Below are 114,984 nucleotides of genomic sequence, written 5' to 3' on the forward strand. Positions count from 1 at the left end.
GTGGTGCACAGCTGGGGCGACGTCCCGCTGGAGATCCCCGACCACCTCGTCGCCACCCGGGTCGCCACCGACCTCGCCGACGTGATCGTGCACCGCGACCACCCGCTCGCCTCCAAGGACCGCGTCACACCGAGGGATCTGGTCGACGAGGGCTGGATCGCCACTCCGGAGGGCAGCATCTGCCGCCAATGGCTCCATCGGATGTACGTCGGCACCGGCCGCGTCCCGCGCATCGCGCACGTCGCGATGGAGTTCGACTCCCACCTCGCCCTCGTGCGCGCCGGACTCGGGATCGCGCTCGTGCCGAGACTGGGTCGAGCATCCCTCACCGCGGACCTGGTCGCCGTACCAGCCACCGACCCGGTGCCGTCCCGCACGGTGCTGGCGCTGCACCGCAGGAGCATGAGCGACTCCCCCGCCGTGCAGGCACTCCTCCAAGCGATCCGCGCCGAGGGGCGACGCTCCGGACCCCACACGTAGACGGCCGTGGCAGACCGGGTTCCGGGACCTCACCGCCGTCTCGCTGCCAGGCATGCGCCCGAGGGGCCGGGGAGGCAGCGCGCCAACGGGCCACCCAGAGGTGACCCGGCCGGGCCGGTGACAACCAGCGACGGGCCCCCTAGCCTCGTGCCGGCCGCGGCGAGTCGCGTCGCGCTCGAAGGGGGAGGTCGAACATGGTCCGTCGCGCAGTCGTGGGGTTGGGGGCGGCGCTCCTGGCGGGGCTCCTGATGGGCGCGGTGGCACGTCTGATGATGCGGCTGGTCTCGCTCGCCAGCGGTCGACCCGCGGAGTTCTCGCTCGGCGGTACGGTCGGCATCCTGCTGGCGTTCGTGGTGCTCATGGTCCCGGGTGCCGTGGTGGCGTCCCTGTGGCATGGCCACGGTCGGTCGTTGCTGCTCGTGGTGGGCACGGGGTTCCTCCTGGTGTCCGGCACCGGCATCGCCGTGGAGGACCTGAGCACCGTGGAGGATCTGTCCGCCGTCCGCTGGCTGGGTGTGGGCGCGGCGGGGCTCGGCGTGTACGCCGCGATCCTTGCCCTGCCCGTGCTGACGTTCCGGATCCTCACCCGCGGTGCGGGCGGCTCTTCCCAGGCCCTGCGCCTCGGGCGCACCAAGCCCGCGGGGTAGGCGTTTCCCGCCGGGCCTGGCCTGGGAGGACGCCTTCGCCCCTTGCCGGCCGTGGACGCCGAGCGTCTACTGGCAGGAACGACGGTCCGCACAGCCGGCGGACCTCCGAGCCAGGGGAGGCGAACATGTCCGACGACGAGTTGAGGACGGCCGTACGCCGATTCTTCGAGGAGGTCTGGAACAAGGGCAACGTCAGCGAGACCGACGCATTCCTCGCCCCGGAGTTCGTCAGCCACAACACCTTCGACGTGCGGATCGTTGGCCCCCGCGAGTACGGCGCGGCGGTCACCGACTACCGGGCGGCCTTCCCGGACCTCCACACCACCCTCGAGGACGTGCTCGTCGACGGCGACCGAGTCGTGGTCCGCGGCACGGACCGAGGAACCCAGCGTGGCGACTTCATGGGGATCCCCGCCTCTGGTCGGGAGGTCACCACCACCTGGATCGAGATCTTCCGCATGGAGAACGGCAAGGCCGCCGAGGGCTGGCTCGAGGCGGACACGGCGACACTCCGCAACCAGCTCGTCGCCGAGCCGAGCTGACCGGCACTCCGGTCTCCTCCCGGTGGTTCACAGACAGTGACCGCCGGAGCCCGCCAGGCAAGCCCGACCCCAGGATCCACGCCAACAGTCGCGTCCAGACGGAACGTACGCAGGCGGGTGGTTTCGCATGGATACGCCGGGTGGGGCGGTCGTCCGATCCGGCCCCCTCACGGCCGGGGCCGGGCTACTGTGGGGCCGATACGGCCGTCGATGCCCAGCCCCCGCACTGACGTTGGCCGTAGCGACGGTGCGTCGAACCCAGGGATGCCCGAGTGCGTAGTCCGTCGCAGAACTCGCCGACCAACCCCGAGCCGACCCAGCGGACCGCCGGGCGGGCCGAGTGCCACCGGGAGCCGCCGCAACCCTGCCCGGAGTATCTCGCCGCGATCCGCGACGCCCGGGCCGCGGTCGCCAGCGCGCGCACCTCAGGTCACTCGAGCTCCCGGACACCGACCGTCGAACAACACAACTTGTTCAGCGCCCTGTCCGCGTACGCACAGTCGATGACGGAACTGGGCCTGCCGGTGCCGCACACCCTTCTCAGGGAACTGCACATGTACCAGGACCTGGTGACGCCGCACGTGGTGTGACCGACGGTGCGCGACCCGGCCACCTTCCTGGTACCGGTGCCCCGTCAAGCCCCGTCGAGCTTCAGCCGACCGGGGACGGCCCGTCGCGATGTTCCGGCCACGCTCGACCAAACGTCGACGTAGAGCCAGACTGATCTCACCAGGAGCAACTACCCCCTCACCAGGAGCGGCGACGATGGCCGACGATCAACCCATCCACCAGCGGATCACTGACCTCGTTGGCCGTGAGCGCGACCTGCGAGCTCGGCTCGCGGCCGGACAGATCTCCGTCGACGAGGAGCGCCACCAGCTCACGAGCATCGAGTCAGAGCTCGACCAGGCCTGGGACCTGCTGCGTCAACGCCAAGCGCACCGCGAGTTCGGCCAGGACCCAGACACCGCGTCGACTCGCGGTGGCCCGACCGTCGAGGGCTACCTCCAGTAGAGGCACCCAGGACCGGTACATCCGCTGCTAGTCCAGCTGCCGGACGACCGAATCTCCGTGATCCAGCCTGGTATGAGGGCACCGTCAGGAATTGGTCCGGAGGGCGTCTCCGGCTCCCTGCCGGTGGACCGGTCTCCAGGGGCGCTGTGCACGGTCGCGGCGACGGGCGCCGCGTCCGCGCGGCGCCCGGGTCACGCCTGCGCGCCCTCCGGGGTGGCGGCCAACGCGTCCCCGCCGGCGTGCTTCGCCCGGTACAAGGCCGCATCTGCGGCTGCATACAGGCTCCGCAGGCTGTCGGCATCGGTGGGGGCATGAGCCCAGCCGACGCTGACCGACACGTCGACGACCTGGCCGTCGCCGACGAGGATCGAGCCGGCTCGAACGTCCTCCATGATCGCTTCACCCCGGCGGCGAGCCGTCGACGCGGAACATCCCGGCAGCAGGACCGCGATCTCGTCGCCGCCCATGCGGCACACCACGTCGCCCTTACGGGACCCTGCTCGCAGCAGCTCGGCCAGTTGCACCAGCACTTGGTCACCAGCTGGGTGGCCGTAGACGTCGTTGACGCGTTTGAACTTGTCGACGTCGAGCAGGACCAGCGCCGTGCCATCGTCGCTTCCCGCCCCCGAAAGGGCGGTCGTCGCGGCCTCGTCGAGAACGCGGCGAGTGAAGAGACCGGTCAGCGGGTCGATCGCGGCCTGCCTCTTGAGCGCCGCTACCAGCGCTGCCTGACGTTCGCCGGCGCGGGTCAAGAAGACCGCCGTCGTCACCAGCACCGCGGTCACGTATCCAAAGTCGATGACTGCCTCGCGCCACGGTAGCTGCACCGCGACCACCACGAGCTCACCGATCAGCGCCGCCACGGTCATCACGGCGGCGCCAGCCCGCCTCAGCAGCGATGCGCCGTAGAGGGTGGGGAACAGGAAGAAGATCTGCGCAGCCACCGAGGCGTCGTAGGTCAATAGGTCGATGGCAACTATCGCGGCGACAGCGAGGAGCGGGCACGCGACCCAGGCGACCTTGTTGGCCTCTTTGACGAAGTACGCCAGGCAGCTCATCACGGCGACCAGGGCGACGGTGGCTCCCGCCATGAGGAGAGGCCAGGCCCCGACGTCGCGCTGCTGGGTGTCGAGGGGCGCAAACAGCACCGTGACCACCACTGCCACGCCACACAGGACCGAGACCGTGCGAGCCGCCGCCCGGTGGTCGGGGGGGGGAGCATGTGTTCCAAGAAGACCATGCTCACCTGACTTCGCGGCACCAGTGACGAGCTGTTCACTCACGGTATCCGAGCCGCAGATCGCATATCGCGGATTGAACACTTCGGGCACAAGGGAAGGGCGCTCGGAGAGTACGCCGCGTCAGCAGCGCCAGCTTCCACTCTGATGCCGATGAGGGAGCGCGATTCGTGATCGGGCCGACAGACGATCCCGACCGAGCAGCGCGCCGGCCGATGCTCACGCGAAGCGCCTGCTGGTGCGGCTCATCCGTCGGGCTCGAGCGCACCGTGCCGCCGGTCTTTGCCGGAGCCGGCTTGGCGGCTGCGTCCTTGCTCCCAGGCGGACGTCAGTGCGCGCAGGCGGCTGGCCAGGCCCTCAATGGCCTCGGGAGGGGCTTCGGCGAGCAGGGCATCTTCGAAGGCGAGCTGGGCGGGAACCACCTCGTCCACGAGCGCGGCCCCCGCATCGGTCAGGACAAGTAGGGACGAGCGGCCGTCGGCCGGGTTCGCCGACCGGTTGAGCAGTCCCCGAGCCTGGAGGGCGTTCAGCCGCATGGTGATCGCGGAGCGTGGTGCCAACAGCGTCTGGGCCAGCGACGTCGGGCTCAGGGGTTCGTCCGAACGGCGCAGCGCCGACAGCACGTCCAACTCCCCGCGGGTGAGCCCGTAGCCGGCGAGGAAGGCGTCGCTGGCTTCAAGGATGAGGCGGGAGGCGCGCAGCACCCGGTGGATCACACCAAGGCTGGTGAAGCTCAGCTCGGGGCGCAGCCGGGCCCACTCGCGCTGCATCCCGTCCACGACGTCGCCGCCAGCGGACATGCCGTCTGCGTCCTGGTCCATCCGAATCCTCCCGGCCCGCGGTCACCGCCTGGTCACCACGATAGTTCAGAACTGTAGTATCCTGGATAGTACTTCACTTCTGTAGCACCTCGGAGCGACACATGACGCAGGCCACCCAGCCGCGGTCCTGGTGGGCGGCGGTCTTCCACCTGGGCCCGCACGCCGGCGCCCACTGGACCGCCCTGCGCGCGAGCCTGGCGATCCTCGTGCCGCTGATGGCTTGTTGGGCGTCGGGTCGCGGCGAGCTGCTGCTGTATGCGGCGATCGGCGCCTTCGCCGCCCTGTACGGCCGACACGAGCCGCCTCGGGCACGTCTCGTCATGCAGGCGCAGGCGAGCGCCGTACTGGTGGTCGGCGTCGCCGTCGGCGCGCTGGTGGCGACCATCCCGTTCCGACTCTGGCTGCTCGTCCCGGTCGGGGCCGCCTGGGCCGGGGTCGCGGTGCTGCTGGCCGAGCGGGGCGGATGGCATCCGGCCGGAGCGCTGAACCCGGTCTTCGCCCTGACTGCCTCGGCGACGGTCCCGATCCCGCTGAGTACGGTGCCCGCAGCCACCCTCGCTGCAGCCGGCGCGGCCATCTTCGCGCTGCTGCTGGCCCTTCCGGGGCGCAGCGCCCGCCACGGCGGCGAACCGGTGCCGCCTCCGCTGGCGTGGCGCGGCCTTCGCCCGCCCGACCCGGTGGGCCGCCACGCCGCCCGCTACGTGCTCGGTATCGGCGCCGCGGGCGTCGCCGTCGCGACCAGCGGCATCGGCCACCCCTACTGGACCTTCGTCACGGCATCCGTGCCCATGTCCGCCCCCGACCTGCGCGCCCGCCTCGCGCGCGCCGCCCAGCGGGTGATCGGCACGGCCACTGGCCTCGGCGTTGCAGCCCTCGTCCTGACCGCACACCCCACCGGCTATACCGCGATCATGGTGATCGCCGTGCTCCAGGCGTGCACCGAACTGACCACCGGGCGCAACTACAGCCTCGGCCTGGTCTTCTTCACCCCGATGGCCCTCGTGCTCGGCGACCTCATGCTGCCCGCCTCGATCGGCACCCTCCTGGCTCAGCGCGCCCTCGAGACCATCATTGGCCTCACCATTGCCCTAGCCGCGACCCTCATCACCCACGAACGGCGCACCCCTACGAGCCATACCCCGCCGCGCGATCATGCCGCCGCCTCTGGGCACCCTCGGCCGGGGCAGCGAAGGCTCCCGCGCAGCGCAGCCCACGATCCCTGCTCAGGGAACAAGGTAGATGGTCCCGGCCCCCAGGCACACCGACCTGCCCCGGCTCGTCCCGCCGGGGCTACGACGCACGGCGGCTCGACTGCTGGGGCCCTTGTCAGGCCACCGGCGGAATCACGCGACGCGAGACCAGCTCGTCGAACAGCTCGCGGAAGCGGTCCTCCGAGTCCAGGCAGTCGTGGAAGCCGGCCTGTCGCGCCTTGACGGTCGAGGTCACGTTGTCGAACTCCGAGCGGAACAGAAAGTCCCCGAACTGCCACGCCACCAGGTCCTCGTACGGCGTGGGGCGCAGGTCGTGCCGTGACACGAGGCGCTCCCAGACGTCACGGTGAGCCGGCATCGCGTCGACCAACGGCACTGGTTGTGGCTCGGCCACCTCCATTCCGAAGTGACATGCGAAGGTCGGCCACAGCTGGCGCCAGCGGAACTGGTCCCCGTTGGTGATGTTGAAGACCTCCCCCGCAGCCCGGGGCTCCGACCCCGACCACACGGTCGCCCGGGCCAGCAGATCGGCGTCGGTCACCTGATACAGCGCGTCGTAGGCCGCCACCGTGCCAGGGAAGCGCAACGGCTGCCCCAGCTCGCGGCAGATGCTGGCGTAGACCGCGATCACCATCAGCAGGTTCATCGGGTTGCCCACCGCGTAGCCGATCACGCCCTCCGGCCGCAGCACGGTCGCGTCGAACCCGCGCTCGGCGGCCCTGGCGCGGAGCACGTCTTCCTGGTCGTAGTAGAAGTTGGGCTGAACCAGCCGTGGGTCGCGTTCTTTGGCCGGGGAGTTGAAGTAGCCGAGGTGCGCCCCGTACGCCTTCCCGCCCTGGTAGAGCGTGACGTGGCGTACCGGCGCTCCGCACGCAACCAAGGCATCGAGGGTGTTCTCCAGCAGCGCGACGTTGACCTGCGACAGCTCTCGAACGGTGGGCCGCTCGATGTAGGCCGCGAACACCAGGTGCGTGGTGTCAGCCGCGCCCGCGAGACCCCTCCTGGCCGACTCCGGGTCCAGCAGGTCGACTGGAAGGTGCTCCCAGGACGAGGCGTCGGTCACCGGCCGCCGGCTCACCCCGCGCACGCGGACGCCACGAGCGGCGTAGGTGTCGGCCACGTGCTTGCCGATGACGCCACCGGCTCCAGCGACCAAGACGGTGTCAGCCATCCGATCATGCTATCCAAGCCTGACGCCTTCATGCTCGACGCGCACCGCTGGCCCCGCTCAGGCACCGATCGGCGTGACCGAGACTGCGTCGTACGCCGCCTTCAGGTCAGGCCGAAGCACCACGACCGGCCGCGAGCCAGGTGCCTGATCTGGAGGTCACGCCTCCCCCCGCGTGTTTGTTGCGTGGAGCTCAGCAGGCACGAGGAAACGAATCGCCGCACGCTCCGTGCGCGCGACGAGATGGACCGGTGCTACGCCGACCCGCTCGACATCCCCAAGCTGGCCTCGACAGTGCACCTGTCACCCTCTCAGTTCGGACGACTGTTCACGCAGGTGTACGGCGAGACTCCGCACCGCTATCTGCAACGCCGCCGGGTCGAACGCGGCATGACACTGCTCCGACGGACCGATCGGCCGGTCACCGACGTCGCCCGGGACGTGGGCTTCGCCAGGATCGTCGGCCACCCACCCTCCGAACACCGAGCACGTCACGGGTCGCTCGCGGTGCCGTCCTGCTTCGTCGCGTCATGGACCCGTCCGCGCCACGCGCACTCGACCAGGACGAGGCGCTGTCCTTCGACACCGCGCACCTCGGTCTCGAGACCCGCGACGACGTCGACCTCGGCTTCATGCGCTGGCTCACCATCGGGGTCCCCGGACAGGACAGCTCCCTGCAGCTCGAGCTGGTCGGTGGCCGGCAGCACGACCCCGCCACCGCCGCCCAGGTCCGCGGCCTCGTCACCAAGGGCGCGCTCGGCGGGCGTCGAGAGCACCCAGGAGCCGGTCCAGCAGCCCTACGGCACCGACGTCGGGATCCCTGACCCGTTCGGCAACCACGTCCGCATCAGCCAGCCCGACGCAGTGACCCCCGATGAGGTCGAGCGCAGCTACCGAGGGGCTGACGCCTGACCCGGCGACGTCCGCGACGCACGTCCGAAGCACCAGCGCCAGGTTCTCTACGGTCTCTGCAACCCGGTGCGGCCGGACCCACCGCCGACACAGGGGCGCTAGAGCCAGGTCACCGGGCGGCTCATCAGCTGCGTCGGACTCGATCTCACCGCCACTCACACCGCGAAACGCCAGCGACAGCACGTCGATCGCACCCGGCACGGAGGTGCGTTCGGCGAAGAGCCGGGATGCCGCGAGCGCCGAGAAGTCGACGTGCTCATCCGTCCCCCGGTCAACTGAACACTCTCGTCCGGAATTGGGGCTGCCCGTCCGTGTCCTCCCACCAGCGGTTCCAACTGTCGCCGCTGGCGTATGCCCTAGTCTGACAATGCGAAGGCTGAAGGAATCAGGGTGGCCATGGCTGGACGCATCGCGCACCGTGGGCTGAGGAACAAGGTCATGTCTGCCTCCGAGGCCGCAGCCCACATCAGGCCTGGCGACAACGTCGGCATGAGCGGCTTCACCGGCGCCGGCTATCCCAAGGTCGTGCCCCAGGCACTGGCGGCCATGATGTCCGAGCACCGCGCCCGGGGCGAGGACTTTCGCATCGGCGTATGGACCGGGGCCTCGACGGCACCGGAGCTCGACGGGGCGCTCGCCGAAGCCGACGGCATCGATCTACGTCTCCCCTACCAGTCCGACCCGATCAGCCGGGCGAAGATCAATGCGGGCACGATGGAGTACATCGACGTCCACCTCTCGCACGTCGCACAGATGGCCTGGGAGGGTTTCCTCGGCAGGCTTGACGTCGCCCTCGTGGAGGTCACGGGGATCACCGAGGACGGCGAGCTGATCCCGTCCTCGTCGGTGGGCAACAACAAGACCTGGATCGACCTGGCCGACAAGGTCATCCTCGAGGTCAACGCCCGGCAGCCGCCGGAGCTCGACGGCATGCACGACATCTACTACGGCACCGCGCTGCCGCCGCACCGACGGCCGGTGCTGATCAACCGTCCCGACGACCGCATCGGCATCCCCTACTTCACCTGCCCCCCCGGAGAAGATCGTCGCCATCGTCGAGACCGATGCTCCGGACCGCAACACCGCCTTCAAGCCGATCGACGACGACTCGCGGGCGATCGCCGATCACCTCATCGACTTCCTCGACCTCGAGGTGCGCGGCGGGCGGATGCCGCCGGAGCTGCTGCCGCTGCAGTCCGGCGTCGGCAACATCGCCAACGCCGTGCTCGCCGGGCTCGGGCAGACACATCACCGAGAGCTCACTGCCTACACCGAGGTGCTCCAGGACGGCATGCTCGACCTGCTCGAATCGGGCACGATCCGGTTCGCCTCCGCGACGGCGTTCTCACTCAGTCCAGCGGGGCTGGATCGGTTCACCGAGAACATCGCCCGGTTCAAGGATCCCATTCTGCTGCGCCCACAGGAGATCTCGAACCACCCGGAAGTGATCCGTCGCCTCGGAGTGATTGCGACCAACGGCATGATCGAGGCCGACATCTACGGGAACGTCAACTCCACGCACGTGATGGGATCGGCCATCCAGAACGGCATCGGAGGCTCGGGCGACTTCGCCCGCAACGCCTATGTCTCGCTCTTCGTCACCCCCTCCACGGCCAAGGGGGGCGCACTGTCGTGCATCGTCCCTATGGTCTCCCACGTCGATCACACCGAGCACGACGTCGATGTCGTCATTACCGAGCGAGGGGTGGCCGACCTACGAGGGCTGGCGCCTCGGAGGAGGGCGCAGCACATCATCGACCGGTGCGCCCACCCCGAGTACCGGCCGATGCTGCAGGACTATTTCGACCGCGCGCTCGCCGGGGCGTGGGGACGCCAGACCCCCCATCTGCTCAGCGAGGCTCTGAGCTGGCACCAGCGGTTCATGGAGACCGGGACGATGCTCGTGTCCTGACGGACCAAACGGTCGCGATCCAGGGTCGATCACGGGGAGCGGTCTGACAGCGCAGCAAGCGCTCTGAGGGCCCAGACATCTCGCCGGGCACACGGAGCCCGGGAGTTATACAACAGTGCTTGTAGATAGACGCTCGCCGGCCGCAGGCTAGAGGTGTGACCCGCAAGACGGCCGAGCACCGGCACCGCATCGACGACGTCAGTACCGAGCTGATCGACGTCCTCGTCGCTCTGCACCACCCGACCCGGCGATGGTTGGTTGAGTTGCTGTACGTCGAGGGGCCGGCCACGGTGGGCGGGCTCGCCGCGCGCACCGGGCTGGCGGTGGGGTCGGTGAGCCACCACCTCAAGCCGCTGCATCGGCAGGGATTCGTCGAGCCGGCGCCCGAGCTGGCCCGCGACACCCGGGAGAGTTGGTGGCGGGTGACCGAGCGCCAACTGACGTGGAGCGCCGAGGACTTCGCGCCCGACAGTCTGGGCCGCAAGGTCGCAGACCACGCGGAGCTCGAGAACTTCCGGTACCAGGCACGCGCCACGCAGCAGTGGCTCCAGGACATGGGCCAGACGACGCCGGAGTGGCGGCGCGCGGCAGGCTCGACCGACAGCCTGGTCCGGGCCACCCCCGAGCAGACCAAGGACCTGCACCAGCGCCTGGGCGCCGTCCTCCAGGCGTGGACCGAGGAGGTCAAGACCGAGAGCCCGGCGGCCGACAGCCGGATGGTCCGGGTCATCCTGCGGATGTTCCCCAGCAGGCCGGTGCGGCCGTGAGCGCCGCCTCTGCGCCGGCCCTGCTGGGGGCCGCACCGCCGCCGGTGCGTCGCGACCCGATGGTGCTGACCTGGCTCGCGGGCACCACGATCTCGGCGTTCGGCGACGCGGTGTGGACCGTCGCGCTCGCGTGGACCGCCGTACAGACGGTGTCGTCGACGCTGGCGGGCGCCGTGCTCGGGGCCGAGATGCTCCCGCAGGCGGTCCTCGTCCTCCTTGGCGGCGTGCTGGCAGACCGCTTCGACCCGCGGCGCATCCTCGTCCTCGGCCAGGTGGCCCGGGCTCTCGTCCTTGCGCTCGGAGCGCTCGCGTGGCACGCCGGGTCCGACGGCGCCGTGACGTTGTTCGCTATCGCCCTGTCCTTCGGGGTCGTCGCGGGACTGACCGTCCCATCGGGTGGACCACTGCTGCGGGAGTTCGTCCACCCCGACGACTTCGGGACGGTGATGGGCTGGCAGCAGGTCCTCGGCCGCACCATGCGCCTCCTGGGCGCGCCGGCGGGCGGCGTCATCATTGCCTTGTACGGCCCGGTGGGCGCGATGGTGATCGACGGCGCGTCGTTCGCATTCATCGCGCTGGTGCTCGCCTTGGTAGTGCGGGCCCGGTACGCGGTGCCGCGCGCCGCGCACACCCGCTGGTGGGAATCCTTCTCCGACGGTGTCGCCTACCTGGGGCGCAGCCCGACGGCGCGCATCTTCATCACGGGGCTGACCGCGCTGAACGTGTTCGTGACCCCGGTCGTCGCACTCGGGCTGGCGATCCGCGTCGAGGGATCCGGCTGGGGTGCGCACTGGCTCGGCTTCGCCGACGGCACCCTGGCCGTCGGCGCGATCGCCGGAAGCCTGCTCGCGATCCGCTGGCCGCGGCTGCACGCCGCGCGGGCCGGGTTCAGGGTCCTGGTGCTGCAAGGCGTAGGGCTGGCGATCGTGGGCATGCCGTCCCTGCCGGCCGTGCTGCTGGGGATGGTCACGGTAGGGGTGACGGCCGGCATGGCGTCGGTCTGGCTGTCGGGCGCGTTCCTGAAGGCGATCGACCCGGAGTACACCGGCCGCGTCTCCTCGGTCACCAGCCTCGGTGACATGACCCTGATGCCGCTCTCGCTGCCGGTGCTCGGCGCGATCGCGGGAACCACCAGCGTGCTGACCTCAACGCTGATCTTCGGGCTCACGATGTCCCTGCTATGCCTGACCTTCGCGACGCGCAAGGCCATCGCGACCCTGACGTGATTCAGGCCGTCCCGTAGACATACCGAGGCACCGACCTCCAGCACGAGCATCCCTTCGAGCCGCAGGTGAACGTCCGGACATGCCGAGATGAGCGCGTTCCGGTGGGGCATGCTGCGAGGCGCATTCGCCATGCGCGTGACGTTCGAGGCGATGGTGCCTACCTGTTCCGGCTACGCCGACTGGCTGCGCGACTACGTCGGAGGACGTGACGGTGAAGCTCGTCAACCAAGGGCGCCGATGACCAAGGCGTGTCTTGTGGCAGCCATGAATCAGCTCGGCGTGAGCCGGGTAGCGGCGTGACGCCACATGGACACGCACACACCCACGACGAAGACCAGTAGCAGCAGCAGCGCAGGGGTCAGCACAGTACCTGCGGTCGCCGAGAAGCCCGTCTGAGCGGTCACCGCTCCCCCGGCCAGGAACCCGAGTCCGGCTACGACCGCGGTCCACCCCAGCCAGCGTGCGTAGCGGTGCCCCAGGGCGATGGACAGCCCGAGCGACACCAGGGTGAGGCCGTTGGTGAGGTGGAAGAACCCGCTGAGTCCCTTCTCAACGCCGCGCACACCCTCGGCTACCTGGAACGCGGAGGTCTTCCCCGCCCCAACGGGTGCGCTGGTCCACGTGTCGATGGCCGAGCGCAGTGCCACGCCGTCGACGGCCATCTGGACCGTGAACACCGCCACGAGCAGCACGCTGGTGACCGCGCCCACGAAGGCGAGGGCGCCGGGAAGCCCGGGCTGCCGGACCAGGCTGAGCGCGAGCATGATCAGGGCGAGCCCGAGGAGCAGCGTGCCAACCCATTGCCCGATGTGCACCAACGTCCAGTGGGCGTAGCTCGCGTACTCGATGAACGCCGCCCGGGAGTCGTTCGGATCTGCGTGCGCGGGGTGCATCTGGCCCATCACCACCTGCACGAGCAGGCCCGCCACACCGGCGGTCGCACCCACGCGCAGCCACGCGGCGTCGACCACGCCGGCCGTGGGCGGCGTGGGTGCCGCCCGATCCTCCCGGCCGGACTGGACGGGCGTGTCAAGCGGTGCGGCTCGCTGCGGTGGCACGGTGTCGCCACGCCCGGTCGAGCTGACATCGGTTCTCATTCGGCTGAACCGCAAAGATCTAGGCATCGCGCGCCTCCAGCGACGAGAGAGCGTCGTGGCCCGGCCAGAAGCACGAACTGGGTTCCTTGCACCGACCGAGTCGTCTTGGTCAAGCGTGGCCACTGTCGACATTCGCTGTCCATGACCCGGTTGTGCAAGCAGGACGCCCCATCAGGGTGCCGCCGCCCGAAGTGCCGATCTGCGTTGCCGAGTGCCGCGCCCCCTCCTGACTACACGGACACCGAGGACGGTTCGTCGAGGTCGAGGTGGGCGAGCTCACCGCGGGAGATGACACCGGTCTCGGTGAACACGTTCCGCAGGTGCCCAGCACTGGGCGGCGACGTTCTTGTTCGACAGACCCTGGCCGACCAGTTCGGCGACCGCAATTCCATCGGGGTGAGGTTGAGGTTGAGCCAGGGTGGCGAGGAGTCCGCCCTGTTCACCATCCGGCTCGACGGTAGCCAGGAACGACAGGTGACCTCGTTCGCGCTCCACGCCGGCGACGCCACGTGGTCGCCGGACGGTCGCACCATGGCGCTCGAGGCGTCCCCGACGCCGACCAGCCGCGGTGACGTCTACACGGTGCGGCCGGACGGCAGCCAGCTGCGGAACCTCACACGCAACGACTCCCAGGTGGCCGGGTCCGCGGACCCCGTGTGGTCACCGGACGGCAAGTTCCTTCTCTTCCTGTCCGAGACCCGGACCACGGATGGTGACGTGACCGGCGGCCTGACCGTGATGAGGGCCAACGGGACGGCACGGAGATTCGTCCCCGCGACTCCGATGTTCGAGCACCAACCGGACTGGCGGGCCATCCGAAGGTGACGCCTGGGGGTTGGCACTGTTGGAGACCCAAGCTCCCGCACGTGGATGAAGAATCCTCTGTTGGCGATCGCAGTCCCGGCCGCCTCGTAGGGCGTTCCCAGGGCAACCCCGCCCGCTATCGACCTTGGTTGCTGCGCCTCGCGGATCTGCCGAGATCCGCTCGGCATGACACCGAGGGCCCAGCGGCGGCGGACACAGGCCGTGCTCAGCCGTCGCGCGCTGCTGCGGGCGAGCGTCCGCCCCGACGCCCGGACGATGCCCGGGGCGCCTGACCGCTCACGCCCAGGAACGCCGCGCCACCTTCACGATCGGCGTGAGGTGGAGCTCCCGGGACCCCGCCCTTCGATGGAGGTCGCCAGCTCGCGGTCGATCCAACGCCCGATCACCTCGACCACGTAGGCCCGCTCGCCGCGGTCGAGCCGATGCCCCTTCGCGATGCCGTGCCACGTCGCCAGGCAGCTGCGGCAGCAGGTCGCGGTGGCGTGCTGGGCCACGAAGACCGGGTGGTTGCGGTAGGGGGTCTGCCGGCCGTCGTTGCGCGGCTCGGCCGGCGCCAGCCGCTCCGCGATGATCTCCGCGGCGTGAGCCCGCATCGTCTGCGGACCGCGCAGCTCAGCCGTAGCCCGCTCGCGCCCGCGCAGGTGGAACCGCCGCCCGAACGGTCGCGCGCTCGCGCGGTCAATCCGGTCATCGATCTCGGCGGGGTCGGGCACGCCCCCAGACTAGGCACGGCACGGTGGCCGACGACGAGGCCAAGACCGGCCGGGTCGCCGTGGGGCTGCGAACCACCAGTGCCCGAAGGCGCGACAAAGAGGAAGTGGAACAGCCACACGTCTTCCTCGGCCAGCTCGACCAGCGGCGGTCGCGGACCCGAAGCGCCAGGGCACCGATCACGGCGAGGTACCGGAACCCCGGACCCGAACCCGAACCCGGACCAATGCCGGGCATCGCACGACCGTGCCGCGCTCTGGCACTTGCGGTCATCCGGATCTGGTTCCCCTCTGTGTCAAGGCCGCGGCTTTGGCCTTCCTGAGTTTGCGACGTCGCTTGTCGCCGTCAAGGTCGTTCGTCCGGTGGGGCGCTCCATCTTGACGGCTCCTGCGCGCCGTTGCCTGGAGCGCGGAGCCGGAGCCTGGTGGGTCTTCGCAGCGGTCTTGGTGACGGGTAGCGTCGGGGTTGCGGGTCCGGGAAGTGGCTGATCCGAAGAGCCGATGACCGGGGTGGACAGATCGGCCGCGCTGGATTGTGAAGACGCCCCCGAGTGCCCTCCCGGGCCCGCCTGTTCTGTCTCAGCTTCCGGCACCTGGCTGCTGTCGGCGTCGGCGACGAGTTGTCGATAGACGGCGTCGGAGAGCCGCCGCTTGAGGCAGCGCAGGGCCTCCATCGGGGTCTTGGCCTCGGCCAGCTTTCGTCGGTAGTAGGCGCGGCCCTCGGTGTCGTGGCGGATCTGCACGATCGCGGCGACGTGCAGCACGTGGTTGAGCCGTCGGTTCCCAGCCCGGGACAGGCGGTGTCGGATCTGGTCACCGCTCGAGGCGTCCAGGGGTGCGGTGCCAGTCCAGGAGGCGAAGTGGTTGCGGTCGGGGAACCGGGCCACGTCGCCGACGTCGGACAGGACCCGGGCTGCGCCGGCCGGGCCGATCCCGAACAGGTCCATCAGGTGCGATCCGCGGTCTTGGACCGCTGTCCGGAGCTCCTTGGTGATCGACGTGAGCTTCGCATCGACCGCGACCAGGTCGGCGATCTCTTCGACAGCCATCCGCCGCATCGTCTTACCTGTCAGCGATCTCGGCCTCACCTTGGCGAGCAGTCGCTTCGCCTGCAACGCGGAAAGGTCCCGCTTGGCGCCACCGGGGATGAGCTCAGTGAGCAGCCGCTGCAACCGGTTGACGGTCTGCACTCGCAGGTGCGCGAGCTCGTCACGGCGATCGGTGAGCAGCCGCAACGCAACCAGCTCCTCGTCGCAGGACAGCTCGTTCAGTCCGGCTGTCCGCAGTGCCACCATCGCGACCGCGTGCGCGTCGGTGGCATCGGTCTTGCGGGCGTTGCCGGTGTCGAAGACCCGCACCCGGGCTGCCAGCTTCGCCGGCACATCGAGAACAGTCTCGCCCTGGGCGAGCAGCCGCGCGGCCAGCGGCCGCCCCATCCCGTTGGCCCCCCTCGACCGCCCACCGACGGCTCCGCCACTGTCCACGCACGAACTTGGTCATCAGCTGGTAGCCGGTGCTAGTGGTGGCAAACCGGCCCGTGGCCAGCACCGTCCCCTGTTCGTCGATCACCTCGATCGTCACCGACTTCTTGTGCGGGTCCACACCCACGATCACTCGACTCATCCGTACTACCTCCTCGCTCGAGCCGGTTATCAGCGAGGCCGGGCAGAGCTACTTTGAGCCGGGCGATCCCCTCTCGAGCCACGCCTCACCACGGCACCCGACGGGACCGCATGCCAGATGTGAGCCACACCAACACGGTGGGCAGCCGCTGCCATGAGAGCGTCCCGCCGAGCACCTTCGACAACAGCCTGGCCCGGCCGCTGCCGTGAGAGAAGTCAACAAGTAGCCGCGATCCGGGCTCCTCAACCCCGAAACCCCGTGGTGGGCCGGACGGCCCCTCTGCGCAGCAGTGAGCCAGCCGACGGAACCTGGCGAACAAGGGACTCAGATGGCCGCGGCTGCATTCAGCGGGTTGTTCGCCGCCATCTCAGCCGCCGTCTCCAGCAGCTGTGCGACGAGCTGGAGGGTGAGCGCGTCCTGCTCGCTCATCCGCTGACCGAACGGCCCCCGCGCCCGCGCCAACCCCGAACCGACGCGGAGCATGCACTCGCGGACGTCCCGGCTGACCTCCGGCGGAACGCGTTCGAGCAGCGACGCAACCTCGTTGAGGCCAGAGACGATGGAACGCGGGTCGAGCTGGAACTCGTCCAACAGCCACTCGCGGTTGAGGGTCATGGCCCGCATCAGCTGCCAACCCAAGGGCGAGTCCCGAGGCGCGTCGTCAACGCTCCGCCAAAAGGCCGCCTCCTCGAGCTCGTCCAGACGGCTACGTCCGACCAGCGCGCTGACCACCCAGACCGGCCCGAGCTGCAGGGTCAGCCACTCGGTATCCGACCATCCGTCCATGAGGCCAAGGTAAGCCCGAAGACCCGGGTGAACCAGGGGTCGAGGACGATCCGCAGGAGTGGCCCGCTTGGCAGCTACGGGTCGTGGCTAGGCCAGCCGCCCACCGGCTGACACCGGCGATGGGCAACACGCACCCCGAGGATTCCCAGTCGGTTCAGAGTTACCGGATCCCGCGATCCGCGCGGACATGCCGAATTGAGTACGTCGGCGGGGGTCGAAGAGCCAGCCTGGGACGGGACCCGCCCGTGTGAGGATGCCTGCATGATGGAAGTCGAGCTGCCCGAGGACGCGACGGTTCCCACACTCACACGCTCGTTCGCCGCATGTGTGGCATCGGTAACCGAGACGCCGATCGCGGAGGTCCCTCAGCCAAGGGCGGACTTGCCGGGAGCGATCAGTCATTGGCGCAGTTGGCTCGCGGGGCGGGGCGCAGGGTTGGTGACGCTCGGGAAGCCGTCCTCGTTCAGCTGGCCCGGGTACTGGCTGGCCATCCTGGGGCGGCCTGGCCTCAGCGCGGACGCTCACGACGCCACGGCGGTGCTGATGTTCGGCACCCCCTCGGGCGTCGTGCTGAGTCCCCAGGATCCGAGCCTGCTCGGTCGTGCTGCCACCGACCTCCCTGTCCGGGAGGGCTACGTCCTCTGCGGCCTTGACCCGGCTCTCATCGCCCCTACCTCCCCGCTGCCGCAACTGAGCGGCACGGTCGCGGCCATCGCGCTGGCAGAGCGGGCCACCGGCGACATGCGCACCGTGGACCACGCCCAGGCCCTCGCCAACCGGGGCCTGGACGGTGACCGCTACGCCGCCAAGGCAGGCACCTTCACCCCGACCGACGACACCACACGCGGTTACGACCTGACCCTGATCGAGGCCGAAGTGCTTGACAGCCTCACCTTGCCCGAGGCCCGCACCCTCGGCTACGCCGAGGCGCGACGCAACGTGGTCACCCACGGGCTCGACCTCAACGCCCTGGTCGGGCGACGCTTCCGGGTGGGCAACGTCGAGTGCCTGGGCCAGCGCCTCTGCGAGCCGTGCTCACACCTGGAACGCCTCACCACCAAGGGCACGCTGCGGGGACTGATCCATCGCGGCGGCCTACGCGCCGATGTTCTCAGCGACGGAGTAATCACCACCGGCGACCTCATCGAGACCATCGACTAGGGCGCAGACACAGCGAACAGACGTCCGGACATGCCGCTGACCGGTCACCACACCTCAGCCCGGGCGCTCGCTTCTTCACACTCACGTCGGCGTCCCGCGGTCGTCAGGATGTCGAGGAGTGGCAATCTCCCCCTCAGCCGTGCCCGAAGCCAACTGTTCGTTCCCGGCGCCAGCCCTTTGGCTTTCGGCAGGTCGCCAACGGGTACGACGGCGAGGGCGACACCGGCGGGAAGTGACCATTTCAACGCGTGGTAGACCGCCGAGAGCGTCTCGTCAGTGTCCACGAAGGCCAGCCCGTCGGCGGCGACCAAGACCTCCCGCCACGGCCCGGCCAAGTCCCTTGACGGATCGACCTCGTGAAGGTCGGCTGAGGTCCAGGCGACGTACACGGTCATGCCGCCAGAGTGCCCGGTGCCCATTCGACCCATGCGCAGCATTGAACACTGCGACATCCGGGTCTCCGAGATCCGCTCGGCGTGACACCGAGGGCCCAGCGGCGGCGGACACAGGCCGTGCTCAGCCGTCGCGCGCTGCCGCGGGCGAGCGCGTCTGCCCCAACGCCCGGACGATGTCCGGGGCGCCTGACCGCTGACACCCAGGAACGCCGCGCCACCTTCACGATCGGCGTGAGGTGGAGCTCCCGGGGTCCCGACCCTCCATGGAGGTCGCCAGCTCGCGGTCGATCCAACGCCCGATCACCTCGACCACGTAGGCCCGCTCGCCGCGGTCGAGCCGATGCCCCTTCGCGATGCCGTGCCACGTCGCCAGGCAGCTGCGGCAGCAGGTCGCGGTGGCGTGCTGGGCCACGAAGACCGGGTGGTTGCGGTAGGGGGTCTGCCGGCCGTCGTTGCGCGGCTCGGCCGGCGCCAGCCGCTCCGCGATGATCTCCGCGGCGTGAGCCCGCATCGTCTGCGGACCGCGCAGCTCAGCCGTAGCCCGCTCGCGCCCGCGCAGGTGGAACCGCCGCCCGAACGGTCGCGCGCTCGCGCGGTCAATCCGGTCATCGATCTCGGCGGGGTCGGGCACGCCCCCAGACTAGGCACGGCACGGTGGCCGACGACGAGGCCAAGACCGGCCGGGTCGCCGTGGGGCTGCGAACCACCAGTGCCCGAAGGCGCGACAAAGAGGAAGTGGAACAGCCACACGTCTTCCTCGGCCAGCTCGACCAGCGGCGGTCGCGGACCCGAAGCGCCAGGGCACCGATCACGGCGAGGTACCGGGCTCCGGACCAATGCCCCGCATGGCACGACCGTGCCGCGCTCTGGCACTTGCGGTCATCCGGATCTGCCGCCGTCCGCGCGTTCGCGAATGAGTCCTTTCGCCGCCATCGTCCATCGACGGTGCCGGAATGCAAGCGCATCTGGTCGCACACGACCCTTCGCGAACCCCGAGGCACTGATTCGAAGCAAGGTGGCGTCCAGCGGCCCTGTCAGCGTCTATCGCGGGACGAAGTCGACTTGGTCAACCTCGCTCATCGCTAGCTCCGCGGCGCCGAGCAGCACGCCGTCCTCCCCCAGCGTCGACGGCACCAGTCCCGGCACCCGCAAGATGCGCCCGGACAGGCGGCCCTGGATCTGAGGGATGATGTCGTCGGCACCCGCGGTGATACCACTTCCCACGACGATGATCTCCGGGTCGAGGATCACCGAAAGGGCCCCCACTGCCATCGACACCATGTCGAGGATCTCATCGGCCATCTCGCGGGCGATCGGGTTGTTGGTCTGCGCGAGCTGGATGATGTCGTGCGCGGTGAGCAACGCGTTGTCGCGGGTGCCCAGGCCGCGTGCGTGGGCGCTGCGCGTGAGCGCGGCGGAACCGACACGGTCCTCGAGGTCTCCGAGCGTGCCGTAGGACCTTCGTAGGGACGACCGCTCCATCAGCAGGTATCCGATCTCGCCGGCCTCGAAGTGCTGTCCGCGGTGAAGTGCGCCCTTGCTGATGATCCCGGCCCCCATGCCGTTGTCGAGCAGGACCGCGACCATGTTGCTGGTGCCGATGCCTGCACCACGGCGGTACTCCCCGTAGGCCAACGCGTTCGCGTCGTTCTCGATGGTGAGCGGGAGATCGGTGTGCGACCGCAGGAATTCGCCCAGCGGCAGCTCCGGCCACCCGAGTTCTGGCAGCGGACCGATCCGCCCGTCCGGCTCAGCGACCACGCCGGGGACCGACACCCCGACGCTCAGACAAGGCGTTCCCAGCCGGTCGGCGAGTGCCAGGAGACCAGACAGAAGGCTGGCGACGATCTCCAGCCGGTGGTCCACGTCTGGTGTCGACGCTCCGCCGGACTCGGCGGAGAACAGTCGCTCCTGGCGTTCGATGAGGTTGCCGTCGAAGTCGACGAGACCACCGATGACTCGGTCTCCGCGCAGGTGGATGCTCGACACGACGCGCGGGCCGCCCGTGTACCGCAGGATGACTGAAGGTCGGCCTCCGGTCGAGGGCTCTTGGCCGTCCTGGACGATGAGCTTCCGTTTGATGAGGGCCGTGGTCAACCGGTTCACCGTGGCCGGGCTCAACCCGGTGAGCTCCCCTATCCGTACGCGCGGCAGAGGTCCGTGGTCTCTCAGAGCCTGGATGATGGCGCCCTGGTTGATCGTCGAGACGGTCCGTGTCGTGGCGGTCATACGGCTGAGATCACTCACGCCCATCCTTCCGAGTCGTTCCGACTGCCACGAACCTACTGGGTAGTGCGTTCGTTCAGCTTGGTGTCCGGCTGCTCGAAGAGGAACTCGTTGATGTCGATCCCGGACCGGGCGGTCATTCGCAGGGTGAGCATCTGCACGAACACGGTCTCGAGCACCGCCCGGGCGATGCCCGCGACGGCATCTGGGACCGGCACCACCAGCAGGTTCTCGTGGTGAGGCCGGGGGATGTCGGCAGCGTCCGCGCGGGTGAGGAGGACGACCTTGGTGCCTCGGTCGAGCACCATGTCGACCATCGGGAGCTCGCGTGCGTCTCCGAAGACGACGAGGCCGGAGTCGGCGGTCAGCGGCTCCATCGGACCGTGGATGTACTGGTACGTGTCGTACGCCGCCGCGTGCAGGCGGGCCCCCTCACGGACGACCAGAGCGCCCTCTGTGGCGGCCGCCAGGGAGACGCCCCGTGCAACGAAGTCGACTGCCTGCACCTTCTCCAGCAGCGTCGCGGCCTGCTCGGCGTAGTCTCCGTAGTCACCGAGCGTCGAGGCGACGAGGTCAGGGATGGTGGCCGGGTCCGTGACCTCGGCCGTCGCGCACTGGCGCCGGATGAGGGCGGCGTACGCCAGGAGCGTGCCGGTGAATCCGCTGGTGTAGACGCGTGAGTCGGGCCATCCGCCGAGCGGCAGGATGACGTCGACCACGGAGGAGAGCGGCGCGCCGGGGTCGTTCGTGATGCCGATGCGCCGCCCCGGGGTGAACCCGGCAGCGGCACGGATCGGTTCGGGGCTCTGCCCGGACTCGGACACGACGAGGTAGTGGTCGCCCGGCTGGAAGCCGTCCGCCGCCAGCTCCAGGTCGGAAGCGGTGATGTTGACCGCCCGCACACCGAGCTGCGCCAACGCGGCGGTGAGCGCCTCGCCGGAGTGGCTCGAGGCACCCATCGCGATCACCGCGACGGTCTCTCCCTCGCGCCAGGGCTGCAGCTCGGCAGAGGCGAGCGCCTTCGCAACCACGTCCGCGGTCACCCGCAGGTTGTCGGCCTGCGCGGCGAGCGCGGAGACGAAATCTGTCTTGTCGACCACGTTGAACTACCCCTTTACTGCGCCGGCGGCCATTCCGCTGACGACATAGCGTTGGAAGAGAATCGCCACGAGCACCGGAGGGAGCGCGGCCAGGATGCCGCCCGCGGCGACGAGGCCAAAGTCGGTGGTGTAACGCCCCGCGAACTCCGAGATCGCGACGGGGATCGTCTTGGACGCGTTGGACGAGGTGAACACGAGTGCGTACATGAACTCGTCCCACGCGAGCAGGAACGCGAACATGATCGCCGCGAAGATCCCAGGCTTGGCACTGGGCAGGATCACGCGGAACAGCGCCCCCACTCGGCTGCACCCGTCGATGCGGGCGGCATCCTCGAGGTCGACCGGGACGGTGAGGAAGTAGTTGCTCAGGATCCAAAGCGTGAACGGGATGATCAGCGAGCTGTCGACCAGGATCAGCCCCAGCCTGGAGTCGAGCAGTCCGAGGCTGTTGAGGATGAGGTACATCGGGATGAGCAGCGCGATCTGCGGGAGCATGTATGTCGCGAGGAACACCATCAGTGTTGGGCGGCGCCCGCGGAAGTCCAGCCGGGCGAAAGCGTAGGCGCCGAAGATGCCGACGGCCATCGAGATCGCCACCGTCGCCACGGCGACGATCGTGGAGTTGACCATGGCCGCACGGAAGGTGGATCCGGCACCACCCTCACCGAACAGGATCTGACGGTACCGCTCCCAGTCGAGATGGGAGGGGATCCATCGAGGGGGCCGGCTGATCAGGTTGGACTGCGGCGAGACGCTGGCCGAGACCATGTAGGCGAACGGCAGCAAGATCAGCACCGCGACCACCAGGGCGGCCAGGTGCACCAGTACGGAGTTGCGTCGACTGCGCCTCACAGCAGGCTCATCTCCGACCGCCGCAGCAGCCTGAGATAGATCGTCGAAAGTGCCAGGATCACCAGGACGATGAGGTAGGAGATGGCTGAGCCGATGCCGTACTCCTGGTCGGAGAAGGCGGTCGTGTAGGCGTAGTACGCGATCGTCTGGGTGCCGTTGGCGGGACCACCGCGGGTCATCCCGTAGATGAGGTCGAAGACCTTGAACGCCTCCACGGTCCGCAAGATGAGCACGATGGCGATCGACGGGACCAGGAGCGGCAGCGTGATGGAGCGGAACGTCCGCCACGTCGAGGCGCGGTCGAGCTTGGCAGCCTCGTACAGGTCCTTGGGGATCGAGGACAGACCGGCGAGCAGGAAGAACGCCACCAGCGGGGTGGTCTTCCAGACATCGGCCACGACGACGGCGTTCAGCGCGAGAATCGGGTCGCCCAACCATGCCTTGTACTCGTCGAGCAGACCCAGCTGGGTGAGCACGCCGTTCAAGGCGCCGTACTGGGCGTTGAAGATGCCCTTCCACATCGCTGCGTTCACGATCGTCGGCACCGCCCAGGGGATGACGACGATGGCTCGGAACAGCCACCGACCACGGAGATCGACGTTGAGCAGCGCTGCCAGTCCGAGGCCCAGGAGCAGCTCGAGCCCGGTCGACACGATCGTGAAGTACAGCGTCCGAGCCACGGTCGCCCAGAACCCCGGATCTGTCAGCACGGCCGTGTAGTTGTGCAGTCCGACGAACGGGGTCTCGGTGGCCAGTGCCGAGTCCACTTGGAAGAAGGAGATGATCAGCGTGCGCAGCACCGGGTAGATGATGATCCCGAAGACTGCGAGTGCCGCCGGCATCAGCATCCAGAACGCCATCCGGTTCTGCTGGGCCGCGAGCTGACTCTTCCGCGATCGCTTCTCGGGAGTACGAACGGGCGTCCGCGGTTGCGCGGTCGTCGTCACCTCGTCACTCCTTGTTTGCGGCTGCGACGGCGTCGTCGAGTGCCTCCTGGGGGGACTTCTTGCCCAGCAGGGCGTTCTGGAGCTCGACCTGCAGCGCCTGCGAGATGTTGTTGTAGCCGGGAACCGGCGGCCGCAGGATGGTCGACTGCAGGGCCGTCTTGTAGGCATCGAAGACCGGCTTGTTGGTCGCCACGATCTCCGGCTTCTCGAAGCTGGCCTTCCAGTTCGGTGCGCCGCTCTTGATGAACTTCTCCTGGTTGGGCTCGCTCGTCAGGTACTCGATGAGCTTCCACGCGGCGTCCTGGTTCTTCGACCTGCTGGCGACGGAAAGGGCCATCGCGCCGTTGACGCCGGGACGCTCACCCGTCGGTCCCTCCGGGGTGGGAAGCACGCCGTTCTCGCCGGCGATCTTGGAGATGCTCGGGTCGTTCAGATCGCGGTACGTCGAGTCCCAGTTCAGCGAGAACGCCGTGTCCCCCCTGCGCCATCGACTTGGAGACGTCATCTTCCAGGAACGTAGTGGAACCGGGGTTCGACAGACCCTCGTCGAGCGTCTTCTTCATCCAGGTCAGGGCTTCGACGCCGGCCGCGTTGTTGACGTCGAGCTTCCCGCCATCGTCGGTGAAGCTCCCTCCGAACGCGCCCAGGACCTGTGCGTAGTCGCAGATCAGGGCCTCAGCCTGAGCCCAGCTCCAGGAGATCGGGTACTTGGAGACGCCCTGCTGCTTCATCTTCCGGGCCACCTCCAGAACACCGGACCAGGTGTTCAGGTCCGCAGGGGTCGCGCCGACCTTCTTCAACATCGCGGAGTTGTAGTAGAACAGCTTGGTCGACGGACCCCACGGCACGCCGTAGTACTTGTTGTCGTACTCCGCGGTGTTCAGGGCGCCCCCCGAGCATCTCGCTCTTCCAGCTGTCCGGGAAGCGCTTGGTCACGTCAGCGATCAGACCCTTCGACGCGAACTCGGCCGGCCAGATCACGTCGATCAGCTCGACGTCGTAGGTGCCGGCCGCAGCCGAGGTGACGATCTTGTCGTGAAGGGCCTCATAGGAGACGAACGTCGGCTTGACCTTGATCTTGGGGTTGTCCTTCTCGAAGGAGCTGATCATCTGACGGACGTCGGACTCGGAGTATCCCGCCTGCTTCATGAACAGGGCGTTGATGGTTCCGGTGCCAGAACCCGCCTCTCCCTTGCCGCCGCCGCCGGCGCCGGTGACGCTGCACGACGAGAGGGTCAAGGCCAAGGCGGCGACACCTGTGGCTACGGCCCGTCGGGCCGTTCGGGTGAGCTTCATCGGGTTCCTCCACGGTTGTCGTTCACTTAGGGCCTCGAGGGCTCGAGCGGGCTGACCAGGTGGTGCGCGATCTGCAAGGCGCCCATGACGGGCGGGACAGTCAAGAGCTCCAGACGGAGCTCAGGGTCGTAGGTGCTGAGGTGGTGAGCCACCGATCTGAACAGCCGTGGTTGGTTCGTCACGACGCCACCTGCCGCCACCGCTGTCGTCCCCAGTGCTCCCCGCGCCCGAGCCAGGGCAAGGTCCCGGGCCAGGCGCTCGGCCGCGTCTTCGATGACACCGAGAGCGATCGCAGACCCGGAATCGGCGCACTCGAAGACCAGCCGGGCCGGCTCGGCCCACACGGCGATATCAGCGGTGGCTGTGATCTTGATGGAGAGGTCGACCTCGTGGTCCACCTTGAAGTGGGCCAGGAGAGCCTCGATCAGTCCGTCGCGAGGCCGCCCCTCGTCGACGGCCCGCAACACTGCGCGGACAGCCTCGCGGGTGATGCCCGGGGCGCTGCCGTAGTCATCGAGCAACCATCCGTGGCCCCCCCACATAAACCGGATTCCCTGCGGCATCACGACCAATGACGATCGAACCGGTGCCGACGATCAGGCAGATCGCCGGCTCCGGACCGTAGGCCGGTGCGAGCAGCTCGGCGTCGTTCACCACCCGCAACGGCCCTTCCCACTGACCCCGGACCAGGGCGTCGAACCTCGCCACCAGCTCCGCCGAATCACAACCGTGGGCACCGATGGCCAGCGGCGTCCTTCCCGGGTCCGGCACGTCGTCGCGGAAGAGGCCGAGCAGCCGAGCCACGTTTCCTGCGCCGAAGAGGCCGGGCTGCTGCTGCCAGGTCGACGTAGCCACGACTCGGTGGTCCAACGATCCGTTGTCCTCGAGCGCGAGGTGGGTCTTGGTTCCCCCCAATGTCGATCCCGACGAACATTCAGACCCTCTCACTACTTCTTTCCACTCACACCAATAACAAGTGCGCAAAACGCTAGGTGGGACTGACAGACGTTGTCAAGGGCTTTCGGGGCGCCCAACAAAGTCGGAGAAGGGGTCTCCGCGGTTGGCTCTCGCGGCTTCGCAAGGGTGTCGACCGGAGAGGCGGTTCAGCACTCGCGTCCGATTGCCGCCAGAGCCCTAGCGAGGTGAGCTGTGATCTCTGGCGGGAGGCGAACGACTATCGCTCTCGTCCGTCCCCGCCTGTTGACACTGTCTGTGGCCCGTCAGAACTGCCAGTCACGGGTGGGTGAGCAGTAATCGGGCTTCCGACCTGGTCGGTGTCCGATTACTGGGCTGGCCGGCGAGCTCCACCTGAGCAGTCATCCTTAAGGTCGCTGACCAAGTCGTGATGATTGGGAACTGGAGCGCACTGGCGACGAAGCCGCACTGCGGCTGCCGGCCGAGGCCGCGTACGCGGGTATTCAATGCTGCGTCCCCCGCAGGACTGCAGAAGCCACTTTCAGCAACGAATGGTCCTCCCCCGGATGACCCACGAACTGCACCCCAATGGGCAGCCCGCTGGGCCCAGCGAGCAGTGGCAAGCTGATGGTCGGGGTGCCCAGCAAAGTCCACGCCCGGCAGAAGATCGGGTCACCGGTGTAGGAAAGCCCACGTGGCGCCTCTCCTGTGACGGCAGGGGTCAGAATCGCGTCCAAGTCGCCGAAGGCACGAGAGAGCAGACTGCGACACTCTGAGGCGGTCGTACGAGCACGGACGTAGGCCTCGCGAGGCTGGGCACTCCCCCGGCGAAGCACTTCCTTGGTCGAGTCGCTCAGCAGGTGTGGGTCTCGGGCCAGCTCGTCGTGAAGAGTCTCCGCGACCTCACGCTCCATGATTGCCGCGTGCGCTGGCACCAAGTCCGCGAAGGATGGAGGAAGCGTCGTCTCGACGACCTCGAACCCGGCAACTGCGAGCTCTTCTGCGAGTGCCTCCAACCCATGCATCACTGTTGGATCGGCCATCTCCCAGTGGGAGGTGCGGACAAAACCGATCCGGACTGGGCCCGCACGTCTTTCCGGTCGATTGCGACGGGGACTCACCACGCGCGCGCACCGGTACACCAGTTCGATGTCCCGGACGGTTCGTGCGAACACCCCCAGCGTGTCCAAGGAGGGGCTCATCACCTTGAGGCCAGCTCTGTCGAGGGCACCGAACGAAGGCTTGAATCCGACGACCCCACAGAAGGCGGCCGGCCGGATGACCGATCCTGCGGTTTGGGTCCCGATCGCCGCAGCGACCATGCCGTCGGCCGTGGCCGCGGCCGAGCCACTCGAGGAACCTCCTGGGGTGTGGGCCGCGTCCCACGGGTTGGTAGTGGGGCCTGGCTCGAAAAGTGCGAACTCGGTGGTCACGGTCTTGCCCATGACCAATGCCCCAGCGGAGTTGAGTCGGGTCACAAGGGCTGCGTCCCGCACGGGCCGGCGCCCGGCATAGATCCGTGAACCGAACTCGGTTGGGTAGTCGGCGGTATCCATCAGATCCTTGATGGCCAAAGTCATGCCCCGCAGCGGGGACGATGTCAGCCCACGATCTAGTTCCTCCGCACGCTGCCGCACGAGCAGGGGGTCGTGATGGGCAAAGGCGTGAACCACCGGCTCGCGAGTTCGGATTCGGTCGAGACAGGCGGTCGCGATCTCGGTCACCGAGGCGTCCTTGTCCCGAACGGCTGCGATCGCCTCTGCTCCGGTGAGGTCGGACAGCTCTGTCATCCTCGTTCGCCGCCGTTCGACGTGGGGTGGAGTCGTGACCTGCCGCTCGGCTCTGTTCGAGTGGTCACTGCGCCTGCGCCTGCGAGGCTGATCGGAGGAGGTCGGTGTAGATCGCCGTCGCTGTGCTGATGTCGTCCACCTCGCACCACTCGTCCACCACGTGCGCCTGGTCCGGCGATCCCGGGCCGCAGATCACGGTCGGCACGTCCCCGAAGGCTTTGGTCAGGACGCTGGCGTCAGTGAAGAACCGGGCAACCGGCGGTGAGTCCGACAGGGCGATGTGGCGAGAAGCGATCGTGCGGACGAGGCGCACCCAAGGGTTGCCCGGTGCGGTGTAGACGGGCGGGAGGCTGAGCATGGGTTCGACGGTCGCCAACTCGTGGAGAAGCTCCTCGAGCTGCGCGGGGATCGCGCCGGCATCCTCCTCGAAGGCTGTGCGGAAGTCCAGCTGGGCGGTGGCGAAGTCGGGAACGATGTTGCGAAGGACGCCGCCGCGGATCCGTCCGGTGTTGAGGGTCCGCCGGCCGAGGACTTCGTGGGTGGTCGCCGTCTTCGCGGCCCAAGCATTGACCCGGCTCAGAGCCTCGACCAGCTTGTCGATGGCGTTCTCGCCCAGCTCGGGCGTGGAGCCGTGGCACGAACGTCCGTGGGACAAGAGGTCCAGCCACAGCGCACCTCGATGACCGAGCATCGGTTGGTTCGACGTCGGCTCAGCGATCAGGAGGAAACAACTGTCGGGCAGCAGCCCACTCTCCCGCGTCAACGCAGCAGCCCCGAGACTGCCGACCTCCTCCTGAGCGGTCAGCACGAGCGCAAGAGGTACCGCGTCGGGCGGGGGCGACGCGGCGTAGTCCTCGGCAGTACGGACCATGGCCGCGACGCCGGTCTTCATGTCTACCGCACCCCGCCCGTACAGACGGGTGCCTACGACATCGGCCGCGTGCGGGTCGGCGGTCCAGTCGTCCTCTACGACGGTCACCGTGTCCAGATGTCCGGAGAGGCACAGGGCGGGTCGCCCCGGGTCTCCCCACCGGGCCACCAGGTTCACGTGCTCGTCGGCGTAAGCGTCCACGGTCACGGTGAATCCGGCTGCCTCCAACCGGTCCGCTAGCAGCTCGGCCACCCGCGGTTCGCCGCCGCTCTCGGGCGTGCTCGGCAACCGGATCAGCTGCTGGGCCAGCTGCAGGCCGGATTCCGACGTCATCGGGCGGGTCCGTCCGCACCTCGGCCCAGGACTGCCACGCCCTCCAAGAACAACTGTCGCGCCGACGTCTGATCGCGGCTCGCGAGGCATGCCAAGAGAAGCAGCCTGGTCTTGGCTGCGCTGAGCGCGCCCGCACCGACGACGCCGAGGTCGGCGAGGTCCGTTCCCCCACCGAGACCTCCGTAGACGGCCCAGGTGCCGCCGTGGGGGACGCGCGTGGAGACCGCCACGACTACATCGGCAGCGACCAGGTCGATGAGAACGGCGCGCACGGCAGTTGGCACGTGTCCGAGTCCGAAGCCGTCGATGACCAGTCCCCGGGGGGGATGTCGCGTCGATGAGGCCCCGCGCCGCGCGGGCGGACATGCCACTGTAGGCCTGGAGGATCGGCACGTCGTCAGGGCGAGACGTCGCGCCGACGGATCCACCCGGCACGGTCCAACGGGGCAGCCCATCGCACGTACGACGAACCTCGCCGTCCGGGTCCAGCGTGGCAACCGGCGCCGCGCCGTTGGAGAAGGCGGCCGTGCTCTGGGTGTGCCACTTGCGCGCCCAGCGAGCCGCCTGCAGCACCCCGTCCAGGCAGACCACGACCCCGAGACCGCGCAGCCCAGGACTGGCGGCTGCTCTCAGGGCCGACCGCAGGTTGTTGGGGCCGTCCGGCGACACGTCATCGGCAGCCCTCATCGCCGCGGTGAAGACGACCGGCTTCTCCGTGTCGACCAAGACGTCGACTAGGAAGGCAGTTTCCTCCAGCGTGTCCGTACCGTGGGTCACCACGACCCCGGATACATCGTCTCGGGCAACGAGCTGCGCGACCGTGGCCGCGACGTCCCACATCAGGGGCGGGTCGACGTTCCAGCTGTTGACTCGCGCAAGGTCGATGATCGATCCGACGAGGGCAGAGCTGTCCTCGCCCGTGCTGCGCACGAGATCCTGCACGGAGAGGACGGCGACCACGCCCGCCAGCTCGCCGTCGTACAGGGAGGCGATGGTCCCGCCGGTGGCGACGACGGCGACGCGAGCAGCGCCGGCCCGGGTGTCAGACGCCAAGATGCTGCTCGACTTCCCCGCTGGCCATGAGCTCCCTGACCGGGCCGTTGGCGACGATACGGCCGCTCTCCAGGATCAGGCAGCGCGTCGACATCCGGGTCACCATCGGGACGTTCTGCTCGACCACCACCGTGGTCAGTCCCTCGTTGCGGTTGATCTCCTTGATGTCGTCGGCAATCTGCTGCACGAGCATGGGCATGATGCCGTCCGAGGGCTCGTCGAGCAGCAGGATCCGAGGTTCCGTCATCATGGCCCGGGCGATGGCGAGCATCTGCTGCTCTCCCCCGCTCATCGTGCCCGCCCGCTGCTTGGGTCGCTCAGCCAGGCGAGGGAAGTATTCGAGCACCTCCTGGAGGCGTCCCGCTCGCACCCGGCCGCCCGCGGCCAGGCGCCCGAGCTTGAGGTTCTCGGTGACGGTGAGGTCCGAGAAGACCCCACGGCCCTGCGGGACCACGGCGATCCCGTGCCGGGTGCGTACATGGGCCGATGCCTTCGTCAGGTCCGTGTCGCCGACTCGTAGATGTCCTGACCGGATCTTGAGAAGACCTGCGAGGACGCGGATCAGGGTGCTCTTGCCCATGCCATTGCGGCCGAGGACCCCGAGGATCTCGCCCTCCTCGACCGACAGCGAGAGGTCGTGGAGAACGACACCTCGGCCGTAGCCTGCAACAACGTTGCTGACCTGCAGCATCAGCCCATCTCCTCACCCAGGTAGACCGCACGCACTTGTTCGTCCCGCTCGACGGTCGCCATGGAGCCCTCGGCGATGACCTCGCCGAGATGGAGAACGGTGACGTCCGAGTTCAGCGAGCGGACGAAGCCCATGTCGTGCTCGATGACGATGGTCGAGACGCCGTTGTCAGCGACGAGGCGAGCGATCAGCTCAGCTGTCTTCGTGGTCTCGTCGGGGCTCATTCCGGCGGTGGGCTCGTCGAGCAGCATGACCGTGGCCTGCCGTGCCACCAGCATCCCGATCTCGAGCCATTGGGTGCGCCCGTGCGGTAGGTGAGCGGCTCGAACCTGAAGCGCGTCGGCAAGGCCCACCTGCTCGGCGACCTCAGCGACCGCCCGCGACACCTTGCCGCGGCGAGCGCCGGTCGCGAGCACGGGGATGGTGAGGTTCTCCGTGACGGTGAGGTCCGGGTAGAACGAGGGTCGCTGGAACTTTCGGACCATGCCCATCTTGGCCACCCGGTGCACCGGCCACCCCGTGACGTCCTTGCCGCGGAAGACGACCTTCCCGGTGTCGGGTCTGGTGTGACCCGACAGCATGCTGAGGAAGGTGGACTTCCCAGCCCCGTTCGGCCCGACCACGCAGCGGATGCTCGACTCAGCGAGGCTGAGCGAGACGTCGTGGTTCGCCCGGACACCACCGAACGTCTTCGAGATACCACTGACCTCAAGCAACTGGTTCACGGCGACGTCCTTGCAGGTATGGGGGAAGCCGCAGGAGGGAACCGATGAGGCCGCGGCGGAAGAAGACGATCACGAGGACGAACAACACACCGAGGATCAGCTGCCAGTACTCCGGGATGAGCGAGTTGAGCGCGTTGCTGAGGATCGAGATGCCGATCGCCCCGATCAGCGCACCGATGAAGTAGCCCCGTCCTCCGACCGCGACCCAGACCACGACACTCGTGGAGAAGAGCACCCCGCCCAGGCTGGGAGAGACGAAGCCGGTGTCGGTTGCGTAGAACCCGCCCGCGAGGGCTGCTGCGGCACCGGAGATCGCGAAGGCAACAGTCTTGTACAGCGCCGTGTTGTATCCGAGAGCCCGGGTGCGCTCCTCGTTCTCGCGGATGCTGACCAAGACCTGGCCGAAAGGCGACCACTGGAGGAAGCGGAACCCGAGGTATGCCAACAGGGTCACCGCGAAGGCGACGTAGTACATCGCGAGGTCGCCCTTCAAGGAGACGCCGAGCCCGAACAACGAGAACGTGACCCGCTCGACGTACATCCCGTTGAATCCGCCGGTCAGGCCGGACTGCGAGTTGGCCACGACATAGACGATCGTGGAGATCGCGAGAGTCACCAGCACGAAGTACGAGTCGCGCACGTTGGCGCTGAACAGGAAGTAGCCGACACCCCCTGCGATCGCCGCGGCGAGCAGGACGCCGAGCAACAGACCCAGCCATGGTCCGGACGGTCCGCTCACTTGCTTGAGCAGGATTCCGAAGGCGTAGGCACCGACTGCGAAGAACGCACCTTGCCCGAAGCTCACCATCCCCCCCGAATCCCCAGAGCAGGCAGAGGGTCATTGCCAGCACCCCGAAGAGCATGTACTGGGGCAGGATGAACACCGGGTACCCAGTCACGACGTAGGGGACGTAGAACAAGCCGATGAACGTCAGGACGGCCAGTACGTTCTCGGGCCCCGCCCAGCGCAAGATCCGTCGTCTCTGATTCGTCGGCTCGACAGAACGGTCGCCGGCCGCTTCTCTGTGTGTCGTCAGCTGCTTCATCGTCGCCCCAGGATTCCGACGGGTCGGAAACGCAGCGCCACCACGGCGAGCGCGAAGACGACCGTCTGGGCAAACACTTGCTGGGTGAAGAGGGCGAAGATGGAAGTTGCACCACCGATGAGAGCGGACCCCACCAAGGTGCCGCCGACGATGGCGCCCAGGCCGCCGACGGTGACCACGAAGAAGGCTCGCACCAACCACAGCGTTCCCATGTCCGGCTCGATGCTGAACATCGGCGCGATCAGCCCTCCGGCCAGGCCGGCCATCGCTGCGCCAGCCACGAACACCCCGCGGTACATTCGCGGCGCGTTGACTCCGAGCATCAAGGCCATCTCCCGGTTCTGGATCATCGCGCGCACGCGGACCCCGACATTGGTGCGGTAGAGCAGCACACCCATGGTCGCGAGCAGCAGCATGGTCACGAGGCAGACCACTGCCTCATACCTGCCGATCCCGACCTGTCCCAGGGAGAAGGTCCCGGGGATGGGGTTGCGGATGTTCTTCAGGGTGGATCCCCAGACGATCTTGATCAGCTCGGTGACGACCAGGTAGAACCCCCAGCTGATCAGCAGCGTCTCGAAGGACTGCTCGTAGAAGTGCCTGATGATCAGGACCTCGAAGACAAGCCCAATGAAAGCCACGCCAGCGGTAGCTGCCAGCACTGATAGGGCAAAGGGCACTCCCGCGCCGGACAGGGACCAGGTGAGGTAGGCGCCGAGGGCCAGCATCGCACCGTGACCCATGTTGATGACGCGGACAAGACCGAACACCACGGCGAGTCCCAGGGACACCAGGGCCAGCACCAGGGTCGAGGACACGATGTCGATCAAGAGGGAGAAGAAGCCAGCCACGGCGGCTAGGCCTTCGACAGCGGCAGGTTGTCGCACTGGGCGACTTGCGGCTCCACCGACTCGACGCTATGGACGACCTTGAACATGTCGTCCGGGCTCGTCCAGTTCGGCTGAGCCTGCACGAGGTACGACGGGAGCACCGCCTGGTGGTCCTCTGCGCGCATCGTCAACGAACCCTGAGGTGCGCCGTCGAACGTCATGCCCTCGAGGGCCGAACGCATGGCGTCAGTGCTGACCTCACCGGCCTTCTCGATCGCCTTGGCGGTCATGTGCGCCGCGTTGTACATCGCGACGCCCACAGTGTTCATGATGACGTTGGGGTACTTCTCAGTGACCTTCTTCCGGAACGCCTCGTTGTTCGGCGTCTTGATGGACCAGAAGTAGTCGAAGCTGACGTAGTCGCCCTCGGTGGCATCGGGTCCGATGCCGGACGTGGCTGCCTCTTCGTCGTCGACAGTCCAGACCACGAGGTCCTTCTTCATCCCCGCTGCGGCGAGCTGACGACGGAAGTTGACGGTGTCCGACCCGGTGAGGGTGAGGAAGATGACGTCGGCACCTGAGCGGCGGATCTGAGCCAGGACCGACCCGTACTGGGGGGTGTTGAACGGGATGTAGACCTCCCCGACGGTGGATCCCCCGAGCTCCTGGAGCTTCTGCTTGGTGAGTCGGTTGGTCTCTCGCGGCCAGACGTAGTCCGAACCGATCATGAAGAACTTGCCGCCGTGCTTCTTGACGATGTAGTCCATGTGGGGCCACACCTGCTCAGAAGGCTCCGGGCCGAACATGAACACGTTCGGGTTGCAGACGCCGGGATAGAACTTCTGGCTCTGACCCTCGTAGAAGGTGGGGTACAGCAGGAGCTTGTCCGCCTGGGTGGCAACCGGAGCCGCGGCGTTGCGCTCGGCGCTGCTGAAAGTGCCGGCCAGGAAGTCGACGTTCTCCTCGCGCACCAGCCGGTTGGCCTGCTCGGTCACCACCTGCGGCTCGGTCTTGGAGTCGGCGATTACCAGCTCCCACTTTCGGCCGAGCGTTCCTCCCGCGGCATTGATCTCGTCCACGGCGAGCTCGAAGCCGGCCGAGTGAGCCTTGCCGTAGACCGTCCAGGCGCCACTCAGCGGCGAGATCACACCGACACGAATCGCCCCGCTGCTCTTCCCGCCGCTGCCCCCCCGACGACTTGGGCGCGCATGCGGACAAGAGCGAGGGGGCGGCGAAGGCGCCCGCACCGAAGAGGCTTGCCTTGAGCAGGGACCGACGATCGATCCCGTTGATGGGTGTGGTCACGCGCTGACTCCTTGGTAGAGCGAAGGTCGATGGATCAGAGATGAGCGGATGGTCAGGCCCCGGAGGTCAGGACGCCGTAGGTCTCGGGCCGTCGGTCACGCAACGGCTGGGTTAAAGTCGTTCCAGTTGCGGGCGACTCGCGCCATACCGAGATCGAGATCGGCGTAGAGGATCTCCTCGTCGTCGGGGGAGGCCGGCCCGGCGAGCGGCCATCCCGTGTAGCTGACGATGACGCTTTGGCCGTTGAACGGTTGGCCGCGCTCCGTCCCGACCCGGTCCGCCGCCGCGATGTACACGGAGTTGCTGTGCGCGTTGGCCTGCGCCAGGACGGTGGCCATCGCGGGCGAGCCCTCGGCCTGACCCGGAATCGGAACCCAGTTCGTGGGAATGCAGATGATGTCGGCCCCCCGCAGCGCGCAGGCCCGATAAGCCTCGGGGAACCAACCGTCGTAGCAGATGAAGGTCGCGATGCGTCCGATAGCGGTGTGAAAGACCGGGAATCCGAGGTCGCCGGGCTCGAAGAAGAGATTCTCGCGGTTCCAGAGATGCACCTTGCGGAACGTCCCGATGTAGCCGTCCGGGCCGATGACGATGCTGGAGTTGAACAGCTGCTCGCCGGCTCGCTCACAGATCCCGGCAACCAGGTAGACACCGCGCTCGCGACAGAACGCGATCCAGGACGACGACGCCGCACCGGTCGGAATCTCCTCGGCCGCTGCCTGGGCCTCGCCCCTGGTCTCGAAGACGTAGCCCGAGTTGCACAGCTCCGGCAGGACGAGCAGCTGAGCCCCGCCTCGCACAGCCTCCTCGCACAGCTCCAGGGATCGCGCGAGGTTCGCGGCGTTCTCACCGACTTTCGGCTCCATCTGGATGCAGGCGACTCGCACCTGTTCGGAAGCCGGACCGTTCTGCGCCATCTGCATCTCCGTCCTCTGGAATCGTTTTCAGGAATATATGGAAACGATTCCGCCAGGTCAATAGACTGTCCGAAGTTCGGTGGTTCCCGTCGTCGAACGCGCAGCGGAAGGGTATGAAGGCGGCATGGCGGCCACACTGAAGGACATCGCTCGTGAAGCAGGCGTGAGCCTGTCCACGGCGTCTCGCGTGCTCTCTCACGCACGCAACGGAGGTGACCCGGAGACGAGCACGGCAAAGCGGGTTCTGGCCGTGGCAGCCCGTCTGCAGTACGTGCCGAACTTGTTCGCGGCCAGCCTCCGGACGAACCGCACCCACATGCTGGGGGTACTGGTCCCGCATCTGACCGACGTGGTGCTGAGCACCATCTATGAAGGCATCGACGAGCAGGCCTCTGCGTCGGGCTACCAGACCGTGGTGGCGAACTCGATGGATGAGCCACACGAGCACCGACTGCGTGCCGAGCGGCTCCTCCAGCGCGGAGTCGACGGCCTGATCTTCGGCGACGCCCAGGTCAGCGACCCCTACCTCGACGAGCTGACCCTGCGGAAGGTGCCCTTCGTCCTCGTGAGCCGCCGGCACCACCCCTACGACTCGGTCACCTGTGACGACACCACAGGTGGCCGCCTGGTCGGGAACCATCTTGCCGACCTCGGCCACCGCGACATCGCGATCGTCGCGGGCCAGCCCTACGCGTCCACGGGTATCGATCGAACACAGGGGTGTCTTGCGGCTCTACGCGAACGGGGCATCGAGGTGTCCCCACAGCGCATCGTGCACTCGGGTTTCGACCCGCGGGCCGGCCACCTGGCTGCCACCCGGCTGATGGCTGGATCGTCCCGGCCCACGGCCATCTTCGCGGTGAACGACATGACCGCGATCGGCGCGATGGGAGCCCTGCGCGATCTCGGCATCAACGTCGGACGCGACGTGGCAGTCGTCGGGTTCAACGACATCAGCATCGCAGCCGACCTGCCCACGCCACTGACCACCGTCCGCAGTCCCCTCAAGGAGATGGGCGCTGCGGCGGCAGATCTACTCGTGGAGAAGCTGAGCGATGCGACGGACACTTCGCACTCGTCACCCACCGAGAAGAGACTCCAACCGCAACTCATCGTGCGGGAGTCGTCCGACGTATCCATCGACTCGCGGTCCCTGCGTGTACAGCGCAGTGCGAAAACCGTCTGACGCACGGCGCCGGCGTCATCTCTTCGCTGGGCCGGGACACGGCGGGCATGGCGCGGCGGGCCTTGCGCTGGCAATCAACATGTCGGTGACTTTCATCGCCCACAACGGAATTCTCGGCCTTCACCCCGACGCGGGGCCCAGGACAAGACCAGCCACCCCGGCGGCCAACGCTGCCGGATACGCGACCACTACGGCGAGTTGAGGAAACAGTGTCTCTGATGCGACCCAGGTCAGCCCGCCGCACAACACCACCGGCGTCACGAGGCCGACCGCGACCCACCATGGCCAGCTCGCCACGAGCACCGCGTATCCCGCTGCAGCAACGAGGACGCAGCAGGAGATACCGACGAACTCCCGGCCCAGTTGTGCGTCGGCGACTGCCTCTGCGGTTGGCTCGAAGTAGATCCCGGCCAGTAGGCCGCGGAAGAGAAGAACAAGCGCGCCGAACACAGCGACTGCCCACGGCACCTTCAGCACTACCGCTTGCATCAGGGCACACCTCCTCAGTTCGCACGCAGAACCAGACCTTCTAGCTCAGGTTGGATGGTGCCTGCGCTGCCGCGGCAGTCGCATCCGTGTTGGTACTCAGTCTGCCCTGAGCCTGCCTCAGCAGGGCCGCAGATACCCGACGACACTTGCCAGCCACGACCCCCGAGACTCCACTCCTCGCCGCCACCGCTGGAGGCACGCACATGCCGGTGTCTGTGCTTAGGCGACGTGAGTCTTCCGCCGCGATCGGGTGTCCGGCCGATCACACGGAACCGAGGCTCACCAGTCAGCCCGATGTGCTTGCATGCGAAGGTCCCGCGAGAATCGTCTAGCGGGAAGTCGAATCCAGAGGTAGGCGTTCGTTGCAGAGGTGAAGGGGTGGACCGCAGGGCTCTTCGAGATAGAGCCCGATGATGACCGTCCGATCGAACACCCCACCAGTCCGCGCTCGAGCAAGGAGCCGTCTTGAAGTTGCTACTCACATCCGGTGGCGTTAGGAACACGAGCATCCGAGGTGCCCTGGTCGACCTGCTAGGCAAGCCGATTTCCGACTCCACCGCCCTCTGCATCCCCACGGCGCAGTGGGGCCATCCGAGCTGCGGGCCGGTTTCGGCGCGGGGTTTCGTCAGCGGTGCGGCCCCGTGGGGCAGCCTGACGTCGATGGAGTGGAAGTCGCTTGGCCTCCTTGAACTGTCAACGCTGCCTACGATCGGCAGGGAGCGATGGATTCCATGGGTGGAGGCTGCCGACGTGCTGCTGGTCGACGGCGGAGACGCGACGTATCTGTGCCACTGGATGCGCGAATCCGGGATGGCCGACCTGCTGCCGTCGCTGAGTGACATGGTCTGGGTGGGCGTGAGCGCTGGCAGCATGGTGATGACGCCTCGGATCGGCGCGGACTTCGTGCAGTGGCCGTCAGCGCCGGACGACCGCACCCTTGGTGTCGTCGACTTCTCGATCTTCCCGCACCTGGACGTCTTTCCGGAGAACACCATCGAGGAGGCTAAGCGCTGGGCCAGGCAGATCGGCGGCCCGGCGTACGCGTTGGACGACGAGACGGCCATCAAAGTGGTCGACGGCGCCGTGGAGGTCATCACCGAGGGACGATGGAAGATGTTTCCCTGACAGCCGCGGAAGGGGGCTCGGCGCTGCTCGCCTGAATCCACGTCAGGATCGAGGGAGGACCGTGAGGACTCGCTCGATGTGGTCGTGGAACTCTCGCATGAAGTCCGCCAGGAACGTCGCGGTCGAGTCGTCGGTCACCTCGCCGTTGTCCGTGAACAGACCGGGCCTGAAGGTGATGTAGGCCTCGGGCGCGGTCATCTGACGGGCGTTGCAGAAGCTCAGCACGGCGCGGAGACTTTGCTGTCCCACTGCGGTGCCGATCTGCCCTGGGGAGGCACCGATCACGGCCGCCGGCATGTGGTCGAAGGAGTTCTGCCCCCACGGTCGTGAAGCCCAGTCGATGGCGTTCTTCAATGCACCCGGGATCGAGCGGTTGTACTCCGGGGTGACGAACAGAACCGCTTGGGAGGCGGCGATCGCGGCCTTCAACGCCTGGGCCTCCGCGGGGTAGTCGCTGTCGAAGTCCGGGCTGTACAACGGAAGGCCTCCGATGGGCAGCTCGGTGAACTCCAAGTCCTGCGGGGCCAGCCGGAGCAGGGCCCGGCTCAGGACCCGGTTGATCGACGTGGACGAGAGGCTACCGACGAAGTAGCCGACCTTGTACGTGCTCATGCCGTCCTCCTGGGATCGCGAGCAGATGCGGCTAGGTAGGACCACAGGGAAGTCCCGCTCCCTTGCAGGGTTCCAGACCTCGTCCGGTTTCGATACCCCTCGAGATGACCGTCGCCGTCGTCATCCGCAGCCGGGGTGTCACCTCCGCGACCCCCGACACGGGCTTCGACCGAAGACCGAATCTGACGGCGAAGGCCTCGGCCAGGCGGTTCGAACGCGGCCGTAGGCTTCGCTCGTCTTCCGCACCTACGAGTCTCGCTCCACCCTGTCCTCAGCGCTACTCTGCCCGGAGCTCGCTTGAGTCAGGGCTGCCGAGGTGGACCGGCAGAACATCGTCCTGATCGTTCATGTCGCCAGTGATGACCCCTGGTTGTCCGATGGCGTGAAGGCGGCGAACGGCATCCACCTCTCGGTTCACCGCCATCGTGCGCCACGCACCCTGGCGGGGGTAGCGACGCGTGTCCGCCGGGTTGTGAAGTTTCGGGATCGTGAGCGTCTCGGCGATGTCGACGGCATGCCTGTCGAGCAGCTCGATGCGTCCGCGGGTCCGTTCGGGGCCGGATGCCATCTCCGGACGTCCGGTTCTCCGTGCCGTCGTAGGAGCTGGCATCTCCACGATGCGAATGCCGGCCGGGAGGTGACGTCTGCGATGGCTGTCCGGATGCGCTCGGCCAGCGTCTGCTGGGCGGACTCCATCGCGGCGGAGCATCGGTGTGGTGGGAGCTGATGCCAGCTCGCATGTCGAAACCGTGCAGTGTGCGATTTTGTCGATCCACTCGACAGTGACGACGCCACGACGGTCGGCGTGTTTGCGGATCCAGCAACGCCAGAACCCTTGCCTCCGGTGTCTTTAAAGGAAACACGCCTGTGTCGTGAGGATGCGGTCCCCAGGGTAGTTCCGCCAGCCTGAGGCGGCCCTAAAGAGGTAGGTGGTCTCTGCGGCGACCTGGCAAGTTTCTCCGTTGTCGCCGCTGTACTGGAAGCCGGCGACTAGGTATCCGGCGCTGCCGGCAAGTCCAGGTATAAGCAAGTTGACGAGCGGCGGAGATGGCGGCAGCTCGTACCAGCCAGGAGCGCCTGCCGAATACGCCTTCCACGTCGAGGTGAACTTGATTGAAGAGGTCCCGTTCTGGATCACGATCAAGAAGACGCTCACGGCTAGTAGGCCGCCGTCACGGGTGTAGGCGGTGGGCATCCGCATGCCCCGCTCGGTGAGGTAGTCGAAGTGTGCTGCGTCGCAGACGGCAACTCCAACGGTGCATGTTCCCGCTGTGCCGCAGTCGGTGAACGCGCGCTGTGCGAAGCTCTCAGCGAGTGGCTTCGTCGGTACTGCGGCTCGTGGAACTGGCGTGGCCTTCTGGATGTTGCGCTGCGGCGATGGGTGCTCCATGAGCCCGGCGTGGACTTCGCACTGGCGGTGGAACATGTGTTCGAGGACTGACCAGGCGACGCACCAGTCTGTTCCGGTGCCTCCGTAGACGGTGTCTCGACCGGAGTTCCCGTCGATCACGTCGTTGCCTGATCCGGCGCAGATCAGGTCATTGCCTCTGTTCCCGAGGACGCGGTCATTGCCGGCACCTGTCCAGATCACGTCATGGTGTCTCGTTCCGACGATGTTGTCGGCTCCTGCAGTTCCTGTGATCGTGGCTCGCTGCCCGTGGCAGCGATGTTTGGTGAGGGCCGTCGCAGTGGGTGTCACCAGCGCGGAGATGAGCAGGGCCAATGCCAAGAACTGAGCGAGTCGCTTCATTTCCTTCTCCTTGCTTGAGTGTTACTCCATCAAGGACGGCCCTCGCCCTAACGGGCCGAGCAGCCGGACCGACCGACGCAGCAGACAGGGCAGCCCGGGCCTTCAACCGGAGCGCGTTCCGTGCGGCCCGGGGTAGCTGCGGGATGGGCGGTCCCCCGCTGGGCATGTGCACCTCGCACTGCCGGTGGTACATGTCAGCAGCTTTGGGGGCGACGCTGAAGTCGCTGCCGGGTCCGCCGTAGACGAGCTGTCGCCTTCCCCGCATCGCGAAGGACATCGTCGTGCTGCCTACCCACAAGGGTGGCGCGGTGCCTGGCACAGCGTGGCACCGACGACGCCGACGCCGACGCAGTCAGCGCAGGAAGTGCGGACACCGCGGCCGCCACACCCACCAGAGCAGCGATCGTGCGGCTGCGTCGAAACCGTTGGAACAAGCGCATGTGCGCGCCCCCTGCGAGATCCGCCCCCCCACGGGGGAGTCTCATCCCCGTGGCAGACCAGGGCCATGCCTGCATCGGGGGGTCGGTGCCGTGCACACGGCACTGTGTGGCCGGTCTCGCTACTCACCGACGCGTTCGCGCATTCAGGGGCGGCTTCCCGTCAAGGATCAGCTCAGCAAGGCACGGCCATGGCGGACCTGGACCAAGACGCCCTGGCCGTCGGCGTGCTTAAGGGCCTCCACGCCACGTCAGTACAACGCCCAGTCCCCCGCCTCGAGACGTCGATGAACGTGTAGAGGGACGCGGCAACCGGGGATAGCGGAACACGTTGCCCGCCCCATCGAAAGTCAGCACGAGCACCTCGCCAACACTCGATCGGCTCGCCTAAGGCGTGGGCCCTTCCGCAGGGTGTCGCGTCCGCGCGGTCGAACGCAGAGCACATCCATTCGCGATCGTGCAGATCGCGTTCCCGCTACACCGTCTTTCCGCTGCCTTCGCCTCGCATCCGGAACGCGACACCACCTTTGGCGGCGGGAAACCTTTCTTGTGGACGCACCGCCGCTTCTCGGCGGCCCGGTCCCGGCTCAACGACATCAACCTGTTCGCCGTGACCCGGACTCCGAGCGGGGAAGCACTCACGGCCTACGCCGCGGAGCTGTGGCATTCGCCATCTTCAGACATATTGCTGGCGCCACGCTCGGCCGCGGACAGCCGCTCAGGCACCGCCCGGGCGAGGTAGCGCCAGGTCACCAGTGCGGCCCCCAGCGAGATCGCCGCGCCGATGCGGATGGCGACCCGGGCCCCGTGGGCCTCCGACATCCACCCGATGAGCGGCCCACTGACCGGCGAGGTGCCGTTGATCGCCATGATCAGCAGCGAGACCATCCGTCCGCGGACCGCGGCGTCCGACTCCAGCTGCACGAGGGAGGTCGCCAGCGCTCGGAAGGTCGTGGCGACGGCGCCGAGGACGAACATCGCCACCAGCGCCAGTCCGGTCGAGGGAGCCAGTGACACGAGCCCCAGCACGACGGCGAACACCGTCCCCGCGGCGAGGAACGTGCGCGGCACCGCCACCAGGATCCCGGCCAGCGACAAGCTGCCGACGACGGCACCGGCACCCATCGCGGCGAAGAAGTACCCGATCATCGCTGCATCCGAGGAGAACTCCCGAGCCAGCAACGGCACGGCGGTGTTCCACTCGTAGGCGACCAGTCCGGTGACGGTCATCAGCAGCAGGGTCGCCGCGATCACGGGGGTACGCCGCGCGTAGGCGACTCCCGAGCGCAGAGCCCCGCGTTCCTTCGGGCGGATGTCTCGCGGCCTGATCTCGTCGGCCCGGATCCGGGTCAAGGCCATGACCATGACGAGGAATGAGAGGACGTTGAAGAGGAATGTGGCCGCGACTCCCACGGAGCTGATTGCGATCCCCGCCGCCGCCGGCCCCAGGATCTTCCCGGCGTTGAACATGGTGGCGTTGAGCGTCACCGCGTTGGTGACGTCCTCGGTCGGCACGACATCGGCGGCAAAGGTGTGGCGCACCGGCTTGTCGAACGCCTCGACGACGCCGATCACTATGGCGAGCAGCATGATCACGGGCACCGTGGCCCGATCGACCAGCACCAGGAGGCCCATCGCCGCTGCCGGGACCGCCGCCGCCCAGTTGGTCCAGAGCAGCATCCGGCGGCGATCGATGCGGTCGGCGATGATCCCGGCCCAGGGCGTCAGCAACAGCGTCGGTGCCTGCTGCAGCCCGACGGTGACGCCCAGCAGCGTCCCGGACCCGGTGAGGTCGAGGATCAGCCACGCCTGGGCGACCTTCTGTGCCCAGGTGCCGACGGTCGAGACGATCTGACCGGTGAAGTAGAGCCGGTAGGCGCGATGGCGCAGGGACCGGAAGGTCGTCGACACGTAGCGGCTCATCGGGGGGCGCCGAGCTTGGCCAGCGCGCTGACGGCGTCGAACAGGCGGTCCTGATCATCGGAGTCGAGCGTCTCCACCCGGTCCCGGAGGTAGTCGTTGGAGCGCTCGGCGAGGTGGGCCAGCAGGGTACGCCCGGCCTCGGTGATGGAGACGATTCCGCTGCGGGCGTCGAGGTCGTCGACGGAGCGCGAGGCCAGCCCCTTGGCTTCCAACGTGGCGACCAGCCGGGTGACGGTCGACTTGCCGATCTGCTCCCGCCGGCCGAGCTCCCCGAGCCGGAAGGGACCGTGACGGTCCAGCGCGAACAGCGCCGAGTACTGCGACGGGGTGATCTCACCCGACCCCGCGCTCTTGCGCAGCTTGCGCTCCAGCCGGATGACCGCCAGGCGCAGCGCGTCGACCTCTTCGGGGCTGTGGGATGCCATGGTCCGATAGTACGCGATGCGTACTATCAACGTCGTTCGTACACTCCTATGGTTCAATGGTATGACCATACTGAGGAGGGTGACATGGCGGATGCGGGATTCCTGATCGTCGGAGCCAGCCAGGCTGGCGCACAGCTGGCTACCTCGCTGCGGGAGTTCGGGGCGACCTGCCCGATCACCCTCGTCGGCGCGGAGGAGCATCTCCCCTACCAGCGGCCGCCGCTGTCGAAGGCCTACCTGTCCGGGAAGGTCGAGGCCGACTCGCTCTTGCTGCGCTCGGCGGCCTACTACGCCGAGCAGGGCATCGACGTGGTGACCGGCGAGTGGATCGAGGACATCGACCTCGCCGCGAACGGTGGCCGTGCGACCAGCGCCAGCGGACGCACCTTCGACTTCGACGGTCTCGCCCTCACGGTCGGCGGCACCCCACGGCGTCTCCCCGTCCCCGGCGCGGACCTGGGCAACGTCTTCTACCTGCGTGACCTCGCAGACGCTGCGGCGCTCCGGACTGCGCTCGGGGCCGCTCAGCGCGTCGTCGTGGTCGGTGGCGGCTTCGTCGGACTCGAAGCCGCCGCGGTCGCCAACGACCTCGGCAAGGACGTCATCGTCGTGGAGGCCCTCGACCGGCTCATGGCACGCGTCGTCGCCCCGGTGGTCTCGCAGTTCTACCTGCAGGCGCACGAAAGCCGCGGCGTTCGTGTCCTGCTCGACACCGGTGTCGTCGGCCTCTCCGGCACCGGCACGGTCTCGTCCGTCGAGCTCTCCGACGGATCCAGCCTGGCCGCCGACATTGTCCTGGTCGGCATCGGCCTGGTCGCGCACACCACCCTGGCCGAGCAGCTCGGCCTCGAAGTCGCTGGCGGCATCGTCATCGACGCACACGCCCGCACCAGCCGGCCTGCCGTTGTCGCCGCTGGCGACTGCACTGCGCTCCGCTCGGAGGACGGCCCGCTGCGCATCGAGTCGGTCGCCAACGCGATCGCCCAGGGGCGCGCCGCCGCAGCCACGCTCGCCGGGGTCCACGACCCCCCTGTCCGCGGTTCCGTGGTTCTGGTCCGACCAAGGCGACATCAAGCTCCAGATCGCCGGTCTCAGCTCCGGATACGACGACGTCGTGCTGCGCGGCGACCCGGAGAGCCAGCAGTTCTCCGCGCTCTACTACCGGGAGGGCCGGCTCATCGCCATCGACGCGATCAACGCGCCCCGCGACTACATGGCCGTCCGGAGGATTCTCGAGGGTGACGGCTCCGTGCCCCGCGAGGTCGCCGCGGACGTCAGCGTCCAGCTCAAGACCCTCGTTCCCGCCCGCGCCTGACCGGGGGCCCGGCGACCTCCCGTGCGTCTTCGCGCTCGACCTGGACACCGCCCGCCCGGACTACACCCTGCTCCGGTCGGTCGCCGAGGAGCCGTGCCCGTCGCCGAGCTCGATGCACCGCGCTGTTCGTGCACTCGACGCCGACGTCGCGGGGGCACTCGACCGGACCACGAGCTCGCGTGGGACCGCCGACTGGTCGTCATCGACGGCATCGCCGTCACGCTCCTCGACCGATGACCCCGATCCTCTGCCCACCGACCAAGGAGGCTGCCGCATGAGTGGCGATCACCCACCCGTCGAACCGCGTGCTCAGTTCGTCTACCACCACTGGATGGAGAGCACCGGCGGCCCGATCCACACCCCGCCCCTCCAGCTCCACGACTACAGCGAGCAGGCCGTCAACGCCAACGACCAAATCGAGTACACCGCCGAGGAGCCCGCGATCCGCGCGATGTTCGAGCGCGAGCTCGCCGCGCGAGGACTGACCTCGCTGATGAGCGACGAGCTGTATGCCGCTGCTCCGACCAAGAAGGAAGTACGAGCATGAGTGTTGGACTGATCGGGCTCGGGGCCATGGGGTTACCGATGTCGAGGAACATGGTGCTCCGCGGGCACACGGTCGTCGGCTACGACGTCGCGGCAGAGCGCCTGGCCGCGGCCGCCGATGTCGGCGTCGAGCCTGCCGGGTCGCTCGCCGAGCTGATGGACGCATGTGACGTCGTGCTGGCCTGCCTGCCGACCGACGAGTCGATGGTCGCGCTGGGGCACGACGCGGTGCCGCACATCCGGGCCGGCCACTTGCTGGTCGTCACCGGCACGCACAGCCTCGCGGTCATGTCGACCCTGGACCGGCTGTTCCGCGCCGCCGGGGCGAGCGTCGTCGACGCCCCCGTCGTCTTCGGTGGCACCAACACCGCCAACGGCACGCTCGTCTCGCTTCTGGGCGGCACCGAGACCGATGTCGAGCGGGCCCGGCCCGTCGTCATGGGCTACAGCAAGGACGCCGAGCACGTCGGTCCCCTGGGCGCCGGGCAGGTCGCCAAGGCCTGCAACAACTACCTGCACTGGGTGCACTCGGTCTCGAACTTCGAGGCTCTCGCGCTGGCCAAGCGCTACGGGGTGGACGCCGAGAAGATGCGCCAGGTCCTGATGAAGTCGCCGGGCGACAACGGCACCCTGCGTAACTTCGACCGATACCGGTTCACCTGGCACGAGAAGGACATGGACCTGGTCCTCGACCTCGCGCAGGACGGCGGGCTGATGCTGCCGATGGCCGCCCAGACCGATCAGCTGGTCAAGTCGATCACCCAGGGCGAGGTCATCAGGTTGCTCGGCGACGAGTCGTGCGTATACCTCGGTCAGACGGTCACCGCGCGCGCGGCCGGTGGCGTCGGAGACCTGGATGCGCTTCCGAGAGCGAGACGATGACGACCCCCACGGACGTAGCCATCACGGAGGCGACGCTGCGCCGCGACGTAGCAGCCTGCAGCCGGCTCCTCGTCGCCGAGGACATCCTCAACTACAGCGGCCACGTCAGCGCCCGCCTTCCGGGCCGCGACGCGTTCCTCATCCAGCGAACCCACGACGTCCGCGCGTTCCTCGACCCCGAGCGCCTGCTCGTCGTCGACTTCGACGGCGTCGTCGAGGAGGGCGACGGGAAGCCGCCGTCGGAGCGGTTCATCCACGCCGAGATCTACAAGGCCCGGCAGGAGGCGCAGTCGGTGGCCCACTTCCACCACGACCCCACGACGATCTTCGCCGCCGTCCCGACCTTCCCGCTGGTGCCGGTGAAGAACCACTTCGCACGCTGGGTCGGCGGGATCCCGGTCCACCGCGACTCCTCCCACATCGACAACCCGGAGAAGGGTCGACAGGTGGTCGAGACGCTGGCCGACCGGGATGCGCTGCTGCTGCGCGGCCATGGCCAGGTGCTGCTCGCCGAGAGCGTGCGCGCGGTCTTCATCGACGCCGTCCATCTCGTCGAGAACGCCGGCGCGCTGACGCTGGCCGCGCAGCTGGCAACCGTCGAGCCTCTCAGCCAGGCCGAGCTGGACCACTTCCTGGAGACCTTCGACCGCCCGAAACACGTCGAGAAGCTGTGGAAGTACTACGCGCAGGTGGCGGCAGCCCGTGGCGTGATCCCCGCGGAGTGGATCTGACGCTCTACCCAGACGGGCATCGGGAGCGGGCGACGGAGGGTCCGTCACCCGCTCGTTCAGGTCGCGTTCAGTCGGCTGGGCCGTGGCCGGTGGCGCGTGCCGCCAGCCCGGCCGTGTCGGCCGGGACGGCCTGTCCACGCCACACGACGTGCAGATCGGGTCGCAGCAGGAAACGTGTCCGCCCCTCGAGCACCGCGGTCGCCTCGGTGTCGAGCCGGTACGTCGCGAGCGGCGCGCCGAGTCGCGCGAACTCCCCCGCCAACGCCTCGTCCGCGGGTGTCAGCGCGTCCGTGTGCAGCAGCGTGTACTGCCGGCCGAGGTCGTCCTGGAGCGGACTCCCGTCCCGCAGCCACACGTGCGGGAACCGTGCGCCCGGCCACGTGGAGGGCGTGTAGGCGAACGCGTCGGCGTCCGGCTTCTCCCCCGCCTCCTCAACGACGAGGGGTGAGCCGTCGTAGCGGTACCCGCACTCGATGCCGAGCAGCTCGTTGCTGATCCGGTGCGCCTCGTCGGCGACCTCGACGAGGCGCGCCCGGGCGGCGGCTCCCTCGGGGGTGTCCTGCGCCATCACCGGCTCGTACAGGTCACGCCACCTGCGGCGGCCGACGGTGGCCTTGGTCGAGGAAGCGACGTTGCGAGCACCGACGAGGCGGCGCTCGGTGTCGTAGGAGGCGAGCAGGTGCGGGCCACCCCAGCCGTGGATGGTGCCGGCCAGCTTCCAGGCGAGATCGACCGCGTCGCCGGCACCCGTGTTCATGCCCAGGCCGCCGGTCGGGATGACCAGGTGTGCCGAGTCACCGGCGAGGAACACCCGGCCGGCGCGATAGGTGTCTGCGACCATCAGCCGTTGGGTCCACGTGCCGACGTAGAGCGTCTCGAAGTCGATCGGCACTCCCGCGATCTCCTCGAAGAGTGCAGGCATCTCCTCAGCCTCGACGGTCGCGTGCAGGGAGAAGTGCTTGGTGTCGTCCTGGACGATCAGGAAGGTGTGGCGATCGTCGGCGAAGTGGTAGTGCCGCCCCTTGCCCACCTTGATCCGCTCGAACAGGTCGTCGCAGCGGAACAGCGCCTGGCGCATCTCCAGGCGCGACTCACCGCGCAGCTCGACGCCGAGCTGACGCCGTACCGTGCTCGAACCGCCGTCGCAGCCGACCAGGTAGTCGGCCTCGACCTCCCGCATGCCGTCGGCGGCGCGGACCTGCGCGACGACGCGGTCGCCGCGCTCCTGGAACCCGACCAGCTCGTTCCCGAAGGAGACCGTCACGCCCGACAGGTTCTCGGCGACGTCCTTGAGCACGGGCTCCAGGGTGTACTGCGAGATGAGCTGGTACGGCTCGAGCGGCAGCGACCCGTCGTTGGTCGCCCTGCCGCGCGCCTTGAGCTCGTTGACGGACGGATAGGGGTGGTGCAGCAACGGGGGGTGCTGGAGCGTGGTCGTACAGATGAAGACGTCCATCGGGAGGTCGTTGTCGAGGCCCGCCGACCGGATCCGGTCCGCGATACCCGCCCGGCGGAAGTTCTCCATGGTGCGCGCGTTGCAGCGCTCCATCTTCGGCAGCTTCCCCAAGGTCGCCCGCTTGTCGATGAGCTCGCACGTGATGCCCTGCTGCCCGAGCTCGACGGCGAGGGTCAGGCCGACCGGACCGCCGCCGACGATGAGGACCCGGGGGCGGCTGACGCCCCCGCTCACGCTGTCGCCCGCGCGAGGTCCTGGTAGTAGCGCCACATGGCCAGCGCACCCGCCTTGCCGCCGGCCGACCCGAGCTTCCGGCCCGGGTCGTCCATCTTCGAGATCTCGTCGGCCTCGGCAGCGGTGATGGTGCGCGGGGAGCCGATCAGGCGGGCGCTGTAGTTCATGTCGGCGACCTCCTTGAGCTGCAGGGTGCGCACTGCCGCCTCCTCGATGCTGTCGGCGACGACGGCGACGCCGTGGCCGCGCATCAGGACGGCGTTGCGGTCGCCGACGAACTCGGCGAAGTCCTGGCCGCGCGCGTCGTCCCGGATGGTCAGGCTGGAGTCGTAGACCGGCAGGCCCTCGACGGCCAGGGCGGCACCGCGGCCGTACGCGCCGTAGATCGGCTGCACGTCGAAGCCGCACGTGGTCAGCAGCACGGCTGACTGCGGGTGCATGTGGATCACCGACTGCACGTCGGGGCGCAGCTTGTAGAGCCAGGTGTGCAAGAAGCTCTCGCTCGGCGGGCGCAGGCCGTCGCGGCCCTCGATGAGCTCGACGTCGAGGCTGACCCGGATGATGTCGCTCGCGTCGGTGAACCGCAGACCGACCTCGTCGCGGCCCTTGCCACGGATCAGCATCGCGTCGCCGTCACGGACACTGACGTGCCCGAAGGTGGCATGCGTGGCATCTAGCACCCCGAGGACGCGACAGGTTGTTGCGAGGCGTTCCATCAGTTCTGGATCCACGAACTTCTCCTCACGCGTGGGCAGGCGTGCAGTGATTGACGTCAGGCATGACGGGACCGATCCACCGCGCACCCGGGCGGGCGATGCTCGGCCCCGGCCCGACAACGGGCCCTGGTGCTCAGCCGATCGGGACCAGCGCGAGCTTGTCGGCGGGCAGCTTCACGAACACCTTCGTGCCGGCCTCCAGCGAGAGGTTGGGCAGCGACCGCACCCGGATCTCGAGCTTGCCCACGTTGACGAGGTGGTCGACCGCGTCGCCGAGGAAGGCACGGGTTCCGACAGTGCCCTCCAGGACGTTCTGCAGGTCCGCCGGGCGCTCGGTGCAGAGCTGGATCGCCTCGGGACGGATGGAGACGGAGATCTCCGTGCCTGCCGGCACCGACGCCCCGAACGCCAGGTGGAGCTGGCCCTCAGTCGTGTTCACGACGTAGTTCTCGCCGCTCTGGCTGAGGACGTGACCGAGGATGAAGTTGGAGCTGCCGATGAACTCGGCGACGAATTTGCTGTTCGGGTTCTCGTAGATATCGCGCGGCTTCCCCAGCTGCACCACCTCTCCGGCCCGCATGACCGCGATGTTCGAGGACAGGGACAGTGCCTCGATCTGGTCGTGGGTGACGTAGATGGAGGTGATGCCGAGGTCGCGCTGGAGGCGCTTGAGCTCGTAGCGCAGCGACTCGCGTAGCTTGGCGTCGAGGTTGGACAGCGGCTCATCGAGGAGCAGGAGCTCCGGCTCGATGACGAGCGCACGGGCCAGGGCCAGACGCTGCTGCTGACCGCCGGAGAGCTTGGTGGCCTGCCGCTCGGCGTACTGACGCAGCTCCATGACCTCGAGCACACGCTGCACCCGCTCCTCGATGTCGGCCTTGCTCAGGCGCTCGCTGCGCGGCTTGACCTGGAGCGGGAACGCGACGTTGTCGAAGACGCTCATGTGCGGCCAGATGGCGTAGGACTGGAAGACCATGCCGAGGCCACGGCGGTTGGCCGCGAGGTTGATCGGCTTGGCCTTGCCGCCCGCGGCGAACAGCGTGCGTCCCTTGACCTCGATGCGGCCGCTGTCGGGCCGCTCGAGGCCCGCGATGGAGCGCAGGGTGGTCGTCTTGCCGCAACCTGAGGGACCCAGCAGGGTGAACATCTCACCCTGCTGGACGCTGAGGTTGACGTTGTTGACCGCGAAGACCTTGGCGCCCTGCGAGCCGCCCTTGCGGGCCTTCTCACCGGGGTACGACTTGACGAGGTTGCTGATGTCCAGCATGAAAATGGGTCCTTATCTCTTTATGCGAAGACTCGAGGGTCAGTCCTGCTGGAGGCCGACCTTGGCCCCGAGCTTGTAGGCGATGGAGACAAGCACCATCAAGATGACGACCATGAAGACGCCGAGGGCGGCGAGGGTCGTGAACTTGCCGTTCTCGAACTGCTCCCAGATCAGGATCGAGAGGAGCTCGTTGCCGGAGCTGTAGAGGAGGATCGAGCTCGAGAGCTCGCGGAACGACACGACGAAGATGTAGATCCAGCCGGCCAGCAGGCCCGGCATGAGCAGCGGGAGCAGCACGCGTCGGAAGATCTGCCACCAGGTGGCGCCGCTGACGGCGGCCGACTCCTCGAGCTCGGTCGAGATCTGCTGCATCGAGGTCACGGCGTATCGCATGCCGTAGGGCATGTAGCGGGTGCAGTACGCGATCAGGAGAATCCAGATCGTGCCGTAGATCGCGATCGGGACGCGTAGGTAGACGAACTGCAGGGACAGACCGAGCACCAGCCCGGGGATGACCAGCGGCGCGAAGGACAGCAGGTCGAGGATCTTGCGTCCTGGGATGTTGGAGCGGACCACGATCCAGGCCGCGATGGCCATGAACAGCATGACCAGGGTCGCCGATCCCACACCGAGGAGCAGCGAGTTCTTCAGCGCGGTGGTCGCCTTCGACATGTGCATCAGGTCGATGTAGTTGTCGAAGTTCATGGACTTGAACGCCGCCACCGAGGGCTTCTGGTAGTAGGGCAGCAGCGACGTGTAGACGAGCAGCAGGAGCGGCAGGATCACGGTGAAGACGAAGTAGCCGATGATCGCGCCGCCGGCGACCGGGCGCCACTTGCCCAGCTCGATCGGCCGGGGCCGGAAGCCCTTCCCGGTCACGGTCTGGTAGGCCTTGGCGCCCTTGCTGAGCAGATGCTCGACGAGCATGCCCAGTGCAGCGATCGCGAGGAGGCCCAGCGCGAGTGCCCCGGCACCGTTGAAGTCCTGCGGATACGTCCGCAGCATGAAGTAGATCTTGCTGGTGAAGACGTAGATGCCGTTCTGGAGCCCCAGCAGGGCCGGCACCTCGAAGCTCTCCAGCGAACGGACCATCATGATCAGCACGCTGGCCGCGATGGCCGGACGCAGGAGGGGGACCGTGATCCGGCGGATGACCGTGAGCCGGCTGGCGCCGGACATCAGAGCCGACTCCTCGAGCGAAGGGTCCTGGGCGCGAAAAGCGGCCACCATGAAGAGGAAGGTGATCGGCGAGAGGTGCAGGCCCTCGACCCAGACCATCCCCCAGACCGTGTAGATGTTGACCACGGAGCGACCGAAGAGCGGCTCGAGCACGAAGTTGACCAGGCCGATGTCAGGGCTCGCCAGGAAGATCCACGCGACGGTGTAGAGGATGCCCGGGATCACCAACGGGATGATCGACGCGGCGAAGAAGAGTCCCTTGAACGGCACGTCGGTCCTGACGTTGAGGAACGCCAAGCCGGTGCCGACGACGAGAGACAGGACCGCGGACCCGACCGCGAACCAGATCGAGTTGCGCATCATCTCGAGCGCGTTGTCGTCGGTGTAGGCCCGCTCGAACCCGCCCAGGGTGAAGGCATTGGTCGTGCTGTCGAGGAAGGTGCCCTGGATCAGGAACCACAGCGGCACGATCGCGAGGTAGGCCACCACCACCGCCACGACACCAAGAATCAGGACCTTGGGCGTGGGGATGAATCGACGTCGCGAGGCGGCCGGCGCTCCCTCATCGGTGGAGCGAGGGGTCGGCGTCGGCGTGACGGTCACGATGCTCACATCGCCTCCATTGTCAGTTGGGCCCGAAGGACGTGTGCGGGTGACATGCGAAAGCTCCTCGAAGCTACGGCCGGCTCTGGAATAACGGTAAGACCATTAGCACAACATGTGTAGCACATCACACCCACGATGAGAAGTCCGTCACGCCCGATCAGCTGCCCATCCGGCGATTCGTGGGAAAAAGTTACCTTCCGACGCACTGGAGCCGCGGGACACTCCCCGTGAGGCCGCGAGCCGCTATACATTGAACCGTTAGACCATTCTGGCCGACCCGCAATGTCTCGAGGTAGAACCCATGACCGACGTACGGAGCACGGAAGCCGACCTGTTCAAGCGGGTCACCGTCGACCGGGTGTCACAGGTCATCGTCGACCAGATCAAGCTGCTGGTCCGCGAGGGCAAGCTCTCCAACGGAGACCGCCTGCCCAGCGAGCGCGACCTGTGCCAGCGCTTCGGGGTCAGCCGTGTGACGGTCCGCGAGGCCCTGCGGGTGCTCGAGGCCGGCGGCCTGATCCAGATCCGTGTCGGCGCACGTGGCGGCGCCTTCGTGGCCTCCCCCACCAAGGAGCGGCTCGGCGAGGGCCTGGCCGATCTGATGACGCTCTCCCCCCTCACCCCTGCCGACGTCACCGAGGCCCGGACCGTCATCGAGGTCGGGATCCTGCCGTTCGTCGTCGAGCGGGCCACCGAGGCCGACATCGCCAGCCTGCGCCAGATGGTCGAAGAGGGCTACGACGCCCTGCGCCGCAAGGCCTACACGATGAACCTCTCGGCGGCCTTCCACGTCGGCGTCGCGGAGTGCGCGCACAACCCGGCGATCGAGATGCTCGTGCAGAGCTTCCACGGCCCGATGCTGCTCTCGCTGCGCCAGGCCCAGCTGGTCGCGCCCGCCATGGGGCGACGTGGCACGGAGGAGCACGCGGCCCTGGTCGACGCCATCGAGGAGCGCGACGTCGAGGCCGCGATCAAGGTGATGACGACGCACCTCGGTCGCACCGCCGGCCTGGTCCGTGACCTCGACCCCGGCCAGCAGGTCTGATCCCTCCTCGGGCGGCCCTCACGACGAGGGCTTGACCCAGCGTCCGAACGGCGCGGCCATCAGCGCGCCCGTCACCATCATGGCGGCACCGATCGGGACGACGGCCACGAGGCCGGCCGTGACGAGCGGTGCGACGAAGAGCGAGGCCGCCCGCCAGACACCGGTCGCGGCGATCGCCTCGCCCCGCTCCTCCTGGTGGACCGCGTCGCTGGCCAGCGCGGGACCGAGGGTCTGCAACGCCCCGGCAGCGACTCCCGAGACGGCCAGGGCCGCGCCTGACAGCACGCTCGAGCCGGCGACCCAGCCCATGACGGCCATCGAGGCGCCGGTCACGGGCGTGCTCAGGCGCATCACGCGCAGCGCGCCAGCGTCCTGGTCCACGTGCCGGACGAGCCAGGCGCCGAGGATGGCCGACGCGTTGGCCGTGGCGACCAGGACCCCGACCGTCAGCGATCCGTGCCCGGCCTGGACGAGCGCGATCGCGACGTACGAGCCGAGCAGCCCACGCCAGGCACCGGCCGTCACACCTGCGTAGCAGGCCTCCCAGACACCCGGGCGCGCCCACATCCGCCCCGGCCGCCGGTTCGGGATCCTCTTGAACGGCGGGAGCCGATCGAGGCGGAAGGTCGGGAACAGCGCCAGGACGGCGACGACCGCCGAGGCGAGCAGCGCGACCCGCGCGTCGTCGCCGATCAGGAGACCCGCCACGACCGGTCCCGCGAGCAGGCCGAGGTTCCCGATCAGGTTGACCGAGGCGAGCGCCGCGATCGAGGAGCCGTCGCCACGGACGACGTGGGTCTGGCTGCCGGTCCAGAAGTAGGCACGGGCCACACCCTGCAGGAGCTGCGCGGCCACGAACACGGCCACGTGGCTGCTGATCACGACCAGGACGCACGAGGTCGCGAGCACCCAGCACGCGACCGCGATGATCACCCAGTCGGAGACGCGGCGCATGACGGAGCCCAGCACCATGCGGCTGGTCATCTGCGAGACCGCCGAGATCGCCGCGAGCAGACCGACCGCGACCGGCCCGTAGCCCACGGCGATCGCCTGCAGAGGCAGCGCGACGGAGGCGGCGCCCAGCGCGAAGGAGAAGGCCGCGTTGGCCGTCGCCACCCAGGCCCCATCCGCCTGGAACCGCGACTGCCGGCTCGACGACCGGGTCATGGGGTGATCCCTTCGAGGTGGGGGACGTAGCTGCGCCCCGGCTCGCTGCAGCGAGCCGGGGCGCGGGAGGGATCAGACGATCACTTGTCGCTGACCTTGCCGCCTTCGAGGATGTCGGCGTACAGGTCGTCCCACTTCTTGGCGTTGTTGAGCATCTCGTCCTCGTCGACCTCGATGGTCTCCAGGCCCGCCAGCGGGTCGTCCGCGCCCGGCACCGAGCCGATGCGGTAGGCGTCGGCGATGTCCTTCTGGCCGTCGGTCAGCAGGTAGTCCGTGAACAGCATCGCCGCCGCCGGGTGCTTCGCCGTGCCGAGCAGGCCGGCACCGTTCGGCCGGATCACGATCGGCTGGGCGGGCGGGTTGGCGTCGGTGCGCCACGCGATCGGGCGGCCCTCCTCCGTGCCCTCCTGGACCGAGTGGGTGTACATCGAGAGCCCGGCGGCGAACTCGCCGGCGGAGAGCAGCTCGGCCTGGACGGTGTGACCCTTGACGATCTTGGCGTTGGCGGCGATCTTCTTGAAGAGGTCGGTCACCTCCTGCTCGCTCTTGCCCTGCTTGAGGTAGTAGTTGAACATCGCGGAGAACCAGTCGACGTCTCCGACCTCCATCGAGATCTTGCCCTTCCACTTCGGGTCGGCGAACTGCTCGAGCGAGGTCGGGATGTCGGCACCCTTGACCTTGTCGGTGTTGTAGGCGATGGCGAAGGCGTTGAACCGGTCGGCGGTCCAGGTCTCCTTCTGCCCCTCGGGGCGCACCGCGTCCCGGTACTCACCCTTGTAGGGGTAGAAGAGTCCCTCCTGGCCGATGACGTTCAGCTCACCGGAGTTGGTCTCGATCAGGTCGGCGCCCGCGAAGCCGGCCTTCGACTCCTGCAGGATCCGCTGGAGGACGGACTCGGAGTTGCCGCGGTAGACGTTGACGTCGATGTCGTACTTGTCCATGAAGCCGTCGACGATGGCGTCCATGTCGGTGTTGGAGGTGTAGAGCGAGACCTCACCCTCGTCCTGCGCGGCCTTGAGCAGTCCGTCGGCCCGCTCCTGGCCGGTCATGCCGTTGAACTTGTCGAAGACCGCCTTGGCATGGCTGTCGACCTTCTCCTTGGCACCGGCGCCCGAACTGGCGGTGGGGCTTCCGCAAGCGCTGAGGACGACCGCCATCACGGCGGCCGGGATGATCAGGGCCTTCTTCTTCATGGTTTCTCCCAGAGCTGTTCGCCAAGGCCGGTGGGCCCCGCCGGACTGATGGTTAGTCCGATACGAGATGGATATCACAATGTGCGGATCAATGGTTAGACCCATCGCCGGATTTCGCTGATTTGATCGTGACAATCAGTCCAGACGTCTAGCACCGCGCACCAGTTCGGCGCCGAGACCCACGGCTGCGGCGCGGGGCACGGACCGGTCGCCGAGGGCCGCCACCGCGTCGGCCACCCTCCCACCCTTCGCGGGCGCCGCCCGGAAGGCTCGACGGGCCCACAGGGCCACGGTGGCGGGGTCCTCCTCACCCAGGTCGCGCACCTGGCGCAGCCACGCTCCTTCCTCAGCCCGGGTGGCAACCGGCAGGCTTACCCGCACCGGCTCCTGCGGCCCGACGCCGAGGGCCGCCCAGATCTGCGCGGCGCTGGTCGCGGTCCCCCCTCGGTCGAGCAGGAGCCCCCGGACCCTCTCTCGGAAGACGTCGCCAGTGAGGGAGCTCCGGACCGATCGGTACAGCTCCGCGTGCTGAGCGGGCCCCGCGACCTCGGCCAAGCCGGCCGTCGCGGCCAGCGTGCGCGGATCGTCTCCTGGCAAGCGGACAAGAGGCGGGGTCTGGCGACGCGCGTCCAGGTACGGGTCGGCGTCGTGGCCGAGCAGGCCGCGGCACGTGAGCTGGCCGAGGAGCTCGGCGAGACCCTCGAAGGCCCCGACGTCGGTCCAGGCAGCTGGCGAGACGAGGTTGCCGAGCCACTGGTGTGCGGCCTCGTGGGCCAGGACCGCCATCCGCCGGACGGGATCGGCGGCGAGGACGCGTTCGGAGAGCAGCACGCACCCCGGATGCTCCATCGCCAGCCACGGCGCGTCCGGCACCAGCACCTGCGCGTAGTCACTCCCCCACGGCGCCGAGCCACCGAAGAAGTCGAGCAGCCAGTCCAGTGCGGCGCGGGTCTCGGCGAGCAGGTCTCCGAGGTCGGCGTCCAGAGACGAGCGTGCGTGGACGACGACGCCGGCGGCCGCCGCGGCCCGCCACGGCCCCGCGGCGAAGCCGAGATGGTGACCGGCGAGCAGGGCGCCCGCCGGAGGCGTCACGGCCACGGGCGCACCGTCGACCACGAGAGCCGTCGGCATCAGGTCGTCGGGGCCGCTGACCGGCCCGAGCAGGTCGGCGGCCCCGCCGAGGGCACCGCTGAAGACGACGTACGCCGCACCGTCGGCGGGATCGGTCCATCGGGTCAGCCCCCACGGACCGTCGCCGCGGTAGCCGACCTGCCGACGGAACCGGGCGCCGTCGACCGCCACGTCCACCCGGGCCTCTTCGGCGCCCAGCTGCACCGTGATCGTCCGCATGGGCACGAGTGTCCTCAGCCGACCGGGACCTTCGTGCGGTCGGGTCCGCTGTAGCGGCGGACCGGGTTGTCGCGGGCGAGCATCGCGGTGATGTAGCTCAGGGTGATCCCGGCGCCGACCGTCAGCGCGATTGCGGGGCCGAGTGCGCCGGCGAGCGCACCCACGAAGGCGTCACCCATCGCCGGACCACCGCGCGAGGACATCTGGTAGATCGAGCTGACGCGACCGCGCAGCTCGTCCGGGGTCTCGATCTGGACGGCGGCGTGCCGGATCGAGGTGGCCAGCGCGTCCGCGACGCCGAGGCAGAGCGCGGCGACGAGGGTGAGCACGAACGAGCGTGACTGCGCCAGAACGACGTCGGCGAGGGCGAAGCCGCCGGTGGCCAGCAACAGGACTCGGCCGAGCTGCTGGCTGCGGCCGAGAGCCTTGACGATGCCGTAGGTGGCCAGCACCGCGCCCGCCGACGGGGCGGCCGCGAGCAGGCCGTAGCCGCGCGGGCCGACGTCGAGCACGTCGAGCGCGATCGCCGGCAGCAGCACCCGGTAGGCGCCGAAGATCATCGCGGAGAGGTCCAGCGACATCAGCAGCAGGATGATCCGCTGGCCGGCGACGTACCTCGCGCCCTCGGCGATCGCCCTCAGGATCGGCGCGTGCTCGCGGTCGACGTGCTCGGAGGGTGTTCGGACGAAGAGGAGGACGACGATCATCGCCGCGTAGGTGGCCGCGTCGACCGCGTGCACCACGCCCGGTCCGCCGGCGGCGATGAGCAGGCCGGCGAGGCCGGGCCCGACGAGGACCGCCACCTCGCGGGCGGGGTTGACCAGGGCGAACGCCTGCGGCAGCTGCTCCTTCGGCACCATCGAGCCGATCAGCGCGGCGCGAGTCGGGTTGTCGAAGGTCGTCGCCGCCATCGAGAGCAACGAGGCGAGCACGACGTGCCAGGCCCGAACCTGGTCGGTCAGGGTCAGGACGGCCAGCACGAGGGCGACCAGGCCGCCGGCGGCCTGGGACATCTGGAGCAGCCGACGCCGGTCCATCCGGTCGGCCAGCGCTCCGCCGACCGGGCTCAGCACGAGGACCGCGACACCGCCGGCGGCGCCGACGAGGCCGGTCGTCGCCAGCGAGCCGGAGAGCTCGTAGACCTGGTAGAGGCTCGCCGCCATCGCACCACGGGTGCCGATCTGGGACAGCACGACGCCGGCCAGGTAGCCGGCGAAGGAGCGGTTGCGCAGGACGCCGCTGACGTTCACAGGCGCCCGCCGGTCACGAGAACAGGAGCGACTTGATGACCACCGGCACGACCCCGGGCGGGTCCAGGAGCTCACCGATGTCGATGAAGTCGAGGTCGCCGAGCTCGACGCCGTCCACCGAGACGATGCGGCGCTCGAAGCCCAGGTCGACGCTCAACAGCCGTCCGACCAGCTGGCCGACGTCACCGTCGATCGCGAGCGTGAGCGGCTCGTACGACTCCCCCCGCCGCGTCCTGGATGCCCAGGGCGAGCTGCTCGAGCGCCGCGTAGGCGGGTAGGCCCTCCCAACCGAACCCGATCGCGATCGGGTCCGCCAGGTCGACACCCCGCATCTCGGCACCGCGGCGCACCGCTGCGGCGATCGTCTCCCGGTCCGCGGTCGCACTGTCGACCTTGCCAAGGTGCACGACGGGCAGGTTGTGCACGGGCAGCACCGAGGGGTCGCTGATGTGGATCGTCTTGCCGCTCACCTGCACGGTGTACTGCGAGGCACCGATGACCGTCGCCCGGATCCGCTGGCCGGCATCGATCGCCGGGATGTCGGCCCGCTCGCCCAGCTGGCGCACGACCTGGGCGGCGAGCTCGGGGGCGATGTCGCCGTAGTCGCCGGTCTCGTGCCCGAAGACGTACTCCGAGACACCGCCGGAGAAGGTCAGGTACGCCGGGGTCGCCGTGCGGTCGATCCGCGTGGTCAGCTCGAGCGACTTGCCGAGGGCGTCGGGCTCGGCCCCGAGGATCTCGTCGACGGCGACCTGGGCGAGCCGCTCGCAGATGCGGCGCCGGACCTCGGGGTCGGCCGCTGTCTGCGGGGTGAGCTCGACGCCGAGGTCGTCGGCGACGAGCCGGGCCGAGTCGTCGATCCGGGCCCACGCGCCGGTGCCGTCCTGCGCGAGCAGCCGCCCGCCCACGGCGAACGCCGCGACGTCGAGCACCTCCCCCGCGTCGATCAGGGCGAGCTTGGTGGTGCCGCCGCCGATGTCGACGTGCAACCCGGTCTCGCCGCGCCGTCGCGCGAGCCCGGTCGCTCCCGAGCCGTGCGCGGCGAGCAGGCTCTCCAGCTCGTGCCCGGCACTGGCGCAGACGAACTTGCCGGACTGGCTGGCGAAGAGCTCGTCGATCGCCCGCGCGTTGGGACGCTTGATCGCCTCACCGGTGAGGATGACCGCACCGCTGTCGACGTCGGCCGCGGTCAGCCCGGCGGCACTGTAGGCGTCAGCGATGAAGTGCGACAGCTCGTGGGCGTCGATCATCCCGTCCTCGCGGAAGGGGGTGTGGATGATCGACGAGGTCCACACGACCTGGCGATCGACCACCTCGAACCTGCTCGACAGGTCGGTGGTGCGGCGTCGCAGCACCACCTTCGCGAAGAGCAGGTGGGAGGTCGAGGACCCGATGTCGATACCGATCGTCAAGAGCTCGAGGGTGTCCTGCTCCTCGATCAGCTGAGCGATGGCCGCGGCTTCGTCCTCGGTGATCCCGAGCTCGTGGTAGTGGTCGAAGTCCAGGTCGTGCACGGGCTCAGACCGCCGGGCCGGTGGACTCCGGCGTCCGGATGACGCCGCTCAGCTCGGACTCGGGGATCGCCAGGACGGCCGGCTCGTCGAAGATGTCGCCCATCTGGGACGGGACGCCGGTCTTGGCGCACTCCTCGAGGAACTTGCGGTGCACGCGCGGGTCCTGCTCGTCGTACTCGATCTGGCGGCCGCCCTTGGAGACCGAGACCGCACCCTGGCCCTCGGCGCTCTTGCGACGCAGCGAGATGAAGGGGTAGCGGCGGCTGCCCAGGCTGCACGCCACGTAGCGGGCGGGCTGGTCGGCGGTGTTGAAGTGCTGGTGGAACATCCAGAACGGCGGCGTGTACATGATGCCGTGACGCCAGGGCAGTTCGACGAACTCGTCGTCGGCTTCGTACCACAGCAGCGAGTATCCGGAGCCGTCGACCGCGTGCACGTGGGTGCCGGCGGCGTGACGGTGGGCCTTCTTGTAGCGGCCGACCGGCATCTGGGACACGTGCGAGTGCATGGTGCCGTCGGCCAGCACGAAGTTGACGTTCATCGAGCCCTTGCCGCGGCCCTCGAACTCGTAGAGCTTGAAGCTGGTCAGGTCGTGGACGAAGTTCGTCTCCCAGATGTTCTGGACCTTGGCCGAGTCCTTGTTGAAGGTGTCCAGGCGTCCCTCGCCGTCGAAGTACTTCGGGTCGCCGACCCGGTCGGCGAAGTCGAAGTCGTTCTCGAACACGAACTCGAGGTTGTGGTACAGGTTGATCGTCAGCGGCGCGTCGTTGGTGACAGACAGGCGGACCGGCTCCGAGGAGGAGCCGTTGAAGATCTGGTACTTGCAGTTCAACGGGATCGCGAAGATCGCCTTCGGGCCGAACTCGAAGGTCCGCTGCGTGCCGTCGGGCAGCCAGACGACGGCGGAGCCGTGGCCGGCGAGGACGAAGAAGAACGCCTCGTAGAGGTGGCGGACGACCTCGGTGTTCTTCCGCGGCTCGACCTCGAGGACGTAGTTGGCCATGAAGTCGCCCATGCCCTTGGTGTGGGCGAAGCAGCCCCGCGCGCCGTACCGCTCCCACGGGCCGGTCTCCAGCGCGAGCAGGTCGTGGCCGAAGTCCAGGTGGACGGGGATGCCCTCGCCCTCGGCCCAGTCCTTGTAGGGGTCGACGAGGTATCCGGGCTGCGCCTGGGCGGCCGGGGCGTCGGCGCCCTGGTTGGAAGCAGTCTGCGTCATGGAACATGACCTCCTTGAGCTGTGGTGTGGAACGACGTCAGTGCGCGGCCGCAGTGGAGACGGGTCCGCGGGGTCAGGCTCCGCTGCGGCCCAGCGCCGCCGTGGTCGGGAACACCAGCGACTTGATCACGACCGGTACGGCGCCCGAGGCGGGAAGCAGATCACCGATGTCGATGAAGTCGAAGGCCTGGAGCGTCAGCCCGTCGACAGAGATCACCGGGATGGACAGGCCGAGCTCCTGGTTGAGGTGGATGCCGATCAGTCCGCCCACGTCGCCTTCGCCCACCAGCACCAACGGAAGGCCGGTGTCCGTGCGCTCGGCCATGCCCGCGGCGACGCCACGGCAGAACGCATCGAGCCGTCCGAAGGTGGCGGATCCTTCCCAGCGGTAGCACAGGGCGACCAGCTGGTCCTTCGGCATCTCGTCGAAGTGCTGCAGCGCCTCGTGCACAGCCGCCGCGATCTCGTCCGCGTCCAGCGTCTCGCTGTGCAGCGGCAGCTGCGGCGTGAGCACGGGAACGTTGCGCAGCGGGAGGATCGACGTGGGCTCCACGAAGATCGTCGTACCGCTCACCTGCACGGTGTACTGCGAGGCGCCCACGACGGTGGCACGGATGCCCTGCTCGGCGACCTGCAGCTCCGGGCCCCAGGTCTCCACCCGTCGACGGATCGCGTCCGCCAGACGGGGGCCGAGGTCGCCGTGGTCGCGCTGGTCGCGCCCGTAGACGTACTCCGCCACGCCGCCGGAGAACGAGATCGCGTCCGGCACCGGACCCGCCGGCAGCGGGTCCAGACGCAGCAGCTCCGCCGTCGCCCTCGCCGGCTGCCCGCTCTGCATGGCGGCGAACAGGTGGTCCGCCATCAGGTCGACGAGCCGCGACAACGCCTCAGCGTCGGGCACCTCGCCCATCACCAGCGCGAGGCCGGCCTCGTCCGCGAGTCGGCGCGCCGCCTCCTCGATGCGCGTGACGCGGCCGTCCGCGTCGAACGCGATGATGCGCGCGCCGACGTCGATCGCGGTCAATGCCTCCACCTCGCCGTCCTGGCACACGGCGATCTTGGACGTGCCACCGCCGATGTCGATGTTCATCGTGCGGTTGCGGTTGCGTTCCGATCGCGCCACCGCACCCGACCCGAAGGCCGACAGCTGGGTCTCCAGCGCGTCGCCGGCGCTGACGGAGACGAACTTGCCCGCGATCTGCGAGAACACGTCGCCGATGATGCGCGCGTTGCGCCGGCGGACGGCGACGCCGGTCATGATCAGGGCGCCGGTGTCGATCTGCTCCGGCACCACACCTGCCGCGGCGTACTGCTTGTCGAAGAAGTCGCGCAGCGCGTCGCCGTCGAGCGTGTCGGCATCGCTGTACGGCGTGAGCAGGACATCGGACTCGTGCGTGACCTCGCGCGAGGTCACCAGGTAGCGGTTGTCGCGACGCTCCAGCACGATCCGCGACAGCACCATGTGCGTCGTGGAGGAGCCGATGTCCACGCCGACGCTGACGAGCCGGATCTCGTCGTCGACCAGCACCAGGCTGCGCCCACCGCTGGTGAAGATCCGGCCGCCGGCGTGCTCGATCGGCGTCACGTGTGCCGGGTCACTGAATCCCATCGGCCATCAGCTGCTTGTTCGCGTCCCAGTCGATGCCCGCGGGACGCTCGTACCAGGACGGGTCCATGCGGAGCTCGACGCCGTTGGTCTCCAGCAGCGCCTCGTACTCGGCGCGGACGTGCGGGTCCTCCTGCCAGTACGCGATCGAGGTGCCGCCCTCGTGGAGCTCACGAGCCGTGTAGTCGGTGTGCTTGGTGCCGGGGGCGCCCGGATCGCGGCCGGGGTTGTGCGGGCCGAACCAGGCACTCAGCCGGAACGGCTCCTTCGACACGCTGAAGTGCTGGTGGTACCAGCGCTGGCCACCGGGCGCGGCCGTGATGAAGCCGAACGGCTCGTAGTCGAGGCGCTGGACCTGGTCACCGTTGCCGTCCGCCCAGGGGGTCGGCCCGAGGTGCTCGGGCCACGTGTGGGTGTATCCCTTGCCCTTGAGGCAGATCAGGATCGCGGCCGAGGTGTGTGCGTGGGCCTTCGAGTAGCGGCCGTTCTCGTGCTGGGCGATCCAGTAGTAGAACTGGTTGTCGGTCATGTACGGCTCGACGCGGCGGTAGCCCGGGGAGCGGCGGTTGTCCAGCGGCAGGTCGCAGTCGACGACGTCGGGGATGAAGTTGGTACGACGCATCGCGAGGCCGCGCACCGGGTCGGGCTCGATCTCTTCGCGGTACTTGAAGAAGTCGTCGGCGCCGCTGAAACGGTCGCGGAAGATGAACGGGTTGTCGAACACGGCCTCGACGTTGTTGAGCTGGTTCAGCACGTTGGGCGCCGTGTTGCCGGCCATCAGCACGGCAGGCTTCGAGGTGGCGTTGACCAGGCGGAACCAGGCGTTCATCGGGATCGAGAACATCGAGCCCTTCTGCCACTCGAAGACGTGCTTGTTGACGTCCCCCTCCTGCCAGACCTCGCAGGTGCCGCGGCCCTCGACGGCGAGGTAGATCTCCTCGAACATGTGCTTCTCGGGGTTCAGCGCGTCGCCGGCCGGGATCTCGACCACGAAGTGGCCCCACTTGGTCTCGGTGCCGATGGTCTGGATGTAGCTGCCGCGGCCGCCCTTGCGCTCCCACTCCACCCTCGGCAGGTCGGTCACGGTGCGCACGCCCAGACCGCGGAAGATCGGGATGCCCTCGGACTCCATGAAGGTGTCGTAGGGCGTGGGCTGCTTCTTGAACTCGCCGAAGCCGGCCCGGTTGTGCTCCGTAGGCTCCTGCCACACGGTCCCGGTCCCGGTCCCGGTCTCGTCGTCGTTGGACATCAGTGAGCCTCCAGAGGGGTGCGAAGTCGAACGCAGCGCGGCTGCTTGCAGGGCTGCGGCGCGCGGACAGAGGGTGATGGTCTATAGGTTAGACCAACGACTTGGGTGCTGGCAACCGACCGTCCGATGCGCGCAGGGACCGGGCGCCGGCGGGGGCAACGCCGCGCCAGCGGCTCGCCCCTCAGATGACGAAGCTCTCCAGGGTCTCGTCCGCGAAGAGCTCCTCCGGCGCGAGGAGGCGGGGCGACAGCCCCTGCGCGTGGTGGTGGCCGAGGAACGTCTCGAGCACGTGCACGTTGGCGTCCAGCCCGTAGGACCAGAAGTCCTCGCCGAGCAGCGCCCGGTCCGCCTCGGCGTGCTGGATCAGCCAGGGCGACATGAAGCGCAGTGCCGAGGCGTCGAGGAAGGCCGCGTAGGCGGCGTCCTTGGCCTGCAGGAACGCCTTGAACAGTGACTGTGCGATCCACCGGTTCGCCTCGTAGACGTCGCGGCGGATGGCCACGACGTGCATGATCGGGAAGATCCGGGTGCGCTCGAAGTACTCCCGCTCCGCGGCGACCGGGTCCGCGAAGAGCCGGCGCACCCGGCCGTCGTCGCGGTGGAACGTGCTCGGGATCCGCGGGCCGTAGAAGGCGTCGATCTCGCCGGCGTGGAGCATCTCGGCGAGGGCGCGGCCCTCAGGGATCGGGCTGATGTCGAAGGCGGTGTCGATCGCCCCCTTCTCGATCCTGCCCGGAGACTCCTGCCCGCCGGTCAGGTAGCTCACCGAGTCGACCGGCACCTGGTGCTCGTCGGCCAGGATGCCGCGGATCCAGACGTTCGCGGTGAGCTGGAACTCCGCGTTGCCGACCCGCTTGCCGCGCAGGTCCGACGGCTTGTCGATCCCGGCCTCGGCGTTCACGAAGATGCCGCCGTGCCGGAACATCCGCGACGTGAAGACCGGCAGCGCGACGAAGGGACGTTCGGTGCGGCCGAGCGATGCGGCGTACGACGACAGGGACATCTCCGCCACGTCGAACTCCCGGTGCCGCACCATGCGGAAGAAGGTCTCCTCGACCGGGAGGCGAAGGTAGGTCAGGTCGATGCCGTCGGGCCGGACGGTTCCCTCGAGGAGGGCCCGGGTGCGGTCGTAGTCACCGCACGCGAGCGTCAGCGGCAACCGCCGCATCAGGCGCTCTCGAGTGCGCCGGCTGCCCTGACCCGAGCGCGGAGCCGCGGGTAGACGCGCAGCGCATTCTCGGTCATCACCTTGGCCCGGTCGGCGTCCGAGATCGCCGCGGCCCGCAGGTAGTGGAGCGTGTCGTCCCACTCGATGCCGGTCTCCGGGTCCGCGCCGCGGACCGCACCGAGCATCTCCGAGGCGAAGAGCACGTTGTCGGCCGGCAGCACCTCGAGCAGCAGGTCGATCCCGGGCTGGTGGTAGACGGCGGAGTCGAAGAAGAGGTTCGACAGCAGCGCCGACGGGTCCTGCCAGCCGTTGCGCACGGCCAGGCCGCGGTAGCGGCCCCAGTGGTAGGGCACCGCGCCGCCACCGTGCGGGATGACCAACCGCAGCGCGGGGAAGCGCTCGAACACGTCGGAGGAGAGCAGCTGCACGAAGACGCTGGTGTCGGCGTTGAGGTAGTGCGCGCCGAGGGTGTGGAAGTTGGGGTTGCACGCGGTCGAGACGTGCACCATCGCGGGCACGTCCAGCTCCTCGAGCGTCTCGAAGACCGGGAACCAGGACTCGTCGGTGAGCGGCTTGCCCGCCCAGGTGCCGGACGGGTCGGGGTTGAGGTTGACCCCGACGAAGTCGAGCTCGGCGACGGTCCGGCGGATCTCGGCCACGACCCCGGGGATGTTGCCGTCCGGCGTCTGTGGCAGCTGCGCGACCGGCGCGAAGTGTGCCGGGTAGAGCTCAGCGATCCTGTGCACGAGGTCGTTCGAGGCCTGCGCCCAGGCGATCGCGACGTCGGCACTGGGGACGTGGTGCTCCATCGCGGAGGCCTTCGGTGAGAAGATCATCAGGTCCCCGCCGCGCTCGCGCAGCACGCGCAGCTGGTTGCCCTCGACGCTCTCCCGGAGCTGGTCGTCGGTGACGGGACGCATCGACGCTGCAGCCCTCCCACCGGAGGCGAGTGTCGCGAGCTGGGCGTCCCGGAAGGCCTGCAGCTCGCCGGGCGCGGTCGTGTAGTGACCGTGGACGTCGATGATCACGCGTTGTTCTCCTTCATCCACTCGGCGTGGTCGACGTACCGGATGCCGGCCTGCTCGAGCATGGGTCGCATGTTGTTGACGTCGAGGGCGATCTCACCGGCGAGGTAACGGGCCCGGGCCCGGGCTTCCTTCTGCTCGCGGGCCTGTGCGGCGGTCACGACAGCGGCCGCGTCACGGCGGGGCACGACGACCACGCCGTCATCGTCCGCAACGATGACGTCGCCCGGGTTGACGATCTGTCCGGCGATGCTGATCGGGACGTTGACGTCACCCAGGTTGCCCTTGCCGCAGCCCTCGGCCGAGACGGCCTTCGACCAGACCGGGAAGCCCATCTCGTTGAGGTCGGCCACGTCACGCACGCCGGCCTCGATGACCAGGCCCCGGACGCCGCGGACCTGGAGGGTGGTCGCCAGCAGGTCCCCGAAGTAGCCCATGTCGCACGGCGCCGTCGGCACTACGACGAGGACGTCGCCCTCTCCGCACTGTTCGACGGCGACGCCGATCGTGGTGTTGTCGCCGGGGGCGACGGTGGCCGTGACCGCGTTGCCGGAGACCCGGACGCCACGCTGCACGGGGTTGATCGAGGAGCCGAGGAGACCGGTGCGGCCCTGTGCCTCGTGGACGGTGGCGACGCCGAATGCAGCCAGGGCGTCGACGGCCGCTCGGTCCGCGCGCGGCGGGTTCGTGACGACGACGCCCGTCACCGGACGACCGCCCCGCCGGGCTGACCGATCAGCTCGGGCATCATCGAGACGTGGATCGCGTCCTCGTCGGTCTCGCCGGCGAGGACCCGGATGGCGTAGTCGACCTGGTCGATGCCGTAGCGGTGCGTGGCCAGCTTCTCCAGCGGGAAGCGGCCGGACGCGAGCTGGGCGACCGCGAGCTCGCAGGCGTTGAAGGAGTGGCCGCGGGCGGACTTGATGGTGATCGCCTTCTCGGTGACCTTCTTGACCGGGAAGTCGGGGAACGCGGCGAGCTCGCCCTGGATCAGCAGCGTGCCCTCGCGGCGCTTGAGCACGTCGATGCCGAGCAGCACGGGAGCGGTGCCCGCACGCGACGTGCAGTCGAGCACGAAGTCGACGCCACGGCCGGCGGTGAGGTCCATGATCTTCTCGCGCGGGTCCTCGGTGAGGACGTCGACGACGTCGTCGGCACCGAGCTCACGGGCCAGGTCGAAGCGGACCTTGTCGCGGGTGGTCCCCGAGACGATGATCTGGGCGGCGCCGGCCTGCTTGGCCGCGACGAGCTGCGCGAGGCCCTGCTGGCCCGGGCCCTGGATCAGCACCGTGTCGTTGTAGCCGACGCCGGCGGTGAGCAGCGCCCACTCGATGCCGTTGGAGAGCGGCATGACGAGGCCGGCCTGCTCGGGCGTGACCGAGTCCGGGATCCTGTGCAGCACGGCGTTCCAGGGCAGGAACATGTACTCCGAGAAGCCGCCCCACAGGGTGCCCGGATGGTCGGCCGAGGTGTAGCCGAAGCGGCGGGCGTCCGGGTTGGTGCGCCAGTCGGTGGCCTCGCAGTGGCGGTACTCGCCGATCCGGCACCACTCGCAGTTGAAGCAGGCGACGTAGTGCTCGACGAACACACGATCGCCCTCCTGGAGGCCGTGCCGGGCCTTGAACCTCTCCCCCGCCTCCTCGATCACGCCGACGTTCTCGTGACCCATGATCACCGGGCCCTGGGTGGCCGGGTTGCTCGGCGGGTTGCTGTAGAGCTTCACGTCAGTGCCACAGATGCCCGCGACCTCGATCTTGAGCAGCGCGGACTCGACATCGATCGCCGGCCTGTCGAACTCGCGCATCTCGGTCGTACCGGGCGCGGTCCTGACCGCCGCGCGCACCTTGTCGCTCATCAACTCTCCTGGATTGGCAGAATGGTCTGACCAACATAACATCATGCCGTGAGGCAGGTCACTGGCTCACCTTCACCCGATCCCCCAAGGAGCGCCATGCGTCACCTCTCGACCCTGACCCGCGCCCAGGGCGCGAACCGCGCCCTCATCGACGGTGAGGTGACCCCCTCCGGCTACGCACTCGACTTCGCCGACGAGCCGGTCCTGGTCAAGGGCTTCCGCAAGATGGTGCGGGGGCTCCAGTACGACGTCGCCGAGATGGCCCTGACGACCTACCTGACCGCCAAGGAGCACGGCGTCGCGTTCACGGCGCTGCCTGTCTTCCTGGTCCGCGACCTCCATCACGGCGCCACCCAGGTCCTGCGCGACGGACCGGTCAAGACCCCGAAGGACCTGGCCGGCGGTCGGGTCGGCGTCAACCGGGGCTACACCGTGACGACCGGCGTCTGGGGGCGGGCAGCGCTGGCCGAGGCAGGCCTGGACGTCGACTCCGTGACCTGGGTCTGCTCCGGGGACGAGCACGTCGCCACCTACACCCCACCGTCCAACGTGGTCTCCGCCCCGGTCGGCAGCTCCTTGGCAGAGCTGCTGTTGGCCGGTGAGCTGGACGCGGTGGTTGGTGCGGCGATCGACCACCCCGCCATCGGGCCGCTGATCCCGGCACCCGAGGAGGCCGGCATGGCGGTGCTGCGCGAGCGCGGCGTCCTGCCGATCAACCACCTTGTCGTCATCCGCGACGACCTGCTCGCCGAGCAGCCCGACATCGCGGTCGCCGTCTTCGAGGCGTTCGCCGAGGCCAAGCGGCGCTACGTGCTGCGCATCGGGGAGGGCCTCGCCGAGACCAAGCAGGACCGGCTGCTCGGGCGCATCCTCGCGGAGACCGGCCGGGATCCCCTGCCGTACGGCGTCGAGCCGAACCGCCGGGTCCTCACCGAGCTGCTCGGCCACGCCGTGGACCAGCACATCCTGACCAGGCCCGTGCGGCTCGAGGACGTGTTCGCAGCGAGCACGCTCCGCCTGCACGGCTGATCGCGCACCGCGCGCTCAGCAGGCTCGACGCAGGACGCTGACGTCCTCGTAGCGGACGTAGCCGCCCGTGGGCAGCTCGAGCGCGCTCGCCTGCGCGTCAGTCAGCCCCTCGACGATCTGGCGGAGCATCCGCAGCGTGTTGCCGTGCGAGACCAGCAGCACCGGGTCGCCGGCGTCGAGCACGCGGAACAGCACCGTCTCGACGTACGGTCTGATCCGTGCGCGTACGTCGGCCAGGCTCTCACCGTGTCCGGCCGCGTCCGCCGGGGGCCGGTCAGAGATGCCGCGTCGCCAGCGCGCGACCTGGGCGGCGCCGAAGCGCTCCACGGCCGCAGTGCGCGGAAGGCCCTGGAGCGCGCCGTAGTGCCGCTCGTTGAGCAGCGGCGTCCGAAGCGTCGGGACAGTAGCGGCGCCGCACGCGTCGAGGATGAGGTCGGCGGTGCTGACCGCGCGCGTCAGCACCGAGGTGTGGGCGACCGTCGGCACGCAACCGTCGTCGAGCAGCCGTCGGCCGACGTCGCGCGCCTGCTCGCGACCCACCTCGGTCAGGGCCACGTCGGCCCAGCCTGCGAACCGATCGGCAGCGTTCCAGGCACTCTCGCCGTGGCGGACGAGGATCAGCATCAGTGCCGCGCGAGGAAGTCGAGCACCCGCCCCTGAGAAGCGGCAGGCGTCTGCTCGGCGACCGGAACGTCCCAGTAGTCGGTGTCCGGCAGGCACTCCTGCAGGTAGCGCGCGGCGGATCGCGTGTGCGAGAGGTCCTCGCCCGGCACGATGAGCGCCGGGACGTCGAGGACCTGCAGGTCCTCCGGCTCGGGGCCGGGGACCGTGTCGCGGTCGAACAAGAGGCGAGCGGTACCGCTCACGATCGTGGCGTACCGGTTCGCGTCGGCCGCGGCGTACGTCGCCGCGAAGGCGTCGTCGGTGCGCAGCACGGCCGCCCAGGGACCGACCCGGGGGTCCTTGCTGAAGCCGGCCCCGGTCTCCCGGGCCAGGGCGACGACCGCGGCCAGACCGTGCTCGGCGACGAAGCCGAGGTGCTGGGTGAAGCGGCGCTGCTGGGCGGCGCGGTAGGTGACCCCGCCGGCCGGCGAGAAGAGCACCATCGACCGCACCCGCTCGGGCTGGGCGGCGGCGAGCAGCGCGGCCGTCGAGCATCCGACGCACCCGCCCATGGCGTGGGCCTGCTCGATGCCGAGGTGGTCCAAGAGGCCGACCGCCTGGGCGACGTACCGCTCCCAGGAGAGCCGCTCGAGGCGGCCGCCGGACTGGCCGGACTCACGCCGGTCGAAGACGACGCAGGTGTAGTGCGGCGAGAGCGCCTCGATGAAGCCGAGGTCGCGGTAGCGACCGAACGACGTCCAGTTCTCCAGGCTCGAGTCGAAGCCGCCCGGGCTGAACATCAGCAGGGCCGGGCCCTCGCCGATGGTCTCGTAGCGGGTGCGGATGCCGTCGAGTTCGACGAGGGGCACGGCCGGTTCCTTCTGCTCGGTGGGCTCTCGGGTGACTACTTCTGGCCGCGGAGCTTCCGGGCCCCGCGGATGTCGGCGGCGCACTCGACGAGCGCGTCGTAGGCCACCCGAGCGACGTTGGCGTAGGTGTCCGGCTCCGTGTCCACCCCGGCGGCGCTGTATCCGATCGCGGCCGTCACCATCCGGATCCGGCCGTCCAGCCACGGTCCGCCGCCGAAGCCACCGAGGACCGGGATGTCGACCGCGTCCACGACGGCGGGGCCGACGACCGGGCCGGAGTTGGTGAAGTTGAGCGCGACCGCGCCGGCCGACTCCAGCCGCTTCGCCTCGGCGACCAGCTCCTCGAGCATCTCGTCCGGCACTTGGGCGGTGCTCGCGGCGGAGTACTCCAGGCCGTACCTCAGCGAGGTCTGCGGCGTGATGCCGAACTGCGGGAAGACCGGGATGCCGGCGCGGGTGACCGCCTCGACCGCCTCGGGGTGGTCGGCGGCACCGTCCAGCTTCACCAGGTCGACGCCGGCCTCCTTGACCAGCCTGATCGCCGCCTTCACCGCGCTCGCGGTGCCCTCCTGCAACGGGCCGAAGGGGAAGTCCGCGCTGAGCAGCGCGCGGGACACTCCGCGGCGTACCGCCTTCGCGACGACCAGGATCTCGTCCATCGTGATCTCGAGCGGGTGCGGCTGCCCCCACAGGTTGACCCCGACGGTGTCGCCGACCGAGACGATCTCGGCGCCGGCACGGTCCGCGAGCTGCGCCATCTGGTAGTCCCAGGCGACGAAGCAGACGCTCTTCTCCCCTGTTGCCTTCATCGCCAGCAGGGACCCGACGGTGACCTTGTCGGCCTTGCCGACACCGCTCGCGCTCATGCGCGGGTCGCCCGGAGCAGCTCGACGAGGTCGTCCTCGTCGGCGGGGACCAGCAGGATCCGCGCGTGGGGACGGAGGTGGAGGAGCGCCTCGCTCGTCAGCGCGCCGGGGGTGACCACCAGCCCCGCGGTCATGATCCCGCGGACCTTGCACGCGGCTCCGATGGTCGACACTGCCTCGGCGTTGGAGCCCTCGACGGCGACCAGGACGACCGTGTTGGTGTCGTTCAGCACCTCGTCGAGGTCGACCGGGACGCCCGTGGTCTCGATGAGCGTGTGGCCAGGATCGGCGACGCTGAAGAACCGGGCCTGCCCCCACTCCAGCTCCGAGGCGCGGCGCACCATCGCCTCGGCCTCCGGGTCGAGGGCGACGACCCGCGTGTTGCGGGCCGCAGAGAGCGGGTAGTCGATGCGGAAGGCCGCCTCCTTGGCGGTCGTCGCCTCGGCGCAGCCCCCGGTCGGGGTCGACAGGTTCGACATCGCAGCCTCAGACCGTGGTCTGCGGGACGCCGGGCTTGGCGATCATCGCCTCGCCGATGCCCTCCACGAAGGACTGGTCGGCCGGCAGCACGATCGCCACCGAGCGGACCTTCTGGTCCTGCGGGCGGTTGCCGACCGGCTCGACGCCCTCCTGCAGGGCCAGGGCCGCCTTGCGCAGCTTCTGCCGGGCCTTGATGATTCCGGCGTCGGTGGCGACGAGGCGCTCCTTGGTGCGATCGACGACCGGACCCATCGACTCCTGGAGCGAGGAGTCCTGGAGCGCGATGCCGTGGATGCCGGAGAAGGTCTCGCCGCGACGCTGCGCCTCGCGATCCATCAGGTAGTTGTTGTCCTTGTTGGCCAGCGGGCGGTAGGCCTCGTCGTTGGCGCTGTGCACGCCCTTGCCGGCGCGCATCGCCTCGAGCTCGGTCTCGGTGAGCTGACGGGTCGGGTGGTAGTCGAAGCTCCAGGCCCAGCAGTTCTCGTCATCGATCGGCACCCAGAAGTGACCGTGCACGGGGTGGTCGCCCCGCGGCGGGACCATGGTGAAGTTGGGCAGCACCCACGGCGTCACGCGCCAGTAGTAGTGCCCTTCCTCGGCGTTGCGGCGAGCGCCGATAAGCAGGCCACCTTCGTAGTCGACGACCTCGAAGGACGGCTTGAGGTCGGCCTTGTTGTAGGCGTTTCCCCTCGAGCCCTTGAAGAGCGGGTCGGAGTCGAGGTTGCCCGAGTGCAGGAAGCTGACGTGGCTGGAGTCGATGCCACCCTCGAGCGCCTGGAGCCAGTTGCACTCCTGGACGCGCTTGGAGGTGAAGGCCTGGCCCTCGGGGACGCGGTAGGCCTCCCACTCGGGCAGCGGCGGCTGCTCCGCCGGGTCACCGAGGTAGGCGAAGAGAACGTCGCCGAGCTTGACCAGCGGATACGACTTGAGCTTGACGTTCGCGCAGAAGCTGCTGGTCTCCGGCTCGCTCGGGACCTCGATCGCCTGGCCGGTGTAGTCGTACTTCCAACCGTGGTACGGGCAGCGCAGACCGCCCTGCTCGTTGCGGCCGAACCAGAGCGAGACACCTCGGTGAGCACAGAACTCGTCCATCAGACCGTAGTTGCCCTCGGAGTCCCTGATGGCGATCAGCCGCTCGGAGAGAACCTTGACCCGCACCGGCGGGCAGTCGTTCTCCGGGAGCTCTTCGGCCAGGAGAACAGGCTGCCAGTACCGGCGGAAGAGCCCACCCATCGGCGTACCTGGCCCGGTCTGCGTGAGCAGCTCGTTGATGTCGGTGCGAAGCATCATGTTCCTTCCAGAACGACTAAGGCATAACTATCAGTCCATTAGACTGATGGCAAGCAACCTAGGTACTCGAACGCAGATCGGACGACTAGGGCTGGGTGGGCGGGACGTCGACCGTCAGGCCGTCAAGGTCCTCGGTCAGCTCGATCTGGCAACCCAGGCGGCTGCCGGCTCGGCGATCCTCGACCCCGAGGTCGAGCAGGTCGTCCTCGAGATCGCCCGGCTCGCCGACCAGCGCACCGAACTCCTCACGGACCCACACGTGGCAGGTGGCGCACGAGCTATTGCCCCCGCACTCCCCCCACGATGCCCGGGACGCCGTTGCGCAGCGCGGCGCTCATCACCGAGTCCCCGGCGACCGCATCAACGACCCGCTGGTCGCCATCGCTGCCCACGTACACGACCTTCGGCACTCGCTTCACCTTCCAATTGACTAATGGCCTAACCATTATGCCTGAGGTGTGATCTGCGTCAAGCCGACAGACCCAGCTGCCCCCAGCGACCTTCGTCACGCGAAGGTGGACATGCCTGTGTCGCGCACAGCTGCTCAGGCGCTCTCGGGGATGCCGCGTCCCTCGCGCCTGACGCACGTCCCGCTTCCCAGGTCTCGCCCAGCAACACCACCCGTGAATCTCTGCGCGATCCTTCGCCATAGGTCGTCATCAACCGGGCCCGTCAGGCGTTCGCCCTCGAGGAGAGCGAGGCACCCGATCATCGTCGCGACATCCCGCTTGGAGACCGGGTTGGGGATGGGATTGATGAGCGTCGAGACATGACCCCACGATGCCCCGTAGCGAGACCAGACGCCTGTTCGGCAACTGCCGGATCTGTTGCAGTCCGGGATCTCGCGAGGTGAGTCTTTCCGGCTCCCCTCTGTTGTCAACCGGTCGTCTGAGGCGTCTTGGTTCTCGAGGTCTTCCGGGCTCGGCTGGGCGGTTGTAGCGTCGGTTGTGCGGGTCCGGGAAGTGGCTGATCCGAAAGTGTCGATGAGCGGGAGCAGGTCGACCGCGCTGGATTCTTGAGACGCCCCGCAGTGCCCTCCCGGGCCCGCCTCGACGGGCTCAGCCTGCGCGCGAGCGTCAGCGAGGAGCCTGCGGTAGACGGCATCGGATATCCGACGCTTCAGGCACCGCATGGCCTCCATCCGGGTCTTGCCCGCGGCGAGCTTGCGCCGGTAGTAGGCCCGACCGGGGGTGTCGAGCCGGACCTGGGTGGCTGCCGCGATGTGCAGCATGTGGTTCAGCTTGCGGTTGCCGGCCCGGGAGAGCCGGTGTCGGATCTGTTCCCCGGAGGAGACGTCCAGGGGTGCGGTGCCGGTCCAGGACGCGAACCGGTTCCGGTCGGCGAACCGGGCCACGTCGCCGACGTCGGCAAGGACCCGGGCAGCGACAACCGGGCCGACCCCGGGCAGGTCCATAAGCGTGGAACCACTGGCGATGACCATCTCCTTCAGCTCTGTGGTGAGGGTCTTGATCTTCTTCTCGACCGCGACCAGCTCGGCGAGCTGCTCGACCGCGAGGCGGCGCCGGGTCTTGCCCGCCAGGTCCCGCGGCCGCACCGAAGCCAGGATGGCCTTGGCCTGACCCGTCGTGATGTCCTTCTTCGCCGTGCCCGGCGTGAATTCGGACAGCAGTCTCTGCAGCCTGTTGACCGTCTGGATCCTGGTTCGGGTCAGTTCCTCACGCCGGTCGGCGAGCATCCGCAGTGCCTCGAGCTCGACGTCGTAGGACAACACACGCAAGCCCCGGGTGCGGACCGCTACTGCTGCGACCGCGTGCGCGTCGTGGGCGTCGGTCTTGCGGTTGTGGCCGGTGTCGAACAATCGGGCTCGTGCCGAGAGCTTGGCCGGCACGTCGACCACGTGCTCACCGTCGGCCAGCACAGCCGCTGCGCCAACGGCCGGCCGGCGCCGTTGCTCCCCTCGACCGCCCAGACCCGGTCGGGCCAACGCGACACGGTCTTTCGCATCGCGGTGTACCCGGGCTTGTCCGTGCTGAACCGGCCGGTCGCCAGCACTGTCTCGTGCTCGTCGACGACCTCGATCGTCGCCGAGAGTTTGTGGGGATCGACCCCGATGAACACCTTCGCCATGCCGCACCACCCGAAAGTCCTGAACCAATAGGGATCGCGAGGCGGGCATTGCTGTTACGAGCTGGGCAGTCCCCTCTGGAGCCACGCCTCGACACGGCACCCGGCGGGGACGCAAACCGAAATAGAGCCACACCGATCAAGCCGGTGGGCAGCCGCAAAGAGAGCATCCCGCCGAGCGCCTGGACCGAGTCTGGCCGGACAGCGGTCCTAACGGAATCGTCTAACAGCCGCCAATCGGCGACAGAGGTCCGCCGACTTGGTGCAGGGCCTACTCCTTGGGCTGCCAGATCCCGAACCGGTTCCCCAGCGGGTCGAGTAGGTGTGCGAAGTAGATCTGGCCGTTGTCCACCAGCGGGACAACGACAGTGGCGCCGAGTGCCACAGCCCGCTCGAGCGCAGCCGCCACGTCCTCGACATGGACGTAGAAGATCGCCCAGTTGCCCCCGCCCATGTCAGAGGTGTCCCACAGACCCCCATGCGCCTCGTCCACCATCAGGTAGGGCTGGTCGCCCTGAGGTGTCTCTTCGATCTCCCAGTCGAACAGTCCGCCATAGAAGGCGCGCGACGACGCCGGGTCGGGTGAGCCGATCTCGAAGTAGTCGATCTTGTTGGCCATGCGCACATCGTGCACGCGAGGACCGACAGCCACAACCGAGCAAGCCGAGCCCTTGCCTCGCGACCGAAGACCCAGTCGATCCTCTTCTCAGGTGCCTCAAGACAGTTCGGACCTGCGACCTGACCGGAACTTGCTTGGGTCAGACCACTCGAGGTGAACCGGCAGAACACCCCATCCTCATCGTTCATGTCACCGGTGATGGCGACGGGTCGCCCCGTCGTGTGAAGGTCGCGTACGGCGTCCACCTCTCCGCTCACTGGCAGCATCTGCCGCCAATGGCTCCATCGGATGTACGTCGGCACCGGCCGCGTCCCGCGCATCGCGCACGTCGCGATGGAGTTCGACTCCCACCTCGCCCTCGTGCGCGCCGGACTCGGGATCGCGCTCGTGCCGAGACTGGGTCGAGCATCCCTCACCGCGGACCTGGTCGCCGTACCAGCCACCGACCCAGTGCCGTCCCGCACAGTGCTGGCGCTGCACCGCAGGAGCATGAGCGACTCCCGCCGCACAGGCACTCCTCCAAGCGATCCGCGCCGAGGGGCGACGCTCCGGACCCCACACGTCGACGGCCCACGAGGGACTGCTGAAGTCTGACCTACAGCGCGGTGCAGGGAGCGGTCGTCGGGCCTCACACCTAGGGGTGAACGGCCGTGCGCCCACTTTCCGCATTCGCCCAACAGCGGTGTCGTTCCCTACCTAGCCTTGCCCGGTGCTGCCTCTCCGCCTGATCGCTCTCGGCCTGACCGGGCTCCTCCTCGTCGCCACTCCTGCGTCGCCGTCGCTCCTCCTCGAACCTGCCGCGGCGTCGCGGACGGCCTGGACCGGGTCGGTGGACGCCACTGTCGTCGAGCCAGCCGCGGAGCCGCGCGTCACCGCGGGGAGCTCCGACGACGCGAAGCGCACCAAGCCGCTCGAGGTCCAGGTGCTCCCCGCGACCGAGCTGACGAAGCCCGCGAGCGGAGAGACGGCCGTACGTCGGCTCGGTGCCGACCTCGTCGATGTCGCGAAGGACAACGGCATGAGCGCGGCCCGGCTCCGCACCACGCTGCGCAACGACGGCACCCTCTGGGTGGCCCCGACCGGCCAGCTCTTCTTCAAGGAGCAGACGTCTTCCGGGGAGACCTTCGCCGGCGCCGAGGTCGCGCCCGCGTCGGCGCCGCTCGACCAGACCCTCGACCTGCACAGCCTGCCCGGCTCCAGTCACGTCATCTACCTGGACTTCGACGGCGTGGACATCTCCGCCACGAGCGCCTGGTCGAGCTGGGCTCACCTTGCGGAGGGCAGGTACGACGGATGGGACCCGATGAACGACGGCCCCGGCTTCTCCGAGCCCGAGCGCACTGCGATCCAGGAGATCTGGGCCCGCGTCGCCGAGGACTTCGCGCCCTTCGACGTGGACGTCACCACTGCCGACCCCGGTGACGACGCGCTGCGCGAGGACGGTAGCGGCGACACGGCGTTCGGGACCCGCCTGGTGGTCACCGACAGCCTCGAGGCGCCAGCGACGCTGTGCGACAGCAACTGCGGCGGTGTCGCGTTGCTGAGCCAGATCGACCGGCCTTCCGACGTCGTGGAGCCCGCCTGGGTCTTCGCCGCGCTCAACTCCCAGTCGCCCAAGGCGATCGCCGAGGCCGCCTCCCACGAGGTGGGTCACACCTTCGGGCTGAGGCACGACGGCATCGACGTCGGGGACGGGAACTGGAGCGAGTACTACACGGGTCACGGGACGTGGGCGCCGATCATGGGCAGCGCCTACGACGCGCCGGTCAGCCAGTGGTCCAACGGCTTCTACGACGGCGCCACCAACCCCGAGGACGACCTCGCGAAGATCGCCGCGATCGCAGGCAGGCGGACCGACGAGGGCGGCGACGGCTGGGGGTCGCCGCTGCGCGTCGCCGACGGCACGACGTACGTCACCGACTCCTCCGACGGCGACGTCTACCTGGTCGACGACTGCACCACCGGCGCCCGTGCGGCCGCGGTCACGACCGGCTTCGCAGCGAACCTCGACGTGCGCCTCACGCTTGCCCGACCCAGCGGCAACACCGCCTCCGTGCTCACGAGCGTCAACCCCCTGGTCACCAAGGTCGACGAGCGGGACGAGCGTCCCTGGTACGGCGAGAACGGCGCCTACCTCTCCTCCTCCAGCGCCAGCGGGCTCGACGCCTCGGTGGACGTCCCGGAGGGCGGCCCGTGGCTGCTCGAGGTCCGCGGCGACGAAGGCCTGACCGGTGAGAACGGGGCCAGCGACTACTTCTCCTACGGCAGCCTGGGCGCCTACCACCTGGCGGTCGAGGGCTGCAGCACCCCGAACGTCGCCCCCGGGCGCCCGACCGGACTCCAGCTCACCCCCTCCGGTGCCGACCTCGTCGCCACCTGGGCCGCACCGAGCAACGACGGCGGATCGCCGATCACGGGCTACCGGCTCACCCTCAACGGCCAGTCGGCGGTCGACCTGGCCGCGGACGTCACCACCTACACCTTCCCCGGCGCTGCCACCCTCAACGCCACCGTGGCCGCGCGCGCGGTCAACGCCATCGGCACTGGCGCGCCAGCGACGGCGACCGTCAACCCCACCACCGTCCCGAGCCAGGTCACCGACGTCACGGTCGCGACCGAGGGTGTGACCTGCACCTTCGATGGCGGCAACGTCCAGCGTGGCATCCGGGTGGGTTGGCACGCCCCGGCCAGCAACGGTGGCGCGGCCGTCACGGGCTACGAGCTCCAGCAGCGGGCCGAGGACGGCCAGTGGTTCACGCTCTTCGACTTCAAGCCCGCCCTCGGCGTCTCGACCTGCTTCAACCCGGTGGCGGGCGTGGTGTACGACTACCGCATCGTGGCCATCAACGCCAACGGACGCGGCGCGCCCTACGACTTCGAGGCCCTGCTCAAGGGCCCGCCGGCACGGATCGTCCCGACCGTCACCACCGACCGCGACGCTCGCACGGTGACCGCCACCTGGCAGACGCCGTTCGACGGTGGTGAGCCGATCCAGCGGACGCTCCTCACCCTGGCCACCGGGAACTTCTCGCGGTCGGTGGACGTGACGGTGCCGGCGGGCACGACGTCGTACACCTTCACCGGGGTGAAGACCGGTCCCAAGCACCTGATGATCGCGGCCTCCAACATCTGGGGGCCGAGCGACACGGCGTCGCACGGACGCAACGTCAACGACGTGCCCTTCACGATGCCGCCGATCTCGCCCGACCCGGGGCCGGTCAACGGCAACGGCATCCGGGCGACCGTGCTCACCAAGAACGTCAGCGCCAACACCGGCTCGCTGCGGATCTCCTGGCCCGCGGTGGTCCCGACGGACCCGGTGCACGACCCGATTCTGTGGTACGACGTCTGCGTCGACGTCATCGGTGAGATCTACCTGCCCGGCGGCGCGATCTTCGGCGACGGCACGACCCGCGGGACGGACCTCTGCTACGACCGCACGACGGTCGCGCTCACCGCCGACGCGACCGACCAGCCCTACATCGACCTGACCGGCCTCTCGATCGGCGACCACTACGTGACGATCACGCCGGTCAACCCGGGTGGCCCGGCCTTCTTGCCGGCGATGCGGCAGGTCAACTTCGACCCCACGGCCATCACCTGCCCGACCTCGTACGCCGTCAGCAACGGGCAGCTCACCTGGACGTGGGAGTGGAGCACGCCCAACGTCAACTACTGGGACGTACGTGCCCGGCAACTGCCCGAGTCGGCGTGGACCGTGTGGGCCGCCGGCCTGCCCTACTACCAGACCGACATCTACCAGCGTCCCGTCGCCGCCGGCCAGTGGGAGATCGAGGTGACCGCCCACCTGCGCAACGGCCAGGTCGGCGCTCCCGTCGTCTGCGCCGTGACGGTGCCCGAACCCGGCGTGCCGCCCACCGACCCGCCGACCGATCCACCCACGGACCCGCCGATGGACCCGCCCACCACCACTACTCCGCCTCCGATCACTACCCCGCCTACCACCACTACTCCGCCGCCTACCACCCCGGCGCCGCCGACCGTCCCCGCTCCCCCGCCGGTCGTGCGGAAGGCGCCCGGAGCGCCCGCCGCCCCCGGCGCCAAGCCGGGCAACAAGGGTGGCGCGACGACCGTCAGCCTGAAGTGGTCCGCACCGGCTTCAGCCGGGTCCAGCGCGGTCACCGCCTACGAGGTGATCGTCTACAAGCAGAGGGGCGGCAAGTGGGTCGTGGCGAGCCGCAAGAGCGTCGCGGCGAGCACGCGGACCCTGGCGCTGAAGCTGAAGACCGGCAGCTACAAGTTCGCCGTCCGGGCGAAGAGCGCCGTCGGCTGGGGCTCACCGAGCGCCATGTCGAAGGCGGCCAAGCCCCGCTGAGCTGATCAATCACACCGCGTCGCCGGCGCAGCGGAAGCCGATGTTGCCCAAGGACGACTCGGCGTGTTCGACGAGCGCGCGACGACGCGGTAGCGGTTGCAGTAGCTGTCGTGGCAGAGGCACGACCCACCACGCATGACCCGGCGCACCTGGGCGTGGTCCGCGCCTGACGGCTCTACAGCGATCGGGTCGACGAGCCTGTCCGCGCCCGCGCGGTCGGCATCGTCGGTCTCGCGGAGCGCGGCCGTGGCACCTCTCCCAGACGTTGCCGACGTCGTCGAGGGTGTTGCGCTGGGGAACTCGCCCTGACAGATGTTGCAGCGCCACGAGACGTGGACGACGGGGTGGCTCTGCAGGTCGGCGACGCCCGAGCGCGGACCCGCCGGGTGGCGCCAGTCCGGGGCCACGCACCGCCCGCCACCAGCACGCCGGCGGCACCCCGGAGGATGTCGGCAGGAGCGGCGTCGACGGCGAGGTGGAACACCGCTGACACGCGGTCGCGCGCCGGTGACGGACGCTGTCGCCTTCACGAAGGCAGCGACCGCGCAGTGGTCACGGCCTTGGGCCTGGTCGGACACTCCGGCAACGCTGCCGACACGACCTCGCGTCTGTCCGGTTCCACCGAGCACCCGGACGGGTCACCCACGTTCGCAACCACAGTGCGGAGATCGACCGCGGGCCCGCTAGCTCGCGGCCGACGTTCAGGCGAGGGGTGCGCTGACGCGTTCGGGATCCGCACCGTGCTGGCTGTTGCGGTCCCTTCCGTGCCCTCCGTGCCAGTCCAGGCACAAGATGGTCGCGTCGTCACTGAGCTTGTTGCCGGTTTCTTCCAGGACCCGGTCGGCCAGCTCTCGGACTGCCTCTCTGGGGTGCAGCGCCCTGGTCTCGATGATCGCGGCGGCGAGGTCGAGCCCGACAGCGTTTCGTTCGACCATGCCGTCGGTGACCAGCACCAGCCGGTCGCCGGGCTGGAGGTCGACTCGGCTTGCGCGGTAAGTCGTGTCACCGAACAGGCCGAGCGGAAGGTGCACCGAGAGACTCAACGGCACGGGGCGCGACTCCCGAACCAGGTAAGGCGCAACGTGGCCGGCATTGACGAGCTCCGCCGAGCCGGTGCGCAGGTCCACACGGCCAATCAAACCGGTGACGAAGTCATCGAGCCCGGTGGCAGCGGCGTGATCGACCAGTGCCTGGTTGGCCGAGGTGACTTGTTCCAGCAGCGACGCGCCCGCGTTGCGCGCGTTTCGCAGGCTGCCCACGCACAGCGTCGCGGTCAGGGCGGCGGCCACCCCGTGACCCATCGCGTCGGTCAGCGAAAGGTGCAAGACGTTGCGCGCCAGGTTGAAGTCGAAGGTGTCGCCGGCGATGTCGGCCGCCGGCTCCAACCAACCAGCCAGGGTGAAGGATCCGGCCTCGCAGGTCTGCGGGCCTGGAAGCAGCCGGTGCTGGATCTCCGCCGACAGGCTCAGCGGACGGGTGCGTTGCCCCCACTCATACAGGTCCGTGTGGCGCCGGTTCGCGATCACGACGAACGCCAGCACGTTTGCCAGCCGCGCGATCTCTGTCAGGTCCGCGGCGTCCGGGCGGGCGGGCACCGTCAGTTCCAGGACGCCGATGGCTTCTCCACGCTCGGTCACCGGTGCGAGCACCAGCCACTGTCCGCCCCCATCGGACGCGGCACGCGTCGGTTCTGGGCCCACGACCTGCACCTGCTGGATGCGGATTGTCTGCTCGGCCGGTCCACCGTCGAACGGCAGGACCGTCGCGGACTCCTTGAGGACCCGACGCTCCTCGGGCCGGGCCGGGACGCGCAGGCCGGTGCCGTCGGGGGTGGACAACTCGATGTGCGCCAGACGCACCAAGGCGCGGCCCGACAGGTCGGCGATGAGGAAGGAGACCTTGGTGGCGCCGAGCGCCCGGCCGAGCTCCCGGGTGACGGTCTCGACGGCCTCGACTGGTGATGCTGCTTCGGCGGCATCCAATGCGCTGTCCGCGGCGTGGAGCCCCGCCTGCTGAGTCATCCTTGGAGCATAAGTCCCCGCGACGCCGGCATGACCCCGAAGTTGAGGCGCCTGCTCTTGCCATCACGGGTAGCTCCTGGTCGACTACAGCCCGCCCAGGTGGCGCTCTTCTTGAGCGGCTGGATCGGTCTCCCGCGTCCGACTCAGCTCCTAGCGGTGACCGCGTCTGCCGGGCAGGGCCGCTTGTCTTTCGGTGAGCGACCACCGTTCGAGATCGGCCAGAAGATGGCGGTTGCGCGGCCACATCTCGCCAACTACGCGTCGCCGGGATCGGTTCGTCCGCCGCGACCACGGCTGCGAGGTGGCTGCGATCGAGGGCCAGGACCTCCAGACAGTTCCCCGTCCAGGCCAGCACCCGGTCCTCGAGCAGCTGGAGCTGCGCCTCCCACCGGCCCTCCACCCGGTCATACCCATCGGGCATCACCACGAACAGGTCGATGTCACTGCCCACGGTGCCGTCATGGCGCGCGAAGGAGCCGAAGAGCGCGGCGTGCTGGGGCGCGGGAACCAGGGCGGCGACAGCGCCGGCGAGCCGTGTCCGCAGCTCGCGTCGGACCGCGACGGCCGCCAGCATCGCGGAGGTCAGCAGGTGCTCGCAGCGCATAGGTCGCACGCGTTCTCGCAGCGACAGGTCAGCCGCGGCATCCCTGACCTGGCGCCAAGCGTGGTGGCGAAGCAGGCGGACTGTTCGGTCGGTCCAATCACCGTCAGTCCGGCGGAGCTGTGAAGTCCCTACTCGATCCCAGTGGCGACGAGGTCCATCACCTTGCGCACGATCGGCTGCACGTCACGTATCTGCACGGCGCATCCGGCTGCCCTGGCTCGATTCTCGAAGCGAACGAGGTGTGCGCTGCCTGCGCTGTCACAAAAGGTGAGCTGACGCAGGTCGAGATGCACCAGCCTCGCACGAGCGACATCGATGTTCGCTAGGCAGCTCTGCAACTGATCACGGTTGACGAGGTCAACCTCTCCGCCGATGACGATCGACATCACCTCGTCCTCGGACGTGACCATGACGGTGAGGGAACCCATGTCACCGCGAGCTCGGGGCGCGTTCAAATGTTTTCCTCCTACAAGTGAATCTAGCCCCGAATCCGTACTGACGAACCGGCCCATGTGGGCCCCCCCGTCGCGCACAAACGGCACCCGGAAGTGCCGAATCGGGAGTCATCGGTGCTATGGACGAAGCTCCGATGCCGGGTCGACCTGCACCTGCTCCAACGCGTCGCCGGCCACCAGGATCCCGCGGTCACCGCGGGCTACCTGCCTCCCGACACGACAGCGGTGCTGGCCGCCGGAAGCGCCTTCTCCCTTTGGTGGTCCGGAATTGGTCCGGAGGACGTCTCCGGCTCCCTCCCCGCAGACCGGTCTCCGGGGAGCACCAAAAAGGGCCCTGACCTGCCGAAACAGATCAGGGCCCCTCGCGGTCGGGCTGACAGGATTTGAACCTGCGACCCCCTGACCCCCAGTCAGGTGCGCTACCAAGCTGCGCTACAGCCCGATGCCCGCCGGATGGTGATGCTCAACCTGCGGGCGGCAGAACCTTACCGCAGCGACCGGGTGTACTCGAACCCGGCCGTCCTCAGGAAGTTCTTCGTGCTCGCAAAGGGCGTGCATCGACATCTCACAGGGTTCTCTCCGGAAACCCCGGTTGTCTGGGATCACCGCGACCGATCCCCGGAGGAACCATGACCGACCAGTACCCCAGCCCCCAGCCCTACGGCCCGTTCCCGCAGCCGCCGTCCGGACAGACCCCTCCCCCGGCCCCCGGCCGGCCGCATCGCGCCCGTCGGCTGCTGGCCACGGTCACCGCCACCGCGCTGGTCGCCGGCGTCGGCGGCGTGGGCGCCGGCTACGCCCTCGGCCACGGTTTCTCCCGGGGCTCGACGCAGACCGCGTCGGGCACCAACGGCCAGAGCAACGTGTCCACCGACGGCTCGGGCGGCATCACCACGATCCCCGGCAACGGTGGCTGGACCTGGTCCGGCGGCTCGGGCGGCATCACCGTGCCGACCGACCCCTACGCAGACCCCTACGGCGACTCGGGTGGCGGCACGGGCAGCGACCCGTCCACGCAGACCCCGGGCTCCTCGACCGACACCACCGCGAAGGCGTCCGGCTCGCAGCTGACCGGCCTGGTGCGGATCGTCTCGCAGATGAAGTACGACGGCGGCCGGGCGGCCGGGACCGGCATGGTGCTGACCTCCGACGGCGAGGTCGTCACCAACCACCACGTGGTCGCGGGTGCCACATCGGTGAAGGTCAAGGTGATGAGCACCGGCACGACGTACACCGCGAAGGTGGTCGGCACCGACACCAAGGACGACGTCGCGGTGCTGCAGCTGGTCGGTGCCTCCGGGCTGAGCACGGTGACGCCGGACACGGACGGGATCGGCGTGGGCGACGCGGTGACCGCGGTCGGTGACGCGAACGGCACGGTCGGCTACCTGAGCGCCGCCACCGGTAGCGTGGTCGCGAAGAACCAGACGATCACCACCCAGAGCGAGGCCAACGTCGCCGGCCAGCGGCTCAGCGGGCTGCTGCAGATCAGCTCCGACGTGATCAGCGGCGACTCCGGCGGCGCGACGTACGACGCGGACGGCCAGGTCGTGGGCATGACCACCGCGGCGTCCAGCGGCAGCAGCGACGTGGTCGGCTACGCGGTCCCGATCGCCAAGGTGCTGCGGATCGCCGCCGACCTGGACAGCGGGGTCGCGAAGGCGCGCTACGACTACGGCTACCCGGCGTTCCTCGGGATCGCCCTCGGGCAGACCAGCACCACGGTGCAGGGCGTCTTCAAGTCCACGCCGGCCGCCGCGGCCGGGATCGCCGCGGGCGACACGGTCACCGCGATCGACGGCACCCCGGTGAGCACCTCGACCGAGCTGCGCAGTGCGGTCTCGGCGCACTCCCCCGGCGAGTCGGTCAGCGTGACCTGGACCGACGCGTCCGGCGCGTCGCACACCCGCAGCCTGACCCTGGTCGACGGCCCGGTGGCGTAGCCCTCACCCGACGTCGGACGTCAGCGGCGCTTGCGCTTCTCGCGCGGGCGCTGCTGCACGTGCACGGGGCTGCCGATGAAGCCGAACTCCTCGCGCAGCCGGCGCTCGACGTAGCGGAGGTAGGACGCCTCCAGCAGGGCGCTGGTGAACAGCACGAACGTGGGGGGCTCGGTGGCGGCCTGCGTGCCGAACAGGATCTTCGGCTGCTTGCCGCCGCGGACCGGGTGCGGGTGCTCGGCGACGAGCCGGCCCAGGAACGAGTTCAGGGCGCCGGTGCCGACGCGAGTCGACCAGCCCTGGAGGGCCGCGTCCAGCGCCGGGACCAGCCGGTCCACGTGCCAGCCGGTCTTCGCGGTGATGTTGATGCGCGGGGCCCACTGGACCCGGACCAGGTCGCGCTCCACCTCGCGGTCGAGGTAGTAGCGGCGCTCCTCGTCGACGAGGTCCCACTTGTTGAACGCGATCACCAGGGCGCGGCCGGCCTCGGCCACGGCGGTGATGATCCGCAGGTCCTGCTCGGAGACCGGGTTGGAGCCGTCCACGACCATCACGCACACCTCGGCCCGCTCGATCGCGGTGTTGGTGCGCAGGCTGGCGTAGTACTCGTGGCCCGACGCCTCCTTGATCCGCTTGCGGACGCCGGCGGTGTCGATGAACCGCCAGACGCGGCCGCCGAGCTCGACGAGCTCGTCGACCGGGTCGACGGTGGTCCCGGCGGCGTCGTCGACGACCGCGCGGTCCTGCTTGGCGAGCTTGTTCAGCAGCGAGGACTTGCCGACGTTCGGGCGGCCGACGATCGCGACCCGGCGCGGGCCGCCGACGACCCCGAACGTCTCGGGCGGGGGCTCCGGCAGCGCCGCCAGGATCGCGTCGAGCATGTCGCCCGAGCCGCGGCCGTGCAGCGCGGAGACCATCTGCGGCTCGCCGAGCCCGAGGTTCCACAGCCCGTGGGCCTGCGCCTCGGCGCGCTGGTCGTCGACCTTGTTGGCGGCGAGGATCACCGGCTTGCCGGACTTGCGGAGGATCTTCACGACGGCCTCGTCGGCGTCGGTGATCCCGACGTTCGCGTCGACCACGAACAGCGTCGCGTCGGCGATCTGCACGGCGACCTCGGCTTGCGCGGCGATCCGCTCCGCGAGACCGCGGGCGTCCGGGTCCCAGCCGCCGGTGTCGACGACGGTGAACGCGCGGCCGTTCCAAGTCGCGTCGTAGTAGACGCGGTCACGGGTCACGCCGGGGACGTCCTGCACGACCGCCTCGCGGCGGCCGATCATCCGGTTGACCAGCGTGGACTTGCCGACGTTGGGGCGTCCCACGACGGCCAGGATCGGCACGACGGCAGGGGCGTCGGTGTGGTCGAACTCGGTGGTCATCTGGCTTCCTCTGTGCGGGGTCCCGGGCCTCGCGGATGTCGTCGGCGCCGACTACCGGGATCGGCCCCGGGAGCGTGCGACCCGTGCGGGGCCCTCGCGTCAACGAGATGGTCGACGTCGTTGTTCCGCGGATCGGCCGCGGTGCGTCGTACCTCTGCCTGGGTCCGGGGCCAGGCGTGCTCCCCCAAGTACACCGGAGCGGCGTGCCCCAAGTCGAATCGGCGGGGCCGGCGTGACCAACGTCGCGTCGGTACGCCGGTCAGCCGCCGGTCGTCGCGCGGGCCTGCTGCACCAGCGCGACGATCTGGTCCACGACCTCGTCGAGGGTGAACGGGGTGGTGTCCAGGTGCAGCGCGCCATCGGCCATCCGCAGCGGCGCGGTCGCGCGGCCCGAGTCGATCGCGTCCCGGCGGACCAGGTCCTGCTCGGTGGCGGCGACGTCCGCGCCGGACAGCTCGGCGGTCCGCCGGGCGGCCCGGGCGGCCGGGTCGGCGGTGAGGTAGAGCTTGACGTCGGCGTCCGGCGCGACCACGGTGCCGATGTCGCGGCCCTCCACGACGATGTCGCCGTCGCCGATGATCGAGCGCTGCTCGCGCAGCAGCCGGGTGCGGACCTCCGGGACGGTGCTGACCGCGCTCACGGCGCCGGTCACGGCCTGCTCGCGGATCGGGCCGGCGACGTCGGTGCCGTCCACGGTGATCGTCGGCGCCTGCGGGTCGGTGCCGGACACCAGCACCGGCTCCTCGGCCAGCGCGGCGACCGCCCGCGGGTCCTCGACGTCGACGCCGCGCTCCAGCATCCACCAGGTGACCGCCCGGAACATCGCCCCCGTGTCGAGGTAGCGCAGTCCCAGCCGGGTGGCGACACCGCGCGCGCTGCTCGACTTCCCCGATCCCGAGGGTCCGTCCATCGCCACGACCACGCCCACGACTCGTCCTGCCTCTCACACCCGGGGTTCCGACCGGGGCAGCCTACCGGTGGGTGGTCCAGCCCCGGTCCTCGAGCGAGGACAGCAGGTGGTCGACCTGGCCGGGGTCGACGGTGAGCTCGACCTGGCCGTAGTCGCGGCCCGGGTCGTGGTCGATGCGCAGGTCCTCGACGTTGACGCCGATCTCCCCCGCGTCCGCGAGCAGCCGGGCCAGCTCGCCGGGGTGGTCGGGGACCGCCACGAACAGCGTGGTCTCGGTGACCGCGGGGCCGCCGTGCTTGCCGGGGATCGCGGCGGTGCCGGCGACCCCGCGGTCCAGGATGCCGGCCAGCCGGTCGCGGTCACCCTCGGTGAGCGCGCCGAGCAGGGTGTCCACGTCGTCGCGCACGTCGCGCAGCAGCGCGGTCAGCGCCGCGGTGTTCGCGGTGAGGATCTGCTGCCACAGCTGCGGGTCGCCGGCCGCGATGCGGGTGACGTCCCGGACGCCCTGCCCCGACAGCGCGAGGTGCTCGACCGGCGCCCCCCGCGAGCCGGCCGGCGGCCATCGCGGCGAGCAGGTGCGGCAGGTGCGACGTGCGGGCCACCGCCTGGTCGTGCTCGTCCGGGGACAGCCGCACCGGGGTCGCCCCGCAGGCCAGGGCGAGCGCCGTGACCAGGTCGACCGCGGCCGGATCGGCGCCCTCGTGCGGCGTGACCGCCCACGGCCGGCCGTCGAACAGGGACTCGGTGGCCGCGAACGGGCCGGACCGCTCGCTGCCGGCCATCGGGTGGCTCCCGACGTAGCGCGCGAGGTGCTCGGGTGCCAGCAGGCGTACGGCGGCCAGCGGAGCGCCCTTGACGCTGCCGACGTCGGTCACCGTCGCTGCGGTGCCGGTCAGCGCGACCGCGATCTGCTCGCCGAGGTGGTCCGGGGGGACCGCGACCACGACCAGCTGCGGCTCGATGTCGTCGGCGCGGACGTTGGCGGCCCCGATCGTGGTGGCGATCCGGAGGTTCTCCGGGTTCACGTCCCGCAGCGCCACGTCCACGCCCCGACGGCGCAGCGCGAGCGCGATCGACGTGCCGAGGAGACCAGCGCCGACGACCAGGACCGGGCCGTCAAGACTCATCGGGGACCTCGCGGACCCGGGTCAGGTCCCGGCGCAGGGCGGCCGCGCCGTGCAGGTAGACGTGGGTGATCTCGGCGCGCGGCAGGTCGGTCTCCACGTGCGCGAGCATCCGCACGACCCGCGGCATGGAACCGGCGATCTCCAGCTCCCGCGCGCAGATCAGCGGCACCTCGCCGAACCCGAGCCGGCGCGCGGCGTAGGCCGGGAACTCCGAGACCAGGTCGGAGGTGGCGGTGAAGACGACGCTGATGAAGTCGTCGACCTCCAGGCCGTTCGCCGTCATCACGTCCAGGACCATCTCGGCGACCCGCTCGAGCATGTGCTCGCGCACGTCCTCCTCGAGCTGGGTCGCACCTCTCACCGCTCGCACCGACACGGGAGCCACCCTAGCCAGTCGGCCGCTCAGAGCTTCGCGGCGTCCAGCAGCACGCCGAGCTCGTCGAGCGTGAGCTCGCGCAGCGCGCCCTTGCCGAGCCCGCGCAGCAGCACCGGGCCGATCGCCGTGCGGGTCAGCCGGCGCACCGGGTGGCCGACCTCGTCGAGGAGCCGGCGGACGATCCGGTTGCGGCCCTCGTGGATCACCAGCTCCACGATCGAGCGGTCCGGCCGGGTCGAGACGACCTTCGCCGCGCTCACCTCGACCGGGCCGTCCTCGAGGGTGACGCCTGCCAGCAGCCTCCGGATCGTGCCCTTGGTGACCACGCCGTCGACCTCGGCGACGTACGTCTTGTCCAGCTCGTACGACGGGTGCGCGACGCGCTGCGCAAAGTCCCCGTCGTTGGTGAGCAGGATCAGGCCCTCGGTGTCGGTGTCCAGCCGCCCGACGTGGAACAGCCGCTCAGGCCGGTCGGCGACGAACTCGTCGAGGGCGCGCCGGCCCTCAGGGTCGGACATCGTGGAGACGACGCCGCGGGGCTTGTTCAGGACCAGGTAGACGTGCGGGCTGACCGGGGGCAGCCGCTTGCCGTCGACGTGGATCACCGCGGTGGTGGGGTCGACCTTGGTGCCGAGCCGGGTGACCACCTCGCCGTCGACCTCGACCAGCCCGGCGAGCATCAGCTCCTCGCACTTGCGGCGGCTGGCCACGTTGGACATGGCGAGCAGCTTCTGCAGCCGGATCAGGCCCTCGTCGTCGGTCTCGATGCTCATCGGGGGCTCACCGCCGGCTCACGCGGGGTCCGCGGCGACGTCCACCGGGTCGGGTCGGGCGTCCAGGTCCTCGAAGTCGCCCATGTCCGGCAGGAACGGCGCCAGCTCGGGCAGGTCGTCGAGCGACTCCACGCCGATCCGCTCCAGGAAGTAGCTGGTCGTGCGGTAGAGCATCGCGGTGGTCTCCCCGTCGTGCCCGGCCTCCTCGACCAGGCCCCGGGACACCAGGGTGCGCATCACACCGTCGACGTTCACGCCCCGGACGGCGGAGACCCGCGCCCGGCTGACCGGCTGCTTGTAGGCGATCACGGCCAGCGTCTCCAGGGCCGCCTGGGTGAGCCGGGCCCGCTGCCCGTCCAGCACGAACCGCTCGACGACCGAGGCGAACTCCTCGCGCGTGTAGTAGCGCCAGCCGCCCGCGACGTTGCGCAGGTCGAAGCCGCGGCCCTGCTCGGCGTACTCCTCGGCGAGCTCGTGCAGCGCGGAGGCCACCTCGCCCGGAGGGTAGCCGACCGCGGAGGCCAGCGTGATGTGGTCCAGCGGCTGGTCGGCGACCATCAGCACCGCCTCGAGCGCCGGCCTGAGGTCCGCGAGCGGGATGTCCAGCGTCTCCGACGACTCCTCGTCGGCGGTCCCCTCGCCCGTCCCCTCGCCCGTCTCGTCGCCCGTCTCGTCGCCCGTCTCGTCGCCCGTCTCGTCCACCCCGGCGGGCGCGGCCTCGCCCAGGGTCTCCCCGGCCTGCTCGACCGCCATGCTGGGCTCGGCGTCCGCCACGAGGTCGGCACCCGAGGTCAGCACCTCGTCGGCCTCGCTGCGGGTGTCCCCCAGCTCGGGGTCCTGCTCACTCACTGCTGTCCCTCTCCTGCCGACCCGTCACTCCCGCAGCGGGTTCCTCGGCGTGTCCTTGCACTTCTGACGGCTCACCGGGCGTCTCGGGCTCCCCCGGCTGGTCCTCGGTCTCCGGGTCCCCGTCGAACTCGTCGGTGATCTCCACGTCCTCGTCCTCGCCGCCGGTCCACCGGACCGTGAGCTCCCCGAGCGGGGTGACCTGGTCGAAGGAGACCACGCCCTCGCGGAACAGCTCCAGCAGCGCCAGGAACCGGGCCACCGTGGTGAGCGTGTCCGGGGAGTCCCCGGAGAGGGCCCGGAAGGTCATCGTGCCCTGCCGCCGCAGCCGGTCGACCACCACGGTGGCCTGCTCGCGGACGCTGACCGTGGGTGCGTGGATGTGCGCGAGGTTGACCTCGAAGATCGGCTTGGGCGCCAGCGCCTTGGCGGCGAGGCCGGCGAACTCCTCGAGCCCGAGGCCGATCAGCACCTCCGGCAGCAGCGTCGCGAACCGGTCCTCCAGCCCGACCGCCCGCGGGAAGCGCCGGGCCTCCCCCGACATCCGGGTCTCCAGGACGGCGGCGACCAGCTTGTAGGCGCGGTACTGCAGCAGCCGGGCGAAGAGCAGGTCGCGGGCCTCCAGCAGCGCGAGGTCCTCCTCGTCCTCGACGTCGCCCTGCGGCAGCAGCCGGGCGGCCTTGAGGTCGAGCAGGGTGGCGGCGACCAGCAGGAACGACGAGGTCTGCTCGAGGTCCCAGTCCGGGCCGGCGAGCTTGATGAAGCCGATGAACTCGTCGGTCACCTTCGACAGCGCGACCTCGGTGATGTCCAGCTTGTGCTTGGAGATCAGGCTGAGCAGCAGGTCGAAGGGACCCTCGAAGTTGTCCAGGCGTACGGCGAACGCGGGGGCTGCCTCGGGACCGGCCTCGGTCGACTCCACCAGGCCAGCCGTCATGCCTGCATCAGGCGCTGCGCGAGGACGCTGTCGTCGCCGTTCTGCTCCAGGTCGGCGAGCACCAGGGCGACCGCCTCACGGACCAGGCGCCCACGGTCCACGCTCAGCCCGCTGCGGCGCAGCGTCAGCCGGGCGTGCTCGATGTCGAGCAGCTCGTCGGCGGTGACGTAGACCGTCATCTTCTCGTCGTGCCGGACGCGTCCGCTGGGGCCCTTCTTCGCCGACTTCCCCTCGGCGGGCTGGTCCCCGTCGTCCCCCTCGGGGTCCGCGACGGTGTGGTCGGGTACGACGGTGGGGCGGAACAGGTCGTCCGCCGCCGGCATGCTCACTCGTCGAGACACCGCGCGAGCACCTCCTTGGCGAGCTGCCGGTAGCTCTCGGCACCGGCCGAGGACGAGGCGTAGGTGGTGATCGGCTCGCCGGCGACGGTGGAGTCGGAGAACTTCACGGTCCGCCGGATCACGGTGTGGAACACGGTGTCGCCCCACGCCTGGACCAGTCGCTCCATCACCTCGCGGCCGTGCAGCGTGCGTCCGTCGTACATGGTGCCGAGGACGCCGTCGATCTTGAGCTTCGGGTTGAGCCGCTCGGTGACCTTGTCGATGGTGGTCTTGAGCAGCGCGACGCCGCGCAGCGCGAAGTACTCGCACTCCAGGGGCACCAGGACCCCGTCGGAGGCGGTCAGCGCGTTCACCGTCAGCAGGCCGAGCGAGGGCTGGCAGTCGATCAGGATGACGTCGTACTCCGCGATGGCCGGCTGCAGCACGCGCTGCAGGGTCTGCTCGCGGGCGACCTCCTGGACCAGCTGCACCTCGGCGGCCGACAGGTCGATGTTCGAGGGCAGCAGGTCCATGCCGGGCACGTTGGTGGGCACGATGACCTCGTCGAGGGTCACGTCCCGCTGCATCAGCAGGTTGTAGATCGACAGCTCCATGTCGTGCGGGTTCAGGCCCAGCCCGACCGAGAGCGAGCCCTGCGGGTCGAAGTCGACGAGCAGCACCTTGCGGCCGAACTCCGCCAGCGCGGCACCGAGGTTGATGGTCGTCGTGGTCTTGCCGACGCCACCCTTCTGGTTGCACATCGAGATGACGCGGGCGTTGCCGTGGATGCTGATCGGCCGCGGCTCGGGCAGCACGGGCATCGGGCGGCCGGTGGGGCCGATCGGGACCTCGGCGGCGGCGAGGTCCCCGGTCAGCCGGTCGTCGGGGACCGGGTCGGCGGCGTGCAGCTCGTCGGCCTGGTCGCCGTCGGCGGAGGGCATCGGACGTCGGAACGGGATCGGGTCGCTCACGCGGTCGGGTCCTCCTGCGGACGGGGCGGGGTGGGGGTGGCCGGGGACCTGCGGACGACCGGCCGGCATCAGGGGTGGCATCTCCGAGGCGCTGCTGCCCGGTGTGCCCGGGCCGCCGAACGGGTGCCTGGAGCCGAAGTCGTTCACGCGGGTGCCTCTCGTCTGGCCTCGCTGCGCAAAAGTCGACTCATCGGTTTGTCGCGCGCAACGCGGCGACTCTACGGGTGACGTCTCGCGACCTACAACCGGATCGGTCGACGACGGTGCGATCCCAGTACATCTGGGGACAAGGTGTGTACGGCGCAGGCGCGCCGTACACAGGCAGCGGCCGCCTGTGTACAACTCTGTGCACAGTTTCCCCCGACATCGCACGCTTCTCGGGGCGCCGGCGAGGTCTCCGCGGGGTCAGGACAGGGCGCGCGGGTGCGCGGTGGCATACACCTCGCGCAGGCTGTCCACGGTGACCAGGGTGTACACCTGCGTGGTGGTCACCGACGCGTGCCCGAGCAGCTCCTGGACCACCCGGACGTCGGCGCCGCCGTCGAGCAGGTGGGTGGCGAACGAGTGCCGCAGCGTGTGCGGCGACACCTCCGCGGGGACGCCGGCCCGCTCGGCCGCCCGGACCAGCACGGTCCAGGCGCTCTGCCGCGAGAGCCGCCCGCCGCGCGCGTTGAGGAACATCGCCGGCAGCCCGTGGCCTACCGAGGACAGCTCCGGGCGGCCGCGGACGAGGTAGGCGTTGACGGCCTCGCGGGCGTAGGAGCCGACCGGGACCATCCGCTCCTTGCCGCCCTTGCCACGCAGCAGCACCGAGCCCTGCTCGAGGTCCAGGTCGTCGAGGTCGAGACCGACCGCCTCGGAGATCCGGGCCCCGGTGCCGTAGAGCACCTCCAGCAGCGCCCGGTCCCGCAGCGCCAGCGCGGTGCCCGGCGCGCCGGCCGCCTCCAGGATCCGCTCGATGTCGGAGAGCGGCAGCGCCTTGGGCAGCCGCTTGGCCGGCGCCGGCGGGCGTACGGCGGCGGACGGATCGACCTGCGTGAGCCCCTCGCGCACCGCGAACCGGTGGAAGCCGCGCACCGCGACGACGGTGCGCGCGGCGGATCCCGCGCTCAGCGGCGGATGGTCCTGGTCGCCCTCGCGCAGGGCGACCAGGAACTCCGTCACGGTCTCCTCGCGCACGCCGTCGAAGCCCTCGACTCCCCGATCGGCCAGCCAGCCGGCGTACCGCCGCAGGTCGCGCCGGTAGGACTTCAGGGTGTTGTCGGCCAGCCCGCGCTCCACCACCAGGTGGTCGAGGTAGGTGCGGACCGCCCGCACCACCTCGCCCGGCCCAGCAGATCGCCCGGACGACGCCCCGGCGGCCGACCCGGTGGACGTCACGCGCCTCGTCCCCTCAGCCGAGCACGCTCTCCAGCGAGACGCTGGCCATCCCGTGCGCCTCGGCGACGGGGGCGTTGGTCAGCGAGCCGGCGTGCGTGTTCAGGCCCAGCGCCAGCGAGTGGTCGTCGCGCAGCGCCTGCTCCCAGCCCTTGTTGGCCAGCGCCACCACGTAGGGCAGCGTCGCGTTGGTGAGCGCGTAGGTCGAGGTGTTCGGCACCGCGCCGGGCATGTTCGCGACGCAGTAGAACACCGAGTTGTGGACGGTGTACGTCGGGTCGGCGTGCGTGGTCGCGTGGGTGTCCTCGAAGCAGCCGCCCTGGTCCACCGCGATGTCGACGAGCACCGAGCCCGGCTTCATCTGCGCGACCAGGTCGTTGCTGACCAGCTTGGGGGCCTTGGCGCCCGGGATCAGCACCGCGCCGATCACCAGGTCGGCCTCGATGACCTGCTGCTGGATGGTCAGCTGCGAGGATGCGAGCCCGTGGACCCGGTTGTCGTAGCGCCAGAAGGACATCCGCAGCTTGTCCAGGTCGGTGTCCAGCAGCGTCACGTCCGCGCCCATGCCGAGCGCGATGTTGGCGGCGTTCTGCCCCGAGACACCCGCGCCGATCACCACGACCTTGGCGTTCGCGACCCCGCCGACGCCGCCGAGGAGCACGCCGCGGCCGCCCTCGGCCTTCATCAGCGAGTGCGCGCCGACCTGCGGGGCCAGGCAGCCGGCCACCTCGGACATCGGGTAGAGCAGCGGCAGCGAGCCCGAGGGCAGCTGCACGGTCTCGTAGGCCACCGCAGTGACCCGCCGGGCGACCAGCTCCTCGGTCAGCGGCCGGTCGGCCGCGAGGTGCAGGTAGGTGAAAAGGGTCTGGCCCTCGCGCAGCCGGGAGTACTCCTCCGCGACCGGCTCCTTCACCTTGAGGATCATGTCGGCGGAGTCCCACACGTCGTCGGCGCCGGGCAGCATCTTGGCGCCCGCGGCGACGTACTCCGCGTCGGGGATCGACGAGCCGACGCCGGCCTCGGCCTCGACGTGGACCTCGTGACCGTGCTGGACGAGCTCGTGGACCCCGATCGGGGTGAGCGCCACGCGGTACTCGTGGTTCTTGACTTCCTTCGGGACGCCGACCTTCATCGACCAGGGTTCCTCTCGCTGGGAGACCACCACTCCGTCGTGGCGGACGCGCCCGAGTGTATGACCTTCGCGACACCCCCCGACAGGGGGTGGGCTACCCGCGGGTACGTCGCCTCAGCGGTGGAACAGCGCGTAGCCGAGCAGCGCCTGGGCCGTCGGCCCGTCGGTGATCGTCCCGGTCCGCACGCCCTCGATCAGCTCGTCCACGGGCACCCACCCGGTGGTCATGTCGGCCTCCTCGTGGGCCGGCTCGAAGCCGCCGCGGTCCGGCGCCGGTGCGAGGTCCTGCGCCAGGTAGTAGGCGATCCTCTCGCTGGACAGCCCCGGCGAGGAGTAGGTGGTGAACAGGTGCGTCCAGGTCTTGGCGAGCAGCAGCGCCTCCTCCTGGAGCTCGCGCCGGGCGGCCTCCACCGGGTCCTCCCCCGCGACGTCGAGCAGCCCGGCCGGCAGCTCGACGAAGCGCATCAGGGCGGGGTGGCGGTACTGGTGCAGCACCAGCACCCGCTCGTCCTCGTCGACCGCGAGGATCACCGCGGCGCCCGGGTGCTCGAGCACCAGCCGGCCGAACCGCTCCTCGGGGTGGTGGGGCGCCGAGATCACGTCGCGCCGGACCGAGAAGGGCGCGGCGCCCTGCCAGATCCGCTCGACCTCGTGCACCGGCCAGGACTCGGGACGGTCGGCCGCCATCAGACGGTGCTCTGCGCCGGGCGCTCCACGGGGTCCATGTGGTCCGCGTCGGTCTCGGCGTTCCGGCGGCGCAGCGCCGACTCGTCGAGCGGGAACCGGAGCTCGCGCTGCCGGGTGATCGCGGCCTCCACCAGGCCGGCGAACAGCGGGTGCGGCCGGGTCGGCCGGGAGCGCAGCTCGGGGTGCGCCTGGGTGGCGACGTAGTAGGGGTGCACGTCCCGGGGCAGCTCGACGAACTCGACCAGGCTGTTGTCCGGGGAGGTGCCCGAGAAGACCAGGCCGGCCTCCTCGAGACGGTCGCGGTAGCGGTTGTTGACCTCGTAGCGGTGCCGGTGCCGCTCCTCGACCTTGGCCTCGCCGTAGGTCTCCCGCACGACCGAGCCCTCGCGCAGCTCGGCCGGGTAGAGGCCCAGCCGCATCGTGCCGCCCAGGTCGCCCGCGCCCTCGACGAACTGCTCCTGCTCGGCCATCGTCGCGATGACCGGCTCCTCGCAGCCGGTGTGGAACTCGGTGGAGTCGGCGCCGGCGATGCCCGCCTCGTTCCGGGCGTACTCGATCACCATGCACTGCAGCCCGAGGCACAGCCCCAGGGTGGGGATGCCGTGCGTGCGGGCGTACTCCAGCGCACCGACCTTGCCCTCGATGCCGCGGATCCCGAAGCCGCCGGGCACGCAGACCGCGTCCACCTCGCTGAGGTGCCGGGCCGCGCCCTCCCGCGTCTGGCACTCGTCGGACGGCACCCACACCAGCTTGACCTTGGCCTCGTGGGCGAAGCCGCCGGCCCGCAGCGCCTCCGCGACCGAGAGGTAGGCGTCCGGCAGGTCGACGTACTTGCCGACCAGCGCGACGGTGACCTCCTCCGCCGGGTGGTGCACGACGCGCAGCAGCTCGTCCCACACCGTCCAGTCCACGTCCCGGAACGGCAGGTTGAGCCGCCGTACGACGTACGCGTCGAGGCCCTCGCTGTGCAGCACTTTGGGGATGTCGTAGATCGACGGGGCGTCGGGGGCGTTCACGACCGCCTCGTTGTCCACGTCGCACATCAGCGAGATCTTGCGCTTCCATGGAGTCCGGGATCGGCCGGTCCGAGCGGCACACGATCGCGTCGGGCTGCAGGCCGATGGAGCGCAGCGCGGCGACCGAGTGCTGGGTCGGCTTGGTCTTCAGCTCGCCGGAGGGCCCGATGTAGGGCACCAGCGAGACGTGCAGAAAGAACACGTTGTCGCGGCCCACGTCGTGGCGGACCTGGCGGGCCGCCTCGAGGAACGGCAGCGACTCGATGTCGCCGACGGTGCCGCCGATCTCGGTGATCACCACGTCGACGTCCGGTCCGGCCATCGCGCGGACCCGGTCCTTGATCTCGTTGGTGATGTGCGGGATCACCTGGACGGTGTCCCCGAGGTAGTCGCCGCGACGCTCCTTGGCGATCACCTGGGAGTACACCTGGCCGGTCGTCACGTTGGCGATGCCGGCCAGGTCGGTGTCCAGGAACCGCTCGTAGTGCCCGATGTCCAGGTCGGTCTCGGCGCCGTCGTTGGTGACGAACACCTCGCCGTGCTGGAACGGGTTCATCGTCCCCGGGTCGACGTTGAGGTAGGGGTCGAGCTTCTGCATGGTGACCCGCAGACCGCGGGACTTCAGCAGGCTGCCCAGAGACGAGGCGGTGAGGCCCTTGCCCAGTGAGGAGGCGACGCCTCCGGTGACGAATACGTGCTTGGTCGGCTGCGACGCGGCCAAGTGAACTCCCGTGGTCGATCCCGGATGTGGGTTGATCGAGGCGGCCGGATCAGTAGAAAGGTGAACGGCCGTCCACGGGGTTCTAGCCTACCAACGACCGGGCGATCTACCGAAAACCACGCCGAAGATCAGTCGGTTCCGCCCTCGGCGCCGGGCATCGCGCCGTCGGCGGCGTCGATCGCGCCGTACTGGCCGGTCCGGCCGGCGGCCTGCCCGGCGAGCGCCATCACGGTGACGACCTGCCCGGCGGTGCGGCCCAGCGAGTCGACCGTGGACACCTCACGGGCCGCGGTCACGTCGTCGCGGACCGCCTTGACCTGACCGTCCGCGCGGGCCGAGGCGACCGGCCCGGCGAGCACGACGCCGTCGGTCGCGGAGTCCACGGCCTGGACCAGGGTGTTCACGATGGTGGCCGCGCCCTGCTGCTCCTCGGCGCTGCCCTGGCCCGGCCCGGTCACGAACAGCACCAGGCTGCCCCGGCGGGTCAGCTTGTCCTCGCTGGACATCAGGCTGGTGGTGCTCAGGCCGGCCAGGATGCTGGTCGCCGGTCCGTCGACCTCCTTGCCGCCGTTGTAGTCGGTGCCGATCGCCCGCGCGATCAGCGCGCCGATCCGCTCGTAGGGGCTGGCGTCCGAGGGGATGGTGACGTCGGTGGCCCGGCCCTCGAGCTGGTTGCCCAGCTCGTCGACGAGCTGCTTGTTCCCGGCGTCCACCAGCTGGGTGCCGATCCGCATGGTGCCGCCGACGCTGCCGCCGGCCACCCCGACCAGGTCCTTGAGCGCCGTGACGTCGGACTGCTGGGCGGTGGGCAGCACGACGAGCGTCACCGCCCGGCCCTTCAGCGTGTCGCCGATCAGCCCGGGGGCGACCGTGGTGGCGAACTCGTCGGTGAAGGTGTTGCTGCTGCGCAGGCCGGTGATCTGCGCCTCCAGGTCGGCCTTCGTCTGGCGGTCGGTCTTCACCTGGTCGACCAGCGTGTTGTCCACCTCGCCCTTCAGCGGTCCCCCGCCCAGCGCGACGCCGATGGCGAGCGCGAGGAAGACCGAGACGATCGAGACGATGTGGTAGCGGAAAGAGATCACGTGAAGAGTCCTTGGATCCAGTCGAGTACGTCGGACAGCGCGCCGCCGATCGACGACCACCAGTCGCCGCCGACCGGGGTCGCGGCGATCGCGACTCCCAGGGCGAGCAGACCGGCGAGGAGCACGAGCACGAGGTGCCACACCCGCACCCGGCCGGCGTAGAGCTGCGGGATGCCCTTGGCGTCCACCAGCTTGGGACCCACCCGGAGGCGGGTCAGGAAGGTGCTCGCGAGGCCGGAGCGCTGACGGTCCAGGAACTCGTCGAGGGTGGCGTGGGTGCCCACCGCGATGATCAGGCTGGCGCCGCGCACGTCGGCGAGCAGCAGCGCGACGTCCTCGCTGGTGCCGGAGGCCGACAGCGTCTGGTGCCGCACGCCGAGCCGGTCGAGCCGGTCACCGCCGAGCGCCCGCCCGGAGCGGTCGGCGTGCAGGACGATCTCCCGCGACGTACGCAGGGCCTTGTCGGAGACGGCCGCGCCGCTGTCGCCCGACTGGGTGCCCTGGGCCAGCCCCCCCTCGCCGACCACGACGATGTCCGGGCGGTGCCCCGCCGCGATCAGCGCGTCTGCGCCGGCGTCCACCCCGACCAGGACCGGACGTTGCTCGCGGATGAACCGCTTGAGGCCGCGCAGGTCCTCGCGGTAGTCGTAGCCGCGGACGACCACGACGACCGGACGGCGCTCGATCACGGTGCGGGTCTGCGGGACGCCCTGGCCGTGCAGCAGCAGCTCCTGCTCGCGGCGCAGGAACTCGGTGGTGTTGTGGGTGAAGCTCTGCAGCTGCGTGGACAACCCGCTGCGGGCGTCCTCCATCAGCGTGCCGATCTCCTCGGCGCCGAGCTCGTGACCGCTGGCCACGTTCTCGTCGCCGACGTACACCTCGCCCTCGTGCAGCCGCACCGTGCTGCCGTCGCGCAGCCGGGTGAACACGTCGGTGCCGACCTCGTCGAGCATCAGCACGCCGGAGCGGGCCAGCAGCTCGGGCCCGAGGTTCGGGTAGCGGCCGGAGATGAAGCTCGAGGCGTTCACGACGGCGACCACACCGCAGTCGACCAGCGCCTCGGCGGTCGCCCGGTCGAGGTCGAGGTGGTCCACGACGGCGACGTCACCGGGCCGCAGGCGGCGCAGGAGGGAGGAGGTCCGACGGTCGAGCCGGACGGTGCCAGTGACCCCGGGCAGGCCTTGGACAGCAGTGTGGCGAGAGGGGAATTTCATGGCCCGAACATCCTGACACGCAGCGGCAACAGAACCCGGGAGGCTGCCGGGTGTGTGACCGAGACGACTGGATCGTCCGGTTCGGACGGGTTCAGTCCGCGGCGCGGGTGACCTGCGCGGCCGCCAGGAGCTCCTCGGCGTGCGCCATCGCGGTGTCGGAGTCCTCCTGGCCGGCCAGCATCCGGGACAGCTCGCGGACCCGCGCCTCGTCGTCCAGGACGGTCAGCCCGGACGAGGTCACCGTGCCGTCGTCGCTCTTGACCACCACGACGTGCCGGTCGGCGAAGGCCGCGACCTGGGGCAGGTGCGTGACGACCAGGACCTGGGCGTGCCGGGCCAGCATCGCCAGCCGCCGGCCGACCTCGACCGCCGCCTTGCCCCCGACCCCGGCGTCCACCTCGTCGAAGACGAAGGTCGGCACCGGGTCGGTCGCCGCGAGCGCGACCTCCACGCCCAGCATCACCCGGGAGAGCTCGCCGCCGGAGGCGCCCTTGCCGAGCGGCCGCGGCTCGGCGCCCCGGTTGGCGGCCAGCAGCAGCTCCACGTCGTCGAGCCCGGTGGGCCCGAAGCGCAGGGTCCGGTCCCCCACCGGGAGCCCGTGCGCGTCCTCGCCCTGGGAGACGGTGACGGTGAGCGTCGCGTGCGGCATCGCCAGCGAGCCCAGCTCGCCGGTCACCAGCCGCCCGAGCGCGGTGGCCGCCTTGGTCCGGGCCGCGGTGAGGTCGGCGCCCAGGGTGGCGAGCTCGCCCCGGATCCCGTCGCGCTGGTCCCGGAGCTCCACGATCCGCTCGTCGGTGTTGTCCAGCTCGAGCAGCCGGACCGCGGAGTGCTCCGACCAGGCCAGCACGTCCTCGATCGTCTCGCCGTACTTGCGGGTCAGCGCGACCAGGGCCGCGCGTCGTTCGGAGACCGCGGCCAGCCGGGCCGGGTCGGTGTCCAGGCCGCTGGCGTACGACGCCACGTCGGCGGCCACGTCGGAGAGCAGGTAGCTGATCTCCGCCAGGCGGTCGGCCAGCCCGGCCGCGTCCGGGTCGTGCTCGCGCACGCCGTCGAGCAGCTTGCGGGCGGCGGAGACCGTGCCCAGCGCGTCGGGACCACCGTCCTCCGCGGACAGGCACTCCCGGGCCTGCTCGGCGGCGGCCCGCAGGGTGTCGGCGAAGCCGAGCCGGGACTCCTCGGCGGCCAGCGCGACCTCCTCGCCGGGCTGTGGGTCGACCTCCTCGACCTCCCCGAGCCCGAAGCGCAGCAGGTCGGCCTCCCGGGCCCGCTCGCGGGCCGACTCGACGACGTCGGCGAGCTCGGCCTCGGTGGCCCGCAGGGCGGCGTACCGCTCGCCGAACCGGGCCCGAAGCTTGAGCGCCTTGGCGCCGGCGAAGCTGTCGAGGGCGTCGCGCTGCGCCGCCGGGCGGAGCAACCGGTGCTGGTCGGACTGCCCGTGCACCGCCACCAGCGGGTCGGCGAGCGCCGCGAGGGCGGAGACCGGGAGGGCGGCGCCGCCGGCGAACGCGCGGGACCGGCCCTCGGCGGAGATCTGCCGGGCCAGCACCAGCCGGCCGTCCTCGACCTCCCCGCCGACCGCGTCGACGGCCGCCGCCAGGGCCGGCGAGTCCGAACGGACCAGGCCCTCGACGCGGGCCGACGTCGCCCCCGTGCGTACGGCGCCGGAGTCCGCGCGCCCGCCGAGCAGCAGGCCCAGCGCGGTCACGACCATCGTCTTGCCGGCACCGGTCTCGCCGGTGATCGCGGTGAACCCGGGACCGAGCTCGAGCACCGACTCCTCGATGACGCCCAGCGAGCTGATCCGCAGCTCCTCAAGCACGGTGCGCCCCTCCGTCGCCGTTCTCGCTGCGGCGCCGGCGCTCCGCCGCACCGCGCCAGCCGGCGACCGGGAGGTCGAACTTGGCGACCAGCCGGTCGGTGAACGGGGCCTGGTGCAGCCGGACCAGGCGGACCGGCACGCGTCCGCGGCGGACCTCGATGCGCGCGCCCGGGGGCAGCTCGACGGTCCGCCGGCCGTCGCACCACAGCACGCCGGAGCCGTCTGTGCGGGCGATCACCTCGACCGCGAGGACCGAGGAGGGCGCGACCACGAGCGGCCGGGCGAACAGCGCGTGGGCGCTGATCGGCACCAGCAGCAGCGCCTCGACACCGGGCCAGACGATCGGGCCGCCGGCGCTGAAGTTGTAGGCGGTCGACCCCGTCGGGGTGGCGCACACGACGCCGTCGCAGCCCCACCGGGACAGCGGCCGCCCGTCGACCTCGACGACGACCTCGATCATCCGCTCGCGAGCCGCCTTCTCGACGCTGGCCTCGTTGAGCGCCCAGGTCGAGGCGACCAGCTCCTTGTCGTGGTAGACCGACACGTCGATGGTGAGCCGCTCCTCGGCGGTGTAGCGGCGGTGCACGATCGCGTCGATGGTGATGTCGACGTCGTCGGACTCGGCCTCCGCGAGGAACCCGACGTGCCCGAGGTTCACGCCGAGCAGCGGCGTACCGCACTCGCGGGCCAGCTCGGCGGCGCGCAGGATCGTGCCGTCGCCCCCGATCACCACCGCGAGCTCGCAGTCCGCGCCGGCCTCGGCGGTCGCCTTCACGACCTCGACGCCCTCGATCCCGAGGTCCAGGTCGTCGGCCTCGTCCTCGAGCAGGCGCAGCAGGATGCCGTGCGCGTGCAGGGACCGGCAGAACTGCGCAGCCACGTCCCGGGCCGCCTCCCGGCCGGTGTGCGCGATCACCAGCACGCGGCGGACGTCCTGGGTCTCCGATGAGGTCACGGGACCACCCTCTCACCGGGGGCCCCCAGGTCGGCGGTGCGGCGTACCTCGGCGTCGATCTCGCTCTCCCCCACGGTCGCCGGCCCCTTGCGCAGCCACAGGAAGAACTCGACGTTGCCCGACGGCCCGGGCAGCGGGCTGGTGGTGACCGCGCGGGCCCCCCAGCCTCGCCGGGCGGCGGCCGTGGCGACGCCGACGACGGCCGACGTCCGCAGGTCGAGGTCGCGTACGACGCCGCCCTTGCCGACCTTGTCCTTGCCCACCTCGAACTGCGGCTTGACCATCAGCGCCAGGTCGCCGTCCTCGCGGGTGACGCCGACCAGCGCGTCGAGGACCAGGTCGAGGGAGATGAACGAGAGGTCGCCGACCACCACGTCGACGTGGCCGACGAGGTCGGGAGTCATCTCGCGGATGTTCGTGCGGTCGTGGACCCGGACCCGCTCGTCGCTCTGCAGGGACCAGGCCAGCTGGCCGTAGCCCACGTCGACGGCGACCACCTCCGCCGCGCCGGCCCGCAGCAGGACGTCGGTGAACCCGCCCGTGGAGGCCCCGGCGTCCAGGCAGCGGCGGCCCCGGACCTCCAGTCCCAGCGGCCCGAAGACCGCGAGCGCGCCGGCGAGCTTGTGGCCGCCGCGGGAGACGTAGTCGGGCCGGTCCGGGTCCGCCACCACCACCAGCGCCACGTCGGTGCTCACGCCGGTGGCCGGCTTGGTGGCGACCACGCCGGCGACCTTCACGCGCTTGTCCGCGATCAGCTCGCTGGCGTGCTCGCGCGAGCGGGCCAGTCCGCGGCGGACCAGCTCGGCGTCCAGGCGCAGGCGGCGGGGCACGTCGGCTCGGCTCCCGTCCGGCTCAGGCGCCGGCGGGGTCGTTGCCGGCGTCGGCGAGCGCGCCGCGGAGCCGGTCGTGGGCGTCCTCGAAGACACTGACGTGCTCGGCGACCGGGCGCCCGTCGAGGTCGGCCAGCGAGGCGAGCACGGCGTCGACCTCCGGGTGACCCGTGGCCCCGACGACGCCCCCGTCAACGGGGTCGGCCACCTCCTGCGCCGGCTGGCTCGGGTCGTCCGCGGGAGCGGCAGCCTGCGGGTCGGGCCGCCGCTGGCCGAAGCTGCCGGGGCCGGGCATGGGGCGAGGGGTCGGGTGGTCGCTCACGACGGTCTCTTCCGGTTGTGGGTGTGGGGTCAGCCGGCGGCGGGCTCGGCGGCCACGCTACTCGGCGGGGTCAGGTCGGAGACGCCCGCGACGTCGCCGGTCGTGTCGAGGTGCTGCCAGGCGGCGGTGGCCACGACCTGCCACCAGGCGTCCGCGTCCTCACCGCCGCCGGTCACCTGCACGGTGCCGTCCACGACCGTCGCGCTCCAGCCTCCCCCGCCCACGGTGCCACCGTCGGTGGTCGGCGCGGCCTGTCGGCGTCCCAGGCCGCCGAGGTCTGCTGCGACGTACGACGGGCGCAGGGCCGGCTTCGCGGCGACCAGCTGCTCGAGGCCGGTCACCCCGGTCATCACCAGCAGGCTGTCGTACCCGGTGTTGTTGGCTCCCTCGATGTCGGTGTCGAGCCGGTCGCCGATCACCAGCGGCCGTTCGCCGCCCACCCGGCGCAGCGTCTCCTCGAACAGCGGCGCCTCGGGCTTGCCGGCCACCACCGGCTGCCGTCCCGCGAACCGGGCGACCACCTCGACGAGCGCGCCGTTGCCCGGCCCTGGACCGGCCGGCGTCGGGACGGTCAGGTCGGTGTTGGAGGCCACCCACGGCAGCCCGTCGCGCACCAGGATGGCGCCGGCGATCACCGTCGACCAGCGCAGGTCGCCGTGGAAGCCGGAGACGACGGCGGCGGGCTTCTCCTCGGGGTCCTGCACCGGGCGCAGGCCCTGCTCGCGGAGCGCGACCTCGAGCCCCTCGCCGCCGATGACGAACACCGCCGAGCCGTCGGGGAGCTGCTCGGAGAGCACCCGTGCGGCCGCCTGGGCGGAGGTCACCACGTCGTCGTCGGCGACCGCGACGCCGAGCTCACGCAGGTGCCGGGCGACCGCGGCCGGGGGCCGGGAGGCGTTGTTGGTGACGTAGGCCAGGTGCATGCCGGCGTCCCGTGCGGCGTCGAGGTGCTCCGGCGCTCCGGGGACCGCGTCGGGCCCGATGTAGACGACGCCGTCGAGGTCCAGCATCGCCACGTCATAGGCGTCCCACAGCGGACCCTGGCTGCCTGTCAGCACCGGTGCTCCTTCATTCGATCGGCATGGTTCGGAGGCCGACTCGGTGTCACCGGGCCGGAGCTGCTCTCGTACGATGCGGTGATGGTCAGCGACGCCCACCCGACTCCCCCTCCGGGAACAGGGGACCGTCGACCGTTCACGTTGAGCGCGTTCCGCGGCCTGCGCTTCGACCCCGCCACGGTGGGCGACCTCGGCACGGTCATCTCGCCGCCGTACGACGTGCTCGACGCGGACACCGTGCGTGACCTGGAAGCCACCAACCGACGCAACATCGTCCGGCTGATTCTGTCACGGCGGTTCGAGCGGCCCTACCTGGCCGTGCGGGCCCGGCTGCTCAAGTGGCGCGAGAAGGGCTACCTGCGCGCCGACGACGACCCGGCGCTGTACCTCTACGAGTACGTCGCCGACGGCACGACCGTGCGCGGGCTGATCGGGCTCGCGGGACTGCGCACCGAGGACGAGCGGGTGATCCTGCCGCACGAGGACGTCATGCCCGGCCCGGTCGACGACCGCACGGTCCTGATGCGCACCACCGAGACGAACCTCGAGCCGATCCTGCTCGTCCACGAGGGCACCGAGCGGCTGCGCGCGCTGATCTCCGACGCGGCCGTCGACGACCCGTCGGCGCAGTTCGTCGCCCTCGACGGCAGCGTGCACCGGCTCTGGGCCGTCGCGGACCCCGCGGTGGTGGATGCGATCGGCGTGGAGCTGGCCGGGACCCAAGCCTTGATCGCCGACGGTCACCACCGCTACGCGGCCTACCTGCGGCTGCAGGCGGAGCTGCGCGACCCGGACGCCCCGGACGGCACCTCGCCCTGGGACTCCGGGCTGGCCCTGCTCGTCGACCAGCGCGACCACCCGCTGCACATCGGCCCGATCCACCGTTCGGTCGGCGCCCTGACGATGGCCGACGTCTCGGAGATCTCCGCGGACCGGGACGACGACTTCGCGACGTTCCCCGACCGGGAGGCAGCGTTCGCGGCCCTCGTCCCGGCCACCGCCGAGCAGTCGGCGGACTCGGTCGCGTTCGTCGTGTCCGACGGACGTGCCTGGGCAGTGCTACGGACCAAGCGCACGAGCCCGGTCGACGCCTCGGTCCTGCACGAGGTCCTGCTGCCGGCCTGGGGAGTCGCCGAGGAGCAGATCGGCTACCACCACAGCCTCGACCAGGCCCTGCACACGACGGCGCGCCAGCCAGGCATCGTGGTGGCCGTGCACCCGCCCACCGTGGCCCAGGTCATGGAGACCGCTGCCGCGGGCGTGCGCATGCCTCGCAAGTCGACGTCGTTCGCGCCCAAGCCGCGCATGGGTGTGGTGATGCGCGACCTGCACGACGCCTGAGCCGACGGACCGTCATCCCTTGGCTCGTCGTTGCAGGGCTCGTCGTTGCAGGGCTCGTCGTCGCTGGGCTCGTCGTGCCTGGGCTCGTCGTCGCTGGCGCCCTTGTCGCACGGCAGGCGTCGCGCTGGGTCCGCCGCTCGGCCCGCCCGGGCCGGTCTGTCACGCGGGCTCCTGTCGGACAGCCGCGCCATCGCCGCTTCACTCTGCGGTCCGTTCGCGAGACTCTGCGGGCCGTTCCCGAGCGCGCGCACGCCGCGCGCTGAGCACCTCAACCTCGAGCCGGGTGCCGGCTCCCTCCCCCGCGCGGTAGAACCGTCGACGCAGGGCACCTCGCAGCTCGACCTGGTCACCGACGCTCCAACCGCCCACGGTGCGACGTGTCTTCGCGGCCCAGGCCACGCAGTCCACCCAGTCCGAGCGCTGGCTGGACCCGGACGTCATGGGCGTCCGTGCCCGCGGAACCGAGAGCCGGAACGTCGCGATGACCGCGCCACTCGGGAGCTCCCGCTCCACTGGTGACGATGACACGCGTCCGTGCAGCTGCACGGTGTTGTCCGTCGCGTCGCCGGACAGGTCGGGCGTTCTCGTGACCATGGTGACCACCTCCGCGACCAGCATCGCCGCGACGCCGGCGCACGCCCACGGACCGTGTCGGATCGGTGGACGACATACAGGCACGGGCGGATGTGGACGACATCTGGCCTCTGCGTTCGGCCGCAGGCAACTGCCGTCCGCGAACGTGAGCGCCGTCAGAGCCACAGGCGTCGCCGAGTAGCCGTGACCCAGACAGACTTCGGAACTGAGCACAGGCAGGGATCCGGGCCTGCCTATCTCGTTCACACTTCTTCTCGTGCTCAGCTGCCTTCTTCAGCAACTGCTTTCGTCAGCAACTGCGTTCGTTTTTAGCCGTTCTCGTTCTGAGCCGTTCCCGTGCTCCAGCGCTTTCGTGCTCACCTGTTCTCAAGATCAGGTGTTCTCGAGAACAGGTGCTCTCGTCCTCAGTTGTTCTGGTTCTCGAGTTCGTGGATGCGTTGTTCGGCGTTGGTGGTGTGGTCGTTGTCGATGGCGATGGTGCGGTGGAACCATTCGAGGGCTTCGGGGGTGCGGCCGGCGGCGTGGAGGGTGTCGGCGTAGGCGTAGCGGAGGCGGACGACCCAGTTGGCGTGGGTCTTGTTGCGTAGTGGGGCGTTTTCCAGGGTGCGCAGGGCGGCGTCGAGTTGGCCCTGGTCGCGGCGGGCGCCGGCCTCGACGATGGTCATCTCGGCTTTGAGGTGGGGTTCGAGGTTGGCGACGGCGGGGTTGCGGGCCAGGGTCAGGGCGCGGTCGGGGCGGCCCAGGGCGCGTTCGCAGTCGGCCATCACCGGGAGGTAGTCCTGGGCGCCGTTGAGGCGTTTGGCGGCTTTGAGCTCGGTGAGGGCTTCGGTGTAGTGGCCGGCGGCGTAGGCGGCCTCGCCGCAGGCTTCGCGGACCACCGCGATGCGGGCGGCGCGGGCGCGGGCGGCCTGGGTGTGGGCGTAGGCGGTCTCGGGGTCGTCCTCGAGGAGCATCCCGGCGGCGACGAGGTGGCGGGCGACGCGGTTGGCGAGCTTCTCGGGCAGGCCGCGCAGCTGTTGGGCGATGTTGTGGTCGAGCTCCTTGCCGGTGATCTCGGGGTCGAGGTCGGGGCCGTCGTAGCGGGCCTGTTCCTCGGAGCGTTCGCCGTTCTCGCCGCGGGTCCGGGGGGCCGGGGCGCTGGTCCGGTTCCCGCGCCCGTCCGAACGCGGCTGTCCGCCCCGCTCCGGACGCGCGCCGCTGCGCGGGTCGGCGTCCTTGGCGGTGCGGGTGGGCCGGTCGGTGCGGCCCTCGGTGCGGGAGCGGGAGAACGGCGGGTCCTCGGTGCGGCCCCGCGCGGAGGACCCGGCACCCCGGGAGGACCCCGTGTTCTTGCCGGCGCCCTTGCCGGCGGTGCCCCGTGCGGAGCCGGCACCGGCCCGCTTGCCGCCGCTGCTGCTGCTTTCGCCGCGCTGGGAGCCGCGCTGGGTGCCGCGCTTGTCGCCGCGGTCGCCGCCGCGGTTGTCGCCGCTGGTTCCGCGGTCGGAGGACGGGGGGGTAGCCATCAGGAACACTCCTCGAAAAGGGCAACGCACGAACATGGACCAGGAAACACCCCGCCCGGCCGACACCGCGAACCGGGTCGCCGTCAGGGGCCGAGCCGGCCAGGACCCGAGCCGGCCGGGCCGGGTCGGGCCCCGGAACCACAGGCGCCCCGGTGACGCAACAACCGGTAATACAAAAAGCAATAGGTCTGGGAAAACACGTAGAGGCCACCCCTGGGGGTGGCCTCTACGAGGAAAAGTGGTCCGGCGACGTCCTACTCTCCCACAACCTCCCGGTTGCAGTACCATCGGCGCTGAGAGGCTTGACTTCCGGGTTCGGAATGGAGCCGGGTATTTCCCTCTCGCTATGGCCGCCGTAACTCTATGGAGTTGTGCCAGGGCCCGTCGACCCCACACCACCCAAGGACCACCCCGCACCGGCCACCCGCCCACGCATACTGGGGGTGTGTCGGTGGAGCTGTCCCCTTGGGGGGGGGATCATCGAGCTCCCGACCGTAACTCGGGAACCACACAGTGAACGCGTAACATCTTTGAGGGACAAGCCCTCGGCCTATTAGTACCGGTCGGCTCCGTACATTACTGCCTTCGACCTCCGGCCTATCAACCCAGTAGTCTGCTGGGGGCCTTACCCGGTTACCCGGTGGGAAACCTCATCTTGAAACGTGCTTCCCGCTTAGATGCTTTCAGCGGTTATCACTTCCGAACGTAGCTAACCAGCCGTGCTCCTGGCGGAACAACTGGCACACCAGAGGTTCGTCCATCCCGGTCCTCTCGTACTAGGGACAGCCTTTCTCAAGTTTCCTGCGCGCGCGGCGGATAGGGACCGAACTGTCTCACGACGTTCTAAACCCAGCTCGCGTGCCGCTTTAATGGGCGAACAGCCCAACCCTTGGGACCTACTCCAGCCCCAGGATGCGACGAGCCGACATCGAGGTGCCAAACCATCCCGTCGATATGGACTCTTGGGGAAGATCAGCCTGTTATCCCCGGGGTACCTTTTATCCGTTGAGCGACGCCGCTTCCACATGCCAGCGCCGGATCACTAGTCCCGACTTTCGTCCCTGCTCGACATGTCTGTCTCACAGTCAAGCTCCCTTGTGCACTTACACTCGAAACCTGATTGCCAACCAGGCTGAGGGAACCTTTGGGCGCCTCCGTTACATTTTAGGAGGCAACCGCCCCAGTTAAACTACCCATCAGGCACTGTCCCTGATCCGGATAACGGACCTAGGTTAGATATCTAGTACGACCAGAGTGGTATTTCAACGTTGGCTCCACGACAACTGGCGTCGCCGCTTCAAAGCCTCCCACCTATCCTACACAAGCCGAACCAAACACCAATACCAAATTGTAGTAAAGGTCCCGGGGTCTTTCCGTCCTGCCGCGCGTAACGAGCATCTTTACTCGTACTGCAATTTCGCCGAGTCCATGGTTGAGACAGCGCCCAAGTCGTTACTCCATTCGTGCAGGTCGGAACTTACCCGACAAGGAATTTCGCTACCTTAGGATGGTTATAGTTACCACCGCCGTTTACTGGGGCTTAAGTTCTGCGCTTCGCTCCGAAGAACTAACACGTCCCCTTAACCTTCCAGCACCGGGCAGGAGTCAGTCCGTATACATCGTCTTACGACTTAGCACGGACCTGTGTTTTTAGTAAACAGTCGCTTGGGCCTGGTCTCTGCGGCCATCATCGCTTCTAACAGCTTGCGTTATAACGAATCCGGCCCCCCCTTCTCCCGAAGTTACGGGGGCATTTTGCCGAGTTCCTTAACCATGGTTCACTCGATCGCCTTAGTATTCTCTACCTGATCACCTGAGTCGGTTTGGGGTACGGGCGGCGCATAGCTCGCTAGAGGTTTTTCTCGACAGCATAGGATCATCCACTTCGTCCAAAAGGACTCCCCATCAGATCTCAGGCACATGAGAGGCGGATTTGCCTACCCCTCGCCCTACATCCTTAGCCGTGGTCTACCATCGCCACGGTTGGACTGCCTTCCTGCGTCACCCCATCGCTTGACTACTACTAGTTCGGGTCGTGCGCTCCACCTCCACGTCCCCGAAGGGATCTAGAAGGCTTAGGGCACTTAGCATCACTAGGTTCGTCATGGGCGCTACTTTGCCGGTACGGGAATATCAACCCGTTGTCCATCGACTACGCCTGTCGGCCTCGCCTTAGGTCCCGACTTACCCAGGGCAGATTAGCTTGACCCTGGAACCCTTGATCATTCGGCGGAGGAGTTTCTCGCTCCTCATTCGCTACTCATGCCTGCATTCTCACTCGTATGGCGTCCACAACTGGTTCACACCGCTGCTTCGCTCGCCATACGACGCTCCCCTACCGATCCACACACCTGGACCCCACAAGGGGGCCGGGCTATTGCGTGAATCCCATAGCTTCGGTGGATAACTTGAGCCCCGCTACATTGTCGGCGCGGAATCACTTGACCAGTGAGCTATTACGCACTCTTTCAAGGGTGGCTGCTTCTAAGCCAACCTCCTGGTTGTCTGTGCGACTCCACATCCTTTTCCACTTAGTTATCGCTTAGGGACCTTAGCTGATGGTCTGGGCTGTTTCCCTCTCGACAATGGAGCTTATCCCCCACTGTCTCACTGCCGCGCTCTCACTTACCGGCATTCGGAGTTTGGCTAATTTCGGTAAGCTTGTAGGCCCCCTAGACTATCCAGTGCTCTACCTCCGGCAAGAAACACACGACGCTGCACCTAAATGCATTTCGGGGAGAACCAGCTATCACGGAGTTTGATTGGCCTTTCACCCCTATCCACAGGTCATCCCCCAGGTTTTCAACCCTGGTGGGTTCGGTCCTCCACGCGGTCTTACCCGCGCTTCAACCTGCCCATGGATAGATCACTCCGCTTCGGGTCTTGATCGTGCGACTCAACCGCCCTATTCGGACTCGCTTTCGCTACGGCTTCCCCACACGGGTTAACCTCGCCACACAACGCAAACTCGCAGGCTCATTCTTCAAAAGGCACGCTGTCACAAGACACAAGGTCTCGCTCCAACGGATTGTAGGCACATGGTTTCAGGTACTATTTCACTCCCCGCCAGGGGGTACTTTTCACCTTTCCCTCACGGTACTTGTCCGCTATCGGTCACCAAGGAGTATTTAGGCTTAACGGGTGGTCCCGCCAGATTCACACGGAATTTCAGGGGTTCCGTGTTACTTGGGGTGACGTCTCAGAGCCATCGTCTTACGTGTACGGGGGGTATCACCCTCTACGCCGGGACTTTCCAGTCCGCTTCAACTTCAACGATGGTTTCTTACTCTGTGCCAGAACGGCAGTCCTGACGTGACGGCCCCACAACCCCCACTGCGCAACGCCTGCCGGCTATCACACGCAATAGGTTTGGCCTGTTCCGATTTCGCTCGCCACTACTCTCGGAATCACTTTTGTTTTCTCTTCCTGTGGGTACTGAGATGTTTCACTTCCCCACGTTCCCTCCAAACCCCCTATGTGTTCAGGGGCAGGTAACTGGACATGACTCCAGCTGGGTTTCCCCATTCGGAAATCCCCGGATCACAGCTCGGTTGCCAACTTCCCGGGGCTTATCGCAGGCTCCTACGTCCTTCATCGGCTCTTGGTGCCAAGGCATCCACCATGTGCCCTTAGTAGCTTGTCTTGCTACAAAGATGCTCGCGTTCACTGTGTAGTTCTCAAATTACGGGCGGACCCACCCCCACACCCCGCGCTCACCGCACCGACCGACACCCGAAGACATCGACCAACCCGGCAGTACACGGAAAGGGTGGCCCAGAAGAAACGAGAAAAAACTCTCGATCCCTCAGGACCCAACAGTGTGCTAGACCAACCCCTCCGTCCCCCCCCGAGGTTCCACGCCCAACACCCCAACAGGGCACCAGACAGTACTGACGAGAGCTCAAAGACGAGCTGACCAAATAGTCGACGTTCCACTAGTGAGCTGGCCTGCCGGAAAACGAACGTTTCCGAAACAAACCAATGGACGAGCAGCCATGATGAGCCACCCGCCAAAAGCTCCTTAGAAAGGAGGTGATCCAGCCGCACCTTCCGGTACGGCTACCTTGTTACGACTTCGTCCCAATCGCCAGCCCCACCTTCGACAGCTCCCTCCCTTACGGGTTGGGCCACTGGCTTCGGGTGTTGCCGACTTTCGTGACGTGACGGGCGGTGTGTACAAGGCCCGGGAACGTATTCACCGCAGCGTTGCTGATCTGCGATTACTAGCGACTCCGACTTCCATGGGGTCGAGTTGCAGACCCCAATCCGAACTGAGACCGGCTTTTTGGGATTCGCTCCACCTTGCGGTATCGCAGCCCTTTGTACCGGCCATTGTAGCATGCGTGAAGCCCTGGACATAAGGGGCATGATGACTTGACGTCATCCCCACCTTCCTCCGAGTTGACCCCGGCAGTCTCTTATGAGTCCCCACCATTACGTGCTGGCAACATAAGACGAGGGTTGCGCTCGTTGCGGGACTTAACCCAACATCTCACGACACGAGCTGACGACAGCCATGCACCACCTGTATAGAGCCCTTGCGGACCTGCCATCTCTGACAGTTTTCTCCATATGTCAAACCCAGGTAAGGTTCTTCGCGTTGCATCGAATTAATCCGCATGCTCCGCCGCTTGTGCGGGCCCCCGTCAATTCCTTTGAGTTTTAGCCTTGCGGCCGTACTCCCCAGGCGGGGCGCTTAATGCGTTAGCTGCGGCACGGAACTCGTGGAATGAGCCCCACACCTAGCGCCCAACGTTTACGGTGTGGACTACCAGGGTATCTAATCCTGTTCGCTCCCCACACTTTCGCTCCTCAGCGTCAGGTAATGCCCAGAGAACCGCCTTCGCCACCGGTGTTCCTCCTGATATCTGCGCATTCCACCGCTACACCAGGAATTCCGTTCTCCCCTGCATACCTCTAGTCTGCCCGTATCGGAAGCAGGCTCAGGGTTAAGCCCTGAGTTTTCACTCCCGACGCGACAGACCGCCTACGAGCCCTTTACGCCCAATAATTCCGGACAACGCTCGCACCCTACGTATTACCGCGGCTGCTGGCACGTAGTTGGCCGGTGCTTCTTCTGCAGGTACCGTCACTTGCGCTTCGTCCCTGCTGAAAGAGGTTTACAACCCGAAGGCATTCATCCCTCACGCGGCGTTGCTGGATCAGGCTTTCGCCCATTGTCCAATATTCCCCACTGCTGCCTCCCGTAGGAGTCTGGGCCGTGTCTCAGTCCCAGTGTGGCCGGTCACCCTCTCAGGCCGGCTACCCGTCGTTGCCTTGGTGGGCCATTACCCCACCAACAAGCTGATAGGCCGCGAGCTCATCCTCCACCGCCAGAACTTTCCACCACCATCAGATGCCTGAAGTGGTCGTATTCGGTATTAGCACCGGTTTCCCGGAGTTATCCCGAAGTGAAGGGCAGATTGCTCACGTGTTACTCACCCGTTCGCCGCTCGTGTACCCCCGAAGGGGCCTTACCGCTCGACTTGCATGTGTTAAGCACGCCGCCAGCGTTCGTCCTGAGCCAGGATCAAACTCTCCGTTGAATTCTGTAGAATCACACAACACCCAAAGGCGCTGCACTTCATCAACAATCTAGGAGCATCCCAGCAAGAGTTGCCCTCCCCCACCCCCGAAGGAATGAAAGAAAAGCGGTCTTACCTAAAGGAATCATCGACAGATACCAACAAACCCCCGAAAGGATCCATCGCAACCTGCCGACTGGCGTTACAAATTAATTCGTCGACTTTTAGCACACTGTTGAGTTCTCAAGGATCAAGCGCGCACCGCAACCCGGCCTTCCGACCGCGTTCCCGGGGCAACCTGGTGAAACTTACCGGATTTCGCTGGCCCCGTCACATCGGGGGCCGAGCTGCTCCGGCTCCACCCAAGCCACAGCGACCGAAACGATCCGGGACCCGCCGAAGCGCGCACCGAGCCACCTCGGTCGAGGTGATCAGTTGGGGGTTGTGCCTCGGGGCCGGCCGCCCAGCCTCTCGGCTTTGCGTCCCGCCGCTCCCTGGCGACAAAGAGAACAGTACGTAGACCCTCGATGAATCGTCAAATCGTGTCGGGGTGGCCCCGGTCACATCCGCATCTTCGCAGGTCAGAAGTGGTTTCTGGGCTCAGGAGCCCGCTTCGCGGTCGCTGCCGCTGGGCGTCGAACCACATCGGTGTCATTCGGGCACCAGGGTGGTCAGCGGCTCAAGAGCGCGGTCGTCACCCGGCCCAGGGACGGGCAGCCGAGCAGCATCAGCGCCTCGGTGAGCTCGTCGTCCAGCTCGCCGAGCAGTCGTTCCACTCCGGCGCTGCCCTCGGTGCCGAGTGCATAGACCGGTGGCCTGCCCATGAACGCCGCCGAGGCGCCGAGCGCGTGCGCGGTCACGACGTGCCGGGCCGTGCGCACTCCCCCGTCGACGTACACCTCGACCTCGTCACCGACCTCGGCCACCACGGCCTCCAGGCAGTCGGCCGTGGCGGCAGCCCCATCGAACTGGCGTCCCCCGTGGTTCGACACCCAGACGGCGGCCGCCCCGGCCTCGGCACAGCGGC

The 114,984-nt window shown here is 69.0% G+C and carries 104 protein-coding genes, 1 tRNA gene, 3 rRNA genes and 9 pseudogenes (2 of these 117 cut by a window edge); 27 read left to right on the forward strand and 90 right to left on the reverse strand.

Annotated features, from left to right (window positions below; translation table 11 throughout):
* The 5 genes from KRR39_RS10415 to KRR39_RS10435 form a co-directional block, all read left to right on the forward strand.
* A protein-coding gene (locus KRR39_RS10415; RefSeq protein WP_216941951.1) for a LysR family transcriptional regulator crosses the window boundary here: on the forward strand, nt 1–480 show its 3' portion. The gene continues 435 nt to the left of window position 1, outside the view; the window shows 480 of its 915 coding nt (coding positions 436–915); its start codon lies off the left edge, out of view; its stop codon occupies nt 478–480.
* A gap of 194 nt (nt 481–674) precedes the next feature.
* Nucleotides 675–1,127 (forward strand): hypothetical protein, encoded by a 453-nt coding sequence (locus KRR39_RS10420; RefSeq protein WP_216941952.1) that lies wholly within the window; start codon nt 675–677, stop codon nt 1,125–1,127.
* 125 nt (nt 1,128–1,252) lie between these two features.
* Nucleotides 1,253–1,669 carry an ester cyclase gene (locus KRR39_RS10425; RefSeq protein WP_216941953.1) on the forward strand — a complete coding sequence of 139 codons (417 nt, stop codon included), beginning with the start codon at nt 1,253–1,255 and terminating at the stop codon, nt 1,667–1,669.
* A 272-nt stretch (nt 1,670–1,941) separates the two neighbouring features.
* Nucleotides 1,942–2,259 (forward strand): hypothetical protein, encoded by a 318-nt coding sequence (locus tag KRR39_RS10430; RefSeq protein WP_216941954.1) that lies wholly within the window; start codon nt 1,942–1,944, stop codon nt 2,257–2,259.
* 175 nt (nt 2,260–2,434) lie between these two features.
* Complete coding sequence (locus tag KRR39_RS10435) at nt 2,435–2,683, forward strand: DUF2630 family protein (protein ID WP_216941955.1); 249 nt, start codon at nt 2,435–2,437, stop codon at nt 2,681–2,683.
* 191 nt (nt 2,684–2,874) lie between these two features.
* Here the strand turns inward: KRR39_RS10435 and KRR39_RS10440 are convergent, their stop codons facing one another.
* On the reverse strand, nt 2,875–4,014 hold the full coding sequence (locus KRR39_RS10440; RefSeq protein WP_216941956.1) for a GGDEF domain-containing protein: 1,140 nt from the start codon (nt 4,012–4,014) through the stop codon (nt 2,875–2,877).
* Nucleotides 4,015–4,166: 152 nt separating this feature from the next.
* Nucleotides 4,167–4,742 (reverse strand): MarR family winged helix-turn-helix transcriptional regulator, encoded by a 576-nt coding sequence (locus KRR39_RS10445; protein WP_216941957.1) that lies wholly within the window; start codon nt 4,740–4,742, stop codon nt 4,167–4,169.
* A 101-nt stretch (nt 4,743–4,843) separates the two neighbouring features.
* On the opposite strand from KRR39_RS10445, the gene KRR39_RS10450 reads away from it, so the two are divergent.
* Nucleotides 4,844–6,175, forward strand: a complete 1,332-nt coding sequence (locus tag KRR39_RS10450; RefSeq protein WP_216941958.1) for an FUSC family protein — start codon at nt 4,844–4,846, stop codon at nt 6,173–6,175.
* Here KRR39_RS10450 and KRR39_RS10455 read toward each other — a convergent pair.
* Nucleotides 6,069–7,124, reverse strand: coding sequence for an SDR family oxidoreductase (locus tag KRR39_RS10455; RefSeq protein WP_216941959.1), 1,056 nt, complete (start codon nt 7,122–7,124; stop codon nt 6,069–6,071). The genes KRR39_RS10450 and KRR39_RS10455 overlap by 107 nt on opposite strands.
* A gap of 240 nt (nt 7,125–7,364) precedes the next feature.
* Between KRR39_RS10455 and KRR39_RS24675 the strand changes: the two are divergent.
* The 5 genes and pseudogenes from KRR39_RS24675 to KRR39_RS10480 form a co-directional block, all read left to right on the forward strand.
* Nucleotides 7,365–7,562 (forward strand): annotated as a pseudogene (locus KRR39_RS24675) (helix-turn-helix domain-containing protein); the annotation flags it as partial.
* Between the two features lie 89 nt (nt 7,563–7,651).
* A complete protein-coding gene (locus KRR39_RS10465) occupies nt 7,652–7,945 on the forward strand; it encodes a VOC family protein (protein WP_216943018.1) in 294 nt (97 codons plus the stop codon).
* Between the two features lie 484 nt (nt 7,946–8,429).
* Nucleotides 8,430–9,945, forward strand: a pseudogene (gene scpC / locus KRR39_RS10470) (succinyl-CoA:acetate CoA-transferase ScpC).
* Nucleotides 9,946–10,100: 155 nt separating this feature from the next.
* Complete coding sequence (locus KRR39_RS10475) at nt 10,101–10,712, forward strand: ArsR/SmtB family transcription factor (protein ID WP_216941960.1); 612 nt, start codon at nt 10,101–10,103, stop codon at nt 10,710–10,712.
* Between the two features lie 44 nt (nt 10,713–10,756).
* A complete protein-coding gene (locus KRR39_RS10480; RefSeq protein WP_302053589.1) occupies nt 10,757–11,938 on the forward strand; it encodes an MFS transporter in 1,182 nt (393 codons plus the stop codon).
* A 269-nt stretch (nt 11,939–12,207) separates the two neighbouring features.
* Here the strand turns inward: KRR39_RS10480 and KRR39_RS10485 are convergent, their stop codons facing one another.
* Nucleotides 12,208–12,909 carry a hypothetical protein gene (locus KRR39_RS10485; RefSeq protein WP_216941962.1) on the reverse strand — a complete coding sequence of 234 codons (702 nt, stop codon included), beginning with the start codon at nt 12,907–12,909 and terminating at the stop codon, nt 12,208–12,210.
* Nucleotides 12,910–13,338: 429 nt separating this feature from the next.
* Between KRR39_RS10485 and KRR39_RS10490 the strand changes: the two genes are divergently transcribed.
* Nucleotides 13,339–13,860 carry a TolB family protein gene (locus KRR39_RS10490; RefSeq protein WP_216941963.1) on the forward strand — a complete coding sequence of 174 codons (522 nt, stop codon included), beginning with the start codon at nt 13,339–13,341 and terminating at the stop codon, nt 13,858–13,860.
* A gap of 302 nt (nt 13,861–14,162) precedes the next feature.
* Here KRR39_RS10490 and KRR39_RS10495 read toward each other — a convergent pair whose 3' ends face one another.
* From KRR39_RS10495 to KRR39_RS10505, 3 genes are all read right to left on the reverse strand, one after another.
* Nucleotides 14,163–14,573, reverse strand: a complete 411-nt coding sequence (locus tag KRR39_RS10495) for a DUF4186 domain-containing protein (protein ID WP_216941964.1) — start codon at nt 14,571–14,573, stop codon at nt 14,163–14,165.
* Between the two features lie 293 nt (nt 14,574–14,866).
* The gene (locus tag KRR39_RS10500; RefSeq protein WP_216941965.1) at nt 14,867–16,006 is read right to left on the reverse strand and encodes a transposase; all 1,140 of its coding nucleotides are present in this window, start codon (nt 16,004–16,006) and stop codon (nt 14,867–14,869) included.
* A 511-nt stretch (nt 16,007–16,517) separates the two neighbouring features.
* A complete protein-coding gene (locus KRR39_RS10505; RefSeq protein ID WP_216941966.1) occupies nt 16,518–16,979 on the reverse strand; it encodes a hypothetical protein in 462 nt (153 codons plus the stop codon).
* A gap of 261 nt (nt 16,980–17,240) precedes the next feature.
* On the opposite strand from KRR39_RS10505, the gene KRR39_RS10510 reads away from it, so the two are divergent.
* Nucleotides 17,241–18,140, forward strand: a complete 900-nt coding sequence (locus KRR39_RS10510; RefSeq protein ID WP_216941967.1) for an MOSC domain-containing protein — start codon at nt 17,241–17,243, stop codon at nt 18,138–18,140.
* A gap of 44 nt (nt 18,141–18,184) precedes the next feature.
* Here the strand turns inward: KRR39_RS10510 and KRR39_RS10515 are convergent, their stop codons facing one another.
* The 21 genes and pseudogenes from KRR39_RS10515 to KRR39_RS10600 all read right to left on the reverse strand — a co-directional run bounded on the left by KRR39_RS10515 (nt 18,185) and on the right by KRR39_RS10600 (nt 35,438).
* Entirely contained in the window at nt 18,185–18,535 is a 351-nt protein-coding gene (locus tag KRR39_RS10515) for a hypothetical protein (RefSeq protein ID WP_216941968.1), read from the reverse strand.
* A 220-nt stretch (nt 18,536–18,755) separates the two neighbouring features.
* On the reverse strand, nt 18,756–19,166 hold the full coding sequence (locus KRR39_RS10520; protein WP_216941969.1) for a DUF4186 domain-containing protein: 411 nt from the start codon (nt 19,164–19,166) through the stop codon (nt 18,756–18,758).
* Between the two features lie 410 nt (nt 19,167–19,576).
* Nucleotides 19,577–20,782, reverse strand: a complete 1,206-nt coding sequence (locus tag KRR39_RS10525; protein ID WP_216941970.1) for an ROK family transcriptional regulator — start codon at nt 20,780–20,782, stop codon at nt 19,577–19,579.
* A gap of 35 nt (nt 20,783–20,817) precedes the next feature.
* Nucleotides 20,818–21,861, reverse strand: a complete 1,044-nt coding sequence (locus KRR39_RS10530; protein WP_216941971.1) for an SIS domain-containing protein — start codon at nt 21,859–21,861, stop codon at nt 20,818–20,820.
* Between the two features lie 6 nt (nt 21,862–21,867).
* The gene (locus tag KRR39_RS10535; protein ID WP_254185660.1) at nt 21,868–22,683 is read right to left on the reverse strand and encodes a carbohydrate ABC transporter permease; all 816 of its coding nucleotides are present in this window, start codon (nt 22,681–22,683) and stop codon (nt 21,868–21,870) included.
* A 26-nt stretch (nt 22,684–22,709) separates the two neighbouring features.
* Nucleotides 22,710–23,573, reverse strand: a complete 864-nt coding sequence (locus KRR39_RS10540) for a carbohydrate ABC transporter permease (protein WP_216941973.1) — start codon at nt 23,571–23,573, stop codon at nt 22,710–22,712.
* A gap of 91 nt (nt 23,574–23,664) precedes the next feature.
* Entirely contained in the window at nt 23,665–24,120 is a 456-nt protein-coding gene (locus tag KRR39_RS10545) for an extracellular solute-binding protein (RefSeq protein ID WP_254185713.1), read from the reverse strand.
* Nucleotides 24,020–24,508, reverse strand: coding sequence for an extracellular solute-binding protein (locus KRR39_RS24680; protein WP_254185661.1), 489 nt, complete (start codon nt 24,506–24,508; stop codon nt 24,020–24,022). Before KRR39_RS24680 ends, KRR39_RS10545 begins: the two co-directional genes overlap by 101 nt.
* A gap of 121 nt (nt 24,509–24,629) precedes the next feature.
* Nucleotides 24,630–24,956, reverse strand: a pseudogene (locus tag KRR39_RS25620) (extracellular solute-binding protein); the annotation flags it as partial.
* Between the two features lie 26 nt (nt 24,957–24,982).
* A complete protein-coding gene (locus KRR39_RS10555) occupies nt 24,983–25,477 on the reverse strand; it encodes a hypothetical protein (RefSeq protein WP_216941976.1) in 495 nt (164 codons plus the stop codon).
* Complete coding sequence (locus KRR39_RS10560; protein WP_216941977.1) at nt 25,467–25,811, reverse strand: hypothetical protein; 345 nt, start codon at nt 25,809–25,811, stop codon at nt 25,467–25,469. The genes KRR39_RS10555 and KRR39_RS10560 overlap by 11 nt, the downstream gene beginning before the upstream one ends.
* 563 nt (nt 25,812–26,374) lie before the next feature.
* Nucleotides 26,375–27,661 carry an amidase gene (locus KRR39_RS10565; RefSeq protein ID WP_216941978.1) on the reverse strand — a complete coding sequence of 429 codons (1,287 nt, stop codon included), beginning with the start codon at nt 27,659–27,661 and terminating at the stop codon, nt 26,375–26,377.
* Nucleotides 27,662–27,725: 64 nt separating this feature from the next.
* Entirely contained in the window at nt 27,726–28,865 is a 1,140-nt protein-coding gene (locus tag KRR39_RS24690) for a M20 family metallopeptidase (RefSeq protein ID WP_254185714.1), read from the reverse strand.
* The gene (locus tag KRR39_RS26075) at nt 28,862–29,320 is read right to left on the reverse strand and encodes an L-asparaginase family protein (protein ID WP_367303734.1); all 459 of its coding nucleotides are present in this window, start codon (nt 29,318–29,320) and stop codon (nt 28,862–28,864) included. The genes KRR39_RS24690 and KRR39_RS26075 overlap by 4 nt, the downstream gene beginning before the upstream one ends.
* A gap of 43 nt (nt 29,321–29,363) precedes the next feature.
* Nucleotides 29,364–29,918, reverse strand: a pseudogene (locus KRR39_RS24695) (asparaginase domain-containing protein); the annotation flags it as partial.
* Nucleotides 29,908–30,609, reverse strand: a complete 702-nt coding sequence (locus tag KRR39_RS10575; protein ID WP_216941980.1) for an ABC transporter ATP-binding protein — start codon at nt 30,607–30,609, stop codon at nt 29,908–29,910. The pseudogene KRR39_RS24695 and the gene KRR39_RS10575, both read right to left, overlap by 11 nt.
* Entirely contained in the window at nt 30,609–31,334 is a 726-nt protein-coding gene (locus tag KRR39_RS10580; RefSeq protein ID WP_216941981.1) for an ATP-binding cassette domain-containing protein, read from the reverse strand. The genes KRR39_RS10575 and KRR39_RS10580 overlap by 1 nt, the downstream gene beginning before the upstream one ends.
* Nucleotides 31,318–32,142, reverse strand: coding sequence for a branched-chain amino acid ABC transporter permease (locus tag KRR39_RS10585; RefSeq protein ID WP_216941982.1), 825 nt, complete (start codon nt 32,140–32,142; stop codon nt 31,318–31,320). The genes KRR39_RS10580 and KRR39_RS10585 overlap by 17 nt, the downstream gene beginning before the upstream one ends.
* Before the next feature lie 234 nt (nt 32,143–32,376).
* Nucleotides 32,377–33,231, reverse strand: coding sequence for a branched-chain amino acid ABC transporter permease (locus KRR39_RS10590; protein ID WP_216941983.1), 855 nt, complete (start codon nt 33,229–33,231; stop codon nt 32,377–32,379).
* A 5-nt stretch (nt 33,232–33,236) separates the two neighbouring features.
* A complete protein-coding gene (locus KRR39_RS10595; RefSeq protein WP_216941984.1) occupies nt 33,237–34,358 on the reverse strand; it encodes a substrate-binding protein in 1,122 nt (373 codons plus the stop codon).
* 252 nt (nt 34,359–34,610) lie between these two features.
* Entirely contained in the window at nt 34,611–35,438 is an 828-nt protein-coding gene (locus KRR39_RS10600; RefSeq protein ID WP_216941985.1) for a nitrilase family protein, read from the reverse strand.
* 118 nt (nt 35,439–35,556) lie between these two features.
* Between KRR39_RS10600 and KRR39_RS10605 the strand changes: the two genes are divergently transcribed.
* Nucleotides 35,557–36,618: a LacI family DNA-binding transcriptional regulator gene (locus tag KRR39_RS10605; protein ID WP_216941986.1), complete on the forward strand. Its 1,062-nt coding sequence runs from the start codon at nt 35,557–35,559 to the stop codon at nt 36,616–36,618.
* A gap of 120 nt (nt 36,619–36,738) precedes the next feature.
* On the opposite strand, the gene KRR39_RS10610 is transcribed toward KRR39_RS10605, so the two are convergent.
* Nucleotides 36,739–37,107, reverse strand: coding sequence for a hypothetical protein (locus tag KRR39_RS10610; RefSeq protein WP_216941987.1), 369 nt, complete (start codon nt 37,105–37,107; stop codon nt 36,739–36,741).
* A 465-nt stretch (nt 37,108–37,572) separates the two neighbouring features.
* Here KRR39_RS10610 and KRR39_RS10615 point away from each other — a divergent pair, with 465 nt between their 5' ends.
* Nucleotides 37,573–38,232, forward strand: a complete 660-nt coding sequence (locus tag KRR39_RS10615) for a Type 1 glutamine amidotransferase-like domain-containing protein (protein WP_216941988.1) — start codon at nt 37,573–37,575, stop codon at nt 38,230–38,232.
* A 42-nt stretch (nt 38,233–38,274) separates the two neighbouring features.
* Here KRR39_RS10615 and KRR39_RS10620 read toward each other — a convergent pair whose 3' ends face one another.
* From KRR39_RS10620 to KRR39_RS10640, 5 genes are all read right to left on the reverse strand, one after another.
* On the reverse strand, nt 38,275–38,844 hold the full coding sequence (locus KRR39_RS10620; RefSeq protein WP_216941989.1) for an NADPH-dependent FMN reductase: 570 nt from the start codon (nt 38,842–38,844) through the stop codon (nt 38,275–38,277).
* Between the two features lie 277 nt (nt 38,845–39,121).
* Nucleotides 39,122–39,412 (reverse strand): hypothetical protein, encoded by a 291-nt coding sequence (locus KRR39_RS10625; RefSeq protein WP_216941990.1) that lies wholly within the window; start codon nt 39,410–39,412, stop codon nt 39,122–39,124.
* Nucleotides 39,413–39,694: 282 nt separating this feature from the next.
* Nucleotides 39,695–40,594: a calcium-binding protein gene (locus KRR39_RS10630; protein WP_216941991.1), complete on the reverse strand. Its 900-nt coding sequence runs from the start codon at nt 40,592–40,594 to the stop codon at nt 39,695–39,697.
* A 1,082-nt stretch (nt 40,595–41,676) separates the two neighbouring features.
* A complete protein-coding gene (locus KRR39_RS10635) occupies nt 41,677–42,954 on the reverse strand; it encodes an MFS transporter (RefSeq protein WP_216941992.1) in 1,278 nt (425 codons plus the stop codon).
* Nucleotides 42,951–43,379 carry a MarR family winged helix-turn-helix transcriptional regulator gene (locus tag KRR39_RS10640; RefSeq protein WP_216941993.1) on the reverse strand — a complete coding sequence of 143 codons (429 nt, stop codon included), beginning with the start codon at nt 43,377–43,379 and terminating at the stop codon, nt 42,951–42,953. Before KRR39_RS10640 ends, KRR39_RS10635 begins: the two co-directional genes overlap by 4 nt.
* A gap of 84 nt (nt 43,380–43,463) precedes the next feature.
* On the opposite strand from KRR39_RS10640, the pseudogene KRR39_RS10645 reads away from it, so the two are divergent.
* The 5 genes and pseudogenes from KRR39_RS10645 to KRR39_RS10660 form a co-directional block, all read left to right on the forward strand.
* Nucleotides 43,464–44,309 (forward strand): annotated as a pseudogene (locus tag KRR39_RS10645) (NAD(P)/FAD-dependent oxidoreductase); the annotation flags it as partial.
* Nucleotides 44,284–44,694, forward strand: a complete 411-nt coding sequence (locus tag KRR39_RS26080) for an oxidoreductase C-terminal domain-containing protein (protein ID WP_367303735.1) — start codon at nt 44,284–44,286, stop codon at nt 44,692–44,694. The pseudogene KRR39_RS10645 and the gene KRR39_RS26080, both read left to right, overlap by 26 nt.
* 274 nt (nt 44,695–44,968) lie before the next feature.
* Nucleotides 44,969–45,241 carry a hypothetical protein gene (locus tag KRR39_RS10650; RefSeq protein ID WP_216941995.1) on the forward strand — a complete coding sequence of 91 codons (273 nt, stop codon included), beginning with the start codon at nt 44,969–44,971 and terminating at the stop codon, nt 45,239–45,241.
* Nucleotides 45,238–46,122, forward strand: coding sequence for an NAD(P)-dependent oxidoreductase (locus KRR39_RS10655; protein ID WP_216941996.1), 885 nt, complete (start codon nt 45,238–45,240; stop codon nt 46,120–46,122). Before KRR39_RS10650 ends, KRR39_RS10655 begins: the two co-directional genes overlap by 4 nt.
* Nucleotides 46,119–46,853, forward strand: a complete 735-nt coding sequence (locus KRR39_RS10660) for a class II aldolase/adducin family protein (RefSeq protein WP_216941997.1) — start codon at nt 46,119–46,121, stop codon at nt 46,851–46,853. Before KRR39_RS10655 ends, KRR39_RS10660 begins: the two co-directional genes overlap by 4 nt.
* Nucleotides 46,854–46,920: 67 nt before the next feature.
* On the opposite strand, the gene KRR39_RS10665 is transcribed toward KRR39_RS10660, so the two are convergent.
* The 4 genes from KRR39_RS10665 to KRR39_RS10680 form a co-directional block, all read right to left on the reverse strand.
* Nucleotides 46,921–48,543, reverse strand: coding sequence for an FAD-dependent monooxygenase (locus KRR39_RS10665; protein ID WP_216941998.1), 1,623 nt, complete (start codon nt 48,541–48,543; stop codon nt 46,921–46,923).
* Nucleotides 48,540–49,259 (reverse strand): class II aldolase/adducin family protein, encoded by a 720-nt coding sequence (locus KRR39_RS10670; RefSeq protein WP_254185715.1) that lies wholly within the window; start codon nt 49,257–49,259, stop codon nt 48,540–48,542. The genes KRR39_RS10665 and KRR39_RS10670 overlap by 4 nt, the downstream gene beginning before the upstream one ends.
* Nucleotides 49,260–49,392: 133 nt before the next feature.
* The gene (locus tag KRR39_RS10675; RefSeq protein ID WP_216942000.1) at nt 49,393–50,526 is read right to left on the reverse strand and encodes an ABC transporter ATP-binding protein; all 1,134 of its coding nucleotides are present in this window, start codon (nt 50,524–50,526) and stop codon (nt 49,393–49,395) included.
* Nucleotides 50,527–50,565: 39 nt separating this feature from the next.
* Complete coding sequence (locus KRR39_RS10680; RefSeq protein WP_216942001.1) at nt 50,566–52,317, reverse strand: ABC transporter permease; 1,752 nt, start codon at nt 52,315–52,317, stop codon at nt 50,566–50,568.
* A 295-nt stretch (nt 52,318–52,612) separates the two neighbouring features.
* On the opposite strand from KRR39_RS10680, the gene KRR39_RS10685 reads away from it, so the two are divergent.
* Nucleotides 52,613–53,356, forward strand: coding sequence for a FadR/GntR family transcriptional regulator (locus KRR39_RS10685; RefSeq protein WP_216942002.1), 744 nt, complete (start codon nt 52,613–52,615; stop codon nt 53,354–53,356).
* A gap of 18 nt (nt 53,357–53,374) precedes the next feature.
* On the opposite strand, the gene KRR39_RS10690 is transcribed toward KRR39_RS10685, so the two are convergent.
* From KRR39_RS10690 to KRR39_RS10750, 12 genes and pseudogenes are all read right to left on the reverse strand, one after another.
* The gene (locus KRR39_RS10690) at nt 53,375–54,523 is read right to left on the reverse strand and encodes an MFS transporter (RefSeq protein ID WP_216942003.1); all 1,149 of its coding nucleotides are present in this window, start codon (nt 54,521–54,523) and stop codon (nt 53,375–53,377) included.
* Between the two features lie 80 nt (nt 54,524–54,603).
* Complete coding sequence (locus KRR39_RS10695; protein WP_216942004.1) at nt 54,604–55,716, reverse strand: ABC transporter substrate-binding protein; 1,113 nt, start codon at nt 55,714–55,716, stop codon at nt 54,604–54,606.
* 135 nt (nt 55,717–55,851) lie between these two features.
* On the reverse strand, nt 55,852–57,066 hold the full coding sequence (locus KRR39_RS10700) for a M1 family aminopeptidase (RefSeq protein WP_216942005.1): 1,215 nt from the start codon (nt 57,064–57,066) through the stop codon (nt 55,852–55,854).
* Nucleotides 57,067–57,080: 14 nt separating this feature from the next.
* Nucleotides 57,081–58,316 (reverse strand): MFS transporter, encoded by a 1,236-nt coding sequence (locus KRR39_RS10705; RefSeq protein ID WP_216942006.1) that lies wholly within the window; start codon nt 58,314–58,316, stop codon nt 57,081–57,083.
* Nucleotides 58,317–58,329: 13 nt separating this feature from the next.
* A pseudogene (locus KRR39_RS10715) lies at nt 58,330–59,830 on the reverse strand (ethanolamine ammonia-lyase reactivating factor EutA).
* Between the two features lie 4 nt (nt 59,831–59,834).
* Nucleotides 59,835–61,046 (reverse strand): cupin domain-containing protein, encoded by a 1,212-nt coding sequence (locus tag KRR39_RS10720; RefSeq protein WP_216942008.1) that lies wholly within the window; start codon nt 61,044–61,046, stop codon nt 59,835–59,837.
* A gap of 73 nt (nt 61,047–61,119) precedes the next feature.
* A complete protein-coding gene (locus KRR39_RS10725) occupies nt 61,120–62,631 on the reverse strand; it encodes an ethanolamine ammonia-lyase reactivating factor EutA (protein WP_216942009.1) in 1,512 nt (503 codons plus the stop codon).
* 10 nt (nt 62,632–62,641) lie between these two features.
* Nucleotides 62,642–63,901 carry a cupin domain-containing protein gene (locus KRR39_RS10730; protein WP_216942010.1) on the reverse strand — a complete coding sequence of 420 codons (1,260 nt, stop codon included), beginning with the start codon at nt 63,899–63,901 and terminating at the stop codon, nt 62,642–62,644.
* Between the two features lie 181 nt (nt 63,902–64,082).
* On the reverse strand, nt 64,083–65,069 hold the full coding sequence (locus tag KRR39_RS10735; protein ID WP_216942011.1) for a substrate-binding domain-containing protein: 987 nt from the start codon (nt 65,067–65,069) through the stop codon (nt 64,083–64,085).
* On the reverse strand, nt 65,069–66,097 hold the full coding sequence (locus KRR39_RS10740; protein ID WP_216942012.1) for an amidohydrolase family protein: 1,029 nt from the start codon (nt 66,095–66,097) through the stop codon (nt 65,069–65,071). The genes KRR39_RS10735 and KRR39_RS10740 overlap by 1 nt, the downstream gene beginning before the upstream one ends.
* Nucleotides 66,094–66,801 (reverse strand): 4-carboxy-4-hydroxy-2-oxoadipate aldolase/oxaloacetate decarboxylase, encoded by a 708-nt coding sequence (locus KRR39_RS10745; protein ID WP_216942013.1) that lies wholly within the window; start codon nt 66,799–66,801, stop codon nt 66,094–66,096. Before KRR39_RS10745 ends, KRR39_RS10740 begins: the two co-directional genes overlap by 4 nt.
* Nucleotides 66,798–67,949, reverse strand: coding sequence for a zinc-dependent alcohol dehydrogenase (locus tag KRR39_RS10750; RefSeq protein ID WP_216942014.1), 1,152 nt, complete (start codon nt 67,947–67,949; stop codon nt 66,798–66,800). The genes KRR39_RS10745 and KRR39_RS10750 overlap by 4 nt, the downstream gene beginning before the upstream one ends.
* Before the next feature lie 96 nt (nt 67,950–68,045).
* On the opposite strand from KRR39_RS10750, the gene KRR39_RS10755 reads away from it, so the two are divergent.
* Nucleotides 68,046–68,978, forward strand: coding sequence for a substrate-binding domain-containing protein (locus tag KRR39_RS10755; protein ID WP_216942015.1), 933 nt, complete (start codon nt 68,046–68,048; stop codon nt 68,976–68,978).
* Nucleotides 68,979–68,993: 15 nt separating this feature from the next.
* Here the strand turns inward: KRR39_RS10755 and KRR39_RS10760 are convergent, their stop codons facing one another.
* The 8 genes from KRR39_RS10760 to KRR39_RS10795 form a co-directional block, all read right to left on the reverse strand.
* Nucleotides 68,994–69,602 carry a 2,3-bisphosphoglycerate-dependent phosphoglycerate mutase gene (locus KRR39_RS10760; RefSeq protein WP_216942016.1) on the reverse strand — a complete coding sequence of 203 codons (609 nt, stop codon included), beginning with the start codon at nt 69,600–69,602 and terminating at the stop codon, nt 68,994–68,996.
* A complete protein-coding gene (locus KRR39_RS10765; RefSeq protein ID WP_216942017.1) occupies nt 69,602–70,450 on the reverse strand; it encodes an alpha/beta fold hydrolase in 849 nt (282 codons plus the stop codon). The genes KRR39_RS10760 and KRR39_RS10765 overlap by 1 nt, the downstream gene beginning before the upstream one ends.
* Before the next feature lie 35 nt (nt 70,451–70,485).
* Nucleotides 70,486–71,316 carry a 3-methyl-2-oxobutanoate hydroxymethyltransferase gene (locus tag KRR39_RS10770; protein ID WP_216942018.1) on the reverse strand — a complete coding sequence of 277 codons (831 nt, stop codon included), beginning with the start codon at nt 71,314–71,316 and terminating at the stop codon, nt 70,486–70,488.
* Entirely contained in the window at nt 71,313–71,795 is a 483-nt protein-coding gene (locus KRR39_RS10775; RefSeq protein ID WP_216942019.1) for a hypothetical protein, read from the reverse strand. Before KRR39_RS10775 ends, KRR39_RS10770 begins: the two co-directional genes overlap by 4 nt.
* Before the next feature lie 7 nt (nt 71,796–71,802).
* Nucleotides 71,803–73,083 carry an aromatic ring-hydroxylating dioxygenase subunit alpha gene (locus KRR39_RS10780; RefSeq protein ID WP_216942020.1) on the reverse strand — a complete coding sequence of 427 codons (1,281 nt, stop codon included), beginning with the start codon at nt 73,081–73,083 and terminating at the stop codon, nt 71,803–71,805.
* A gap of 88 nt (nt 73,084–73,171) precedes the next feature.
* Nucleotides 73,172–73,345, reverse strand: a complete 174-nt coding sequence (locus tag KRR39_RS10785) for a hypothetical protein (protein WP_216942021.1) — start codon at nt 73,343–73,345, stop codon at nt 73,172–73,174.
* 19 nt (nt 73,346–73,364) lie between these two features.
* Entirely contained in the window at nt 73,365–73,505 is a 141-nt protein-coding gene (locus KRR39_RS10790) for a hypothetical protein (protein WP_216942022.1), read from the reverse strand.
* 125 nt (nt 73,506–73,630) lie between these two features.
* A complete protein-coding gene (locus tag KRR39_RS10795) occupies nt 73,631–74,944 on the reverse strand; it encodes an IS110 family RNA-guided transposase (protein WP_216942023.1) in 1,314 nt (437 codons plus the stop codon).
* Between KRR39_RS10795 and KRR39_RS10800 the strand changes: the two genes are divergently transcribed.
* Nucleotides 74,945–75,205 (forward strand): hypothetical protein, encoded by a 261-nt coding sequence (locus tag KRR39_RS10800; RefSeq protein ID WP_216942024.1) that lies wholly within the window; start codon nt 74,945–74,947, stop codon nt 75,203–75,205.
* Nucleotides 75,206–75,442: 237 nt separating this feature from the next.
* Here KRR39_RS10800 and KRR39_RS10805 read toward each other — a convergent pair whose 3' ends face one another.
* A complete protein-coding gene (locus KRR39_RS10805; protein ID WP_216942025.1) occupies nt 75,443–75,790 on the reverse strand; it encodes a VOC family protein in 348 nt (115 codons plus the stop codon).
* Between the two features lie 288 nt (nt 75,791–76,078).
* Here KRR39_RS10805 and KRR39_RS10810 point away from each other — a divergent pair, with 288 nt between their 5' ends.
* Both KRR39_RS10810 and KRR39_RS10815 read left to right on the forward strand, forming a co-directional pair.
* A complete protein-coding gene (locus KRR39_RS10810) occupies nt 76,079–76,384 on the forward strand; it encodes a LysR substrate-binding domain-containing protein (protein ID WP_254185663.1) in 306 nt (101 codons plus the stop codon).
* Nucleotides 76,385–76,499: 115 nt separating this feature from the next.
* Nucleotides 76,500–80,126, forward strand: a complete 3,627-nt coding sequence (locus tag KRR39_RS10815; RefSeq protein ID WP_216942026.1) for a fibronectin type III domain-containing protein — start codon at nt 76,500–76,502, stop codon at nt 80,124–80,126.
* 701 nt (nt 80,127–80,827) lie between these two features.
* Here KRR39_RS10815 and KRR39_RS10820 read toward each other — a convergent pair.
* The 4 genes and pseudogenes from KRR39_RS10820 to KRR39_RS10835 form a co-directional block, all read right to left on the reverse strand.
* Nucleotides 80,828–82,147, reverse strand: coding sequence for a PP2C family protein-serine/threonine phosphatase (locus KRR39_RS10820; RefSeq protein ID WP_216942027.1), 1,320 nt, complete (start codon nt 82,145–82,147; stop codon nt 80,828–80,830).
* 442 nt (nt 82,148–82,589) lie between these two features.
* A pseudogene (locus KRR39_RS26085) lies at nt 82,590–82,751 on the reverse strand (nucleotidyltransferase family protein); the annotation flags it as partial.
* A 128-nt stretch (nt 82,752–82,879) separates the two neighbouring features.
* Nucleotides 82,880–83,161 carry an STAS domain-containing protein gene (locus KRR39_RS10830; protein WP_216942029.1) on the reverse strand — a complete coding sequence of 94 codons (282 nt, stop codon included), beginning with the start codon at nt 83,159–83,161 and terminating at the stop codon, nt 82,880–82,882.
* 413 nt (nt 83,162–83,574) lie between these two features.
* A tRNA-Pro gene (locus KRR39_RS10835) sits at nt 83,575–83,648 on the reverse strand.
* Nucleotides 83,649–83,835: 187 nt separating this feature from the next.
* On the opposite strand from KRR39_RS10835, the gene KRR39_RS10840 reads away from it, so the two are divergent.
* On the forward strand, nt 83,836–85,149 hold the full coding sequence (locus KRR39_RS10840) for a S1C family serine protease (protein ID WP_216942030.1): 1,314 nt from the start codon (nt 83,836–83,838) through the stop codon (nt 85,147–85,149).
* A gap of 20 nt (nt 85,150–85,169) precedes the next feature.
* Here the strand turns inward: KRR39_RS10840 and der are convergent, their stop codons facing one another.
* From der to KRR39_RS10940, 21 genes and pseudogenes are all read right to left on the reverse strand, one after another.
* Nucleotides 85,170–86,522, reverse strand: coding sequence for a ribosome biogenesis GTPase Der (der, locus tag KRR39_RS10845; protein WP_216942031.1), 1,353 nt, complete (start codon nt 86,520–86,522; stop codon nt 85,170–85,172).
* Nucleotides 86,523–86,781: 259 nt separating this feature from the next.
* On the reverse strand, nt 86,782–87,450 hold the full coding sequence (gene cmk / locus KRR39_RS10850) for a (d)CMP kinase (protein ID WP_367303719.1): 669 nt from the start codon (nt 87,448–87,450) through the stop codon (nt 86,782–86,784).
* A 43-nt stretch (nt 87,451–87,493) separates the two neighbouring features.
* Nucleotides 87,494–88,123 (reverse strand): prephenate dehydrogenase dimerization domain-containing protein, encoded by a 630-nt coding sequence (locus KRR39_RS24700; protein ID WP_367303736.1) that lies wholly within the window; start codon nt 88,121–88,123, stop codon nt 87,494–87,496.
* A 7-nt stretch (nt 88,124–88,130) separates the two neighbouring features.
* Nucleotides 88,131–88,559 (reverse strand): annotated as a pseudogene (locus KRR39_RS24705) (prephenate dehydrogenase/arogenate dehydrogenase family protein); the annotation flags it as partial.
* A complete protein-coding gene (aroH, locus tag KRR39_RS10860) occupies nt 88,549–88,920 on the reverse strand; it encodes a chorismate mutase (protein WP_254185664.1) in 372 nt (123 codons plus the stop codon). The pseudogene KRR39_RS24705 and the gene aroH, both read right to left, overlap by 11 nt.
* A gap of 41 nt (nt 88,921–88,961) precedes the next feature.
* A complete protein-coding gene (locus tag KRR39_RS10865) occupies nt 88,962–89,708 on the reverse strand; it encodes a pseudouridine synthase (protein WP_216942033.1) in 747 nt (248 codons plus the stop codon).
* A gap of 18 nt (nt 89,709–89,726) precedes the next feature.
* A complete protein-coding gene (scpB, locus tag KRR39_RS10870) occupies nt 89,727–90,557 on the reverse strand; it encodes an SMC-Scp complex subunit ScpB (RefSeq protein ID WP_367303720.1) in 831 nt (276 codons plus the stop codon).
* Nucleotides 90,550–91,491 carry a segregation and condensation protein A gene (locus tag KRR39_RS10875; protein WP_216942034.1) on the reverse strand — a complete coding sequence of 314 codons (942 nt, stop codon included), beginning with the start codon at nt 91,489–91,491 and terminating at the stop codon, nt 90,550–90,552. The genes scpB and KRR39_RS10875 overlap by 8 nt, the downstream gene beginning before the upstream one ends.
* The gene (locus KRR39_RS10880; RefSeq protein WP_436972046.1) at nt 91,488–91,814 is read right to left on the reverse strand and encodes a hypothetical protein; all 327 of its coding nucleotides are present in this window, start codon (nt 91,812–91,814) and stop codon (nt 91,488–91,490) included. Before KRR39_RS10880 ends, KRR39_RS10875 begins: the two co-directional genes overlap by 4 nt.
* Nucleotides 91,815–91,816: 2 nt before the next feature.
* Complete coding sequence (locus KRR39_RS10885) at nt 91,817–92,752, reverse strand: ParA family protein (RefSeq protein ID WP_216942531.1); 936 nt, start codon at nt 92,750–92,752, stop codon at nt 91,817–91,819.
* Nucleotides 92,753–93,187: 435 nt separating this feature from the next.
* Complete coding sequence (gene xerD, locus KRR39_RS10890; protein ID WP_216942532.1) at nt 93,188–94,102, reverse strand: site-specific tyrosine recombinase XerD; 915 nt, start codon at nt 94,100–94,102, stop codon at nt 93,188–93,190.
* A 73-nt stretch (nt 94,103–94,175) separates the two neighbouring features.
* A complete protein-coding gene (gene ald, locus KRR39_RS10895; RefSeq protein ID WP_216942036.1) occupies nt 94,176–95,291 on the reverse strand; it encodes an alanine dehydrogenase in 1,116 nt (371 codons plus the stop codon).
* Nucleotides 95,292–95,405: 114 nt separating this feature from the next.
* Entirely contained in the window at nt 95,406–95,978 is a 573-nt protein-coding gene (locus KRR39_RS10900) for an NUDIX domain-containing protein (protein ID WP_216942037.1), read from the reverse strand.
* Nucleotides 95,978–97,715, reverse strand: a pseudogene (gene pyrG / locus KRR39_RS10905) (CTP synthase). The gene KRR39_RS10900 and the pseudogene pyrG overlap by 1 nt, the downstream one beginning before the upstream one ends.
* A 128-nt stretch (nt 97,716–97,843) precedes the next feature.
* Entirely contained in the window at nt 97,844–98,797 is a 954-nt protein-coding gene (locus KRR39_RS10910; protein ID WP_216942038.1) for a copper transporter, read from the reverse strand.
* Nucleotides 98,794–100,011, reverse strand: a complete 1,218-nt coding sequence (steA, locus tag KRR39_RS10915; protein WP_216942039.1) for a putative cytokinetic ring protein SteA — start codon at nt 100,009–100,011, stop codon at nt 98,794–98,796. Before steA ends, KRR39_RS10910 begins: the two co-directional genes overlap by 4 nt.
* Nucleotides 100,012–100,102: 91 nt before the next feature.
* The gene (gene recN, locus KRR39_RS10920) at nt 100,103–101,830 is read right to left on the reverse strand and encodes a DNA repair protein RecN (RefSeq protein WP_216942040.1); all 1,728 of its coding nucleotides are present in this window, start codon (nt 101,828–101,830) and stop codon (nt 100,103–100,105) included.
* The gene (locus KRR39_RS10925) at nt 101,823–102,785 is read right to left on the reverse strand and encodes an NAD kinase (protein ID WP_216942041.1); all 963 of its coding nucleotides are present in this window, start codon (nt 102,783–102,785) and stop codon (nt 101,823–101,825) included. Before KRR39_RS10925 ends, recN begins: the two co-directional genes overlap by 8 nt.
* Entirely contained in the window at nt 102,782–103,615 is an 834-nt protein-coding gene (locus KRR39_RS10930; protein WP_216942042.1) for a TlyA family RNA methyltransferase, read from the reverse strand. The genes KRR39_RS10925 and KRR39_RS10930 overlap by 4 nt, the downstream gene beginning before the upstream one ends.
* Before the next feature lie 22 nt (nt 103,616–103,637).
* A complete protein-coding gene (locus KRR39_RS10935) occupies nt 103,638–103,937 on the reverse strand; it encodes a hypothetical protein (protein WP_216942043.1) in 300 nt (99 codons plus the stop codon).
* A gap of 29 nt (nt 103,938–103,966) precedes the next feature.
* Nucleotides 103,967–104,995 carry an HAD-IIA family hydrolase gene (locus tag KRR39_RS10940; protein WP_254185665.1) on the reverse strand — a complete coding sequence of 343 codons (1,029 nt, stop codon included), beginning with the start codon at nt 104,993–104,995 and terminating at the stop codon, nt 103,967–103,969.
* Nucleotides 104,996–105,076: 81 nt separating this feature from the next.
* On the opposite strand from KRR39_RS10940, the gene KRR39_RS10945 reads away from it, so the two are divergent.
* Entirely contained in the window at nt 105,077–106,336 is a 1,260-nt protein-coding gene (locus tag KRR39_RS10945; RefSeq protein ID WP_216942044.1) for a DUF1015 family protein, read from the forward strand.
* Nucleotides 106,337–106,534: 198 nt separating this feature from the next.
* On the opposite strand, the gene KRR39_RS10950 is transcribed toward KRR39_RS10945, so the two are convergent.
* The 6 genes from KRR39_RS10950 to KRR39_RS10975 form a co-directional block, all read right to left on the reverse strand.
* Nucleotides 106,535–106,954, reverse strand: coding sequence for a single-stranded DNA-binding protein (locus KRR39_RS10950; RefSeq protein ID WP_367303722.1), 420 nt, complete (start codon nt 106,952–106,954; stop codon nt 106,535–106,537).
* 380 nt (nt 106,955–107,334) lie between these two features.
* Nucleotides 107,335–108,432 (reverse strand): tetratricopeptide repeat protein, encoded by a 1,098-nt coding sequence (locus tag KRR39_RS24710; RefSeq protein WP_254185666.1) that lies wholly within the window; start codon nt 108,430–108,432, stop codon nt 107,335–107,337.
* A gap of 241 nt (nt 108,433–108,673) precedes the next feature.
* A 5S ribosomal RNA gene (gene rrf / locus KRR39_RS10960) occupies nt 108,674–108,790 on the reverse strand.
* Between the two features lie 175 nt (nt 108,791–108,965).
* A 23S ribosomal RNA gene (locus KRR39_RS10965) occupies nt 108,966–112,075 on the reverse strand.
* A gap of 382 nt (nt 112,076–112,457) precedes the next feature.
* Nucleotides 112,458–113,978: ribosomal RNA gene (locus KRR39_RS10970) — 16S ribosomal RNA — on the reverse strand.
* Together the 16S, 23S and 5S rRNA genes form the textbook arrangement of a ribosomal RNA operon.
* A 650-nt stretch (nt 113,979–114,628) precedes the next feature.
* Nucleotides 114,629–114,984: the 3' portion of an alpha-hydroxy acid oxidase gene (locus tag KRR39_RS10975; protein ID WP_254185667.1), read on the reverse strand. The gene runs 685 nt beyond the window's last position; only the last 356 of its 1,041 coding nucleotides appear in the window; the start codon falls outside the window, past its right edge — the gene reads right to left on this strand; the stop codon is at nt 114,629–114,631.

The organism is Nocardioides panacis (assembly GCF_019039255.1).
In the GTDB taxonomy this organism is placed as follows: Bacteria; Actinomycetota; Actinomycetes; order Propionibacteriales; family Nocardioidaceae; genus Nocardioides_B; species Nocardioides_B panacis.

What these genes read in the sequence shown, in the direction of transcription:
- KRR39_RS10805 (WP_216942025.1), bottom strand. Translation starts at nt 75,790, where the DNA reads ATGGCCAACAAGATCGACTACTTCGAGATCGGCTCACCCGACCCGGCG.
- KRR39_RS24710 (WP_254185666.1), bottom strand. Translation starts at nt 108,432, where the DNA reads ATGGCTACCCCCCCGTCCTCCGACCGCGGAACCAGCGGCGACAACCGC.
- KRR39_RS10625 (WP_216941990.1), bottom strand. Translation starts at nt 39,412, where the DNA reads ATGGCATCCGGCCCCGAACGGACCCGCGGACGCATCGAGCTGCTCGAC.
- KRR39_RS10605 (WP_216941986.1), top strand. Translation starts at nt 35,557, where the DNA reads ATGGCGGCCACACTGAAGGACATCGCTCGTGAAGCAGGCGTGAGCCTG.
- KRR39_RS10840 (WP_216942030.1), top strand. Translation starts at nt 83,836, where the DNA reads ATGACCGACCAGTACCCCAGCCCCCAGCCCTACGGCCCGTTCCCGCAG.
- KRR39_RS10885 (WP_216942531.1), bottom strand. Translation starts at nt 92,752, where the DNA reads ATGCCCTCCGCCGACGGCGACCAGGCCGACGAGCTGCACGCCGCCGAC.
- KRR39_RS10695 (WP_216942004.1), bottom strand. Translation starts at nt 55,716, where the DNA reads ATGAAGAAGAAGGCCCTGATCATCCCGGCCGCCGTGATGGCGGTCGTC.
- KRR39_RS10900 (WP_216942037.1), bottom strand. Translation starts at nt 95,978, where the DNA reads ATGGCGGCCGACCGTCCCGAGTCCTGGCCGGTGCACGAGGTCGAGCGG.
- ald (WP_216942036.1), bottom strand. Translation starts at nt 95,291, where the DNA reads ATGAAGGTCGGCGTCCCGAAGGAAGTCAAGAACCACGAGTACCGCGTG.
- KRR39_RS10515 (WP_216941968.1), bottom strand. Translation starts at nt 18,535, where the DNA reads ATGACCGTGTACGTCGCCTGGACCTCAGCCGACCTTCACGAGGTCGAT.
- der (WP_216942031.1), bottom strand. Translation starts at nt 86,522, where the DNA reads ATGACCACCGAGTTCGACCACACCGACGCCCCTGCCGTCGTGCCGATC.
- KRR39_RS10600 (WP_216941985.1), bottom strand. Translation starts at nt 35,438, where the DNA reads ATGCAGATGGCGCAGAACGGTCCGGCTTCCGAACAGGTGCGAGTCGCC.
- KRR39_RS10865 (WP_216942033.1), bottom strand. Translation starts at nt 89,708, where the DNA reads ATGAGCATCGAGACCGACGACGAGGGCCTGATCCGGCTGCAGAAGCTG.
- KRR39_RS10425 (WP_216941953.1), top strand. Translation starts at nt 1,253, where the DNA reads ATGTCCGACGACGAGTTGAGGACGGCCGTACGCCGATTCTTCGAGGAG.
- KRR39_RS10500 (WP_216941965.1), bottom strand. Translation starts at nt 16,006, where the DNA reads ATGGGGCGGCCGCTGGCCGCGCGGCTGCTCGCCCAGGGCGAGACTGTT.
- KRR39_RS10685 (WP_216942002.1), top strand. Translation starts at nt 52,613, where the DNA reads ATGACCGACGTACGGAGCACGGAAGCCGACCTGTTCAAGCGGGTCACC.
- KRR39_RS10770 (WP_216942018.1), bottom strand. Translation starts at nt 71,316, where the DNA reads ATGAGCGCGAGCGGTGTCGGCAAGGCCGACAAGGTCACCGTCGGGTCC.
- KRR39_RS10675 (WP_216942000.1), bottom strand. Translation starts at nt 50,526, where the DNA reads ATGCTGGACATCAGCAACCTCGTCAAGTCGTACCCCGGTGAGAAGGCC.
- KRR39_RS10650 (WP_216941995.1), top strand. Translation starts at nt 44,969, where the DNA reads ATGAGTGGCGATCACCCACCCGTCGAACCGCGTGCTCAGTTCGTCTAC.
- KRR39_RS10950 (WP_367303722.1), bottom strand. Translation starts at nt 106,954, where the DNA reads ATGCTGGTCGCGGAGGTGGTCACCATGGTCACGAGAACGCCCGACCTG.
- KRR39_RS10585 (WP_216941982.1), bottom strand. Translation starts at nt 32,142, where the DNA reads ATGGTGAGCTTCGGGCAAGGTGCGTTCTTCGCAGTCGGTGCCTACGCC.
- KRR39_RS10735 (WP_216942011.1), bottom strand. Translation starts at nt 65,069, where the DNA reads ATGCGGCGGTTGCCGCTGACGCTCGCGTGCGGTGACTACGACCGCACC.
- KRR39_RS10510 (WP_216941967.1), top strand. Translation starts at nt 17,241, where the DNA reads ATGATGGAAGTCGAGCTGCCCGAGGACGCGACGGTTCCCACACTCACA.
- KRR39_RS26075 (WP_367303734.1), bottom strand. Translation starts at nt 29,320, where the DNA reads ATGGGCTGCCCCGTTGGACCGTGCCGGGTGGATCCGTCGGCGCGACGT.
- KRR39_RS10540 (WP_216941973.1), bottom strand. Translation starts at nt 23,573, where the DNA reads ATGGCGTTCTGGATGCTGATGCCGGCGGCACTCGCAGTCTTCGGGATC.
- KRR39_RS10640 (WP_216941993.1), bottom strand. Translation starts at nt 43,379, where the DNA reads ATGGCATCCCACAGCCCCGAAGAGGTCGACGCGCTGCGCCTGGCGGTC.
- KRR39_RS10670 (WP_254185715.1), bottom strand. Translation starts at nt 49,259, where the DNA reads ATGGAACGCCTCGCAACAACCTGTCGCGTCCTCGGGGTGCTAGATGCC.
- KRR39_RS10820 (WP_216942027.1), bottom strand. Translation starts at nt 82,147, where the DNA reads ATGACTCAGCAGGCGGGGCTCCACGCCGCGGACAGCGCATTGGATGCC.
- KRR39_RS10505 (WP_216941966.1), bottom strand. Translation starts at nt 16,979, where the DNA reads ATGGACGGATGGTCGGATACCGAGTGGCTGACCCTGCAGCTCGGGCCG.
- KRR39_RS10660 (WP_216941997.1), top strand. Translation starts at nt 46,119, where the DNA reads ATGACGACCCCCACGGACGTAGCCATCACGGAGGCGACGCTGCGCCGC.
- KRR39_RS10635 (WP_216941992.1), bottom strand. Translation starts at nt 42,954, where the DNA reads ATGAGCCGCTACGTGTCGACGACCTTCCGGTCCCTGCGCCATCGCGCC.
- KRR39_RS24690 (WP_254185714.1), bottom strand. Translation starts at nt 28,865, where the DNA reads ATGACGTCGGAATCCGGCCTGCAGCTGGCCCAGCAGCTGATCCGGTTG.
- KRR39_RS10880 (WP_436972046.1), bottom strand. Translation starts at nt 91,814, where the DNA reads ATGCCGGCGGCGGACGACCTGTTCCGCCCCACCGTCGTACCCGACCAC.
- KRR39_RS10690 (WP_216942003.1), bottom strand. Translation starts at nt 54,523, where the DNA reads ATGACCCGGTCGTCGAGCCGGCAGTCGCGGTTCCAGGCGGATGGGGCC.
- KRR39_RS10750 (WP_216942014.1), bottom strand. Translation starts at nt 67,949, where the DNA reads ATGAGCGACAAGGTGCGCGCGGCGGTCAGGACCGCGCCCGGTACGACC.
- KRR39_RS10875 (WP_216942034.1), bottom strand. Translation starts at nt 91,491, where the DNA reads ATGACGGCTGGCCTGGTGGAGTCGACCGAGGCCGGTCCCGAGGCAGCC.
- KRR39_RS10830 (WP_216942029.1), bottom strand. Translation starts at nt 83,161, where the DNA reads ATGGTCACGTCCGAGGACGAGGTGATGTCGATCGTCATCGGCGGAGAG.
- KRR39_RS10655 (WP_216941996.1), top strand. Translation starts at nt 45,238, where the DNA reads ATGAGTGTTGGACTGATCGGGCTCGGGGCCATGGGGTTACCGATGTCG.
- KRR39_RS10465 (WP_216943018.1), top strand. Translation starts at nt 7,652, where the DNA reads ATGGACCCGTCCGCGCCACGCGCACTCGACCAGGACGAGGCGCTGTCC.
- KRR39_RS10760 (WP_216942016.1), bottom strand. Translation starts at nt 69,602, where the DNA reads ATGCTGATCCTCGTCCGCCACGGCGAGAGTGCCTGGAACGCTGCCGAT.
- KRR39_RS10780 (WP_216942020.1), bottom strand. Translation starts at nt 73,083, where the DNA reads ATGCTTCGCACCGACATCAACGAGCTGCTCACGCAGACCGGGCCAGGT.
- KRR39_RS10420 (WP_216941952.1), top strand. Translation starts at nt 675, where the DNA reads ATGGTCCGTCGCGCAGTCGTGGGGTTGGGGGCGGCGCTCCTGGCGGGG.
- KRR39_RS10575 (WP_216941980.1), bottom strand. Translation starts at nt 30,609, where the DNA reads ATGCTGCAGGTCAGCAACGTTGTTGCAGGCTACGGCCGAGGTGTCGTT.
- KRR39_RS10730 (WP_216942010.1), bottom strand. Translation starts at nt 63,901, where the DNA reads ATGTCCAACGACGACGAGACCGGGACCGGGACCGGGACCGTGTGGCAG.
- KRR39_RS10810 (WP_254185663.1), top strand. Translation starts at nt 76,079, where the DNA reads ATGTACGTCGGCACCGGCCGCGTCCCGCGCATCGCGCACGTCGCGATG.
- KRR39_RS10455 (WP_216941959.1), bottom strand. Translation starts at nt 7,124, where the DNA reads ATGGCTGACACCGTCTTGGTCGCTGGAGCCGGTGGCGTCATCGGCAAG.
- KRR39_RS10945 (WP_216942044.1), top strand. Translation starts at nt 105,077, where the DNA reads ATGGTCAGCGACGCCCACCCGACTCCCCCTCCGGGAACAGGGGACCGT.
- KRR39_RS10775 (WP_216942019.1), bottom strand. Translation starts at nt 71,795, where the DNA reads ATGTCGAACCTGTCGACCCCGACCGGGGGCTGCGCCGAGGCGACGACC.
- KRR39_RS10445 (WP_216941957.1), bottom strand. Translation starts at nt 4,742, where the DNA reads ATGGACCAGGACGCAGACGGCATGTCCGCTGGCGGCGACGTCGTGGAC.
- KRR39_RS10630 (WP_216941991.1), bottom strand. Translation starts at nt 40,594, where the DNA reads ATGAAGCGACTCGCTCAGTTCTTGGCATTGGCCCTGCTCATCTCCGCG.
- KRR39_RS10620 (WP_216941989.1), bottom strand. Translation starts at nt 38,844, where the DNA reads ATGAGCACGTACAAGGTCGGCTACTTCGTCGGTAGCCTCTCGTCCACG.
- KRR39_RS10450 (WP_216941958.1), top strand. Translation starts at nt 4,844, where the DNA reads ATGACGCAGGCCACCCAGCCGCGGTCCTGGTGGGCGGCGGTCTTCCAC.
- KRR39_RS10435 (WP_216941955.1), top strand. Translation starts at nt 2,435, where the DNA reads ATGGCCGACGATCAACCCATCCACCAGCGGATCACTGACCTCGTTGGC.
- steA (WP_216942039.1), bottom strand. Translation starts at nt 100,011, where the DNA reads ATGAAATTCCCCTCTCGCCACACTGCTGTCCAAGGCCTGCCCGGGGTC.
- KRR39_RS10565 (WP_216941978.1), bottom strand. Translation starts at nt 27,661, where the DNA reads ATGACAGAGCTGTCCGACCTCACCGGAGCAGAGGCGATCGCAGCCGTT.
- KRR39_RS10610 (WP_216941987.1), bottom strand. Translation starts at nt 37,107, where the DNA reads ATGCAAGCGGTAGTGCTGAAGGTGCCGTGGGCAGTCGCTGTGTTCGGC.
- KRR39_RS10720 (WP_216942008.1), bottom strand. Translation starts at nt 61,046, where the DNA reads ATGACGCAGACTGCTTCCAACCAGGGCGCCGACGCCCCGGCCGCCCAG.
- KRR39_RS10755 (WP_216942015.1), top strand. Translation starts at nt 68,046, where the DNA reads ATGCGTCACCTCTCGACCCTGACCCGCGCCCAGGGCGCGAACCGCGCC.
- KRR39_RS10700 (WP_216942005.1), bottom strand. Translation starts at nt 57,066, where the DNA reads ATGCGGACGATCACGGTGCAGCTGGGCGCCGAAGAGGCCCGGGTGGAC.